We start from the raw sequence: 114,709 nt of genomic DNA, 5'->3' as shown, positions 1-114,709 counted from the left end.
CGTGGGGCTTCTTCTACGGCTGGGTCAACTTCGACGAAGTGCTCGGCACGCGCAATCACTACGGCAAGGTCGACATGTACGCCGGCACTTACAACGCGAGCTTCAAGGAAGCCGGCGCCGACTATACGCAGCAGTTCGACACGCCGCTCATCATGGCGACGTTCAAAGCCATCCTGAAGGACTGGGTCAACGAAGGCTTCGATCCGTTCGCGGCGCCCGAGGAAACCGGCTCGGCGTTCGGCGTGAAGCATGGCGATAACATCGCCGCGATCGAACGCACGCGGATCGCAACGAAGCGCATGCCGGGCCTCGAAGGCGATTCGCCGCTGCGCGACGATTTTCCCGTCAATCGCCAGTTTGCCGACGTCGCGCAGGACGAACCGGAGATCCACGCCGAACCCGGCTTCGAACAGGACCTGCATGCGTTCAGCCTCTTCAAGTACCTGTCGCGCTCGGACGTGACGTGGAATCCGTCGGTCACGTCGGTGTGCCAGCAGAGTCTCTTCTGCCCGACGACCGAGGAGTTCGTGCTGCCGATCTTCCACGGCAACGATCGCGTCGAGTGGTTCTTGCAGCTCTCCGACCAGATCGTCTGGGACGTTGCGGACAAGGACAGCGGCGAGCCGCGCGCGCGGATCACGATGAACGCGGGCGACATCGCCGCGATGCCGGCCGACATCCGTCACAAGGGCTATTCGCAGAAGCGTTCGATGCTGCTCGTCTGGGAGAACGCGACGCCCGATCTGCCGAAGCGCTACGAAAGCGGCGAGCTGCCGCCGTATCCGATCCAGATGTAACGCGCAGGCATCCCCCGTTTTCCAGAACCGGACGGCGCCGGATTGCCGGCGCCGCGGGGGATGTCACGTCCAGTTTTTTTCGACGCAGGACAGATATGCAAACGCAACTCTTCATCGGCGGCCAATTCGTGCCGGCCGCAAACGGCGAGACGCTCGCCTCGCTGAATCCGCACGACAACTCGGTGATTGCCGAGGTGGCGATGGCCGGGCCGGCCGATATCGATCGCGCGGTCGCCGCCGCGAAGGCCGCGTTTCCCAAGTGGAGCAAGCTCGCCGCGATGGAACGGGGGCGCTTGCTGCTCAAGCTCGCCGACGCGATCGAAGCGAACGCGGACCGGCTCGCGCGGCTCGAATCGATCGACACCGGCCACCCGATCCGCGACACGCGCAATCTCGACGTGCCGCGCACCGCCGCGACGTTCCGCTATTTCGGCGGCATGGCAGACAAGTTCGAAGGCTCGGTGATTCCGGTCGAAGCGGGCTTTCTGAACTATCTGACGCGCGAGCCCGTCGGCGTCGTCGGGCAGGTCGTGCCGTGGAATTTCCCGCTGATGTTCACGAGCTGGAAGATGGCGCCGGCGCTCGCGGCCGGCAACTGCGTGATCCTGAAGCCGGCCGAATTGACGCCGCTTTCGAGTCTCGCGATTGCCGAGCTGATGGCCGAAGTCGGTTTCCCGGCGGGCGTCGTCAACATCCTGCCCGGGCTCGGCAGCGTCGCGGGGCAGTCGATTGCCGAGCATCCGGAGATCGGCAAGGTGGCGTTCACCGGTTCGACGGCCGTCGGCCGCAGGATCGTGCAGGCGTCGAGCGGCAATCTGAAGAAGGTGCAGCTCGAACTCGGCGGCAAAGGGGCGAACCTCGTGTTCGGCGATGCGGATCTCGATGCGGTCGTCCAGGGCTCGGCGTTCGGCATCTTCCACAACCAGGGGCAGGCTTGCATCGCGGCCTCGCGGATGATCGTGCACGAAGCGGTCGCCGACGAGCTCCTGGAGAAATTCGTCGCGCTTGCACGCTCCATCAAGATCGGCGATCCGCTCGACCCGTCGACGGAAATGGGCCCGCTCACTTCGAGCCAGCATCGCGACCGCGTGCTGTCGTATGTCGACATCGCGAGGGAACAGGGCGGCCGCGTGCTGACGGGCGGCAAGACACCCGATGCCGCGGCGCTCGCGAGCGGCTGTTATGTCGAGCCGACGATCGTTGCGGCGAAGCCCGAAGACCGCGTCTCGCAGGAAGAAGTGTTCGGGCCGTTCATGACGGTCGCGACTTTTCGCACCGACGAGGAAGCGCTCGCGATCGCGAACGGCACCGAGTACGGTCTCGGCGCGGGGCTTTGGACGCGCGACCTGCAACGCGCCCACCTCGTCGCGCGCGAGCTTCACGCGGGCATGGTGTGGGTCAACTGCTACAAGCGCGTGAGCCCCGCCTCGCCGTTCGGGGGCGTCGGCGCGAGCGGCTACGGCCGGGAGATGGGTTTCGAGGCGATGCGCGAATACACGCAGCCGAAATCGGTCTGGGTCAACGTCGATGCGCAGATTCCCGCTTACTTTCCGCGTTGAGGCGTCGACAACGTATCGACACAGCAAGACATCCGGAGTGAGACAACCATGGACGGACATCCATTCGATGCCGGCCGCCGCCGCTTCGTCCGCGTCGCGGCGGGCGGCGCGCTCGCCGCGGCGGCACCCGCGCTGTCGACGTTCTCGCCGCTCGCGCTCGGGGGCGGCGTGCGAACCCTGAAGATCGGCTACGTGTCCCCGCAAACGGGTCCGCTCGCGCCGTTCGGCGAAGCCGACCGCTTCACGATCCGGCAGATGCAGACGAGGCTGAAAAGCGGCATCGCGATCCGCGGCAGGACCTATCCGGTATCGATCGCCGTCAAGGACAGCCAGTCGAACCCGAACCGCGCAGCCGAAGTGGCGAACGACCTGATCCTGCGCGACAAGGTCGACATCGTGCTCGTCTCCAGCACGCCCGAAACGGCGAACCCGGTCAGCGACATCTGCGAGCTGAACGAGACACCGTGCGTGTCGACCGTGGTGCCGTGGCAGCCGTGGTTCTTCGGCCGCAAGGGCGATCCGAAGCGAGGCTTTCGCTTCACGTATCACTTCTTCTGGGGCCTCGAAGACGTCATCGCCGTCTACACGGGCATGTGGCAGTCGGTGGCGACCAACCGCAGCGTCGGCGGCCTGTTCCCGAACGACGGCGACGGCAACGCATGGGGCGATACCCGGCTCGGATTTCCGCCCGTGCTTGCGAAAGAGGGCTTCAAGCTGCAAGACCCGGGCCGCTTTCAAAGCATGACGCAGGATTTCTCCGCGCAGATCTCCGCGTTCAAAGGCGCCGACGCGCAGATCATCACCGGTGTCGTGATTCCCCCGGACGCCAAGAACTTCCTCGTCCAGGCGCGCCAGCAGGGCCTGAAGCCGAAGGTGATTTCGATCGGCAAGGCGCTCTTGTTCCCGACCTCGATCGAAGCGCTCGGCGAGCTCGGCGACGGCCTCTCGACGGAAGTCTGGTGGTCGCCGTCGCATCCGTTCAGATCGTCGCTGACCGGGCAGAGCGCGGGCCAGGTCGCCGCCGACTACGAGCGCGTCACGGGCAAGCAATGGACCCAGCCGATCGGCTTCGCGCACGCGCTTTTCGAAGTCGCCGTCGACGCGTTCAAGCGCGCGCATGACGTCGACTCGAGCGAAGCGATTCGCGACGCGATCGCAGCGACGCAGCTCGACACGCTGGTGGGCCGTATCGCGTGGGGCAGCGGCCCGGTCAAGAACGTGGCGAAGACGCCGCTCGTCGGCGGACAGTGGGTGCGAGGCCGGCAGCATCCGTTCGATCTCGCGATCGTGAACCACCAGCTTGCGCCGATGGTGCCGCTTTCCGGCCCGCTCAAGCTGATCGGCTGATTGATCGGCTGATTGATCGGCCAAAGCGACATGCACGCACTCCGGAGAACTGCGATGAGCCCCGTTCTAAAACTGTCGGCCGTCTCGAAGCGCTATGGCGCATTGACCGTGACCGACGACATCAGCTTCGCAGTCGAGCGCGGCGAAACCTACGGCATCCTCGGCCCGAACGGCGCGGGCAAGACGACGCTCTTCAACCTGGTGAGCGGCGATGCGCGCCCCGATGCGGGCGCCGTCGAGTTCGACGGCCAGGACGTCGGCCACCTGCCGCCGCATCGCCGCTGCGCGGCGGGCATCGGACGCTCGTATCAAGTGCCGCGCCCGTTCGGCGGGATGACGGTGTTCGAGAACCTGCTCGTCGGCGCGACGTTCGGCGGCGAGCTAAGCGAGCGCGACGCCTATGACGTGTGCGTCGACGTGCTCGAACGCACGGGGCTCAAGGCTCGCGCGAACCAGCTTGCGGGCACGCTCGGGCTGCTCGACCGCAAGCGTCTCGAATTGGCGCGCGCGCTGGCGACGCGCCCGCAGCTCTTGCTTCTCGACGAGATCGCCGGCGGCCTGACCGAGCCGGAAACGCACGCGCTCGTCGACGAAATCAAGCGCGCCAAGGAGCGCGGCGTGACGATCGTCTGGATCGAGCACGTCGTTCATGCCTTGCTTGCGGTGGCCGATCGCCTGCTCGTCATCAACTTCGGCAAGAAGCTTGCCGAGGGGCTGCCGAACGCGGTGATGGACGACCCCGAAGTGAAGCGCGTCTATCTCGGACTGGAGGCCTGATATGTCAACACTGCTGGAAACGCGCGGCTTGACCGCGTTCTATGGCGATTTCCAGGCGCTTTTCGGCGTCGACGTGAAGGTAGGCGTCGGCGAGGTGATCGCGCTGATCGGCGCAAACGGCGCGGGCAAGTCGACGTTCCTGAAATCGATCGCCGGACTGCAGCGCACGCGCGCCGATCAGATCCTGTGGCGCGGCGAGCCGATCGGCGGGACGAGCGCCGCGAGCATCGTCGGCCGCGGCATCGCGCTGGTGCCCGAAGGCCGGCGGCTCTTCGCGAGCCTCACGGTCGAGGAGAACCTGCTGCTCGGCGCCTATAGCAAGCGGCGGGGGCGTTGGGACCTCGCCGCCGTCTATGCCCTCTTTCCGGCCTTGAAGGAGCGCCGTCATCACTTGGGCACCGCGCTCTCCGGCGGCCAGCAGCAGATGGTCGCGATCGGCCGCGCGCTGATGAGCAATCCGGATCTGTTGATGTGCGACGAACTCTCGCTCGGCCTTGCACCTGTGATCGTGCGCGAGATCTACGCGGCGCTGCCGTCGATCGTCTCGCAAGGCATGAGCGCGATCGTCGTCGAGCAGGACGTGCAGCTCGCGCGCCGCGTGTCGTCGCGCTTCTACTGCTTTCAGGAGGGGCGCGTGTCGCTCTCGGGCGTGTCGGCCGACGTCTCCGACGAGGCGATCACGCAAGCCTACTTTGGAGCCGTCGCATGAACACCGTGATCAACATCGTCGTGCAGGGCATCCTGCTCGGCGCGCTCTACGGCCTCTTCGCGATGGGGCAGTCGCTCGTGTTCGGCGTGATGCGGCTCACCAACATCGCGCACGGCGACTTCATCGTGCTGCTCGCGTTCGTGCTGCTCGCGCTGACGGGCGTGGCGCAGCTGCCGCTCGCGGTCTCGCTCGCGCTGTTGCCGGCGATCGCGTTCGGCGCCGGATATGCCCTCCAGTACGCGGTCTTGAACCGCGTCAGCAGCCGCGATCCGCTGCCTTCGCTGATCGTCACGTTCGGCCTCTCGATCGTGATCCAGAACGTGCTGCAGCAAGTGTTCTCCGCGGACCCGCGCGCGATCTCGACCGGCAGCTTCGAAGCGAAGAGCCTCGCGCTCGGCGGCGGGCTCTCGGTCGGCTGCCTGCCGCTCGTGACGCTCGCCGTGACGCTCGCGCTCGCTTTCGCAATGCAGTGGCTCTTCGGCCGCACGCCGCTTGGCCGCGCGTTTCGCGCGACCTCGGACGATCGCGAGATCGTGCAGCTGATGGGCGTCTCGTACCGCCGCACCTACGCGCTTGCGATGGGCATCGCCTTCGTGCTGATCGCGGCCGCCGCGGCGCTCTATGCGATGCGTACCGCGGTCTCGCCGACCGACGGCCCTGCGCTGCTGCTCTATGCGTTCGAGGCCGTGATCATCGGCGGCATGGGCTCGTTCTGGGGCACGGTCGCGGGCGGCATGGCGCTCGGCGTCGCGCAGCAGGCCGGCTTCTATTTCGATCCGGGCTGGGGCATCTGGCTCGGCCACGTGGTGTTTCTCTGCGTGCTGGTGGTCCGGCCGCAGGGGCTCGTTCCCAAGACCGCCAAGACTGCCTAAAGGTGCCGACATGACCACGCTTCTTCAGAGACCGGCAGCCGGCTTCGAAGTGCGGCGCGCGACACGCGCGAGCCGGGTTGCGATCCTCGCTTTGCTGATCGCCGCGCTGGCCGTGGCGGGCGGGCCGTGGTGGGCCGGGCGCGAAGCGATGCACGACTTCGTGCAGCTCGCGTCGTATCTCGTCTTCGCGATGATGTGGAACCTCCTGGCCGGTTACGGCGGGATGGTGTCGATCGGACAGCAGGCGTTTTTCGGCATCGGCGGGTACGGGATGCTGATCCTGTCCACCTATTGCGGCGTCTCGCCGTTTATCGCCGTCCCCGTCGCGGCCCTCGTCGCCGTCGTCGTGGCGCTGCCGGTCTCGCTCGTCGCGTTTCGTCTCGAGGGCGGGTACTTTGCGATCGGCACCTGGGTGATCGCCGAAGTTTTCCGTCTCGCGTTCGCGAACGTCTCGGCGCTGGGCGGCGGGTCGGGCACGAGCCTGATCGCGCTCGAGTCCTTCTCGCGCGCGACGCGCGAATCGCTCACGCTGTGGCTTGCGCTCGGAATCGTCGCGGCCGCGATCGGACTCTCGTATGCGTTCTTGCGCTCGAAGGCCGGCCTCGCGCTCACCGCGATGCGCGACAACCCGGTCGCGGCCGCGAGCCAGGGCGTCGACGTCGCGCGTTCGCGGCTCGTCGTCTACCTGGTGTCGGCATGCGGCGCGGCGCTCGCGGGCGGCCTCTATTTCATCGGCAATCTGCGCATCTCGCCCGACGCCGCCTTCTCGGTGAACTGGACTGCGTTCGGCATCTTCATCGTGCTGATCGGCGGCATCGGGACGCTCGAAGGGCCGCTCGTCGGCGCGCTCGTCTTCTTCGTGCTGAACAAGTTCTTGTCCGACTACGGCACCTGGTATCTGATCGGTCTCGGCCTGCTCGCGATCGCGGTCACGATCTGCTTTCCCAAAGGGTTGTGGGGCTTCGTGTCGCAGCGTTTCGGCCTGCAGCTGTTTCCGGTCGGCCGGCGCGTCGTGTTTCTCGAGAACGAGGCCGCGCCGCAAGCGTCGGCCAACGGCGTGGCGGGGGCGCTCGATGCGCCGTCAGCCGCGCATCGGCGTGCGTGACGGAGCACGGCGATGAACGCACCCAATCTCGATCCTGAAATCGGCGCGCTCTGCGCGCTCGACGACATTCCCGACGGCGGCGCGCTCGAAGTGCCGCCCGAGCGTCCCGGCCTGCCGCCTGTCGTCGTGCTGCGGCGCGGCGAGAACGCATGGGCGTACCGCAACGTGTGCCCGCATTTTTCGATTCCGCTGAACTACGAGCCGAACACGTTCTGGGCGTATGACGCCGAGTTGCTGATGTGCGCGCATCACAGCGCGATGTTCCGCTTCGAAGACGGCCTGTGCGTCGACGGTCCTTGCCGGGGCGCCGCGCTGACGGCCGTTGCGATTCGCGTCGACGGGCGCATGATTTTCAAAGAAACGTGAGGAGAGTCGACAGTCGAACGCCGAGGTCTGAGGTCGACATTCCGGCCTCAAACAGTCGAACGCCGAGGTCTGATCTCGGCCAACAACCGAGTCTCCCATCAATGTGATGACCGTATCACGCGCCAGCAGAGAATCGGGTGTCATGGATTTAGCAAGCCTCTATAGTTCCTTTCATGCAGGCCGCCGCGAAGGCCGCACAATCCGACGCAGCGTCAGGTGAATCCGCCGGCCTTTGCGGCGCGTATCTCCACGGTGGTCTGTGCCGGCGTCAATCGGGATCGATTGCCTGGCGCGGCCCTGTTGTGACTCTTTCCTCTTTGGCGGAGGCGAACATGAAACGATTGGCGGTGGTGCTGCGCGTTGCATTGTGCATGGCAGCGTGCGGAATCGCGGCTCACGGGTACGCGCAAGGGCTGAGCCCTCAAGACGACATCAACGCACCCGCGAACAGCACGCGCTTGATGCCGAATGCCGCGCTCGGCAGCGAGTATCCGACGCACGGCAACCAGCAGGCGGGCGAGCTGAACCTGAATCCGGCCGATCCGCGCGCCCAGCTCGTCAACGGCCTGCCGAACAACGCCGAATCCGGCCAGTACGGATCGCCGCTGGCCGGCGTTCGGACCTATGTGCGGACGCAGCAGCCAACGAACTGACAATCGATTTGAGCGCCAATCCGGCGCCGCTCGCTTATGCTATGCGTGCGATGCCTCGCACGCGGGTCCTTCTTGCGGCAAACCGCTTGTGCCCCCGGCGCGGGCCGTCCACACAACTTCGTTTCATCCCCGGAGGAGTTCATGAATCAGGACGCACCGAGCGGCCGCAACGGGCCGTCGCCGGAGCAACAGGGTGAGCCGGACCCGTCGGCGTGCGCCGACATGCCCGGACAGATCGTGTTCGTGCTGCAAGGCGGCGGGGCGCTCGGCGCGTATCAGGCGGGCGTCTACGAGGCGCTGCACGATGCGGGCATCGAGCCCGACTGGGTGATCGGCACGTCGATCGGCGCGATCAACGGCGCGATCATCGCCGGCAATCCGCGCGAGCGGCGGCTCGTGCGGCTCAAGGAGTTCTGGCGGCGCGTAGCGTATCCCGGCAGCGCGACGGGCGGCTGGTTTCCGCTCTGGGACGACTGGCTGCGCAACGTCGCGATCGTGACGCAGGGCATCGCGCCTTTCTTCGCGCCGCGTCCCGAGGCGTGGTTCGGCCTGCAGACGCCGGTCGGACTCGACAAGGCCGCGTTCTATTCGACCGAGCCGCTGCGCGAGACGCTGAGCGCGCTCGTCGACTTCGATTATCTGAACGCGAAAGAGAAGGCGATGCGCCTGACGGTCGGCACGGTGGGGGTCGCGAATGGACGGATGCGCTACTTCACGAATCGCGACGCCGCATTTTCCGTCGATCACGTGATGGCTTCGGCGGCGTTTCCGCCCGGGTTTCCGTCGGTGCGCGTGGACGGCGAAACGTACTGGGACGGCGGCATCTATTCGAATACGCCGCTCGAAGCGGTGCTCGACGATCATCCGCGCCGCAGCTCCGTGATCTTCGCGGTGCAACTGTGGCCCGCGCGCGGACCCGAGCCGGTGTCGATCTGGCAGGCGATGGGGCGGCAGCGCGACATCCAGTATTCGAGCCGCTCGGAAAGCCACCTCGAGCGGCAGCGGCAGATCCACCGGCTGCGCCACGTGATTCGCGAGCTGGGCAAGCACGTTCCCGACAGCGAGCGCGATTCGGCTGCGATTCAGGAGCTTCTCGCGTGGGGCTGCGGCACGACGATGCAGGTGATCGAACTCGACGCGCCCTGTTTCGGCGGCGACGAGCTGCACAAGGACATCGACTTCTCGTCGAGCGGCATCGAGCGCCGCTGGGCCGTCGGCTACGACGACACGCTGCGCATGCTGCAGCGCGCGCCGTGGCGGGAAGCACCCGATCCGATGGAGGGGATCGCGGTCCATCGGATGGAGCGTGGCGTCGAGTGTTGAATTCAGGCGGAGCATCATGTTGCGCATCGGAATCGTGCTGTACCCCGGCTTTCAGGTGATCAATCTCGCGGTGACGACGGTGCTGGAATTCGCCAACGCCACGGCCGGCGAGGACGTGTACGCGTTCTGCCTGCTGTCGGAGCACGGCGGACTCGTGCGCAGTTCGGCGGGCTTTGCGGTCGATACGATCTCGTTCGACGACAGCCGCTACGACACGATCCTCGTCGTCGGCGATAACGAAGCCTCGCTGCCCGCGCCTGCCCTCGTCGCGTTCCTGAAGGCGGCCGCGCCGGTTTCGCGGCGGATCGGCTCGACCTGCACGGGCGCCTTCAGCCTCGCCGAAGCGGGCCTGCTCGACGGCCGGCGCGCGACGACGCACTGGTACTTCGCCTCGGCCTTCCGGCGCGCGTATCCGAAGGTGCAGCTCGATGAGGACCGCATCTTCATCATCGACGGCCCGATCTGGACTTCTGCCGGCATGACGTCCTGCATCGATCTCGCGCTCGCGCTCATCGAGAAGGACATGGGCGCCGAGGTGGCGAGGACGGTGGCGAAGAAGCTGGTCGTCTATCACCGCCGAGCGGGCGGGCAATCGCAATTCTCCGCGCTGCTCGAACTGGAGCCGAAGTCCGACCGGATTCAGACCGCGCTCGTCTGGGCCAAGCAGAATCTGCATGCCGATTTGTCGGTCGAGCGGCTGGCGGACGTTGCGCACCTGAGTCCGCGTCAATTCAACCGCGTGTTCCGCGCGGAGACCGGGCAGACGCCCGCGAAGGCGATCGAGCATTTGCGCGTCGAGGCGGCGCGGCTGATGGTCGAGAGCGGGCGCCATCCGATCGACGTGATCGCGCGCGACACCGGTTTCGGCGACCCCGAGCGCATGCGCCGCTCGTTCCTGCGCGCGTTCGGCCAGCCCCCGCAGGTGATTCGCCGCGCGGCACGGGGCGCCGCCGAGCCGCTGCCGTCCTGACGCGCAAGGACGCGCACCATGCCGGACGACGATTTCTCACAGGGCACGGCGCAATCCGGCGCAACGGGTTCGAAAGCCGCCTCGCCGGGACCGGCCGCGCGCGCCGGTTCGAGCTACGCGTGGATTCTCGGCGCCGAGACGCCGAGCCGCCGGGACTTACTTGCGATCGAGCGAGTACTTGCCGGGGCCGGTCACGGTCAGCAACAACAGGCCGCCGATGATGCTCACGTTCTTGTAGAAGTGAATCATGTTGTCGTACGCGACCATGCCCGTCATGTTCCAGAAGTGGTGGCCGATGAACGCGGCGGCGAGCGTGTAGACCGCGAGCACGAGTGCAAGCGGACGGGCATAGAAGCCGATCGCGAGCGCAAGGCCGACGATCAACTCCATCACGACCGCGATGACCGCGGACAATTCCGGCGCGGGCGTCCCGGTCGTCGCCATATAGGCGACCGTGCCTGAAAAGCCGGTCAGCTTGTTCCAGCCGAACAGCACGAAGAGCACCATCAACAGCACGCGCGCAGCCAGCAGGATCGCGTCCTTGCGTTGTTCAAAGAGGGCGTATCTCATGTTCGTTCCTTAAGTATTCAGTGAAAGCCAGTTAGCGGGTTTCGATTCAAATGCAGAGTCGATACGTGTTCAGATCAGGCGTACATGTCCGAGCGTTCGTTGTTGCGCAGATCGAACGCGAGCACTTCGGCGTCGCGTCCTTCCGTGAAAGTCAGCGCGTCCTCGTTGCGTACGCGTGCACCGTCGCCTTCGTTCAGACGCACGCCGTTGAGCACGACGGAGCCGCGCGCCACATGCACATACGCGTAGCGGTCGGCTCGCAACTGCAGGCGCGCGCGCTCGTCGCCGTCGATGAGACCGGCGTAGACGCGTGCGTCCTGCCGCAACGCGAGCGAGTCGCCTTCGCCATCGGGCGAGAGCACGAGCCGCAGCGTGCCGCGCTTGTCCGCAGCAGAGAAGTTCTTTTGCTGGTAGCGCGGCGTTGCGCCTTTCTCCGACGGCACGATCCAGATCTGCAGGAAATGCACAGGGTCGCTTGCCGAAGGGTTGTATTCGCTGTGCGCGACACCGGTGCCCGCGCTCATCAATTGCACGTCGCCGGGCACGATGACCGAACCCGTGCCCATCGAATCCTTGTGCTCGAGCGCGCCTTCGAGCACATAGGAGAAGATCTCCATGTCCCGATGCGGATGCTTGCCGAAACCGCGGCCCGGCACGACGCGGTCGTCGTTGATGACGATCAGGTCGGAAAAGCCGAGTTGCTGCGGTTCGTAGTAGCTGGCGAACGAAAACGAGTGGCGCGAGCTGAGCCAGCCGTGCTCGGCACGGCCGCGTTGGCTGGCGTGGCGGACTTCGATCATCAAAACCTCCGTTGTTTCGTTGAGGGCATCGTTGAAACGCTGCCCTGATGCGTTGACGAAAGTTTAGGTCAATCAACGGGCATATAATCGCGTCGCTATGAGAATCAATGTCCCATTGAAGTTGACAATAAGCCGAGGCACGGGATGCAACTGGAAGACATGCGGATCTTCGTCGCGACGGTCGATGCGCGCAGCTTCACGGCGGCCGCGAACCGTCTGCAGCTATCGAAGCAGTTCGTGAGCCGCCGTGTCGCGGCGCTCGAAGAGAGCCTCGGCGCGCGGCTTCTCGTGCGCAACACGCGCAAGCTCGCCGTGACCGATCTCGGCTATGAGTTCTACGAGCGCGCGCGGCGCATCCTTGCGGAAGTGTCCGAGGCCGAGCAGGCGATGTCCGCGCAGCGCGCCGAGCCGCGCGGCTTGCTGCGCATCAGCGTGCCGATGTCGTTCGGCATGATTCACCTGTCGCCGCTCGTCGCCGAGTTTTTGCGCGCGCATCCGGATATGCGCTTCGACGTGCAATTGAGCGACCGCGTCGCCGACGTGATCGGCGAGGGTTTCGACATGGCCGTGCGGATCGGCACGCTCGCCGATTCGACGCTGGTTGCGCAAAAGCTCGCCGACGTGAGAATGGTCGCGTGCTGCAGTCCCGGCTATAAGCGCAGGCGCCGCGCGCCGGCTGCGCCCGCCGATCTGGAGCGCCATGCATGTCTCTTGTACGGGGAGGAAGGGCGGTCGGGGTGGGAGTTCGCCGTCGACGGCACGCGCCGCATGTTCGACGTGCGCGGCCCGCTGCGCGCGAACAACGGCGAGATGATCCGCGATGCGGCGATCGCAGGGCTCGGCATCGCACGGCTGCCGGAATTCATCGTCGCAGAGGCGCTGGCGAGCGGCAAGCTCGTCGAAGTGCTCGAGGACTTTTCGCTGTCGTCGTTTGCGGTCTATGCCGTGTATCCGCAGCATCGTCAAAGCTCGGTGACGATCCGCGCGTTGACGCAGTTCTTGCGCGAGCGTTTGGCGAAGCGATTGGGTGCTTGAGGGGTTAAGTATCGTCGGCTCGGGACTGCGCATCCGGCGACTTCGCCCCGCATGCGCGAATGATGAGCGCGACGACTTCTTCCGTCGCCGCATCGAACGCCCTCTTCGACAACGCGCGCTTGCCCGATAACGCCTGGATCTGCGCATCGAAATCGGCGTAGTGCTGCGTGACGGCCCAGATCATGTAGAGCAGCGCGCGCGCATCGATCGGCGCTAAAAGACCGCGAGCAACCCAATCGTTGACCACGACGACGCGCGATTCCGTCCACGGCTTGACGCGCTCGGACAGGATGTCCTGCATGTGCGTCGCGCCTTGAATGATTTCGCTCGCCCACACCTTCGATCCGAGCGGCCGCCGCCGCGACAGCGCCATCTTCGCGCGCACGTAGCCGCCGATCGCTTCCACCGGGTCGTCGCTGCACTCGAACGTATCGGCGGCGCGATGCCATTCCTCGAACACGTCGTCGAGCACGCGGCGATAGAGATCGAGCTTGGTCGGGAAGTAGTAGTGCAGGTTGGCCTTCGGCAGGCCGGCGCGTTCTGCGATCATCGCAGTGCTCGCGCCTTCGAGCCCGCGTTCGGCGAAGACCGCCTCCGCGCAGGCCAGCAAGTGCGCTTCATTCGTGTGACGGATGTGCGCCTTGCGGCGCCGCATCGGTTTCGTGGTCTCTTCGTGTTCGTGGTCGACTGCACGCGTTTCATCGCTCTTCATCATCGGCCTCGTTCGGCTTGCCTGCCGCGTCGCGCCTCATTGTAGTCGCAATCTCGCGAGCGGCGCGGGCCTGGCGCACTGGGCCCGCGACTTGGCGAGCACGCTTTGCTGCAGCGCAATGGCACGCTTTTCGCTGGGTTAGAACCCATTGAAATCTCGACATTAATGGTCTACAACCTGTCCAATCGGACAGGATTGGAGAGGCGGGGAATCCGTCGCTGGCCGCAGCGACGAAGCGATGCACCGGCGATGGGCAAGGCGCCCCAAAACGATGAGGAGAAGGTCAGATGAGCGCAGTAACGGAGCAAGGCGTGGACGCGTTGGTCAAGGTGAACGGCCAGCGCCTGTGGGACAGCCTGATGACGATGGCGAAGATCGGCGCGACGAAGAAAGGCGGCGTCTGCCGGCTTGCGCTGACCGATCTCGATCGCGAAGGGCGCGACCTGATCGCGAACTGGGCCAAGGAGGCCGGCTGCACGGTCACGGTCGATCAGATGGGCAACGTGTTCATGCGGCGTGCCGGCCGCAATGCCGCCGCGGCGCCGGTGATGACCGGCTCGCACGCCGATTCGCAGCCGACGGGCGGCCGTTTCGACGGCATCTACGGCGTGCTCGGCGGCCTCGAGGTGATCCGCAGCCTCAACGATCACGGCATCGAAACCGAGCACCCGGTCGAGGTCGTGATCTGGACCAATGAAGAGGGTTCGCGTTTTGCGCCGGCAATGGTGGCCTCGGGCGTGTTCGCAGGCGTCTTCACGCTCGAGTATGGGCTCTCGCGCAAGGACGTCGACGGCAAGACCATCGGCGAGGAACTGCAGCGCATCGGTTACGCGGGCGACGTGCCGTGCGGCGGCCGTCCGATTCACGCGGCGTTCGAGCTGCACATCGAGCAAGGCCCGATTCTCGAAGCCGAGCACAAGACGATCGGCGTGGTGACGGATGCGCAAGGCCAGCGCTGGTACGAAATCGTGCTGACGGGCCAAGAGGCGCATGCGGGCCCGACGCCGATGCCGCGCCGCCGCGACGCGCTCCTGGGTGCAGCGCGAGTCGTCGATCTCGTGAACCGCATCGGGCTCGATCACGCGCCGTTCGCGTGCGCGACGGTCGGCATGATGCAGGTGCATCCGAACTCGCGCAACGTGATTCCCGGGCGCGTGTTCTTCACGGTCGATTTCCGCCATCCCGACGATGCAGTGCTCGCGCAAATGGACGCCGAGTTGCGCAAGGGCGTCGCGCGCATCGCCGACACAATCGGCCTCGAAACCCAGCTCGATCAGATCTTCTATTACGCGCCGGTCGCGTTCGACCGGGCATGCGTGAGTTCGGTGCGCCGCGCCGCCGAGCGCTTCGGCTATCCGAACCGGGACATCGTCTCGGGCGCGGGACACGACGCCTGCTATCTGTCGCAGGTCGCGCCGACGTCGATGGTGTTCGTGCCGTGTGTCGACGGCATCAGCCACAACGAGATCGAGGACGCGACGCTCGAATGGATCGAGGCCGGCGCGAACGTGTTGCTGCACGCGATGCTCGAGCGTGCGAGCGAGCCGGTTTCATGACCACGCTGCCGTGTCGACGTGTCGACGTGTCGCCGTTTTGGCCGCCGGGGTTCGGCGGCCAACTGTGCATCGATCGAATTGGCCGCTAGCTTTGCATGGGACCGAAGCAGGCGCTGAAGCGCCGACTTCGGATCGACAGTTTCAGGCGTATTCAAAAAGTTGTGCCCGCCTTGGGTTCCGGCTTCGCGCGTGCGAAGCCGGCGGGCACCGTTCGTCCTCTTTCCTGTGTAGGAGCGCGCATGACCACGAAGGAAACCGGCGATATCGCCGCCGGCCGCCTCGACGCTGAACAACTGGCGTGCCAGTTTGCCGACATCGCGCCGCTGCTCGACGCGGGCGCCGCCGCCGTTGCCGCCAGCCGTTGCCACTACTGCTACGACGCGCCGTGCGTGAACGCCTGTCCGACGCAAATCGATATCCCGAGCTTCATTCGCAAGATCGGCCACGGCAACTTGAAGGGCGCCGCGCTCGACATCTTGTCGGCGAATCCGCTCGGCGGGATGTGCGCTCGCGTGTGCCCGACCGAGATCCTTTGCGAAGGGGCTTGTGTGCGCAACCATCAGGACGGCAAGCCGGTTGCGATCGGCGCGTTGCAGCGGCACGCGACCGACTGGGCGATGGCGCGCGGCGAGGCGCTGTTTTCGCGCGCGGCGGAGACCGGGCGCCGTGTCGCGGTGGTCGGGGCGGGGCCGGCGGGGCTCGCGTGCGCGCATCGTCTCGCCGTGGCGGGGCATCGCGTGACGCTCTTCGACGCGCGTGAAAAAGCCGGCGGCCTCAACGAGTACGGCATCGCGGCCTACAAGACCGTCGACGAATTCGCTCAGCGCGAGGTCGAGTGGCTCTTGTCGGTCGGCGGCATCGAGTTGCGCACGGGTGTTGCTCTGGGCCGCGATGTGAGCCTTGCCGAGTTGCGCCAGCAGCACGACGCGGTGTTTCTCGCGGTGGGGATGGCGGGCGTGAAAGCGCTCGGTGCCGAAGGCGAAGCGCTCGGCGGCGTGCTCGACGCGGTGGACTTCATCGCACGGCTGCGCCAGTCCGACGATCTCGCGACGTTGCCCGTCGGCCGGCGCGTGGTCGTAATCGGCGGCGGCAATACCGCGGTCGACGCCGCCGTGCAGAGCAAGAAGCTCGGCGCGCAGAGCGTGACGATGGCGTACCGGCGCGGCGTCGAGGCGATGAGCGCGACGTGGGCCGAGCGCGAATTCGCGCAGACGCAAGGCGTATCGCTCGTCCTCAATGCCCGTCCGGTGCGCGTGCTCGGCGACGGTCAAACCGTCACGGGCGTCGAATTCGAACGGACGAAGGAAGACTCGCAAGGCCGTCTGGCAGGCACGGGCGAACGCTTCACGGTGGAGGCCGACATGGTGCTCAAGGCGATCGGACAGACGCTCGTTGCGGGCGGCATCGAGCGCGAGATCCTGACGCTCGACGGCGCGCGCATCGCGGTCGACGACGAGTGCCGCACGTCGCTCGGCGACGTCTGGGCCGGCGGCGACTGCGCTGCGACGGGCCTCGACCTGACCGTGCAGGCGGTGCAGGACGGCAAGCTCGCCGCGGCGTCGATCGGCCGTGCGTTCGCGCGCACGGCGGCACGCGCGGCCTAGCGGCATCGAGCGGCAAATAGAGCGCTGCGCGCGCAGCGATAACGCCCGCGCGCCACGCAAACGACACAGACACTCCAGGGAGCCGAACATGGCCGATCTTCGCTGCACGATTGCCGGCATCACTTCGCCGAACCCCTTCTGGCTCGCTTCCGCGCCGCCCACCGACAAAGCCTATAACGTCAACCGCGCGTTCGAAGCGGGCTGGGGCGGCGTCGTGTGGAAGACGCTCGGGCTCGATCCGCACGTCGTCAACGTCAGCTCGCGCTACGGCGCGGTGCAATGGAACGGCCAGCGCATCGCAGGCTTGAACAACATCGAGCTGATCACCGACCGCCCGCTCGACGTGAACCTGCGCGAGATTGCGCAAGTGAAACGCGACTGGCCCGACCGTGCGTTGATCGTCTCGCTGATGGTGCCGTGCAACGAGCGCGACTGGAAATGGATTCTGCCGCTCGTCGAAGACACGGGCGCCGACGCAGTCGAGCTGAACTTCGGCTGCCCGCATGGCATGAGCGAGCGGGGCATGGGCTCGGCGGTGGGCCAGGTGCCCGAATACGTCGAGATGGTCACGCGCTGGGTGAAGGAGGGCACGCGCCTGCCGTGCCTCGTGAAGCTCACGCCGAACATCACCGACATCCGCCTCGGCGCGCGCGCCGCGTACAAAGGCGGCGCCGACGGCGTTTCGCTGATCAACACGATCAACTCGATCGTCGCGGTCGATCTCGACCAGATGGCGCCGATGCCGACCGTCGACGGCAAGGGCGCGCACGGCGGCTATTGCGGACCGGCCGTGAAGCCGATCGCGCTGCACATGGTCGCCGAGATCGCGCGCGACGCAGAAACGCCCGGTCTGCCGATCTCCGGCATCGGCGGCATCTCGACGTGGCGCGACGCCGCCGAATTCATCGTGCTCGGCGCCGGCAGCGTGCAGGTGTGCACGGCGGCGATGCATTACGGCTTTCGCATCGTGTCGGACCTCGCCGACGGCCTCTCGAACTGGATGGACGAAAAGGGCTACGCGACGCTCGACGACATCCGCGGCCGGGCCGTGCCGAACGTCACGGACTGGAAATACCTGAACATGCAATACGACATCAAGGCGCGCATCGACCAGGACCGCTGCATTCAATGCGGCCTGTGCCATATCGCGTGCGAGGACACGTCGCATCAGGCGATCACGCGCGAGAAGGACGGCGTGCGTCACTTCGAGGTGGTCGACGAGAACTGCGTCGGGTGCAATTTATGCATGCATGTGTGCCCGGTCGAGCAATGCATCACGATGGAGCGCGTCGACAGCGGTGCGTATTCGAACTGGACGACGCATCCGAACAACCCTTCACGCGTGACGCAGCAAGACGAGACCAACGTGCCCGCGAAAGCGGCTTGAACGAAGATTGCAACGATTGGAGAACTTTCAATGAACCAATCCGCAGGAACCAGCGAGACGCTGATGCAAGCAGGCGTATCGGAGAGCACGCTCTACAACGACGACCTCGCGCCGACCGGCCGCGCGCAGCGCACCTGGAAGTGGTATCACTTCGCCGCGCTGTGGGTCGGCATGGTGATGAACATCGCGTCGTACATGCTCGCGGCGGGTTTGACCGAGCAGGGCATGTCGCCGTGGCAGGCGGTGGCGACCGTGCTGCTCGGCAACATGATCGTGCTCGTGCCGATGCTCCTGATCGGCCATGCGGGTGCGAAGCACGGCATTCCGTACGCGGTGCTCGTGCGCTCGTCGTTCGGCACGCAAGGCGCGAAGCTGCCCGCGCTGTTGCGCGCGATCGTCGCGTGCGGCTGGTACGGCATTCAGACGTGGCTCGGCGGCAGCGCGATCTATACGCTCTTGAACATCCTCACCGGCAACGCTCTGCAAGGCGCCCCGCTCGCCGTGATCGGCATTTCGGCGGGACAGGCCGCGTGTTTCCTGTTCTTCTGGGGCATTCAGATCTACTTCATCGTCAACGGCACCGATTCGATCCGCTGGCTCGAAAGCTGGTCCGCGCCGATCAAGGTCGTGATGTGCATCGTGCTCGTCGGGTGGGCGACGTCGAAGGCGGGCGGCTTGGGCTCGATGCTGTCCACGCCTTCGCAGTTCGTCGCAGGCGGCAAGAAGGCGGGCCAGTTCTGGGCAACGTTCTGGCCGAGCCTCACGGCGATGGTCGGCTTCTGGGCGACGCTCGCGCTCAACATCCCCGACTTCACGCGCTTTGCGAAAACCCAGCGCGACCAGATGGTTGGGCAGGCCATTGGCTTGCCGCTGCCGATGGCCTTGCTGTCGGTGATTTCGGTCGTGGTGACGTCGGCGACCGTCGTGATCTACGGCAAGGCGATCTGGGACCCGATCGACCTGACGAGCCGCATGACGGGCATCGGTGTCGGCATCGCGCTCATCATCCTCACGCTCGACACGATGTGCTGCAACCTGGCGGCGAACCTCGTCGGCCCCGCGTACGACTTTTCGAGCCTGTGGCCGAAGGGCATCTCGTACAAGACGGGCGGCCTCATCACCGCGACGATCGCGATCGTGATGATGCCGTGGAAGATCCTCGCGACGACGCAGGGCTACATCTTCACGTGGCTCGTCGGCTACTCGGCGCTGCTCGGGCCGGTGGCCGGAATCATGATGGTCGACTACTTCCTCGTGCGCGGCACGAAGCTCGATCACGCGGAACTGTTCGACGAAAACGGCGAATACGCGTACACGGGCGGCTGGCATCTCGCGGCGGTCGTCGCGCTCGTGGTCGGCGTGCTGCCGAATCTGCCGGGCTTCCTGAACACGGCATTTCCCGCGGCGTTCCCGAACGTGCCCGATGCGTTCAAGAGTCTCTACACGTATGCGTGGTTCGTCGGCCTCGTGCTCGCGGCGCTCGTCTACGGCGTGTGGATGAAGCTCGGCAAGAGCGCGAGTCCGCGCGTGGCGAGCGCATAGCCGGCGACGGCATGGGCATGGCGCGCGCTGCGCGTGGAGGCACGGCGCAAGCGGCGCTGCGCACCGCGCGCATCGATTGAGAATTCAACGAAGGAGACAGCAGCATGGCAATCTTGATACGCGGCGGTACGGTGATCGACGCCAACGAAACCTATCGAGCCGACGTGCTGTGCAACGACAGCGCGTCGGGCGGCACCATCGCGCAGATCGGCGCGAATCTCGACGCGCCGGCGGGCGCGACCGTGATCGATGCGGGCGGCCAGTACGTGATGCCGGGCGGCATCGATCCGCATACGCACATGGAATTGCCCTTCATGGGCACGACCGCGAGCGACGACTTTTACACCGGCACCGCGGCGGGGCTTTCGGGCGGCACGACGAGCATCATCGACTTCGTGATCCCGAGTCCGAAGCAGCCGCTCATGAGTGCATTCGAAGCATGGCGCGGCTGGGCGGAAAAAGCGGCGGCGGACTACGGATTTCACGTCGCGGTCACGTGGTGGGACGAGTCGGTCCATCGCGACATGGGGACGCTCGTGCACGAGCATGGCGTGTCGAGCTTCAAGCATTTCATGGCCTACAAGAACGCGATCATGGCCGACGACGAAGTGCTCGTGAACAGCTTCATGCGCTCGCTCGAACTGGGCGCGCTGCCGACCGTGCACGCGGAAAACGGCGAGCTCGTGTTCCGTCTGCAGCGCGAACTGCTTGCGCGCGGCTTTACCGGCCCGGAAGCGCATCCGCTGTCGCGGCCGCCTGAAGTGGAGGGCGAGGCGGCCAATCGGGCAATCCGCATCGCGCAGGTGCTGGGCGTGCCGGTGTACATCGTGCACGTGTCGGCAAAAGACGCGCTCGACGCGATCATCCGTGCGCGCAGCGAAGGACAGCGTGTGTTCGGCGAAGTGCTGGCGGGCCATCTCGTGATCGACGAATCGGTGTATCGCGATACCGACTGGGGACGCGCGGCCGCTCACGTGATGAGCCCGCCGTTTCGCACGCAGCAGCATCGCGACGCGCTGTGGCACGGGCTGCAAGCGGGTCACTTGCATACGACGGCCACCGATCACTGCGTGTTCTGCGCCTCGCAGAAGGCGATGGGCCGCGAGGACTTCACGAAGATCCCGAACGGCTGCGGCGGTGTCGAAGACCGCATGTCGGTGCTCTGGCACAACGGCGTGAACACGGGGCGCCTGACGCCGAACGAGTTCGTGCGCGTCACGTCGACGAACGCTGCGCAGATCTTCAATCTGTATCCGAGGAAAGGCGCGGTCGCCGTGGGCGCCGACGCCGACCTGGTCGTCTGGGACCCCGAGGCGTCGAAGACGATCTCGGCCGCAACCCATCACCAGAATGTGGATTTCAACGTGTTCGAAGGGATGACGGTCAAGGGCGTCGCGACGCATACGATTACGCGCGGTCATCTGGCCTGGGCGAACGGCGATCTGCGTGCGCAGCGCGGGGCGGGGCGCTACTTGAAGCGGCCGCCGAACCCCGCCTACTTCGACGCGGTGCGTGTCGCCAACCGGCTCAAGGAGGTGGAACCCGTCGCGCGTTGAGATCGATTTCCGATGCGAAGGGCGGCCGTCGCTACGCTACAATGACCGCCGCCCTAAAACACGGAATATCAATGAAGACTCGGATTTCGCTGCTCGCGTGCCTGAGCGTCGCGCCCGTCGTGATCGCGGGCTGCGCGCTGTACACGAACCCCAGCGCCTGCGAACAGCAAATGCGCAGCATGGCCGCCGAGAAATTTCCGGACGGCAAGCTCTCCATCTCGCATGCGGGGGTGGCGATCAAGGGAGCACGTGTCGTCGTCGAGGGGACGATCGAGAGCACGCCTGCGGCCGCTTCGGCGGCGCTGGCGGCGTCGGCGCCTCTTGAGGCGCCGGCTGCGGCGGAGTCCGCTTCAAGCGCTGCGCCGGCGCCGGCAAGCGCATCCGCATCGGCCAAACCGAAGAAAGTCAAGACGCCGACGGCCGCCGAATGCCTCTTCAAGGGCGAAAAACTGGCGTCGTTCACCTGGCTCGCTCCGTCCGCTTGGGTCGCGCCGGACGATTCCGACAGCCAGTAAATCTGCCGTCGCGCTTGCCGTTGGCGGGTCCGTTGGTCCGAGAGGGGCCGGCCGGACCGGTCCAATACCGTCCTGCCGCCACAGTGCTACGATTTTCAATCAGCGACAGTGACCCACGGAGGCGGAGATGGACGGATTTGTGAGGCATCAAATCGAAGGCGCGTCCGTCGACATCGAGGTGATTCCCGCCGCGCCGCACGGATTTGCCGCCCGGTTCCGGATTTTCTGCGACGCCACCGACGAGCCCGGCTGGCACGCCGTCCACGTGACGAACGGCGTGTTCGACACGGCGCAGGAAGCGGAGGAGGCGGCCAAGTCGGTTGCGCTCGTGCGCATCCTGTCGCACGGCGAACGCGGACGCTGACTTGCCGCCGCGGCAAGCGCGCGGCGCGTACGTCGACGCGAAAGCGCGCGAACGGCGTGAACCCGCCGCCGAGTTCAAGATGGTCGTGAGCGCGTATTTGAGCGCGCGCCTCGACTGACGCTCGGGCGCGCACCCCCTTAGAGCGCGTAGAACGGGCCAAGCCCGGCGGGTGTCGGCTGCCCTTGGATCGCGGTGAAGATGCGCCGTCCATAGAAGAACGGCAGCCCCCAGTCGGCGACGTCCGCCGTCGGTCCGGCAAGGTTGTCGAACGCCGCGTTGCCGGTCGCGAACAGCGTGTTCGTGTTCGCGACGGAGAACTGGGCCGACGTCGTGCTGCCGCTCGTGCCGTGGAACGCGGCCGAGAAGGCCTGTTCGGTCGCGGGGCAATACCAGCCGCTGCACTGCGGGAGCGACGCGTTCGAAAAAAAGAGGCCGTTCGAGCCGGTGTCGAAAAAGCTCTGTGCGAAAGTCGTGCCGGCCACGACGCTCGTGACGTAGATCGAATCCGAGCTCGGCTGGAGCACCGTCGCAGTGCCGAGCGCGTTGTTGCCCTGGCTGCCGATGCCGAAAATCAGCGAGCCGCTGACCGACGCCGCGCCCAGGTCGGCGACGGCGGGCAGGTCGATGACGACGCCGTTGTTGTCCGCGGCGAATTGGCTGACCGGATTGACGACTTGCTGCGCGACCGGTTGCGCGCTCGCGACGCACGCGCCGTTCGCCGGACACGCGTAGTACCAGCGCGGCAGCGCCGAGCTCGCGCAGCCGTTGCCGCAATCCGCGCTGAAGAGGCCGATGCCCAGGATGCCGTTCGCGCGCAGGCTCGTGCTGTCCTGCATCGGTGCGCCGGTCTGCGCGCAATCGGCGGCGACGGCCGGCACGGTCGGGTCGGCGATCACCTGGATCGGAATCGCGGTGGCGAGCTCGCTCGCGAGCCGGACGTCGGCGCTGCGCACCGCGCCCCAGGTGAAGCCGCTGCCGAACACCGCGCATTCGGCTGCCGGGGCGCCGCTGCCGGACGGCACGGCGGGCAGGGCGAGGTTCGACGTCAGCGCGGACGCGAGAATCCGCAGGCCATACGAACCGGTATCGACCTGGATGTTGTCGATCGTCTGGCATTGCGACGTGTTCGGCACGCACACGGTCACGCTGGTCATCATCATGTTGGGCGTGCCGGTCGGCGTCGAGGCGACGGCGACCGGCTGAACGTTGGGCGTGGTCGACGGCGTGACCGTCGTGTCCGCCGGGTTGGGGGTGCTCGCGCCTCCCGTGTTCCGACTCGGTGACGAGGCGCCCCCCGCCGAGGCGGCACTCCCGCCGCCGCCGCCGCATCCCGCCAGCGCGCCGAAGACGAAAAGGCCGAGCGCGAGCCATCGTGTCGTTCTTGAACGCATCGCGCCTCTCCCTAACGCAGATCGTCGATCGAGACGCCGGCGGGCAATGCGCCGGGCAGCCACGCGCGGCCGATATAGCTGCGCATTGGCCCGCCGGACTCGACGACGAAGTCCCCTTGCACGACGCGCCCCGCGTGCCGGTTCGGCGAATTCGCGGCGCCGGATTGGAAGGATTCGAAGCGCGCGCCGAGCAGCTTGTGCAGGTCGGGCATCGTTGGCCCGTTCCACGTATAGGCGACGATCTGGCCATTAGCCGCGGCGTATTCACGGATCGTCGTGCCGCCGTCGTCGACGGTCGTCGCGACGCTCAAGGCGCGCTCGGCGCCGGCGGATTGCGCGAAAGCGCGGGGGGCGGAGATGCCGGCGGCGGAAGTGGCGGCGGGTGCCGCTCGCGCGCCGCCCAACTGAGCGTTTGCGCTGGCGCAAACCGTCAGGGACAAGGCAAGCGCGGCTCGCCAGGCGGGGCGAGCGGACGTGGCGCTCATCATGTGGCTGTCCCCCCCAATTCTCGATAAGTCTGATTGTTAAAGTTGCGTTTGGACGATAGCACCGGCAGAGTTTAGAAGGACCCCTAAGCCAGGAATGTGCGTGGAGCAATCTCAAAAAAATTGCTCGCGAATCGCTTCCATGCCTTACGCAGCAAGGCAGAGAAATGCCATTCGAACGTCCGGAGAGATCGTTAAAATGGTTGCGGAATGTTAAATATCGAGGGCAAGCAGCCGACTGCCCGGTACGCCCGGGTAAGCCGCTTTTTGCACAGGTCCGCCCGGGACCGGTAAAATGCGCGGTTGATCCACGGAAATATCGCCGTGGCGTTGCGGAAGGATTCCCAGAACATGACTGATCTTCGTTTTACCTCGCGGTTTGCAGCACTGCTGTTGGCCGGCGGCTTAGTCGCCTGCAGTTCGCCGTCGCCTACCAAGGTCGACTACAAGAGCGATTCGAAGTCGAAGCAAGTGTCGCTTGCGGTTCCGCCCAACATGCTTGAGGAAACGTCCGATCAGCGTTCGCTGCCCCCGCAGGGCGGCGCGACTTCGCTTTCCAGCCTCGAACAGACGCAGCAGGTCGCGCCGAAGGCGGACACCGTGATTCCGCCCGTCGCCGGCATGCACATCCAGCGCGACGGCACCGAGAGCTGGCTCGTGGTCGACAGCAAGTCGCCGGACGACGTCTGGCCGCAAGTGCGCCGCTTCTGGCAGGAGCAAGGCTTCCTGCTCGTCGTCGACCAGCGCGACAAGCACGTGATGGAAACCGACTGGAACGAAACGCGTCCGTCGATCAACGAAGGTCTGATCCGCAATACGCTGACGAAGGCAATGGGCAACTCGTATGTGGCGGCCGAGCGCAACAAGTACCGTACGCGCCTCGAGGCGGCGCCGGACGGCGGCACCTACGTGTTCATCAGCCAGAAGGGCTTGCGCGAGGCGCTTTCCGGCGTAAACAACGACCAGACCGAATGGCAAGCCAAGCCGAACGATCCGGCGCTCGAAACCGAATACCTGAAGCGGCTGATGGCTGCGCTCGCACGGGCGAATTCGCATGGTGACCTGACCGCCGCGGCAGCGGATCTGCCGGCGAGCGGCACGCAAACGGCGTCGATCGATGCAACGCCGCAAGTGGCTCCGAAGCCAGCCGCTGCAGGCGCGCAGACGGGCGTGGCGGCGATTGCCGCGCAAAACGTCGCGCTAGCGGCGAAGACTCCTGCGCCGGCAGACACGGCTGCGGCGAGCGGCCAATACACGTCGACGGAACTCACGCTCAGCGAGCCGTATGACCGCGCATGGCTGCGTGTCGGTCTCGCACTCGACCGCAGCAACTTCACCGTCGACGATCGCGATCGCACCCGTGGCCTGTACTTCATCCGCTACGTCGATCCGAAGGACAAGAGCTCGGACGAACAGGGCTTCTGGAACCAGGTCTTCCACGGCCGGAAGGAAAAGGAAGCGAAGCAGTATCTGCTCAACGTTCGTGCCGTGACGCCGAACCAGACGCGCGTGGCGGTCGTGGACGCCAAGGGCGAGATCGATTCGTCGAATCCGGCGAAGGAAATCATGGCGCTCGTGATCGACCAGTTGCGCTGATCGTGCTCTAGCACGCTGAATCCAGCGCTCGATGAAAGCCCGCCTCGGCAACGAGGCGGGTTTTTTATGATGTTACGCGCCGGGCCGCCCCAATCGCACTGACAGCCCCCTCGCGCCCCGAAATGGCTTTTCCGGACCCGATCGAAAAGGAAATCCATAAAAAATCAAGGGGATAGATGGGTGCGCTGGCTTGGCATGCAAGCTGCGCTATCTAAGCGGAAGGCAAAAGTTAATGCTTCAGCGGTTCGAGAGCGCCGCTTGCGTTCTAGCGTATCGCGGTGCTGCGGCCGGCGCTCAATGCGCGGCTTGCGGGACGTCGAGAATCAGGATGATGGTCCAGTCGGCATCGCCTTCATGGTGATACTGCCGCTCCGCGACGATGAACGGCTGCTGTTTGCCGGAAGGCCCGAGAAACAGCACATCGCCTTCCATCGGAAGGCATTCGACCGGCGGCAACGCGAGAAACGCTTCCTGCGAGCCGCGTGGCATCAGCTTTTCGATTTTCCGGGATGCGGCTTCGGTCCATTCGATGTCCAACTGGATGTTGCTCATTCTGTCCTCCACACCGGGGTGCGAACGCGTTGCGAAAGTTTGGTGCGCGACTGTAGCATACCGGCGCGCACCGGCCCGCAAACAAAGAAGCCGAAGCCGGCGTGACCGGCTTCGGCTTCTTTCCAGGGGCGCGAGATTATTAGCTGGACGCACCTTCCTTTTTCGCCATCGGCTTCTTGTGATGATGTTTCATCATCGGCTTTTGCTTCATCTCTTCGTGCGGCATCGCTTCCTGCTGCGACTGCAGGGCCTGGGCGCGCTGCTCGATGTCCGCAGCCTTTGCCGGGTCCGTGCTTTCCGTAACGCCATTGTCGGTTTGCGCGTACGCAGCGCCTGCCAACGCAGACAAAGAAACCAAGATAGCCAGGGATACTTTCTTCATGAATACCTCCGTGCAGGGTGGTTAGTTGGTAATGGACCCAAATGTACGGCCTGTCCGGCTGGACACTGCATTCTAGCGGCCTATCGGCACTTCAACAGATTGTGTATGAGAAAAGTGACGGATCGTTACATTTGGTTACAAGTGAGTCGAGGCTCGAAGATGCGTGCCTCGCGAGCAAGGTGAGCATGTTGCGGGCCTGACTGTTCTGTCGTTCGTGTACTTGAGACGTTGCGTCAAATAAAGTTGGACTCCGAATCAAATGCCGGTGCTGCATGTTTTTGTCGCAGTCGCCTGCGGCTGTTAGAACCATCCGATCGCGCAATAGACATGGAATTGTGCAATCCCGATCAATTCGTGCAGCGCGATTTCCGCATTGACCAAGTTGCTGTAGCGGGGGAGCACGCCAAGCCGGATATGCCGCGCGTTCGACACGACCGGTTGCGGCGCAAGCCCGAAGCGGGCGAAGTCGAGCAAGGCGCGGGGCATCTGATACGCCGATGTCACGAGCATCAACGAATCGTAACGTTCGCCGCGTAACATTCGAGCGACGTTGCGCGCGTTTTCGTAGGTATTGAGGCTGGTGTTTTCGAGCAACAAGTCAGCGCCCGAGACATGAAGACGCAACAAATAAGGCGCGTAATTATCCGCTTCGCTCGTCTCGTGCCGCTGCGGATTGCCGCCGCTTACGATGACTTTGCAAGTGGCCTCGTGGCGTTTGCATGAGGAATAGAGCTCCGCCGCCTTGGCGATGCGGAACATGGCGTCGTGCTTGGGAACGAGCTTGCCGTCGCCGTTGTGCTCGGTTCCATCGCCTAGCACGATGAGCGCGGTGCGCGGTCCGAAGTCCGGCTGGGGCGCGTGCGAGACGTCGCGTTGCGCCCAATCGAGCAGGGGGGCTGCGAGCCAGCCCGCCGCAAGTAGCCAGAACACCGCGATGCTCGCGATCGCCACGGCAAGCCGCGCGCGGCGCCATAGCAGAAAAACCGCGAAAAAAAACGCGAATAAAGTGAATAAGATCAATTGACTTGGGGTAACGTATCAGTTTCGAGACAATTTATGGAGCTGTCATCACGTCGATTTAAGACGTATCGCAGCGGCATGAAATGAGCGCTTCACGCGCGCTCGAACGGGGGCTCGAAATTATAGGTGGTACCTTGGAATGGCGGTCGCGCCGAACCTGCCGGGCTCACTATCCCCGGTTCGTCCGACGCAGCCGGGCATCATCGGCCGCGCGGCATTGCGCCGTGTGAAGCCGCGTCATGGCTGCACTTTAAGAAAGAATCGAGATGACCACGTATTCCAACGAAGCGGTACTCGAGGCGCTAAGGCGAGTGCAATATCGGCAGGTTCCATGGGCCAAGCGCCCAAGTGTCTTCGAATATCTACGCGGTCTCGGCTTGATGGATACCGTCCGTCAGCGCACGGTCGCCCCTGCACCCGGTTTCCATGCGCCGGTCGACATAGCCGTTCTGACCGACAAAGGCCGTGCCGAATTTGCGCGTCTCGCGCGCGACGAGCGAGCGCTAAGCTGGGAATCGCAGCGCACACAGGACTACGCGCTAGGCGAGGCTTACGTCGCGACCGCACTGGAAGCGCGCTCGTAGCGCAAGCTTGGCCTGCTCTTGAGCTCGTTGCGCGAGCAACTGTCTTTCTTGGTCCAGTGCGCTTAGACGTCAGTCAATGCGTCGTCCGAAAAAAAAGCCCGTATCGCGAGGATACGGGCTACCGGATATTTGCTGCTGCCACGCTGTGCTCATGGCAATTACTCGGACTTCGACTATGCCGGGTGGTTCCCGCTATTTTTGCAACGCGTCACGGTTGACGGCGGTTTTCGACTCGGGAGGGTTCGGCGCGCAAGCGGGCGTCCCTGGCAATGTCGCCGCGCAAATCGCCGCGCGGCACGGTCGGGGTGACTTGATGCCCGCGCGGATCGTCCTGCTGCGGCGACTGAATCGCCGCACCATTTGGCTGGCGGTTCCAGTCGCGGGAAGCGTGCTGCGCGTGTGCGGCAACAGTAGCCAGTGAAACCACAACACCGCACAGAAGCAGTGACATGGATTTCATGGGTGGCTCCTGTCAAACCGCGCGGCGCGGTTTGTTCGCATACTCCTAAAGTAAGCGGGCGTGCGAAAGCGTGTTGTAAATAATGGTAAATAGATGTTTCGCCATGCGCCGAATATTTGACGTGCCCTGCCTTCGCCGCATGACCGCGCGATGGCGGCACAGTGCTTGCGCGATAAGGGTATCGGGTGGGTTGCCGGCACGTCGCGGCGATCGCTGCGGCGTCTCTTCGCGGCGGTCGTCAGACGCGAACCGGGCGCCCGTGCGCGCCCGGCTGCAAATCGACTTAAGCCATCTTGACGGGCGCGCGCCAGGATTCCGGATTGGTCCAGAAGGCGCCGCGCAGGCGGTCGCGGCTCGGCGGCGCCGGTGTCTTCACGGCAGTCGCGCCGATGCGTCCGCGCAGCGAAATCTGGCGGCCGCTCGTGCTAAGACGCTTCACGATCTCCGCGAGCGTGCCGTCGGCTTGCCACTCGTCGAAGCGGCGCCGGCAGGTCGGCGGCGACGGATAGCGCCCCGGCAGCTTCGACCAGCCTTCACCCGTCGACAGCACCCAAAGCACCGCATTCACGACTGCCCGGGCTTCCACACGCGGGCGCCCACGCCGCTCGCTGCGTGCAGGCTCCGCGCAGAACAACGCCTCGACCAGCGCCCACTCGTTATCTCTCAAATCGTCGAACAGCATCATGTCCTCACCTCAGCGAAGCTAACTCCGGTGCGCTGCCCCGCGCCGCGCACTCTCGATGCACCCGTAACCGGGTGCCAGGGGCCGAGGCAGACCGCGGCGGTCGATCAGTCATCGAACCGCGGGCGGCGCCGGCCGGTGCGCCCATCAACGCACGAAGCGTGCCATCTGCTTTGCGACTGCCTCCAAGGCGCTTTGCAGAAGGCCACACGGAAGTCAGCTAGGGGCGTATAAGACGCCAAAATGACCATCGCGGAAATAAGGGCTATCACCAATCTTGTGCAGTCGGCCCGCCAGACGTGCGTCTGCGCCCGATTGTTGCGCCGCAAGAAACAACTGCTGACGTTCCAGTTCGACGGGTTGGCAATAGAATTGCATCGACGGCACACATTGATGAGGCGGGCAAATGAATGTCACCTTGCGGCAGTTGCGCGTGTTTATCGAGGTCGCGCGTCAGGAAAGCTTCAGCCGCGCGGGCGATGAGATCGGACTCACGCAGTCCGCCGTGAGCCGCTGCGTGCGGGAGCTGGAAAACGAGATCGGCCTTAAGCTGATTGACCGCACGACGCGCGAAGTGCAATTGACCGATGTCGGCACGAACCTGATTGCGAGCGTGTCGCGCCTGTTGAGTGAGCTCGACGAGGCGCTGCGCGAAATTCGCGAGATCGGCGAGCAGCGGCGGGGCAGGGTGGTGGTCGCGGCAAGTCCGACGGTCGCTTGCCGGGTGATGCCGCGAGTCATCGCGACGTGCGGCAAGCAGTTTCCGTACGTCACGCTCGGTCTGCGCGACGACGTGCAAAGCGACGTGGTGCGCAAGGTCAAATCGGGCGAGGTCGATTTTGGGGTCATCATTGGGCCGCATGGCGCGGAGGACCTGATCAGCGAAACGTTGATGACGGATTCGTTCTGCTTCGTCGCCCGGGCCGATCATCCGCTTTCCGCGCATGCCGACGTCTCCTGGAGCGCGCTCGAAGGGCTGCGGCTCGTGATGCTCGATCACGCGTCCGGCAGCCGGCCGCTGATCGACGCCGTGCTGGCCGAGCATCACGTGAGCGCAAATATCGTTCAGGAGCCCGGGCTCACGGCGACCGTGTTCGGGCTCGTCGAGGCGGGCGTCGGCGCGACCGTGCTGCCTTGGCTCGCGCTGCCGGTGCCCGCCGAGACGTCGCTCGTCGCGCGGCCGCTTTTGCCGCGCGCGGAGCGCACGGTCGAGCTCGTGCGGCGCCGGGATCGTTCGCTTTCGCCTGCGGCCGAGGCGGTGTGGGGCCTGATCCGGCAGCTCCCCGTGCGGGCGGAGGATCTTGGCTAGGCGGCCCGCCGGGCTAAGGCATGCGTTCGTCCGGCGCGCTACACTGCACACTTTCGTATCGATGTTCCCTGCAACAGGACGTCCCACGATGAGCGAGACAGATCAGATCCGCCACGGCGCGCCTAACGCGCGCGATGCCGTGCGGGCGCTGCGCCCCTCCCAGATCCGAGAGGTGGCGAACGCCGGTTTCGGCGTGGCCGACGTGCTGCCTTTCTGGTTCGGCGAATCGGACCGGGTGACGCCCAAGTTCATCCGCGACGCGGCGAGCGAGGCGCTCGCCGCCGGCGCCACGTTCTATACGCACAACCTCGGCATCGCGCCGCTGCGCGAGGCGCTTGCCGGGTACGTGAGTGCGCTGCATGGCCAGACGTCGCCGGAACAGGTCGCGGTTACGAGTGCCGGCGTCAATGCCTTGATGCTGGCGGCGCAGTTGGTCGTCGGCGCGGGCGACCGCGTGGTCGCCGTGACGCCGCTGTGGCCGAATCTCGTCGAGATTCCGAAGATCCTCGGCGCGGGCGTTCAAACCGTGTCGCTCGAGTATGGCCGGCAGGGCTGGACGCTCGACGTCGAACGCCTGCTTGCCGCCCTGACGCCCGATACGCGGCTCCTGATGCTGAACTCGCCGAACAACCCGACCGGCTGGGTGATGACGCGCGATGAACAGCGCGCCGTGCTCGAGCACTGTCGCCGCCATGGCATCTGGATCGTCGCGGACGAGGTCTACGAACGGCTTTACTACGGCGGTACGCATACCGATGGCGGCGGTACGCCGCGCAGCGCACCGTCGTTCCTCGATCTTGGCGGACGCGACGAACGTGTGATTTGCGTCAATTCATTTTCCAAGACCTGGCTGATGACCGGCTGGCGGCTCGGCTGGATCGTGGCGCCCAGCGTGCTCATGGACGATCTCTCCAAGCTCGTCGAATACAACACGTCATGCGCGCCGGCGTTCGTACAGCAGGCCGGCGTCGTGGCGGTGAAAGAGGGCGAGCGTTTCGCGGCGGAGCTCGCCGCGAGCCTGCGGGCGTCGCGCGACCATCTCGTGAGCGCGCTCGCGCAGATTCCGGGCATCGACGTAAAAGCGCCGCCTGGCGCGATGTACCTGTTCTTCTCGCTGCCTGGCGCCGAGCACAGTCTCGATCTTTGCAAGGCTCTCGTGCGCGAGGTCGGCCTGGGATTGGCGCCCGGCAGCGCGTTCGGCTCGGAAGGCGAGGGATTCGTGCGCTGGTGCTATGCGTGCGATCCGGCGCGTCTCGATCAAGGTGTCGAGCGATTACGCCGCTTCCTTGCAAGGAGATGAACCGCGGGCGCCGTTCTTTACGCACCGAATATTTTTGCGTAAGATTGCGTTCAGTCACGCGGTTCCTTCTCGGAATTTCGCTGCTCCGTCCGGCTGGGTTTGGCTTGATAGCGGTACGATTCGCCACCCCCCGGTCCGTGCTCCCATCAATATGACCGATCAAAATCGGGCGAGCGCGTCTTCAGTTCCATATCGTCTGTTTGATCCGGTCCAGTGACCACAGGGTCTGGCCTAGCTGCATGAATACCCAAGAGGCGAAGATCGTCCTCGAGACTGCTTTGATTTGCGCGCAGGAGCCGCTGAAAATCGGTGATATGCGCAAGCTCTTTGCCGACGGCGTGTCGGCAGATACCGTACGCACGTTGCTCGAAGACCTGCAGCTGGATTGGTCGGGGCGCGGCGTCGAGCTTGTCGGACTGGCGTCCGGCTGGCGCTTTCAAAGCAAGCCTGCGATGCGGTCCTATCTGGATCGCCTGCATCCCGAGAAGCCGCCGAAATATTCGCGCGCGGTGCTCGAGACGCTCGCGATCGTGGCATATCGGCAGCCGGTAACGCGCGGCGATATCGAAGAAATTCGCGGCGTCACGGTCAATACGCAGGTCGTGAAGCAGCTCGAGGACCGCAACTGGATCGAAGTGATCGGGCACCGCGACGTGCCCGGCCGTCCGGCGCTTTACGCGACGACCAAGCAGTTTCTCGACGATCTCGGCTTGAAGGCGCTCGATGAGTTGCCCGCGCTTGACGATCCGGCTGCCGGGATCGAAGAGAATCTGCTGGTGCAGCACGCGATCGAGTTTGCGGACGGCGAGGCAAGCGCGCCTGCCGTGGTCAACGGCGAAGCCGACGTGGCGGCCGCCGCTCATGGCGACGGCGAGCCGGCCGCTGAAGCCGGGCAAGGCCCGCACGACTTACCCGATGCACATTCGAACGCCGCCGCACCGGTCGAGCGTGACGAAATCACCGCCGAGCGCGAACCGCTCGACGCAGAAGCAAACGTTGAACTGCAAGCCGGGAGCGCCGCAGCGCGCACCGAGCTGCAGGCAGATGGCGCAAATCGAGCGACGGCCGATTTGGCAGGACCGACGCATGACTCGAGCTCGCTCCACGAAACAGAGCGGGCCTTCGAGCCGAACCCGACGCGTGTGACGCACGACGATCCCGAGGATCGGAGTGACGGCGCGCAGGACGCAAGCGTATTCACCGACGACGAAGCCGCGTCGCGCAGCGCTTGACGTGACCGAACACCAGCCGCGCCCGCAATGGGCGCGCGCGACCTGACACTTGAGGTTGTTTTGACTAATACCCACGACACCGATTTGCCTGAATCCGGGCACGCTGTTGAAGCTGCGCGCCGCGACGACGCCCAAGAGCACCAGGCGTCGTCCAGCGAAATCGAGCGCACTGCGCCTGGCGCGGAAGCCGGCGACGAAGATCGGCCGCGCCGCGGCCTGCGACGCGGTCCGCGCAGCCTGATCGCACGCCGCCGAGCGGCGGCGAAGACGAAGGGCGTGGAAAACGCGGCGGGTCAGCCTGCGGGCGCCGCTGCTGAAACGCCGCCGGACGGCGAGGTCGTCGCCCAGGTGCGCGCGCCGCGCAAGGAAGCCGGCGCAAAAGGCCCGCGCAAACAGGCCGGCGCCAAGCGCGAAGACGGCCGCCAGAACAAGCGTGCGAACGCCCCGGCCGACGCAGGCGCCGCCACCCAGGACGACCTGTTCTCCTACGTCACGTCGCCGGCTTTCGATGCCGACAACAGCAGCACGGGCGGCGTGCGCGCGCCGATGCTGCGCCGCGGCCGCCAGGCGGAGCAAAAGCGCATCCTGTCGCCGGACGACGACGCGCCGAAACTGCACAAGGTGCTCGCCGAAGCCGGCATGGGCTCGCGCCGCGAGATGGAAGAGCTGATCGTCGCCGGCCGCGTGTCGGTGAACGGCGAGCCGGCGCATATCGGCCAGCGCATCATGCCGACCGACCAGGTCCGCATCAATGGCAAGCCGGTCAAGCGCAAGCTGCAGACCAAGCCGCCTCGCGTCCTCCTGTATCACAAGCCGACGGGTGAGATCGTCAGCCACGCGGACCCGGAAGGGCGTCCGTCGGTGTTCGACAAGCTGCCGCCGATGAAGACCGCCAAGTGGCTCGCGGTCGGCCGCCTCGACTTCAACACCGAAGGTCTTTTGATGCTGACGACTTCGGGCGACCTCGCGAACCGCTTCATGCATCCGCGCTATAGCGTGGAGCGCGAATACGCGGTGCGCGTGGTCGGCGAGCTGACCGAAGGCTCGCGGCAGAAGCTTTTGCACGGCGTCGAGCTCGAAGACGGTCCGGCGAACTTCCTGCGCATCAGCGACGGCGGCGGCGAGGGCACGAACCACTGGTATCACGTGGCGCTCGCCGAAGGGCGTAATCGCGAAGTGCGGCGGATGTTCGAGGCGGTCGGGCTGATGGTGAGCCGCCTGATCCGCACGCGTCACGGCCCGATCCTGCTGCCGCGCGGCTTGAAGCGCGGCCGCTGGGAAGAACTCGAGGACAATCAGGTGCGCAGCCTGATGGCGTCGGTGGGGTTGAAGGCGCCGAGCGAAGAGAAGGGCGGCCGCAATCAGGCGTCCGAGCGCCGTCAGCCGGACCCGATGCAAACGTCGATGGGCTTCATCAACCGCGAGCCGGTGCTCACCGCTCATGGCCGCTTCGACCAGCCGCAGCGGGGCGGCGGCCGGCGCGGCGCGGCTCGCGGGTTCGGCGGCGGGTTCGGCGGCGGGGCGGGCGGCTTCGGCGGCGGCAGCGGCGGTTATGGCGATCGCAGCGGCAGCCGCGGTCCGAACTCGGGCGGCCGACGTGACGTCGATGGCAACCGTGCGCCGACGGGCGCAGGCAAGCGCGCGTCGGGCGGCAACGCCAGCGGCAATAGCGCGCCGGGCGGCAACCGCGGCCCGAATGCCAACCGGGCCGGCGGTGGCGCAAACACGGGCGGCACCGGCGGCAATCGCGGCGGTCAGCGTCCGATGTCGCGTAATCGTTCGCGCGGGCGGTAAGCGGCAAATTCGACGCGTGGCCGGGGCTGTCTCGGTCCGCGCGTTGCCAACGCAAAAGCGCGCTTATGGCTTGTTTGCCCAGCGAAACATGCTGCGAAATCAAGCCATAAGCGCGCTCGACGACGTCTAGCGGTTTGCGTTCGTACCGAAAAATGCTACAATCGCGGAGTCGCTGGGCGTGCGGCATTAGGCTTGGTCACTGCGGTTTGTCACTGACTTGGCAACAATAAGGTGGCATCAACGTGCGGCTCAGGTGCGACCACCGGTAAGAAAAAGATGGGCGTGAAGCCCATTTTTTTTTGCTGGTACGGTTCGGCACCTCGAGTCGCACACACCAATTCCGTGCGCCGGCTTGGCGCGCGGCCCGAAGGTGGAACGCAAACGGGCGAGGGCTGTGCGCGTACACCTTAGAGGGCACTGTGCAACTGACGGAACTGATAGAAACCACGGTCTCGGGCTTGGGCTACGAGCTGGTCGATCTCGAGCGCACCGGGCGCGGCATGCTCTGCGTCTATATTGACCAGCCGTCCGGCATCGCGATCGAAGACTGCGAAAAAGTCACGCGTCAGCTCCAGCACGTTCTGACCGTCGAAAACATCGATTACGAGCGGCTCGAAGTATCGTCGCCGGGGCTCGATCGTCCGCTCAAGAAACTGGCGGATTTCGAACGCTTCGCGGGCAGCGAGGCAGTCATTACATTGAAGAAGCCGTTGGACGGGCGCAAATCGTACCGGGGCATCCTGCATGCGCCGAACGGCGAAACGATCGGTTTGGAATTTGAAGGGAAGGAAGGCGGCGCAATGCTCGATTTCACGCTGGCGGATATCGATAAAGCGCGCCTCGTCCCGCACGTTGACTTTAGGAGCCGCAAACAATGAGTCGCGAAGTGTTGATGCTGGTGGATGCGCTGGCACGCGAAAAGAACGTCAATAAGGATGTGGTGTTCGCTGCGCTCGAAGCGGCTCTCGCCTCGGCCACCAAGAAGCTCTTCGAAGAAGACGTGGATATCCGCGTCCATATCGACCGTGAAAGCGGCGAGCACGAAACGTACCGCCGCTGGCGCGTCGTGCCGGACGAAGCAGGCCTGCAGGAGCCGGATCAGGAAATCCTGCTGTTCGAAGCGCGCGAGCAGCAGCCGGATGCGCAAGTCGACGACTACATCGAAGATCCGGTCCCGTCGATCGAATTCGGCCGCATCGGTGCGCAGGCCGCCAAGCAGGTGATCTTGCAGAAGGTGCGCGATGCCGAGCGCGAGCAGATCCTGAGCGACTTCCTCGAGCGCGGCGAAAAAATCATGACCGGCACGGTCAAGCGTCTCGACAAGGGCAATTTCGTCGTCGAGTCGGGCCGCGTCGAAGCGCTGCTGCGCCGCGACCAGTTGATTCCGAAGGAAAACCTGCGCGTGGGCGACCGCGTGCGCGCCTATATCGCGAAGGTCGATCGTACCGCGCGTGGTCCGCAGATCGAGCTGTCGCGCACGGCGCCCGAGTTCCTGATGAAGCTCTTCGAAATGGAAGTGCCGGAGATCGAGCAGGGCCTGCTCGAGATCAAGGCGGCGGCGCGCGACCCTGGCGTGCGCGCGAAGATCGGCGTGATCGCGTACGACAAGCGCATCGATCCGATCGGCACCTGCGTCGGCATCCGCGGCTCGCGCGTGCAGGCTGTGAGGAATGAGCTCGGTGGCGAAAACGTCGACATCGTGCTATGGTCGGAGGATCCCGCCCAGTTCGTCATCGGCGCGCTCGCGCCGGCAGCCGTCCAGTCGATCGTCGTCGATGAAGAGAAGCATTCGATGGACGTCGTCGTGGACGAAAACGAGCTGGCGGTCGCGATCGGCCGCAGCGGCCAGAACGTGCGTCTTGCCAGCGAACTCACCGGCTGGCAGATCAACATCATGACGCCGGACGAGTCCGCGCAGAAGCAGAACCAGGAGCGTGGCGAGCTGCGCGATCTGTTCATGGCGCGCCTCGACGTCGACGAAGAAGTCGCCGACATCCTGATCGACGAGGGCTTCACGAGTCTCGAAGAGATCGCCTACGTGCCGCTCAACGAGATGCTCGAAATCGAAGCGTTCGACGAAGACACCGTCCACGAACTGCGCAACCGCGCGCGCGATGCATTGCTGACGATGGCGATCGCGAACGAAGAAAGGGTCGAAAACGTCACGCTGGATCTGATGAGCCTGGACGGCGTGGATGCCGACCTGCTCGCCAAGCTGGCCGAGCACCGGATTCAGACGCGCGACGACCTCGCCGAGCTGGCGGTCGACGAGCTGGTCGAGATGACGGGAATGGATGAGGAAGTAGCGAAGACGCTGATCATGAAAGCACGCGAACACTGGTTCCAATGAAGATCTTGGAACAGCCCGGCCTTTTCTTGAGAGAAATGACCATGGCGCACTGATTTGATGGCGGCCCGCTGGCCGCATGACCCGATGCTAACCGCAAGGAATCGGTCCTTGCACTAAGAGGAATGAATGGCGAGTAACAACGTAGCCCAATTTGCCGCGGAACTCAAAATGCCTGCTGGCGTGCTGCTCGAGCAGCTCCAGGCGGCCGGCGTACAGAAAGCGAGCGAAGACGACGTCTTGTCCGAGACGGACAAGTCGCGTCTGCTCGACCATTTGCGCAAGTCACACGGCTCGACCGACGCGGACAAGCGCAAGATCACGCTGACCAAACGGCACACGTCGGAAATCAAGCAATCCGACGCGACGGGCAAGGCTCGCACCATTCAAGTCGAGGTGCGCAAGAAGCGCGTGTTCGTCAAGCGCGACGAGACCGCGGAACAAGGCGTGGAAGCATCGAATCATGCGACGGAGGCCGACGAGGCCGAACTGCAGCGTCGCGAGGAAGAAGCGCGCCGCGAGGCCGAGCTGCTCGAGATGCAGGCGCAGGAATTGAAGGAGCGCCAGGAGCGTCTCGCGCTCGAAGAAGCCGAACGTCAGGCCCGCGAAAGCGCGGCTGAAGCGGAGCGTCGCCGCCAGGAAGAAGAAGCCGCGAAGAAGCGCGCGGCAGCGGTCGCCGAAGCAGCGGCTCGCGAGCAGGCCGAGGCGGCCGAGCGTTCGTCTGTCGACGACGAAGAGCGCGCGGCAGCGGAGCGCGCGGCGCAGCGCGAAGCGGCTAAGAAGGCCGAGGATGCGGCGCGCGTCGCTGCCGAAAAGGCGCGTGCGGAGCAGGAAGAAATCAGCAAACGCCGTGCAGCGGCGGAAGCCGAAGCGCGCGCGATCCGCGAAATGATGAGCACGCCGCGCAAGGCGCAAGTGAAGGCGCCCGAGCCCGCACCTGCGGCGAAGCCGGCGGAAGCGGCGGCTGCGAAGACCGCCGAAGCCAAGGGCACGCTGCACAAGCCCGCGCGTCCGGCAGGCGAAGCTGCCTCGCGTCCGGCCAAGAAGCCCGCAGCGGCGGCGCCGGCGGCGGCGACGCCGTCGGCCCCGTCGGCCGGCGACAAGAAGAAACCGGGTGCAGGCAAGGGCGGCAACTGGCAGGACGACGCTGCGAAGCGCCGCGGCATCAAGACGCGCGGCGACACCAGCGGCGGCGTCGACCGCGGCTGGCGCGGCGGCCCGAAGGGCCGTGGCAAGCATCAGGAAGCGGCTACGTCATTCCAGGCGCCAACCGAGCCGATCATCCGCGAAGTGCACGTGCCGGAAACGGTCACGGTTGCCGATCTTGCGCACAAGATGTCGGTCAAGGCTTCGGAAGTCATCAAGGTGATGATGAAGCTCGGGCAGATGGTTACCATCAACCAGGTGCTCGACCAGGAAACGGCGATGATCGTCGTCGAAGAGCTCGGGCACCATGCGGTCGCGGCGAAGCTCGACGATCCGGAAGCGCTGCTCGTCGAAGGCGAAGCGACCGATGCGGAGCAGCTGCCGCGTCCGCCGGTCGTGACCGTGATGGGTCACGTCGACCACGGCAAGACCTCGTTGCTCGACTACATCCGCCGCGCGAAGGTTGCCGCGGGCGAAGCGGGCGGCATCACGCAGCACATCGGCGCGTATCACGTGGAAACGCCGCGCGGCGTCATCACGTTCCTCGATACGCCGGGTCACGAGGCGTTCACGGCAATGCGTGCGCGCGGTGCGAAGGCGACCGATATCGTGATTCTCGTGGTTGCGGCCGACGACGGCGTGATGCCGCAGACGAAGGAAGCGATCGCCCACGCGAAGGCGGGCGGCGTGCCGATCGTCGTCGCGATCAACAAGATCGACAAGCCGGAAGCGAACCCCGAGCGCGTGAAGCAGGAGCTCGTCGCCGAAGGCGTCGTGCCGGAAGAGTACGGCGGCGATTCGCCGTTCGTGCCGGTGTCGGCGAAGACGGGCGCGGGCATCGACGATCTGCTCGAAAACGTGCTGCTGCAAGCCGAAGTGCTGGAACTGACGGCACAGGTCGAAGCGCCGGCCAAGGGCATCGTGATCGAAGCGAAGCTCGACAAGGGCAAGGGTCCGGTCGCAACGATTCTCGTGCAGTCCGGCACGCTCTCGCGCGGCGACGTCGTGCTCGCGGGCAGCGCCTACGGCCGTGTCCGCGCGATGCTCGACGAAACCGGCAAGGCGACGAAGGCCGCAGGGCCGTCGATTCCGGTTGAAATTCAAGGTATGTCGGAAGTGCCGGCAGCGGGCGAAGAGGTCATCGTGTTGCCGGACGAGCGCAAAGCGCGCGAAATCGCGCTGTTCCGTCAAGGCAAGTTCCGCGACGTCAAGCTCGCGAAGCAGCAAGCCGCGAAGCTCGAAAGCATGCTCGAGCAGATGGGCGAAGGCGAAGTGCAGACCTTGCCGCTCATCGTCAAGGCCGACGTGCAGGGCTCGCAGGAAGCGCTGGTGCAGGCGCTCCTCAAGCTGTCGACGGACGAAGTGCGCGTGCAGGTCGTGCATGGCGCGGTCGGCGGCATCAGCGAAAACGACGTCAACCTCGCGACGGCTTCGAAGGCGGTCATCATCGGCTTCAATACGCGCGCCGATGCGCAGGCCCGCAAGCTCGCGGAATCGAACGGTGTCGACATCCGCTACTACAACATCATCTACGACGCCGTGGATGAGGTGAAGGCGGCGATGTCGGGCATGCTGGCGCCGGAGAAGCGCGAAGTCGTGACCGGCATGGTCGAGGTCCGCCAGGTCTTCAAGGTGCCGAAGGTCGGCACGGTGGCGGGCTGTATGGTGACGGACGGTGTCGTCAAGCGCTCGTCGTCGGTGCGCGTGCTGCGCAACAACGTCGTGATCCATACGGGCGAGCTCGATTCGCTCAAGCGCTTCAAGGACGACGTCAAGGAAGTGCGCCAAGGCTTCGAGTGCGGTATGTCGATCAAGAACTTCAACGATATCGTCGAAGGCGATCAGTTCGAGGTGTTCGAAGTCACGGAAGTCGCGCGTACGCTGTAACAACCGGCGCGAAGGCTCGAAGGGCGGAGCGGGCGCTGGCCCGTTCCGCCTTTTTTGTCGACCCGAGTTAGCGCTTCAGCTGTCGGCCGGAGTTAGTGCTTCAGCACTTACTCCCGCCCCATGCAGAGCAATTACTCGGGTCCCATGAAGAGCGATCGACCCGGTCGACCCGTACGCTGCCCGAAGGCGCCCGAACCGAATCACGGAATCACCATGCCTAAAAAACGCAGTACCCCGAACCGCAACGTACAGATCGCCGATCAGATTCAGCGCGATCTGTCCGAACTCATCATGCGCGAGGTCAAGGACCCGCGCATCGGTCTCGTCACGATCCAAAGCGTCGAGCTGACGCCCGATTACGCGCACGCGAAGGTGTATTTCACGACGCTGACCGGCGACGCGCAGGCCACGCAAGTCGCGCTCAACCATGCAGCCGGCCATTTGCACAATCTTCTGTTCAAGCGCCTGCACATCCATACTGTGCCGACGCTGCACTTCCATTACGACAAAACGATCGAGAAGGCTGTCGAGATGTCGCGCCTCATCGACGAAGCGAATGCGACGCGTGCGAAAGACGACTGACTTCGCGCGCCGCGCGTGATTTGACCTCGCTCTATCGTTTTGCCTCTCAGATGACTCAGCAAAAACCCCGCTTGCCGCGCCGCGCGCTCGACGGCGTATTGCTGCTCGACAAGCCGGTCGGCCTGTCGAGCAACGACGCGCTGATGCGCGCCAAGCGCCTCTATACAGCGAAGAAGGCCGGCCACACCGGCACGCTCGATCCGCTCGCATCCGGCCTGTTGCCGTTGTGCTTCGGCGAAGCGACCAAGTTTTCGCAAGATTTGCTCGACGCCGACAAGACCTATGAGGCGACGATGCGCCTCGGCATCCGCACGACGACGGGCGATGCGGAAGGGGAAGCGCTTCAAACGCGCGACGTGACTTGCGATCGCATCGCGGTCGAAGCTGCGCTGGCGAAGTTTCGCGGCGATATCGTCCAGGTGCCGCCGATGTACTCGGCGCTCAAGCGCGACGGCAAGCCGCTCTACGAATACGCACGCGCGGGGCAGACGCTCGAGCGGGAAGGGCGCAGCGTGACGATTCATGCGCTGGAATTGCTCGCGTGGGCACTACCCGATGTGACGTTTCGCGTGACGTGCAGCAAGGGCACTTACGTGCGTACGCTTGCGGAGGATATCGGCGAGGCGCTCGGCTGCGGTGCACATTTGGTTGCGCTGCGCCGTACGGGTGTCGGTTCGCTGACGCTCGAGCATGCCGTGACGCTCGACGCGCTTTCCGATGCCGAACAAGGCGAGCGCGATGCGTGGCTGCAACCGGTCGATGCGTTGCTGTCGACGTTTCCGTCAGTCCAGCTCGATGCCGAGGCGACGCGGCGTTTTCTGCATGGCCAGCGTTTGCGCCTGGCGGATTTGCCGGCGATCGACGCACGGCAGGGTTCGCGGGTGCGCGTCTATGGAGACGGCGGCCGCCGGCTGCTGGGTGTCGCGAAAGCGGCGGACGGCGTGCTGGCACCCGAGCGGCTCGTCGTGACCGCCGAGGTTTCTTAGCGCCGCTACCGCTTGTCTCACAGCAGCTTTTCTCCGAGGCACAGCGAAAAAAACGCCCGGCCAAAGCCGGGCGTTTTCACATACAAGGCAATCGATTCCGAAAGCGCAGTGTCAATGCGCCGCTGACGCCGCCGCTCCCGCATCCGCACCGCCCGCCCGCTCGGGCTTGGTGATCCAGATGAGCGCGATCAGCGCAATAAAGATCGTCGACGATAAATAGAACAAATCGTTCACTCCAAGCTGCGCAGCTTGCTGCGTCACCATGTTGTTGAAGAGCCCGTAGCTCTGCGCCTGATCGAGCCCAGCCCCACCCATGCCCGTCATCTGCTGCGAGAAGACAGGGTTGTATGCATTCGCCTGTTCGGTAAGCTGTGCGTGATGCAGGATCGTGCGATGGTCCCACGCGGTCTGGAAGATCGACGTGCCGATGCCGCCGCACATGATCCGCACGAAGTTCGACAAGCCCGACGCGGCCGGAATCCGGCTGCCGTGCAGGCCCGACAGCGTGATCGACACGAGCGGAATGAAGAAGCCCGCCATCGCGATGCCCTGGACCAGCGTGGGCAGCGTGAGCGCCCAGGTGTCGACGCCCGTCGTATAGCGAGAGCGCATCCAAAAGCACAGCGCGAACGTGCAGAACGCCGCGGTCGCGATGAAGCGCGGATCGGTGCGCGGCAGGAACTTGCCTGTCACCGGCGAGAGCAGGACCGCGAACAGGCCGACCGGCGCCATCACGAGGCCGGCATCGGTGGCCGTGTAGCCGATATCGGTTTGCAGCCACAGCGGCAGCAGCACGAGATTGCCGAAGTAGAGCCCGTACCCGATCGACAGCGCGATCGTTCCCCCCGTGAAGTTGCGCCGTGCGAAGAGCGACAAATCGACCACCGGGTGATCGGCCGTCAACTCCCAGACGACGAAGAACGCGAAGCCGATGATCGCCGTCAGCGCAAGCACGACGACCGTGGTCGACGAGAACCAGTCGAGATCCTTGCCCTTGTCGAGCATGATCTGCAGCGAGCCGACCCAGATGACGAGGAGCCCGAGGCCGACGCCATCGATCGGCGCCTTCTTCACGGCGGATTCGCGCTTGCGAAAGATCGCCCAGGTCGCCGCCGCCGCGACGATGCCGACCGGAATGTTGACGTAAAAGATCCACGGCCAGGCGATGTTGTCGGAGATCCAGCCGCCGAGAATCGGCCCGGCGACCGGCGCGATCAGCGTCGTCATCGACCACATCGACAGCGCGAGCGGCGCCTTCGCGCGCGGGTAGCTGCCGAGCAGGAGCGCTTGCGAGAGCGGAATCATCGGCCCGGCGACCGCGCCTTGAATCACGCGCGACAGCAGCAGGAGCGGCAGCGTCGGTGCGAGGCCGCACATCCACGACGACACCACGAACAGGATGATCGACGCGAGGAACAGGCGCACCTGGCCGATGCGGTCGGTGAGCCAACCGGTGAGCGGCACCGAGATCGCGTTGGCGACCGCGAACGACGTGATGACCCAGGTGCCCTGGTCGGACGAAACGCCGAGGTCGCCGGAAATCGTCGGAATCGCGACGTTCGCAATCGACGTGTCGAGCACGTTCATGAACACCGCAAGCGACACGGCAATGGTGCCGATCACCAGCTGCGCGCCTTGCAGCGGCGGGTGAGGGGCTTGAGCTTGAGCCATGTAGCGTGGACCTTGGTTCGGTGTGGCGCGATGGCCTGCTTAGCCGTGCGACGCGCTGTTCGCCGCGGATTTCTGTTGCTGCAAGCCTGCGCTCGAACCGGCGTTCTCGACAATGATGCGCGCGATTTCGGCATCGGCCTGGTCGCCGTACTTGTCGAACACGTTGGTCGAGTAGACCGTGTTCGGCGCTTCGCCGAGCTGGCCGCCGTCCTGCTTGATATTTACGTCGACTTGCATCGAGAGGCCGATGCGCAGCGGATGCTTCGCGAGCTCCTGCGGATCGAGCGAGATCCGCACCGGCAGACGCTGCACGACCTTGATCCAGTTACCGGTCGCATTCTGCGCCGGCAACAGCGAGAAGGCCGAGCCGGTGCCCGCCGAGAAGCCGACCACCTTGCCGTGGTACGTGACCGACGAGCCGTACACGTCAGCGGTCATTTCCACCGGCTGGCCGATACGCATGTGCTTCAACTGGACTTCCTTGAAGTTCGCGTCGACCCAGACGGCGTTCAGCGGCACGATCGCCATCAGCGGCGTGCCCGGCGACACGCGCTGGCCGACCTGCACCGAGCGCTTCGCCACATAGCCGGTGACCGGCGCCGGCAGCGTGTTGCGCGCGTAGGCGAGGTAGGCGTCGCGCACCTTCGCGGCGGCGGCCATCACGTTCGGGTGCGTGGCGATCGTCGTGTTGGCGGTCAGCGCGCGGTTCGAGGCGAGCTGCTGCTCGGCGGCGTCGAGCGATGCCTGCGCCGCGTTCACGGCATCGCGCGCGTGCGAGATTTCTTCTTGCGACACCGCGCCTGTCTGCGCGACTTGCATCCGGCGGCGCAGGTCGTCCTGCGCTTTGGAGAGGTCGGACTGGCGCAGCGCGACTTGCGCTTGATACTGGTTGTCGTCGACGAAGATGCCGCGCACCTGGCGCACCGTCTGGGCGAGCGTGGCTTCGGCCTGCTGCAGCGCGATGCGCGCATCGGCGCCGTCGAGCATGACGATCGGGTCGCCTTCCTTGACGGTCTGCGTATCGTCGGCGTTGACCGCGACGACGGTGCCCGTCACTTGCGGCGTGATCTGCACGACGTTGCCGTTCACGTAGGCGTCGTCGGTGTCCTCGTAGAAGCGCGCGTCGAGGAAGTAGTAGAGGCCGTAGGCGACCGCGGCAATCAGGATCACGATGACGAGCAGCGTCATCATCCGCTTGCGTTTGCCGTTCGATTTCGGCTGCACGCTGGTGGCGGCTTGTTGGGTTTCACTCATTGCAATGCTCCGTGTTCTCTCAGTCTTGGTCGTCTAGTTGTGTGTTGTCCGCCGGGTTCAGCCCGGTGCATGTGCGGCCGATGCTTCGGCGGGCACGGTCAGCCCAGCGGCGTTCGCGTCGAACCCGCCCCCGAGCGCCTTGATGAGCGCGAACTGCATGTCGCGCCGCTTCATCTTCAGGTTGGTCACGGTTTGCTCAGCGGATAGGCGCGTAATGTCGGCGTTCAGCACCTGCAACTGCGGCGAGAGCCCCGCCTTGTAGCGGATGACGGCCAATTGGTAGGCCTTGGTCGACGCATCGAGCGCGCGCTGCGCGTCGCCCATCTGCTGGTCGACCGAGCGGATCGACGCCACTTGCGTCGCGACGTCCGACAGCGCGTTGATGAGCGTCTCGTTGTAGTTGGCGACGTCGAGGTCGAAGTCGGCGTAGCGGCCCTTCAATTGCGAGCGCAGCGCGCCGGCGTCGAAGATCGGCAGATGGATCGCCGGGCCGAACTGGATCTGCCGGCTCGACGACGTCAGGAACCGGCCCCAGCCGAACGCATCGAAGCCGGCCGCGGCCGCGAGGTTCACATCGGGAAAGAATTCGGCTTTCGCTTCCTTCACGTCGTGCATGGCGGCTTCCACTTGCCAGCGCGCGGCGACGATATCGGGCCGGCGCGAGACGAGATCGGCGGGCAGGTTGTCGGGCAGGACGACCGCGCCGCCCGGCGCGAGCACGGGCTCCCCGATTTGCAGCCCGCGATCGGGGCCCTTGCCGAGCAGGGCGGCCAGTTGATAGCGCGTGATGGTGATCTGGCCGTCGTAATCCGACAGCGTCGTCTGGCTGCTCGCGATATTGCCGATGGCCGTCTGCTTCTCGACGTTGGTGTCGAGCCCGGCGGCGACGCGGCCGTTCGTGATGGTGCTGACGTCCTCGCGGTTCTGGATTTCGCGCTGGGCAATGTCGCGCAGCGCGTAAAGCTGAGCCAGTTGGTTATACGTCCGCGCCACCGACGACGCAAGCGTGATGCGCGCCTGCTGCATGTCGGCTTCGGCCGACTCGGCCTGCGAGACCGCCGAGCCGAGCTTCTCGCGGTTCTTGCCCCACAAATCCAGATCCCACGACGCGCTCGCGAGCACGTTGTTCTCGCTAAACCAGGTGCCGCCAAAGGGCGGAGGGTAAAGCGAGTTGGCCGAATAGAGTTCCCGAGTCCATGCATAGCTCCCGTCGACTTTCGGATACAGGTTCGAGCGCGAGCTTTCGATATAGGACTGCGCCTTCGCGATGCGCGCCTGCGCCTGGGCGATCGACGGGCTGCCTTCGAGCGCTTCGGCGATCAGCTTCGGCAGTTGCGGGTCGCCGAACTGATCGGCCCAGTCGAGCGACGGCCATTGCCCGCCCTGGCTGGGCAGGCTTTGCGCGGACTCGAACTGGCCCGCCGGTGCGATCTGCTTGTCGCTCTTGATGCCGAAGTAGTTCGCGCAGCCGGTGAGGGCGAGCGCCGCGGCCGCCGCGGCGACGGCCCCCCGGCAAGACAGCACGTAGGCCGACGGGGAAAGGGATTTCATCGCTCGACTCTCGGAATGGAGTGTGATCATGGACCCTGCAAGTATTTTTTTGTGTGTTCGGATGCGAATTTCCGTTACTGCTGCGTGCTGCCGCCGTGCGCTCAATTCGTTTGATCCCCGTTATTGACGAGAACGCGCCGCAGCATGCTTTTCAAGAAGCCGACTTCTTCGGGCGTGAAGCCCGCGAGCAGCTTGTCGAGCACGCTCGTGAAGATTTCCGGCATGCGGGCGGCGAGTTCGTAGCCTTCCGGCGTCAAGGCGAGCCGCACCACCCGGCGGTCCTCGCTGCTGCGTACGCGCGTGAGCAGGCCGCGCTTTTCCAGCCGGTCGATCAGGCGCGTGACGGCACTCGCGTCGATCCCGTAGTCGCGGGCGAGGTCCGCCGCGACGAGGCACCGGCCGCTTGCCACCATGAACAAAATGCTGGCCTGCGTGCTCGTGATGCCCAGTGCCGCCATCGTGCGCTGGGTGACCATGTTCGACATGACCGATTTCACGCGTGCAATCAGGTAGCCGACGCTCTCACCCATCTGATAGTTGCTCAGTTCCTTGGGCAGCGCGGGGGTGGGTTCGGTCATGATTCTCATGCGATTGCAATAATTGACTAGGCAGGAGTATAGGTGTGGTTAGTTGACGCGGCAAGCGTTATTACACCCCAGGAAACAGTCTTTTGTATTAAGCGCATACTGTCAATATAGAAAATACTCGGATGGGTCTGCGTTCCGGCACTTTTTAACTGCGTCGATTCGGCGCGACGCGGGAGAGGAAAGGTGTGCTAATTCGGCGTCATTCGCGCGTGCTATAATTTTTGGCTGTCCGAAAGTGCAATTAAAGCCGGTCTGCCGTGACGTCCAGCGGCTTTCGCGCACTCAACGTGTTTCTCATTTCGCGCAAATTCCTTGCGTTTCCAGGTTCCTATGACCCGCGCTCTTCGCAATATCGCCATCATTGCCCACGTCGACCACGGCAAGACCACGCTCGTCGACCAACTGCTTCGCCAGTCGGGCACGTTCCGAGAGAACCAGCAGATCGCCGAGCGCGTGATGGACTCGAACGACATCGAAAAAGAGCGCGGCATCACGATTCTCGCGAAGAACTGCGCGGTCGAATACGAAGGCACGCACATCAATATTGTCGACACCCCAGGGCACGCGGACTTCGGCGGCGAAGTGGAGCGCGTGCTGTCGATGGTCGACTCGGTACTCTTGCTCGTCGACGCCGTGGAAGGCCCGATGCCGCAAACGCGCTTCGTCACGAAGAAGGCGCTCGCGCTCGGCTTGAAGCCGATCGTCGTCGTCAACAAGATCGACCGCCCGGGCGCCCGGATCGACTGGGTCATCAATCAGACCTTCGACCTCTTCGACAAGCTCGGCGCGACTGAAGAGCAGCTCGACTTCCCGGTGGTGTACGCATCGGGCCTGAACGGCTATGCGTCGCTCGAGCCGAGCGCGCGCGAAGGCGATATGCGCCCGCTTTTCGAGGCGATCCTCGAGCACGTGCCGGTGCGCCCGTCCGATCCGGATGCGCCGCTGCAGTTGCAGATCACGTCGCTCGACTATTCGACTTACGTCGGCCGGATCGGCGTCGGCCGGATCGCGCGCGGGCGCATCAAGCCGGGTCAGCCAGTGGCGCTGCGCTTTGGCCCGGAGGGCGAAATCCTCAACCGCAAGATCAACCAGGTGCTGTCGTTCAAGGGCTTGGAGCGCGTACAGGTCGACGAGGCGCAAGCCGGCGACATCGTGCTCATCAACGGCATCGAGGAAATCGGCATTGGCGCGACGATCTGCGCGCCGGACACGCCCGAGGCTCTGCCGGTGATCACCGTCGACGAGCCGACGCTCACGATGAACTTCCTCGTCAACTCGTCGCCCCTCGCCGGCAAAGAGGGCAAGTTCGTCACGAGCCGCCAGATCCGCGACCGCTTGATGAAGGAGCTGAACCACAACGTCGCGCTGCGCGTGCGCGATACCGGCGACGAAACGGTGTTCGAAGTGTCGGGCCGCGGCGAGCTGCACCTGACGATCCTGGTCGAAAACATGCGCCGCGAGGGCTATGAGCTGGCGGTGTCACGTCCGCGCGTGGTGATGCACGAAGTCGACGGCGCGAAGCACGAGCCGTACGAACTGCTGACGGTGGACGTCGAAGACGGCCACCAGGGCGGCGTGATGGAAGAGCTGGGTCGCCGCAAGGGGGAAATGCTCGACATGGCGTCCGACGGCCGCGGCCGCACGCGCCTCGAATACCGCATCCCGGCGCGCGGGCTGATCGGCTTCCAGGGCGAGTTCATGACCCTCACGCGCGGCACGGGCCTCATGAGCCACGTGTTCGACGAGTACGCGCCGGTCAAGGAAGGCTCGCTCGGCGAGCGCCGCAACGGCGTGCTGATCTCGCAGGACGACGGCGCCGCCGTCGCCTACGCGCTGTGGAAGCTGCAGGACCGCGGCCGCATGTTCGTGAAGCCGGGCGACGCGCTCTATGAAGGGATGATCATCGGCATTCACAGCCGCGACAACGACCTCGTGGTGAACCCGATCAAGGGCAAGCAGCTGACCAACGTGCGCGCGTCGGGCACCGACGAAGCGGTGCGCCTCGTGACGCCGATCCAGATGTCGCTCGAATACGCCGTCGAATTCATCGACGACGACGAGCTCGTCGAAGTGACGCCGCAGTCGATTCGTCTGCGCAAGCGTCACCTGAAGGAGCACGAGCGCCGCCGCGCGAGCCGCGAAGCGGCAGTCGACTAAGCGCTTCACGAAGCGTCGCTCGAATCGAGCGCTCCTGGCATTAGCAAAAAGCCGCTGTCTAGCGGCTTTTTGCTTTTTCCATAGTGGTTGCGGAATCTCAAATATGCGTTCTGTGCTATGCTCGCCGTGCTAGTTTTAGGTCCTTCCAAGCAAGACTTGATTCGCGCAATCCGCTAAACGGTCAGGCCGTGTCGCGGAAGGTTGAGTAACCCGCTATTTCTCGAGAAACTCGAAGAAAGGTGAGCGTAAACATGATGAAGCAATTCCAGCTGAACTCGTATCTGTTCGGCGGCAATGCTCCGTACGTTGAAGAACTGTACGAGCAATATCTCGACAATCCGGCGTCAGTGCCCGAGAACTGGCGCGAATATTTCGACGCGTTGCAGAACGTTCCTGCATCGGATGGCACCGCTGCCAACGACGTGGCCCACGGCCCGATCGTCGAATCGTTTGCCCAACGCGCGAAGGCCAACGCGTTCATCCCGCGTGAAGCCGAAGGCGGCGAGAACCTCGCCACCGCCCGCAAGCAGGTCCACGTCCAGACCCTCATCAGCGCCTATCGCTTCCTCGGCTCGCAATGGGCCAATCTCGATCCCCTGAAGCGTCGCGAGCGTCCCGCCATCCCCGAGCTCGAACCTGCGTTCTACGACTTCACCGAAGCCGACATGGACCAGACGTTCAGCGCGAGCAACCTGTACTTCGGGTTCGAGCAGGCGTCGCTGCGCGATATCGTGAAGGCGCTGCGCGACACCTACTGCGGCACGATCGGCGCCGAATACATGTACCTCAGCGATCCGGAGCAGAAGCGCTGGTGGCAGGAGCAGCTCGAATCGATCCGCGCCACGCCGAACTTCTCGGCTGACAAGAAGAAGCACATCCTGAACCGTTTGACGGCTGCCGAAGGCCTCGAGCGCTATCTGCACACCAAGTACGTCGGCCAGAAGCGCTTCTCGCTCGAAGGCGGCGAGAGCTTCATCGCGTCGATGGACGAAGTCGTCCGCCACGCGGGCGCGAAGGGCGTGCAGGAGATCGTCATCGGCATGGCCCACCGCGGCCGCCTGAACGTTCTGGTCAACACGCTCGGCAAGATGCCGTCGGATCTATTCGCGGAATTCGAAGGCAAGCACGTCGACGACCTGCCGGCCGGCGACGTGAAGTACCACAAGGGCTTCTCGTCGGACGTTTCGACCGAAGGCGGCCCGGTGCACCTGTCGCTCGCGTTCAACCCGTCGCACCTCGAAATCGTCAATCCGGTGGTCGAAGGCTCGGCCAAGGCGCGCATGGACCGCCGCGGCGACGAAGACGGCCTGCAAGTGCTGCCGGTGCAGATCCACGGCGACGCGGCCTTCGCCGGTCAAGGCGTCGTGATGGAAACGCTGAACCTCGCGCAGACGCGCGGCTACGGCACGCACGGCACGCTGCACATCGTCATCAACAACCAGATCGGCTTCACGACGTCGGACCCGCGCGATTCGCGCTCGACGCTGTACTGCTCGGACGTCGTCAAGATGATCGAAGCGCCGGTGCTGCACGTGAACGGCGACGATCCGGAAGCCGTCGTGCTGGCTACGCAGCTCGCGATCGACTACCGGATGCAGTTCCACAAGGATGTCGTGATCGACGTCATCTGCTTCCGCAAGCTCGGCCACAACGAGCAGGACACGCCGGCGGTCACGCAGCCGCTGATGTACAAGACCATTGCGAAGCACCCGGGCACGCGCGCGCTGTACGCGGAAAAGCTCGTGCAGCAAGGCGTGATCGGCGCGGCTGATCCGGATAACTTCGTGAAGGCGTACCGTCAGGCGATGGACGAAGGCCATCATACGGCCGATCCGGTGCTCTCGAACTACAAGAGCAAGTACGCGGTCGACTGGGTGCCGTTCCTGAACCGCAAGTGGACCGACTCGGCCGACACGGCCGTGCCGCTCGCGGAACTGAAGCGCCTCGGCGAGCGCATCACGACGATCCCCGACAACTTCAAGGTGCACCCGCTCGTCGAGCGCGTGATCAACGACCGCCGCGCGATGGGGCGCGGTGACGCGCCGCTCGATTGGGGCATGGGCGAGCACCTCGCGTTCGCGTCGCTCGTCGCATCGGGCTATGCCGTGCGCCTGACCGGCCAGGATTCCGGCCGCGGCACGTTCACGCACCGTCACGCGGTGCTGCACGACCAGAATCGCGAGCGCTGGAACGACGGCACGTATATCCCGCTGCAGAACGTCGCGGAAGGCCAGGCGAAGTTCACGGTGATCGACTCGGTGCTGTCGGAAGAAGCGGTGCTTGGCTTCGAGTACGGCTACTCCACGGCTGAGCCGAACACGTTCGTCGCGTGGGAAGCGCAGTTCGGCGACTTCGTGAACGGCGCGCAGGTCGTGATCGACCAGTTCATCTCGTCGGGCGAAGTGAAGTGGGGCCGCCAGTCGGGTCTCACGATGCTGCTGCCGCACGGCTACGAAGGCCAGGGGCCGGAGCACTCGTCGACGCGTATCGAGCGCTTCCTGCAGCTGTGCGCTGACCACAACATGCAAGTCGTCCAGCCGACCACGCCCGCGCAGATCTTCCACCTGCTGCGCCGCCAGATGATTCGCCTGTTCCGCAAGCCGCTGATCGTCGCGACGCCGAAGTCGCTGTTGCGCCACAAGGAAGCAGTGTCGGATCTTGCGGAGCTCGCGAAGGGCTCGTTCCAGCCGGTGATCGGCGAAGTCGACTCGGCGATCGAGCCGAAGAAGGTCAAGCGCGTGCTCGCCTGTTCGGGCCGCGTGTACTACGACCTCGTCGCGCATCGCCGCGAATCGAAGTCGAACGACGTCGCGATCATCCGTATCGAGCAGTTGTACCCGTTCGCGCACAAGCAGTTCGAAGCGGAAGTGAAGAAGTACGAGAACGCGACCGAAGTGGTCTGGGTGCAGGACGAGCCGCAAAACCAAGGCCCGTGGTTCTACGTCGAACACCACCTGAGGGAAGGCATGAAGGAAGGACAGAAGCTCGCGTACAGCGGCCGTCCGGCTTCGGCTTCGCCGGCGGTCGGTTACTACGCGAAGCACTATGAGCAGCAGAAGGCGTTGGTCGAAGGCGCGTTCGGACGCTTGAAGAGCACATCGATCGCTAAATAAACAGATGCAGCGAACCGGGAAAGCGCGCGTGCGCTTTCCCGCTTAAGCGCGAGGTCGTTCCCGCCGTTATCGAGAATCGGCGCGCCGACGAACCCGGGCAAAGTTCGCGCTCACCCAGATACGAGTTCAGGAAAATCACATGGCTATCGTAGAAGTCAAGGTTCCCCAGCTGTCCGAGTCGGTCTCGGAAGCGACCATGCTCCAATGGAAGAAGCAGCCTGGCGAGGCTGTCGCGCAAGACGAAATCTTGATCGAGATCGAAACCGACAAGGTCGTGCTCGAAGTGCCGGCTCCGTCGGCAGGCGTGCTCGCGCAAGTCATCAAGCACGATGGCGATATCGTCGTCGCTGACGAAATCATCGCGAAGATCGACACCGAGGCGAAGGCCGGCGCCACCGCCGCTCCCGCGGCCGCCGCGGCAGCAGGCACGGCCGAAGTGCAGCCGGCGCCCGCCGCTGCACCGGCCGCCGCCGCTGCGACGGCTTCCGCCGGCACTGCCGCGTCGCCCGCCGCGAACAAGCTGATGGCCGAGAAGAACCTCTCCGCCGATCAACTGCAAGGCTCGGGCCGCGACGGCCGCGTCACGAAGGGCGACGTGCTCGCCGCCGGCGCTGCGGCTCCGGCACCGGCGCCTGCCGCGAAGGCTCCGGCTGCTGCGCCCGCGAAGGCTGCGCGTGCGTCGCTGCCGGACGTGAAGGCCCCGGCGTCGGCCGATGCCTGGCTCCAGAACCGTCCGGAACAGCGTGTGCCGATGTCGCGCCTGCGTGCGCGTATCGCAGAGCGTCTGCTCGAGTCGCAACAGACCAACGCCATCCTCACGACGTTCAACGAAGTGAACATGGCGCCGGTCATGGACCTGCGCAACAAGTACAAGGACAAGTTCGAGAAGGAACACGGCGTGAAGCTCGGCTTCATGTCGTTCTTCGTGAAAGCGGCTGTGCATGCGCTCAAGAAGTTCCCGCTCGTGAACGCGTCGATCGACGGCAACGACATCGTCTATCACGGCTACTTCGACATCGGTATCGCAGTCGGTTCGCCGCGCGGCCTCGTGGTGCCGATCCTGCGCAACGCGGACCAGATGAGCCTCGCCGACATCGAAAAGAAGATCGCCGAGTTCGGCCAGAAGGCGAAGGACGGCAAGCTGTCGATCGAAGAAATGACGGGCGGCACGTTCTCGATCTCGAACGGCGGCGTGTTCGGCTCGATGCTGTCGACGCCGATCATCAACCCGCCGCAATCGGCCATCCTCGGCGTGCACGCGACGAAGGAGCGTGCGGTTGTCGAGAACGGCCAGATCGTGATCCGTCCGATGAACTACCTCGCGCTGTCGTACGACCACCGCATCATCGACGGCCGCGAAGCCGTGCTGTCGCTCGTCGCGATGAAGGACGCGCTCGAAGATCCGGCCCGCCTGCTGCTGGATCTGTAATCCCCGCAGTTTCGCATCAGTCTTTCCGCATTGCGTTTGACTTGAATCGCAGCGCCGCGCGGCAGGGTAGGAAAACCCGCCGTGCGCCGTTGCGTCATCGAAAGGATTGTCATGTCCAAAGAATTTGACGTCGTCGTGATCGGCGCCGGCCCGGGCGGCTATGTCGCCGCGATCCGTGCCGCGCAGCTCGGCAAGACGGTCGCATGTATCGAAAAATGGAAGAACCCGGCCGGCACGCTCAAGCTAGGCGGCACGTGCCTGAACGTGGGCTGCATTCCGTCGAAGGCGCTGCTCGCGTCGTCGGAGGAGTTCGAGAACACGGCGCACCACCTCGCCGACCACGGCATCAACGTGTCGGACGTGAAGCTCGACATCGCGAAGATGATGGCCCGCAAGGACGGCATCGTCGAGAAGATGACGAAGGGCATCGAGTTCCTGTTCCGCAAAAACAAGATCACGTGGCTCAAGGGCCACGGCAGGTTCACCGGCAAGACCGACGCCGGCGTGTCGATCGAAGTGAGCGGCGAGGGCGAGACCGAAGTCGTCACGGCGAAGAACGTGATCATCGCGACGGGTTCGAAGGCGCGCCACCTGCCGAACGCACCGGTCGACAACAAGATCGTGTCGGACAACGAAGGCGCGCTTGCGTTCGACTCCGTGCCGCAGAGGCTCGCCGTGATCGGCGCGGGCGTGATCGGCCTGGAGCTGGGCTCGGTGTGGCGCCGCCTCGGCGCCGACGTGACCGTGCTCGAAGCGCTGCCGGCATTCCTCGGCACCTGTGACGAAGCGCTCGCGAAGGAAGCCGCGAAGCAGTTCAAGAAGCAGGGTCTCGACATTCACCTCGGCGTGCAGATCGGCGCAGTGAAGACGACCGCGAAGAACGTGACGATCGACTACACGGACAAGGACGGCAACGTGCAGTCGCTCGAAACCGACCGCCTGATCGTGTCGATCGGCCGCGTGCCGAACACCGACAACCTCGGGCTGGAGGCGATCGGCCTGAAGGCGAACGAGCGCGGCTTCATCGACGTCGACGACCACTGCCGCACGGCGGTGCCGAACGTCTACGCGATCGGCGACGTGGTGCGCGGCCCGATGCTCGCCCACAAGGCGGAAGACGAAGGCGTGCTGGTCGCCGAGATCATCGACGGCCAGAAGCCGCACATCGACTACAACTGCATTCCGTGGGTGATCTACACCGAGCCGGAAATCGCGTGGGTCGGCAAGACCGAGCAGCAGTTGAAGGCCGAAGGCCGCGAGATCAAGACGGGCCAGTTCCCGTTCATGGCGAACGGCCGCGCGCTCGGCATCGCGAAGTCGGACGGCTTCGTCAAGATGATCGCCGACGCCAAGACCGACGAGCTGCTCGGCGTGCATATCATCTCGGCGAACGCCTCGGACTTGATCGCCGAAGCCGTGGTGGCGATGGAGTTCAAAGCGGCGTCGGAAGACATCGGCCGCATCTGCCATCCGCACCCGTCGCTCTCCGAAGTGATGCGCGAAGCGGCGCTCGCCGTCGACAAACGCTCGCTCAATATGTAACCGGTAAAGAGGCCGCGCCGGCCGTCTCAGCGCTCGCCGGGCCGCCCCAAGCGCGCTCAGGCGCCCCCTCAGGGGGACGAAGTGAGCGTCGGGGTTGTGTCATTTCAGTCAGGCGCGGCTGCAGTACCACGAAGGCGGGCGGGGGGCTTCCCCCACCCGCCTTTTGTTTTTTTATCGTCAAGATGAACGTCACCGAATACTACGAAAAAGAACTGCAGACGCGGGGATATCAATCCGATGCGGCGCAGCGCGCGGCCGTCGACCGTCTGCAGCGGTGCTACGACGAGTGGGTCGCGTACAAGGCGCGCCGCCCGAACGCCTTAATGAAGCTGATCATGCATCCGGATCTGCCGCGCGGGATCTACATGTGGGGCGGCGTGGGGCGCGGCAAGAGCTTCCTGATGGACAGCTTCTATGCGGTCGTGCCGCTCACGCGCAAGACGCGCCTGCACTTTCACGAGTTCATGCGTGAAGTGCATCGCGAACTCGACGAGCTGAAAGGGCAGGCCGATCCGCTCGACGAACTCGCGCGGCGTGTCGCGAAGCGCTATCGCTTGATCTGCTTCGACGAATTTCACGTCTCCGATATCGCGGACGCGATGATCCTGTATCGCCTCCTCGACAAGCTGTTCGAGAACGGCGTGCAGTTCGTGATGACGTCCAACTACGATCCGGACACGCTCTACCCCGACGGCCTGCATCGCGACCGGGTGCTGCCGGCGATCGAGCTGATCAAGACGAAGCTCGACGTGATCAATGTCGACGCGGGCATCGACTACCGGCAGCGCACGCTCGCGCAGGTGTCGGTCTATCACACGCCAATGGGCGCCGCCGCCGACAAGGCGCTGCGCAGCGCGTTTGCGCAGCTCGCCGCGGTGCCCGACGAAAGCCCGATCCTGCACATCGAAAAGCGTGAGCTGAAGGCGTTGCGCAAGGCCGACGGCGTCGTCTGGTTCGACTTCGCGACGCTGTGCGGCGGCCCGCGTTCGCAAAACGATTATCTGGAGCTCGCGACTCGTTTTCATGCGGTAATTCTGTCGGATGTGCCGCAGATGTCGCCGCGGATGGCGTCCGAGGCGCGGCGCTTTACGTGGCTCGTCGATGTGTTCTACGACCACAAGATAAAGCTCTTGATGTCGGCCGCGGTGCCCGCCGAGGATTTGTATGTCGAAGGGCCGATGGCCAACGAATTCAGCCGGACGGTGTCGCGCCTCGTCGAGATGCAATCGAAGGAGTATTTGGAAGCGCCGCGGCGGATCGTCGATACGTCGTTGACCTAAGGGAAACGGCAGAGGAAGCGGTGTTGTCTGCTTCTGCGACGCCTTTGCGATTAGGCTATTTCAAAATTCGGATTCGTCCGATATTCGGTGCAGGGGTACCTCGATATTGTTTTGTCATGGATCTGAACAAGGAGAGGACCATGACACCCTATCGCGATATCACCGATGAAGAATGGCAACGCGTGGCACCGCTGTTGCCGGAACTGCGTCCGCGCGCCGAATTGCGCGGGCGTCCTCTCGCCAACACGCGGGCCGTTTTGAACGGCGTGCTGCGGGTGATGTACAGCGGCGCAACCTGGTCCACCATGCCGCGCCGCTACCCGTCGTACCAGACTTGCCATCGCCGCTTCAAAGCGTGGCACCAGTCCGGCACGTTGAAGGAAATGCTCCAGCAGTTGTACGGCGCAGCCAGTGAAGAGCTGTGCAGCTTCATGGAAACGCGCATGCGTTCGCATGCGAAGACGGTTGTAAGACCGGCGCCCGCAGTTTCGGCCGGCGTGCCTGCCATCCCGGTAGCGCCAGCGTCCGGAGCGGTCCCGGCACAAACGGTTTCGCTGCAGGAATTCGCCGTGTCGCTCAAGCACGCGGCGTAATGTATGGCTGAGTCCAGCCGTTTATCCGTGAAATAAAGCCGGCCAGACGATAGATAACGTCGGCCGGCTTTCTTCTATGTGCCCCAGCTTTCACGCGCCTGGTGGCTGCATAACGCGTCGCTTGCCATAAGCGTCCTCAGGCGCTCACTGCACGCGATTCCAAGTCTGCGAGCGGCCAAGCAGCGAAATCCCGATATATCCGCGCACGACGAGCTTCTGGCCGTTGTCTTCGACGTGCATCTTGCACTTGTACACCTTGCCGTTTTCCGGATCGAGGATGGTGCCGCCATCCCAGCCGTCGTCCGCTTTCTTCATCTCGTTGATGATCGTCATGCCGAGGATCAGTTGATCCTTGCGTGCGTCGGTGCACTCGGTGCAGCGGCGCTGCGGATTGTCGTTCGGGCTGAGACCTTTGATGACCTTGCCGCTCAGTTCGCCGTTGCTGTCCTCGGTGATCTGCACGAGCGCTTTCGGCTGGCCGGTGTGATCGTCGATCGTTTGCCAGGTGCCGACAGGCGTCTCGGTTCCCTGAGCCAGCGCGAGCCCGGCGCTTGCCAGCAGCACGCCGGCGAGCGTGGCCTGTTTGAGGGTTCTGAGCGCGAGCGCCTGGGCGCGTTGCGTGAAACGCCGCATTGTCTTCCTCCTTGGGTGAGTCGTCTTTCGATTGTTTTTGCGCCGAGTCGTCACGATACGGTGCGGACAGCGTCTTTCAAGAATGCAAGCAGAATACGCGCGAAGCCACGCGGTCTGCGTGCGAGAGGAACCTCTAATCAGGCCCGTCCAGCCCCTTCGCGAGCGCCGGGCACATTCGGTGTCAGTTCAGCTGGTGTTGTGGGAAAAAATGCGTAAGTACCAAATCTTCGACGAGAAACCCGAAGCGCGTGAAAGTGAGTAATAATGAGACGCTTGATTTGACAATTAGAACTATCTGCGCAGGAATCAAATTACATGATCCATATTTCGCACTTGCGGGGGACCGCGCTCGCCGCGCTGGTCATGATCGGGGGAATCCAGGGAGTTCACGCACAAACCAATTCGAACAGTAACTTACCGATGCCGCCCGCGTCGGGCAACGCCGCCGAAGCAGCGGTCGCGTCGCAGCCGGGCATTAACGATCCGCTGCCGTCGACGACACCCGTTGCCGCCGCCGCGCCGGCCTCGACGGCCCTGACCGCCGACGAAGCGAAGCAATCCGCCACGGGCAACGTTGCCGAACTGCAACAGATGATCCACGGCAACGAACTGGCCGAACTGCGCACGACCTACAACGGCAGCTACGGCGCGAGCCTCTTGTTCTACGGCAAGGAGACGACGTATTACGTCGCGCTGTTCCAGCAGAAAACCTTTTGGCGCGTGATCAAGACGCAAGACGAAGGGCGTGCCGAAGCGATCTACGGCGATTTCGCGCGGCGCAGCGTGCAGCTTTCGGATGTCGAAATCCGCCGCACCAAGCTCGAGGCACAAAAGGCATACACCGACCGCCTGATCGCGCTGTCGCAGGATCGCGCGAGCCGTCTGCAAGCCGACCTCAATATCGCGCGCGAGCAGCAGAAGCTGGTCGACGACCATCAGAAGGAAACGCGCGACGAAGCCGCCGTGCTGCAGGCGCAAAAGGCACAAGCGCAAGCGCAATTGCGCGAAGCCCAGCGCGCCGTGGCCGAGTTGCAACGCGAGAACGACGCCGGCTTGCCGCGCACCACGCGCTAAGCGTCGCGAACGCGGGCTGCGCCACCGGCGCCTGCCGGCTGTCCGCTGCCGGTTCGCGGGCCGCCGGTTCGCCGGCCGCCTGATCGTCACTCGACGCCACCCCGCCCGGCGCTTGCCGGGCGGGGTGGCGTCGTTTCATGTGGCGCTCACTCGGCGCGCAAACCGCCCGCGTGCCCTGCGTGCCGGCGCGACATGCTCTCCCAGGCGACGACGCTCATCACGAGCGTGGTCAGCGCGCCCGTCATCAGCCGCTCCGTACGGAACGCGACCGGGGCGATGAGCGCGCGGAGCCCGAGCCCGACCCAATGCGACAGCGGCAGCCAGCCGTGGATCGCGCGCTTGTACAACCCGCAGCCGACCACGTAGGGCGCCGGACCGCCGATCAGCAAGGGCGCCGTCTGCATGCCGACGACCACCACCGCAAACACCAGCAGGCTCAACTGCGCCCGCTCGGGATCGAACCCGTAAGCGGTCTTGGGTGTCACGCGCGGGAGGGCACCGGACGGCCGGGCGGGATCAGCGGCGTTTGGCTTTTTCTTCGGGCGGTTCGGCGGGATCGACGGCGATCGGATCGCTTGCCGGAAAGGTTTCGTCGAGCGCTTCGTCGAGACGCTCATCGGCGGATTCGGCGGGTTGCGGATCAGGCGGCTTCGGGGTGGGCTTGGCAGGGGACATGATGCGGCTCCAGCAGGACTGGCGAGCAACCAGCATAGCCCACAAAGGCCCCGCCGATTCGACGGATTGCGCGGCGATCGGCCGTTTAAGTCTGCACACAGGCGATGAAGAAAACGCGCGCGTGGCGACGCGGACTCGGGACAGAAGCGTAAGCGAAGGCCGTTCGTTCAAAACGTGCACGCCTTGCGCGTCTTGAGTGCGGGACCCGCGCGCGGCACCGATTTTGCTCAACTGACGCGTAGCGGGATAACCGCTCAACACGCGAACATGAGATGGGAAAGAAAGAAACGAACGCCGCCCGTAGAGTTCAAGCGCAGCACGTGGTGGAAGCCGAACTGAATCATCTGGATTGGGCGACGCGGCAGCCGACGAACCCCACGCTGAACGTCGATTATTGGCGCCGGCGGCTGCTCGAGGTCCAGCGCCAGTTCGAACTGACGCTCAAGCAAAGCGAGCGGGTCGAGGAGATCCTGCGGCGGCTCGACGTGCCCGGCGGCTGATCATCCGCCGGACTCGTTGCCACCCGGCGCGGCGCCGTACGGCCGGCGCCGGCGCGTGACGACGACCGGGCCGGACCCGGAAGCGGGCGCGTCCGGCGCGCGCTCCGCGGGCGCACTTGCCGCTGCGGGCGGCGTGCCTTGCATGTCGCGGGAATCGCGCGATTCCCGCGGCTCGCGCGGCTCGCGCGGACCGAAGCCGTCGCGCGAGGTATGGCGCTCGCCGTGGCCGCCGCCGGTGCGCGGGCCGCGCGGACCGGGCCGCGTGCCGGTATCGAGCTGGATCGTCGAAATGGCGCGCTTGTAGATGCCTTGCAGGCCGACCGGCGTGCGCAGCATCACCAGATACTGATCGAACGACTCGATGCATCCCGTGAGACGAATCCCGTTCACGAGATAGATTTCAACGCGCTTTCTTTCTTTGCGCGCGGCGTTCATGAAGTCGTTTTGCGGATGCGATTCTGCGGGATTGGGCATTGCGAAGGCGCAGGGGGGCTGCGAGAAAGTTAGTCGTGCGTGCGGGCGATGCACGCGCGTTCGCCGGAATTTTACCCCGGGTCGCGGCGCGCGTGTTTTGTCTGGCCGGCATTCACTATAACGCGCGCCAACCATGCGCGGAATCGGCGGCGGCGCCAAAGGCACAGCGCCGGCCGCGCGGCGGGGCGACACCGGCCCGATTCAGACCTAATCTTAGGTAAGAAAAAGCGCGCGCGTTCGCGGAATAAAGCGGCCTTGCGGCCCGTTAATTCGTCACATGGACGCCATTCGGGCGCCGATGGCCGCTAACTCCGGTCGACAGCGTTGCATGGGACCGGAGTAAGCGCTAAAGCGCTAACTCCGGTCGACCGCTTTGCATGGGACCGGAGTAAGCGCTAAAGCGCTAACTCCGGTCGACACAGGAGAGGTACATGAACTTGATCCAGAAGCTATCCGCCATTCTCGTGGTATTCGCGCTCGCGCTTGCTGCGGGCGGCTGCCAGACGCCGAACGGCGACTCGAATTCCGCCGGCGGCGCGAGCAGCAGCGGCAGCGGCGGCGGCTATTGACGGCGGCGCCCATCGCGCCGTCGCTGCGTGAGCTTTGAAGCGGACGTCATCGGGTGGCTCCCGCAGTTGCGCCGCTACGCGCGCGCACTGACGGGCGATCCTGCCTGGGCCGACGACTTGGTGCAGGACACGGCCGAGCGTGCGCTCGTCCGCGCGCACGCGTTTCGCCCCGACAGCAACCTGCGCGCCTGGCTGCTCACGATACTGCGGCACCTCTATATCGACCAGTTGCGCGGGCGGCGCGAAATCGCGGTCGACGATGAGCACGCGCCGTGGCGCACGCTCGAAGCGCCGCGCGGCGAAGTCGATGCGCTCGTGCTGCGCGACGTGCAGCGCGCGCTGTACCTGCTGCCCGTCGAGCAGCGCGAAGTGCTGTTGCTGGTGGGGGTCGAGGAGCTCAGCTATCAGGAGGCCTCGGCGGTGCTGAACGTGCCGATCGGCACGGTGATGTCGCGCCTGTCGCGCGCACGCGAGCACCTGCGCGTGCTGTTGACCGAGGGTCCGACGCATCACGCTGCGTCGTTAAAAGTAGTGAGAAACACGAGATGAGCGACGACTACGATCCTGCGGTAACTTCCGGCTTCACCGAAGCCGAGTTGCGCACGTTCTCGGCATTCGTCGACGGCGAGCTGGCCGAGCCCGAGCGGCTCGAAACGGTCGCACGGCTTGCCGCGGACGCGCGCGCCGCGAGCCTCGTTGCCGCTTATCGCGCGCAGCAGTCGGCGCTGCGCGCGCTGTGCGCGGCGCCGTCGGACGCGCATGGGGCCGGTGCGCCGTATCTCGTGCTGCGCGTGCGCAGGCCGTGGTGGCAGCGGGTTGGGATCGCGGCGTGCTGGGTGGCGGTCGGGGCGGGACTCGCGGTGCTGGCGGGTGCGCTGACGCAGCGGCTTGCGTGGCCGCAGCAGCAGATGGCGTTCGCCGAGCGTGCCGATATCGCCTACGCGGTCTATGCGCCGGAGAAGCGGCACCCGGTCGAAGTGGCCGCTGCCGAAGAGGAGCATTTGATCGCGTGGCTGTCTAAGCGATTGAACCGTCCGCTTTCGGTGCCGTCGCTGCAGGAATACGGCTACTCGCTCGTCGGCGGGCGGCTCTTGCCGGGCGACGCGGCCAGTCCGGCCGCGCAGTTCATGTATCAGAACAACGCGGGCGCGCGCCTGACGCTCTACGTCACCGCGATTCCGAACGACCAGACGGCGTTCAGGCTCTTTCGCGACGGCAACCGGCGCACGTTCTACTGGGTCAGCGACCACATGGGCTATGCGCTCTCCGGACAGTTGTCGGAAGAACAGCTGCGCGCGATTGCGATCGAGGTGTGCAGCGCGCTCGGCGGACGGCCCGACGTGTGGCAATGAACGAATGCGATGACGAGGCGCCGTTCACGCGACGGCGCCGCGCAGAAGCCAACGGCCGATCACCGCGCACAGGCCGAGAAGCAGCAAAGCGGGGACCAGCAAGCGGGGAACGAGCAGTGAGCAGCAGGTAAGGGATCGCCTCGCAGGCCGCCATCTTCGAGGCAGCGGCAGGCGCTCCAGGCAGGGTGACATCATGCGTAATACTTTTGGACTCGGAACAGCGCTCATCGCCGGCGCGTTGTGCGCCGTTCCCGCTGCGGCGCAGGACGCGGCAGACACTTCTTCGCCCCCCGTGGGCACATGCCGCCAAGTGACGGGACAAGCCGAAATCGACGGCACCATGCAGCAGATCTCCGGGCTCGCGTGCCTGCAACCGAACGGCACCTGGCAGATCGTGCAGAACCTCGACGGCAGCTGGGTCATACCGGAAAGCGACTATGCGTCCTACTACGGTCCGTCGTACTGGGGAGGCCCGTGGTATTGGGGACCGCCGGTCGTGTTCGGCGTCGGCGGGTCGTTCGTGTTCGTCGATCATTTCCACCATTTCCATCACTTCGATCGCGATCACATGCACGTCGCGTTTCACGGCAACCACATGGGAATGCGCGGCGGCTGGGGCGGCCCGCATGCGTGGGGCAGCCCGCACGGATGGGGCGGCATGGGCGGCGGCGGCGGATTCCATCGTCGTTGACGCGTGCCGCCGCTCGGTCGCGGCGGCTTCGCCGGCGGCGCGTGACGCGTTGCGGGGCAATTGACGGCCCGGGCCCTTGCGGTTCGGGGCGGCGGCGATCGATGATCGATAACAACAGGAAGGAAACGCGAATTGAAACGCACGCTGCCGCCCAACCTCTCCGAGGCCACGTTCGATAGAGCGCTCGCCGAGCTGGCGTCGGTCGTCAGCCGGCCGAATCTCATCGCCAGGAGCGACGATCTCGCGGCCTACGCCGATCCGTTCTTGCCGGGACCGGAAAACCCGCAGGCGTTCGTCGCCTCCGCGGCGGTGCTGCCTGCCTCCGTCGACGAGATCCGCGAGATCCTGCGCATCGCCAACGCGTACCGGCTGCCGCTGTGGACGGTCTCCACGGGCCGCAACTTCGCGTACGGCGGCGCCGCGCCGCGTCTGGCCGGTTCGGTCGTGCTCGACCTCAAGCGGATGAACCGCATTCTCGAAGTCGACGAGACGCTCGCGTATGCGCTCGTCGAACCCGGCGTCACCTATTTCGATCTCTACGCGTATCTGCGCGAGCACGGCTTGCGTCTGTGGGTCGATACGCCGGCGGCGGGCTGGGGGAGCATCGTCGGCAACACGCTCGAACGCGGGTTCGGCTATACGCCGTACGGCGATCACGCGGCGATGCAGTGCGGCATGGAGGTCGTGCTCGCGAACGGCGACGTGCTGCGCACGGGCATGGGGGGCATCGATCCGGGCACCTCGTGGCAGTTGTACCGCCCCGGCTTCGGGCCGTCCTATGACGCGATGTTCATGCAGTCGAACTTCGGCATCGTCACCAAGCTCGGCATCTGGCTCATGCCGCAGCCGAGCGCGTATCTGCTCGGCGAGATTCAGTGCCGCGACGAGGGTGATCTGGAAGCGATCGTCGAAACGCTGCGGCCGCTGCGGCTCGACGAGACGATCCGTCACCACGCGGTGATCGAAGGCGGGATTCGCCGCGCGGCCGGGGTGTCGTCGCGCGCGACATGGTACGACGGGCCGGGCGCAATGCCCGAAAGCGCGGTAGCCGCGATGCTCGACAAGCTCGGCGTCGGCCGCTGGAATCTGCATTTCGCGCTCTACGGTGCCCCGGAACTGCTCGACGTGCGCTACGCGATGGTCCAGCGCGCGTTTGCGCGGATTCGCGGCGCGCGGATCACGGCGGCGAAATATGCGGGCGACGCCGAGCCCGTGGGCGGCGCCGACCGCAACCTCGCAGGCATTCCGTCGATGAGCGCGTTCCGCATGCTCGACTGGCGCGGCGGGGCAGGCGCGCACGTCGACTTCTCGCCGATCTGTCCGTTCACGGGGCGCGACGCGATGCGCCAATACACGCTCGCGAAGACGCGGATGGCCGAGTACGGTTTCGACTATTACGGCGGTTTCACCGCGGGCGAGCGGCACCTGCATCAGATCGCCGCGGTGATCTTCGATCGTGACGACAAGAGCCAGACCGACGCTGCCGGCGACACACTGCGCTCGCTGATGAGCGACGCGCACGCGGCGGGCTATGGCGAATATCGCGCACACCTGGCGTATATGGATTTCGCGGCGGCGCAGTACAGCTTCAACAACGGCGCGCTGTTGCGCTTGTCGGAAACGATCAAGGATGCGCTCGATCCCGCGGGCATTTTGTCGCCGGGCAAGCAGGGGATCTGGCCGCGCGTCTGGCGCGGCAAGCGCGGCTATACGTGATGCGAGAGCGAGAGACGAGGGCGCGGAGATGGACCGGCGGACGTTCGTGAAGACGGGCGCGTGGCTGACGGTGGGGGGATGGCTGCCGCCGTGGCTCGCCGATGCGCTGAAGAAGCCCGGCGGGATGGCGATCTACGATGCGTCGCTCGCCGCCAGCCGCGCGTTTGCCGATTCGGCTGCGTGCGGCGGAACGCAGTTGTTCGCTATCGAAGGCGACGTCGGCGTGCTTTGGTATGCGAGGCTGGCGCCGTGCCTGGCGCGAACGAACGCGCCGTTGGCCGGCGTGATTCGCGCATCGGACTTTTTCGTGTTGAAGCACCTGGCGGTGGCCGCGAATCGCACCGTGCTGCAGGTTGAACGGCACGGGGCGGGTGGTGCGTGTGCGGTGGCGTTTCTGATAGGGAATGCGCGATTGCGTCAACGGCGCTCTGCTAAAACCGATAAGCCGGATTCTTCGGATCAAACGTCTCCTCAGGCAGCGTCTTGGGCGTGACGCTGTCGAACACAATGCGCTCGAAAATCCGCCCGTCGTTGTCGTAGGACTCAACCGTACGGAAGTACGGATGCCGCAAGTCGAGCCCGAGCGTTTCCTTCTTTGCGTAGAACTCGGGGCGGCCCGTCGGCGATTCGAACGTGAACGCGACGACGCGCACGCCCGCGATCGTCTTCACTTCGATCTTCTCCGACCGCTCGACGCCCGCCGCCTCGAACTTCTTGCTGTCGGCGACGAACTGCTGCGCGATGAATTCGGTGCCGAGCTCGCGCACGTTGTGATTCGACTGCGTTCGCGCGAGCACGCCGGAGAGCGACGTCCACAGCGGCATCACGCTCAGGATGCCGCCCAAGTGCCCGTACATTTCGTCGGAGCGCAGCGTCGAGTCGTAGATGAGCTCCTGTCCTGAGTGCGCGCCGTCCGGCAGCCACTTCGCGTAGATCCGCAACGGATCGCGCGTGAGACGCACGATCATGTGATCGGGCTTGTCGGGCCACACGCCGCGGATGCGCTCCTGGCGCAGCATCGTGAATTCGTACGACGGGTAGCCGTTCGGCCCCGCCGCGATGTAGCGCGACAGCGTGCGCGGATCGAGCGAGCTGAAGAGGGCGCCGAGCGCATCGTCGTCGAGCTTTTCGAGCATCCCGCTTTGCGCGGCGCGGCGCAGCCACTGCACTTGCGCATCGAGCGGCAGCGTGCCGGCTTGTGCGACAGGCACGGCGGGCGGCTTCACGGCCGCCTCGACGATGGCGGAAGCGTCCGCTTGCGCCGCTCTCGCGCCAGCCGTGTCGTTCTGCGCGTACGCAGCTTGCGAGCCGCAGAACAGCAGGGCGGCTGTCATGGCCGATGCGGCTGATGCAGCCGATGCGGCCAGCCCGCGCGGCGCGCCGGCTCTCGCCAGCCGTCGCGTGCGCGCCGCGTCCCGCAGGCGCCATAGAGGACCGGATCCGAAACGTTGCATGACGCTCTCCCTCTCCATCGGCGGGCGCGCTGCGCCGCCGTCATCGACCGTCAGCCGCCGCGCTCCTGGCCGCGCTTGGCGATCTCCTCGTCGCGCAGCGTGCGCCGCAAGATCTTGCCGACGTTGGTTTGCGGCAACGACTCGCGAAACTCGACGAGCTTCGGCACCTTGTAGCCCGTCAGATGCTTGCGGCAGTGCTGGATCACTTCGTCGGCCGTGATCGGGCTGCGCGCGACGATGAACACCTTGATGCGCTCGCCTTGCACGTCGTCGGGCACGCCGATCGCCGCCGCTTCGCGCACGGCCGGATGCATCGCGAGCACGTCCTCGATCTCGTTCGGATACACGTTGAAGCCCGACACGAGGATCATGTCCTTCTTGCGGTCGATCAGGCGCACGAAGCCGTGTTCGTCCATCACGCCGATGTCGCCGGTCGCGAGCCACCCGTCGGCGTCGAACGCCTTCGCGGTTTCGTCGGGCCGGTTCCAATAGCCCTTCATGACTTGCGGGCCCTTCACGCACAATTCGCCCGCCTCGCCGATGTTGGCCCAGCTGCCGTCTTCCTTCTTGAAGCGCACCTGCGTGGACGGCGCGGGCAGGCCGACCGAGCCGTCGTACTCGCGCTGCGCCTTCACGTTGATGGGCGTCATCGTGACGATCGGCGAGCATTCGGTGAGCCCGTAGCCTTCGACGATCGGCTTGCCCGTCACTGCCTTGAAGCGCTCGGCCACCGCGCGCTGCATCGCCATGCCGCCCGCCATCGCGAGCTTGAGCTTCGAGAAGTCGCGCTGGCGGAATGCCTCGTTTTCGAGGAACGCGTTGTAAAGCGTGTTGACCGCGGTGATGCCGGTGAACGTTTCGTGACGCAGGATCTTCATCACGCGAGCTGTGTCGCGCGGATTGGCGATGAGGATGTTGCGGCCGCCGAGGCCGAGAAAGACGAAACCGTTCACCGTCAGCGAATAGATGTGATAAAGCGGCAGCGGCGTGAGCACCGTTTCGATGTCGTCGCACAGCTCGCTTTCGGCCCACGCTTTCGCCTGCAGCAGGTTCGCGACGATGTTGCGATGCGTGAGCATCGCGCCTTTTGCGACGCCGGTCGTGCCGCCCGTGTATTGCAGGAACGCGAGGTCGGTGTGCGCGACGCGCACGGGCGCGAACGGGCGCGCGAAGCCAAGCGCGAGCGCCTGTTTCAGTCGCACCGCCTGCGGCAGGCCATAAGCGGGCACCTGCTTCTTCACATGCTTGAGCATGACATTCAGGAAGCGGCCTTTGAGGTTCAAGCCGTCGGCGAGCAGGTCGCCGAGCGCGGTGACGATCACGCGCTCGATCGCGGTGCCGGGCAGCGCGTCTTCGAGCGTCTTCGCGAAGTTCTCGAACACGACGATGGTCTGCGCGCCGCTGTCCTTCAACTGATGCGCGAGTTCGCGCACGGTGTAGAGCGGGTTCACGTTGACGACGACCGCGCCCGCCTTCAACGCGCCGAACAGCGTGACGGGGTACTGGAACGTGTTCGGCAGCATGATCGCGACGCGGTCGCCGGGCCTCACGCCCACGCTCTGCAGATACGCGGCGAACGCGGTGGCTTTGCGCGCAAGCTCGCCGTACGTGAGGCTTTCGCCGACGCTCACGAACGCGACGCGCTCGCGGTATTGGGCCGTGCATTCGTCGAAGAACTGCGCGACCGATGGATAGCGGTCAGCGTCGATTTCGTGCGGCACTGCGGGCGCGTACGAGGCGTACCAGATGCCGTCGGTGTTGGGCGCTGCGGCGGGCGAAGCAGCGTAGGGTTCGGTCATCGGCGATCTCTCGATGGGTTTCTCGTCGCGGGCACGGGCTGATTGGAAAGGCCGCGAGGCGGCTGGTGCAGGGGGTTCGGCATTGTGTACCGGGCGTGTGATTCGTTCAATTTTCGACGATGGCGACCACGCCCTGGCCGCTCGCCTCTACAAAACGATTCGCATCGGCCGATGATTCCATCGCGCATGCCGCAGCGAACGTATGTGAGCGCGGGGGTGGTTCATTCGATCAGTTCGCCCGATTTCGCGAGCGCGTCGTGACGCTTTTGCAGCGCGTCGAGGAGGTCGAATTCCGGACCGAAATCGTCGACCTTGACGACGAGCTCGCCGTAGCGCACGTAATCGTCGAGCGTCTGGCGCTCATGGGCGTCGATGAGTCCCTGGTCCTGCGCCGCATCGGCCCACGCGCGCAAGTGTGCGAGGCTCTGCGGCATCGGCGCGAGCTGGTTGCGCTTCACCGCGTCGCGCAACTTGTGCTCGATATCGGCCACGTGCGGCGTCAGATGGAACAACAGCTCGCCGTAGCCGAGCGGGTCGCGGCCGGCGTCGGGCACATACGAATCCGCGACCAGCCGCTCGCGCGCGTCGCACGGCGTCTGCACGAGTTCGGCGACTTGGCTCGCGAGCGTATCGGCGGGGGGCCGCGCCGGCATGCCGAGCGGAAACGCGCACGCGCGCAGCAGCATCGCGAGGCGCGGCTTCGGATAGTTGGCGAGGACGCCGTCGAGCGCTTGTTGCGCCGCATACAGCGCATCCTCGACGGCCCAGCGCACGAAGGGCAGGTCCGCTTCCTGGCGGCCTTCGTCCTCGAAGCGCTTGAGCGCCGCGGAGATCAGGAACAGGTGCGAAAGCGCGTCGCCGAGCCGCGCGGAGATCCGCTCGCGGCGCTTGAGGTCGGCGCCGAGCGCGAGCATCGAGACGTCGGCGACGAACGCGAACGCCGTGGAAAGCCGCGTCGCCGCGCGGTAATACGCGGCGAGCGGCGCGTAGGCCGAAGCCGGCGCGGGAATCGCCGCGCCCGCCGTGATGCCGTAGACGAAAGCGCGCACGGCGTTCGACGCGAGAAAAATCGCGTGTCCGAACCCTGCCTCGTCGAAATCGCGCAGCGCTTTCTTGCGATCGGGTTCGCGCGCCGCGGTCATTTCCTTGAGCACATACGGATGGCAGCGGATCGCGCCTTGCCCGAAGATGATGAGGCAGCGCGTGAGGATGTTCGCGCCTTCGACGGTGATCGAAATCGGCATCTGCTGATACGGCCGCGCCAGAAAATTCGACGGCCCCATGCAGATGCCCTTGCCGCCGATCACGTCCATGCCGTCGTTGATCACTTTGCGCGCGCGCTCGGTGATGTGGTACTTCGCGATCGCCGACAGCACCGACGGCTTTTCGCCGAGATCGACCGCCTGCGCGCAAAGGCGCCGTGCCGCGTCCATCAGATAGAGGTTGCCGCCCATGCGGCCGAGCGCTTCGTGAATGCCTTCGAACTTGCCGATCGGCGTGCGGAACTGGCGGCGAGCCGCGGCATACGCGCCGGTGCCGCGCACCGCGAGCTTCGCCATGCCGACGCTCGACGACGGCAGCGAGATCGCACGGCCCGCCGCAAGACACTCCATGAGCATGCGCCAGCCGTTGCCGACTTGTGCGCGTCCGCCGATCACCCAATCGATCGGGATGAAGACGTCCTTGCCGGAGTTCGGGCCGTTCTGAAACACCGCGTTGAGCGGCCAATGGCGCCGCCCGATCACGACGCCGGGATGCGTTGCCGGAATCAGCGCGCACGTGATGCCGGGTTCGTCGCCGGGGCCGAGCAGATGGTCGGGATCGAGCGCGCGGAACGCGAGCCCGAGCACGGTCGCGATCGGCCCGAGCGTGATGTAGCGCTTGTCCCACGTGACGCGAAAGCCGAGCGTTTCGCGGCCTTCGAACGTGCCGCGGCAGGCGACGCCGACATCGGGGATCGCGGCCGCGTCGGAGCCTGCGTAGGGGCTCGTCAGCGCAAAGCAGGGGATGTCGTCGCCGCGCGCGAGACGCGGCAGATAGTGGTTCTTCTGCTCCTCGGTGCCGTAGTGCATCAGCAGCTCGGCGGGACCGAGCGAGTTCGGCACCATCACCGAGACGGCCGCCGCCGACGAGCGCGACGCGAGCTTCATGACGACCTGCGAATGCGCGTACGCGGAGAATCCTTTGCCGCCATAGCGCTGCGGAATGATCATGCCGAGAAAGCCCTGCTCCTTGAGGTAGCGCCATGCGGCGGGCGGCAGGTCCTGCCAGATCGCGGTGCTGTCCCAGTCGTTCGCGAGATCGCACAGGCGCGTGCATTCGTTGTCGATGAAGGCTCGTTCTTCGGATGAGAGCGTCGCGGGCCCGTGCGCGAGCAGCGCATCCCAATGCGGCCGGCCGGAGAAGAGTTCGGCGTCCCACCAGACGGTGCCGGCTTCGATCGCATCGCGCTCGGTCGAGGACATTTCGGGCAGCATGCGGCGAAACGTTGCGAGGAGGCGCTCGGTCAGCCACGCGCGGCGCAGCGGCTTCATGGCGAGCACGAACGCGGGCAGCACGAAGATCACGGCGAGCAAGAGCGTGGCGCCACGGCTGGCCGCACCGCTCAGATAGGCGATGCCCGTCCACGCGGCCATCGTCGCCAGCCACCACGGCGCGCGGGCTCGAACGTAGACGAGTGCCGCACTCGCGACAGCAAGCGCCGCGAAGAGCCATGCCATGAACGTTTCTCCCTGCGAGGCCGTGGCGGGCGCAGCGGGCGCGGCGCTCGCCCCGGCGGCTCGATGCTTGGCGTTAAGCGGACTCAGGCAGCCGGACGCGGGGCGGGCATCGTCGACCCGGGCGGCGGCGCGAGGGCTTCGTCGCTGGAGGACATCGCGGGGGCTGCAGTCTGCTGCGAAGCATTTTGCGTTCCCGGTGCTGCCGGGCTTGGCGTTGCGGATTCGTCGCCGGCCGCGAGATCCCCCCCGTTGCCCGCATGACTCGCCGCGCAGTGATCGGCGTGATCGGCGTGATCGCCCGCGTCGCCGAGCACCGCAGCGAACGCGGCCAACTGCGCCGCGTCGGGCTGCGGCGCCTTGAGCGCCGCGACGATCAGCGAGGCGAGGCGCGCGATCAATTGCAAGTCGTTTATCGACTTGCCTTGTGAGAACTCGAAGATGAGGCCGGCACTATCGCCGCCCGCGAGCACGCCCGAAAGCGCGCCGATCGCAAAGTGCAGCCGCCAGCCGAGTTCCTCGCGCGGCAGATGCGGCAGCGCGCGCTGGAACGCATCGAAGAAGCGCTCCGCCACCGACGCGTAATGGCGGTCGAGAAAGTCGCGAATGAACGAGGACGGATCGGTGTACGCGCGCCCCAAGAGACGCAGGAACGCGCGGCCGCCCGTACGCGGTTCGCGCGAGAGGCGCAGCGCCGGAATGAACATTGCGCCGAGCACGTGCTCGCAGGTCAGGCTTGCGCCGAGCAAGGTGTCGAAGCGGTCGAGCAGCTTCAGGCGCTCTTCGTTCAGCTTGTCGAGCCGGCGCGCGAGCATCGCGTGGATCAGCGCTTCCTTGCTGCCGAAGTGATAGTTGACGGCGGCGAGATTGACTTCGGCGCGCGACGTGATGTGCCGCAGCGACATCGCCTCGTAGCCGCATTCGATGAAGAGATCTTCGGCGGCATCCAAGATGCGCGCCTTCGTGTCGCCGGCGAGCCGGCTCGGTGTGCGAACTGCCATGTGCGCCTCCCATGCCGGTGTCCCGGCCGCGTACAAGCGATTCAACTCTCGAATGTAAACCACTGTTTTTTATACGATACGGAACGACGCGTCATCACGGCAAGGCTTGTGTATCGACAGAGTCCTCTAGGCCGTTAAAGCAAAGAACAATTCAACCGCTTGCACGCCCACGCATGCATCGCTTCACGCTTGCAATGGCGAAAGGCGCTCTACTAAGCGCCTTTCGCTTTCAATCGGAACGTCAAGCCGTCGATGTGACGTGCTCGGCCGATTGCCGCATATCGATACCGCGCCGCTCACGGCTGAACAGGATCAGCACGGCAATGACGACCGCCACGATGCCGCAGACGAGCGCGAGCGCCATCGCATAGTTGTTGTCGTGGCTCTCGGCAAACGCGGACTGCATCGGCGCATTGCCGGACGCCAGCAGGTTGCCGAGCTGATACACAAAACCCGGGAACGTCGCGCGGATTTCATCCGGCGAGATCTCGTTCAAGTGGACCGGTATCACGCCCCATGCGCCTTGCACGGAGATCTGCATCAGGAACGCGCCGATCGCGAGCATGACAGCCGTCGTCGAAAAGGCCCAAAGCGGCAGCACCGGCAGCGCGATCAGCGCCGCAATGAAGATCGCGCGGCGCCGGCCGATCTTCTCGGAGAGCGAGCCGAAGAACAGGCCGCCGACGATCGCGCCGATATTCAGCGTGATCGCGATGAGCGACACCGTGTGCGGATCGAAATGATGCTGCTTTTGCAGGAAGGTCGGATACAGGTCCTGCGTGCCGTGCGAGAAGAAGTTGAAGCAGGTCATCAGCACGATCGCGTAGATGGACAGCTTCCAGTTTTGCTTGAGCGTATCGACAAGGCTCGGGCGCGGGCGCTTTTCCATCGTCTTCCAAACGGGCGATTCGGGCACGCTCGAGCGGATGTACATCACGAGCAGCGCCGGCGCGACGCCGACGAAGAACATGCCGCGCCAGCCGATGTATTGATAGAGGAGGCCGTACACGATCGAAGCGAGCAGATAACCGCTCGGGTAGCCCGCTTGCAGGAGACCGGAGACGATGCCGCGCGAATGCGTGGGCACGGTTTCCATCGTGAGCGCGGAGCCGACGCCCCATTCGCCGCCCATCGCGATGCCGAAGAGCGCGCGCAACACGAGCAGCGTGGTCAGGTTCGGCGAGAAGCCGGAGAGCAATTCGATCAGCGAATAGCACGCGATATTGAGCATCAGCGTCGGACGCCGCCCGAATTTATCGGCAAGCCGCCCGAATATCAGCGCGCCGATCGGGCGCATGGCGAGCGTCAGCGTAAGCGCAATCGTGACGTCGGTGATCTTGGTATTGAATTCGGCGGCGATGTCCTTGAATACGAACACCATGAGGAAGAAATCGAAGGCATCGAGTGTCCAGCCGAGGTAGGCTGCGATCGTTACGTTTCTCTGTTCGCGCGTCCAGCTCATGTCGTTGTTCTCCTGAGTCTCCGTGTGGCCCGGGCTGGGCGGGGCGGTGCCGAAGCCGGGCACGCCCCCGTGATTGGGCACGTGCGAGTGTACGCCGCCGCTTAAGCGGTTGCATGGTTCATAGGTGATTTCTTAGTAATAATCCCTAGCGTCGTTTCGAAACGTTAAAGAAAGCCGCTTGCGTTGTTGGCTAAACGTAATTTTCAAAGCCTTGCCAAGTGCGTAGGTTGTCAATGTCTGAAGCGCGGCATACTCCGGCATGTGCCAATTGCAATCGCGTGCCGTTAGCGGTATTCGACGGGCTGCTCATGCCCGCGCAGTCTTAGCCGTTCTCTTTGCCGATTTACGCCATGACATCGTTTTCGATAACGTCAGCCGCGCCCGCTGACGACCTTTTACCCGCGTTCGACACCGGCCGTCTGTTGCTGCGCCCACGCACGATGGCCGATCTCGAAGCGTGTCTCGCGATGGACCGCGATCCGCAAGTGACGCGCCACATCGCCGGCCCGTGGGACGACCCTGCCGCGCACCGGCAGTTCGTCGAATGCCGGATTACCCGCGCGTATCCACGCGGGCTCGGTTATTGGTCGATCTTCGAAGCGGCTGCGCCCGAGCGGTTCATCGGCTGGGTGCTGTTGATTCCCGATCACGGCGCGGGGCCGGAGGTCGAGATCGGCTGGCGGCTCGTGCGCGATGCGTGGGGCAGGGGGATGGCGAGCGAAGCGGCGCGCGCCATCGGGCGGCACGCGTTCGATACGGTGAGACTGCCGCGCCTCGTCGCCGATATCGCGGCGGAAAATGCCGCCTCGCGGCGCGTCGCCGAGAAGCTCGGCATGCGGCGCGTCGGGCAGGCGGATAGCGACGGCAAGCGTTACGTGCGCTATCGCATCGTGCGGGAGGATTTACGCGCAGGGGCAGGGTAATGTGCGTGTGGCTTGCCAATGCCGAAGAAGCCTCTAAGCGTATGAGCTTGAAAAGGTTCTAGCGGACCACGAGCGCAACGGTCGCGATGCCGAGCGTCGTCATGATGAGCGAACCGCTGACGTGGACCGCGATTTCCATCGCCGCCCAGCCGAGCCGCCCTTGCTGCAGTTGCGCGACGACTTCTGCCGAGAACGTCGAGAACGTGGAGAGCCCGCCCATGAGGCCCGTCACCACGAAGAGCCGCCATTCCGGGGGGACGTCCGGCAGCTTGGTGAAGAAGGCGACGGCGAGCCCGATCACGTAGCCGGCGATCAGGTTCGCGGCGAGCGTGCCCATCGGCAGCGCCGGGAAGAGGCTGTTGAGGCGGATGCCCAGCACCCAGCGGGCGAGCGAGCCGAGCGCGCCGCCAATGCCGACGGCGAGGATGGACCAATACATGTGACATTCCAGGCAAGGTTGGACAGCCGGAGGCCGGCGCGAGCGGAACGCAGGCCGCCGCGCGGTTCCCGATTGGCTAGGCCGGGAGTCTAGCATTTGCCGGATACGCGGATGGCGGCTGCCAGGCGCGGGTGCTACACTCGATTGACCCCCCCCACCCCGCGAGTTTGCCTGCCGGATCGCGCTTCGATGCGCCGACCGCGCGTTCATGCCGATCCATCGGAGTGTTCCATGAAAGGCAGCCAGTTGACGGTGTACGCGGCGAATCAGAGCCACCGCAAGAACCGCAAGACCGTGGTCGATTGGATTCTCGACGAAGCCACGAAGGCGGGCATTCAGGGCGCGACCGTCATCGAAGTGACCGAAGGATACGGCACGCACGGCAAATACCACGCAGCACGCTTTTTCGAATTGGCCGATCAACCGGTGGCGGTTACGGTCGCCGCCGAGGACGGCCGGATCGATGGACTACTCGACAGCTTGCGGCAAGGCGGAGTCCGCCTCTTCTATACGCGGTATCCGATCGAGTACGAGGTCATCGGGGCGGAGCGAACTTCGCGCGAAGGAGCGTGATTCGCAAAGCGCGTGCAGGCACTGCACGGGTCGACAAGGAGAAGAGCATGAACTCGACACCCAGGCTCTTGCATGACCGGTTTCTATTCGACGCGGCCTTCAATGAAGTCCGCGACATCGATGCGCCCGTGCACGAAGGGGCGATGTTCGGCTGTCCGGCGGCCTTTGTCGGGCGCCGCATTGCGTTCTGCGTGTACGGCAGCGGCCTCGGCATCAAGCTGCCCGCCGAGCGTGCGGCGGCGCTCGTGCAAAGCGGCCGCGCGTTCGCATTTCAGCCTTACGGCCGCTCGGCAATGAACGAGTGGGTCGAGTTGCGGATCGAGCGCGACCGCGTCGACGAGATCGCGCCGGTGCTGGCCGAAGCGATTCGCTTCGCGCAGCGCGAGCATGGCGCTGCATAGACGCCGACGCATGCGCGGCGGGCGGAGGGGATCGTGAACGGCTATCAACTGACGTTCTACACCGAGCAGAATCGCAAGCACGGTCATCAGACCGTCTGCGAATGGCTCCTGCACGAGGCGCGCCAGCTTGGTATTCACGGCGCGACGGTCATCAGCGCGGCCGAAGGCATCGGACACGCGGGCGCCCATCATGCGGCGCACGTGCTCAAGCTGGCCGACCAGCCGCTGCAGATCATTCTCGCGGTCACCGAAGACGAGGCCGAGCGCATGCTCGACGCGGTGCGCGCCGAGAACGTGCACGTTTTCTACACGCGCTTTCCGATCGAGTTCGGCGTGATCGGCGGTGACGACAGCGAGGACGCGAAGGCTCACAAAGCGCACAAGACCTTTTCGCTGATCGGGCGGTCGTAGGCGTTCAGTTGCACGTTCGGCGGCGTGCTGAGCCGTGTGCTCAATCGCGCAGATGCGCGCGAATGCGCTCGGCGAGCGCTTCCAATTCCGCCGCATCGGCGACCACGCGGGCGTGCATCCGCAGCGGCTGATCGGCCCAGCGCGGGATCACGTGGAAATGCACGTGTGCGACGGTCTGGCCCGCGGCGCGTCCGTTGAACTGCCCGACGAAGACGCCATCGGGCGAGAGCGCCGCGCGCACGGCAAGCGCGACGCGCCGTACCACGCGGATGCTCGCTTCGGCCGCGGCGTCGGACAAATCGAAGAGGGTGGCCGCGGGTTCCTTGGGCAACACCAGCACATGGCCATCGGATTGCGGCATCAAGTCCATGAAGGCCAGGACGTCGTCGGTCTCGCACACCTTGACGCAAGGGGCGTCGCCGCGAAGGATTTTTGCGAAGGGGTTGTTGCTGTCGTAGGTCATGGTGCTCCCGGGGCGCGTTGGACAGTATCGAACCGGGACATTACCTCATTTCATGTCGCGCGCCACGCGAAACCCGTTCTCCGAATCGCGCACGCTGCCGTCGTATTTGAAGCGCGTCGACGAGAGCATGTAGCTCGCGTCGTCCCTCCACGAGCCGCCGCGAATCACGCGCACTTCGCACATCGGTTCGTCCCATGAGCGGCCGTCGGCCGGCGCGTTTTTGTACGAGCTGTGCCAGCAATCGCTGACCCACTCCCACACGCCGCCGTTCATGTCGTAGAAGCCGTAGGGATTGGCGGCGAACGTGCCGACGTCGGCGGGCGCGTCGGGATGCCAAGGGTCGCCGCAGCCCTTGCAGTTCGCGTCGCCTTTCTTCATCGTGTCGCCCCACCAGTAGCGCGTCGAGGTGCCGCCGCGCGCCGCGTATTCCCATTCCGCCTCGGTCGGCAAGCGATAGGACTTGCCGCTGATTTTCGTCAGCCACTTCAGATATTGCTGCGCGTCGTCCCAGCTCACGTCGCGCACCGGCGTATTCGGGCCCGAGTTGTTTTCATTCGACAGTTGCGGACAGGCTCCCGCACTGACGCAGGCTTTCCATTGCGTGACCGTGACCGCGTATTTCGCGAGCGCGAACGGGTGGCCGATCGTGACGTGATGCGCGGGCTTCTCCGACGGATCATCCGTGTTGTTGCCCATCGTGAACGCGCCGGGATTGACCGCGATCAGCGCAGGGCAGGCGGGACAGTCCTTGATTTCTTGCGCGCCGGCTGTCGCGGGTGCGGCGGGTTTAGCGGGTGCGGGCGCGGGCGCCGCCGGCGCCGCGCCGTAGGGCGCTTGCGTATTCATTGATGGAGCAGGCGCGGGGGCAAGCGGCGCCGTGGGAGTCTGCGCTGCCGGCGGGTGTGCCGCCTGTCCTGCGGACGCGGCGGCGCGCAGCCGCTCGAGGCGCGCCTGCGCGAGCGGCACGAAGCGCCCGTTCGGATAAGCCTTCAGATACGCCTCGTAATCGCCCGGGTAAGTGCTGTTCTTGATCGAATCCCAGAAGGTGATTTCGTATTGTTCCGAGCTGTCTTTAGGCAGTACGCCCCCTTGCGACCATCCCGGCCACGCAGCGAGGAGCGACGCGAACAGGCATACGGGAAAGAGTCTTCGCCACATGTTCAGTCTCCTTGTATCCGGCATCGCGCATCCCCTTCAACAACGATAGCAGCAGATTTTGACTAAAGACGAACGAATAGTCTGCGCTTGAATACGCGTCATACGGATATGGGTATTAGCGAGAATAGGGTTCTTGCCGGCATCGCGAGGTAGGGTTCGCGCGCGTTACGTCCTAAGCTATAAATCGCGGCGCGGCCGCAACCGCGACGCGGCATGAAGGCTGTCAAGGACATCAAGGACATCAAGGACGTAAAGGACTTGAAGGGAGGCACGGTCATGCAAAGAAGAACCATGCTTGTCGCAATCGCCGCCACGCTTCCCTGGGCCACCGGCGTCATGCTGCCGTGCACGGCATTGGCCGGACCCACGCCGTCCCCGCCCGGCGCCGAGGTGTACATCATCTGGCCGTATGACGGCGCGGTGATTTCCGGCGGCAAGTTCTGGGTGCGCATGGGCCTGCGCAACATGAGCGTCTGTCCGAAGGGCGTCGACCGGCCCAACACGGGGCATCACCATCTGCTGATCGACACCGATCTGCCGCCGATGGACCAGCCGATTCCGTCCGACCGAAATCACCTGCATTTCGGTGCCGGCGAGACCGAAGCCCGCATCGAGCTGCCTCCCGGCAAGCACACGCTGCAGCTCCTGATGGGAGACTTCAACCACGTGCCGCACAACCCGCCGGTGTATTCGCAGAAGATCACGATCACCGTCAAATAGCGGGCGCCGCGCTTTGGCCCGACTCGGCCTCTACGAAGAACCGGGAGTCAACGCCATGAAAAAGGGATTTGCGTTAGCCGCCGCCTTGCTGATTTCGGCCAGCGTCGCCAATTTCGCGAACGTCGCGTTCGCCGGCCCCACGCCGGCCGATCCGCGCGCCGTCGTCTATATCGGCTGGCCCAACGATGGGCAGGTGCTGCCGGCCGGCAAGCCGTTTCGCGTCTGGTTCGGGCTGCGCTACATGGGGGTGGCGCCGGTGGGCGTCCAATTTCCGAACACGGGCCACCATCACCTGTTGATCGACACCGACCTGCCGCCGATGGATCAGCAGATACCGTCCGACAGAAATCATCTGCACTTCGGCGCAGGGCAGACCGAGACCACGCTCGAGCTGCCTCCCGGCAAGCACACACTGCAACTGCTGATGGGCGACTTCAATCACGTGCCGCACAATCCCCCGGTCTATTCGAAGAAGATCACGATCTACGTGAAGTGAGGTCAGCGGGTCTGCGCGGCAAGTGTTGCCGCGGCGGCAACACTTCACGCCCCGCTTGTTGGTCAAACCCCTTCACTCGTTGTCGTCGCGCCGCTGCGGCGCATTCCCCGAGTCGTTCTCCCTTTCCGCAAGGCCCAGCATTGACGGGCGTCTGCGCGATTCGCGCAAACGCGCCAGCTTGCTTGGCACACGCTATGCAGTATGAGGCTCGAGCCCGCAACACTTGCAGCTCAATCCACCGAAGCCTCTCTCTCACATTTGGAGAACTGTCATGAAGACCTTGATGATCGAAGACCTCGCCGTCGCCAAAGAACTCGACGGCCGTGAAATGTCCGCCGTGCGCGGCGGCTACCTGCCGGTCGTGTATCCGGTGTTTCCGTCGGTGCATGTCGATACGACGAACTTCAGCGCGACCCAGCTGATCGGCCAAAGCAACAGCATCGAGAACAACACCGGCAACGACGTCGCGTTCGCTTCGGGCATCCACTCGACGGTCAACCCGTCGCAGAACGCCCGCAACACGATCAATTTCTGATCGATGCAAAGCCGCGGAGGTTGCCGAGCAACCTCCACGGCACGCCAGGGGCCGACACACACACGCGCGCCCTCTGAGATCTTCAGCTTCCTTCCCGCGGCACCCACGTCCCACCTCTTCTGGAGCAGATCGTGAACACCCCGACCGGTTCGGCTCATGCACGGATTCGCAGCGGCCTCGTGCAGGCGTTCGTCAAGCACGCGATGGCGGCCGGCGTTTGCGCGACGGTGTTGTGCGGCTGCATGGACCTGAGCATTCCCGACTACAGGCGGCCTGACATGCCGGCGAAGGATACGTGGGCGCATACGCAGCGCCCGGTTTCGGCGGCGGATACGGTCAACCCCGATTGGTGGAAGGCATTCGACGATCCGTATCTCGACGCGCTGGTGAAAAAAGCGATCGACGGCAACGTCGACATCAAGATTCTTGCGGCCCGCATTCAGGTGGCGGGCGCGCAGATCGGCGAAGCGCGTGCGGGCGCATTGCCTTCCGCCGATCTCGGCGCGGGCGTCGACTTCGAAAAGACCACGGGCACGCCGCTCACGAAGACGTTCGACCTCGGCTCGCAGGTCAATTGGGATATCGACATCTGGGGCAAGGTCGAGAAGGGCGTGCAGGCGCAAAAGGCCGAATACCACGCATCCGAAGCCGACTGGCGCGCGGGTTATCTGACGCTGGTCGCGGACGTGTCGAGCACCTACTTCCAGATTCTCCAGTTCGACGACCAGATCGCGCAGGAGCAGAAGACGCTCGACAAGAACAAGCAGATCCTCGCGATCGATCAATCGATGTACGCGAACGGCGTCGTGCCGCAGACCGAAGTGCTGCGGCAGAAGGCCGAAGTCAACGGCATCGCTAACGAACTGATCGACCTGCACCGCTCGCGCGAGCTCGCCGAGAACGCGCTCGCGACGCTCGTCGGCGTGCCCGCCGGCGAATTCAAGATGCCCGCCGGCCACCTGCAGGATCGCGTCAAGGTGCCGGACGTGCCGATGGGCCTGCCCGCGCAATTGCTGTCGCGCCGGCCCGACGTCGTTGCGGCGCAGTACCGCATTCTCGAATCGTACGACCAGATCGGCGCCGCGAAGCTCGCGCAGTTGCCGAGCATCAGCCTGACGGGCCGCGGCGGTACCGCGGCGTTCAAGCTCTCCGATTTGTTCAAGACGTTCACGTTCAGCTTCCTGCCGAGCATCGATCTGCCCATGCTCGACCCGGACGTGAAGGCGCACATCAAGACGACCGAAGCACAAAGCCAGGTTGCCGAGCAGCAATACCGGCAGACGGTATTCGCCGCCTTCGAAGAAGTGGAGAACGCACTCGTGAATCTCGATGCGCACAAGAAGCAGCGCATCGAGCTGACGCAGCAGAACGAGCATCTGCGGGTCGTCGCGGCGCAGATCGAAGCGCAGTTGAAGGAGGGCGTCGTGTCCCAGCTCGAAGTGCTCGAATCGGAGCGCACGCTCGCATCGGCCGAACTCGAACTGCTGCAGAACCAGCAGCAGATCCTCACCGATACCGTCACGCTCTACAAGGCGATCGGCGGCGGCTGGCCGGACGTGGCCGTGCAGAACGCGAGCAACGACACCGCGGGCGAAGCGCTGAAATGAACATCGCCGGCGGCGCCGCAAGCGTGCTTGGCCACCGCCAATTGACTACCGTGACGCGTCGCCTACACTTTTCTAACACTCCCCGCGCTGCCGCTCCGGCATTGAGTCTCCACGTGGTTTATCGGTTGCTGCACCGCCCGTCCGATAGAGACGGCGGGATGGCGGATAAACGCTGATCGTTGTGTCGAACCATGGCTCCTGACGACGTTCCGATTGCCGAAATGCGAACGACACTCGAGAGGCGCTTCGATATCGTGCTCAAGCCCATATTGCATCCCGAGTTCAGCGACGCCTTCGGCGAAATCCGCATCGACAGCGATTTGTTCGCGGTGGGGCGCGCCGAAACGCCGTTTGCGTCGGCGCGCGCCGAGGTCGTCGCCGAGCTTTCGCGGCGGCATGCGCGCATTTTCTTCGAGCACGGCATCGCGTATATCGCGGATCTCGGCAGCAAGAACGGCACGACGGTGAACGGCGTCGAGGTCCGGCAAAAGCCGCATCCGCTGCATAACGGCGACGAGATCCGCTTTGCCGGCGTGCTTGCCTATCGCGTCGAATTGCTGCCGCGCGCCGCGCGGCCGTTGCCGCAATCGGTCGTCGTCACGTTGACGCCCGAGCGCGACGACCTGGGCCTGCAGCCCATCGTCATCAGCGGCTTCCCGTTCCTGATCAGCAAGGCCGACGACACGTTCGCGCGCTACAAGGACGCGTACCCGCATCAAGTGAACTACGTATCGCGGCGCCACGCGCACCTCTTCCTGCGCGACGGCGATGTGTTCGTCGAGGATCTCGGCAGCACCAACGGCACGTTCGTCGGCGGGAAGCGGCTGGCGGAAAGCGCGCTCGCGCTTCACGACGGCGAAACGCTTGCATTTGGCGGCAACCATTTCGTCTATCGTGCAGGGGTCCATCGCGGACCGGTTGCCGATCCGACCGTGACGAAGCTGAAGGCCGGCGGCGAGGGCACCGAACGCACCGAACGCTCGACCGAGGTGAAGGCCGAAGCCCCGGCCGCGCCCGTCATCGATCCGGAGCGCACGACGTTTGTCGGGACCGCGCACTCGTTTCTCGACATCTTCTGCGTCGACCCGGCTTTGAAGCAGGAAGACGAGGTGAACCCGGACGCATCGCACGCACAGGAACTGAAGCACGAAGCGAAGAAGCGCCGCGCGGGCAATCGCTTCGCGGTGTTCGTCGCCGAGTTGAGCGCGGCGTTGGGCGGCAGCGGCGAGCCCGATTTGCGGCGTTTGGCGAAATGGGGCGGCGCCGGGCTCGGCGGGCTTTGCGTGCTGGTCATGGCGCTGTACGTGCGCGGCGCCCCGCAGCGCGACATCAAGGCGCTGCTGGACGCCGGGCGCTATGCGACGGCCGTGCAGATGGCCGATCAGTATCTCGCGGGGCATCCGGGAGATACGGCATTCGAGGCGGCAGGCGGGGAGGCGCTGATGAAATCGAAGGTGCCCGACTGGCTTGCGTCGCTAAAGGCGCACGAGTTCGACCGCGCGCGTTCGATCGTCGCCGAGATGCAGGCGCTCGCGCGGCACAACGGCGATGCGCAGCCGCTCGTCGCCGAGCTCGGCTGGATGGGCGACCTGGAAGCGTACTGGGCGGGGCGCGGCGGCGCCGAAGCGCCGATTCGCATCTTCAAGGACGAACCGGTGATCAGTTCGCTCGTCGACCGCTGGAACGACGACCCCGATCCCCACCAGCATGCGCTCGATCGGATCGCTTCCTACGTGCCCGATTTCGCGGCGCCGTATGCCGACGCGTTGAGCCATCTGCGCAAGCTCGAAAGCGACGACTCGGTCTACGTAGCGGCGGCCGAGCGCTTGAAGAGCGCCATCGATACGGCACTCGACGACGATCGTCTCGATCCGTTGCCGGCGATGCTCGACGACTACAGCGAACGCTATCCGCGGCTCGCGGGGCTCGATAGCGTGCGCAGCGACCTGCATCAGTACCAGCAGATCGAAAGCGACGCGCGGGCAGGAAATACGCAGGCCGTGGCCGACGCCTTGAAGCAGCTCCGCTTCGCGACGCCGCCGTTCCAGGCGCGCCTGCCCAAGCTCGAAAAGCTAGCGACGACCTCCACTGGAGACGGCCGTGACGCCCGACCGTCCCCCTGAGCGCCTCAACCTCAAGATGCTCAAGCGGCTGAAGCGGCTGAAGCCGCTCAAGCCGTTGAAGTCGCTGAAGTCGCTGAAGTCGCTGAAGCCGCTCAAGCCGCTCAAGCCGCTAAGCGAAGCGCTCGAAGACCACAGCGCCGAAGGCATCGCGATCCTGACCGCGCAGCCGTTGCGCCTCATCGAGGCGGCCGTGATCGTGATGGTCGCGCTGGTCTTCTCGGCGCTCGTCTGGTCGTGCATCGGTCGCGCCGACGTGATCGTCTCGGCGCCGGGCGCGCTCGCACCCGAATCGGAGGTGCGCCGCATCTATGCCCCCGTCGACGGCGAACTCGCGGACATCTATATCGCCGAAGGGCAGCCTGTGAAGAAGGACGACGTGATCGGCCGCATCAACGCGCGCGGCGCGATCGAGGCGGCGACCAATGCGCTCGACGCGCGGCTCAAGCTCGACGATGCCGAGCGCGAATGGCAGCAGTTTCCGGAGAAGAAGCAACTGATGGAGCGCAAGGCCGATGCGCTGAAACAGCAGATCGACGTGGAAGAACATCTGCACGAAAACCGCATCGCGGAGGGCACGAGCAAGCTCGCGCAATCGCAGAAGGCGCAGCTCGACGAGGCGCGCAGCAACATCGACAACGCGCAGCACGCGCGCGATCTCGCGAAAGAGGAGCAGGACAAGTTCCAGCGCCTGTTCGCGTCGCCGGGCGGCGGAGGCGTGTCGCAAACGCAGGTCCAAGAGAAGAAGAGCGCGTTTCTCGAAGCCGAAAACAACCTGCGGATTGCGCAGGCGCGGCTCGCCCAGCTCGAGGCGCAACAAAGCCACGATTTCGCGCAGGCGAAGGCCCAGCTCGAAGGCAGCAGCGAGACGCTCACGAACCTGCGCATCGAGTACGACGCGACCGTGCGCGAGATCGCGAACACCGAGGACAAGCTGCGCCTGCAGGTGCAGACCGCGCGTCTTGCCGCCGACGCGGCCGCGCGCATCCGCTTCGAAAACATCGACAAGGACAACTTCCTGCTCGTGCTGGCCCCCGTCTCGGGCGTGATCACCGACGTCACGACGACGCAGCCCGGCGACAAGATCCAGGCGAACACGCCGCTAGGCGGCATTGCGCCGGCGAACGCGCGGCCGGTCGTCAAGGTGGAAATCGCCGAGCAGGATCGCGCGTTTCTTCACGAGGGGCTGCCCGTCAAGCTGAAGTTCAACGCGTTTCCGTATCAGCGCTATGGCGTCGTCAGCGGCACGCTCGAATACATTTCGCCCGCGACGAAGCCATCCGTTGCGGCGAAGCAGCCGGTTTACGAGGGCCGTGTCACGCTCGATCGCGATTACTACTCGGTCGCCGGGACGAAATACCCGTTGCGCTACGGAATGACGGCCACCGCCGAGATCGTGGTTCGTGAACGCCGCCTGATCGATTTCGCGCTGGACCCGTTCCGGCAGATAGCAGGATAAGAAGGGAGCAAGACATGACGTCAATAGTTCGCATCGACGACGAGGTGATCGGCACGGACGATTTCATTCGCCTGCTGAAACTCACGGGGCAATTCGAGGGCCTCGTCGAACAGCAGGTCCGCGACCGGCTCACGGTCATTGCGGCCAAGAAGCTCGGCATTCGCGTGACGGCCGAAGAGATACAGGCACGCGCCGACCAGTTCCGCCGCGTGCGCAACCTGCATCGCGCGGCCGACATGAACCGCTATCTCGACGTGTTCGGCGTCAGCCTGGACGAGTTCGAGGCCTTCATCACCGATGCCTTGTATCAGGAAAAGATGCTCGACCAGGTGTGCAACGACGCGGCGGTGGAAGCGTACTTCAAGCTCAATTCGCCTAAGTTCGACGCGATCGAAGTGAGCCACATCGTGCTGGAATCGGAGGGACAGGCCAAGGAGATGATGTCGATCCTCGCCGACGATCCGGACAGCTTCGAGGAGATGGCGCGCGAGCATTCGATCGCCGATACGCGCGAGCGCGGCGGTTTGATCGGCAAGGTCTTGCGCGGGTCGCTCAAGACCGGCATCGAAGCCAAAGTGTTCAACGCGCAAGTCGGCGACCTGCTCGGGCCGTTCGAGGCGCCGGACGGCGCGTTCTTCGAGATCTTCTCGGTGAGGGCCAAGTATCCGGCCACGCTCGATCAGGACGTCGAGTCCGAGGTGCGGCGCCTGTTGCGCGAGGACTGGCTCGCCGCGCGGGCGCAGGAACACATCATCGAAGCGCGTTGACGGCGAGGGTTGGGATCCATGGACACACAAGCACCGGTTCCTGCCAATACGGCCCCGGGCGCCGCCGCTCAATCGCTGGCGGATTTCCTCTCGTCGGTGGAACTGTTGTCGCCGTTTTCGCGCGAAGAGCTCGAACGTCTCGCGAGCGAGGCGCGCACGCGCACGTTTGCGTTTGGCGAGACGATCTGCAATCGCGGCGAGAGCGCGGAGGGACTGTTCGTCGTCCGCACGGGCTCGGTGCGCCTCTTTACGGAGGAGCACGGCAAGGAAACCAGCCTCGGCGTGCGCAAGACGGGCGAGGTGCTGGCCGAGATCGCGGTGCTGCGCGAGTACTGGCACGAGGCGTCGGTGCGGGCGTCGTCGAAAGTCGAGCTGCTGTTCATCGCGCGCAGCGCGTTCGCGCCCATGATCGCCGCCAACCCGGCCGCGCAGTCGTTCGTGACGAGCTATGTGGCGATCAGCTCGGCGGGGGGCTTCGTCGCGCGGCTCTTCGATCTGCGCGGCAAGCTCGACAAGAGCGAACTCGAAGAATATGTGTCGAGCGTCGGCGTGAAGCGCGTCGCCGCCGGCAAGGAAATCATCAAGCAGGGCTCGCGGGAAGACCTGCGCCTTTACGTCGTGCGCCAAGGCGAAGTGCGCCTCGTGCGCAGCGAGGACGGCGTCGACTATCCGCTCGCGACGCTCGGCGCCGGTGAGATTTTCGGCGAGCGGGCGTGCGTGTTGCGCCAGGAGCAGCAGGCGACGGTGACGGCCAGCGCGGATACGCGCTTGCTGGTCATTCCGGAGAAGACCGTTCACTTCATTCTCGAGCGCAATCCGAAGCTGCGGGAAGTGCTCGAGGAGCGCATTCGTTTCGTGGACCGCGAACTGCAGCGTCAAAAGAAGCTCGCGGCACACCGCAAGCGCCCGGAGATTCTCGATCTCGCGACGGAGCCCGAATTCGGCGAGAAAGTCATCAAGCGGTTCGCGCTCGTCGAGCAGGCCGAGGAGATGGATTGCGGCGCGGCGTGCCTCGCCATGATCTGCCGGCACTACGGCATTCCGATGACGCTCGGCAAGCTGCGCGAGCTCGCGAACGTGACGACGCAAGGCGCGACGCTCGAGAGCCTCGCGCGCACGGGCGAATCGCTCGGCTTCACGACGCGCGGCGTCCAATGCACGTTCGAAGCGATGCTCGGCTTCGAGCTGCCGTTCATCGCGCACTGGGAGGGGTACCACTACATCATCGTGTACGGGATGGGCAAGCGCTGGGTGCGCGTGGCGGACCCGGCGTTCGGCTTCCGGAAGCTCTCCGTGGAAGAATTCGAGCGCGGCTGGGGCGGCACGTGCCTGCTCTTCACCGCAGGCGAAACGGCGACCCAGCAGGCCGCGTCGCGCTCGCCGTGGGTGCGCTTCATCGGCTACCTCGCGCCTTATAAGAAGATCCTCGCGCACCTGTTCCTTGCGACATTCGTGATCCAGATGCTCGGCGTGGTGCCGCCGCTCATCATCCAGAACATACTCGACGGCGTGGTCGTCCACCAGAACGTGAGCCTCCTGAATCTGCTCATCATCGGCCTCGTGATTTCGAATCTGTTCACGCAGCTCATGATCACGATCCGCGCGCATCTGTCGAATTTCATGGTGCGCAATCTCGACTTCTCGATGATGTCGCAGTTCTTCAAGCACACGATGTCGCTGCCGTTCTCGTTCTTCGCGAAGCGCAAGACCGGCGACGTGTTCGCGCGCTTCCAGGAGAACCAGACGATCCGCGCGTTCCTGACGGAGTCGACCGTCACCACGGCGCTCAATCTGCTGATGATCTTCATCTACTTCACGATCATGTTTCTGTACAACGTGAAGATGACGTTGCTGCTGATCGCGTTCGTCATTCCGATCATGGCGCTCACGGCGCTCGCGACGCCGCGCATCAAGCGCTATGCGCGCGACGTGTTCACGGCGTCGACCGAGGCGAAGTCGCTGCTGATGGAAACGCTCGGCGGCATCGAGACCGTGAAGGGCATGGGCATCGAGCGGCCGGTCCGGCTCAAGTGGGAACGCAAGTACGCGAAGGCCCTGGAAGTCCAGTACCGCGCGCAGGCGTTCAATATCCTCGTCGGCCTCGGCAGTCAGTTGCTCAATGCGGCGACGACGATCGTGATCTTGTGGGTCGGTGCGAGCCTCGTGCTCGCGCAGGAACTCTCCATCGGCCAGTTGATCGCGTTCAACGCGTTCATGGGCAGCGTGCTTGCGCCGTTGATGGGGCTCGTCGGACTCTGGAGCCTGATGAACGACGCGGCGGTGGCGATGGAACGGCTCGGCGACGTGCTCGATATCGAGCCCGAGCAGAAACCGTCCGATTTCGCTTCGCGCGTGCTCCTGCCGGATCTGCAAGGCGACATCAGCCTCGACGGCGTCTATTTCCGCTACGGCGGCAACGAAACGCCGTACGTGCTCGAGAACGTCAGCTTCGATATCAAGCAGGGCGAGATGATCGCGATCGTCGGCCGCAGCGGTTCCGGCAAGACGACGCTCGCCAAACTGCTGGTCGGCTTCTATACGCCGACTGAAGGCAAGATCGTCGTCGACGGCTACGACATGAACGTGATCGATCAGGCGTTCTACCGCGCGCAAATCGGCTACGTGATGCAGACGAACCTCGTGTTCTCGGGAACGATTGCCGAAAACATCGCGTGCGGCGACGCGAGTCCGGACCGCCGGCGCATCGAGGAAGTCGCGAAGATGGCCGACGCCCACCCGTTCATCGCGAAGATGCCGCTCGGCTACGAGCAAGTCGTCGGCGAGCGCGGCATGGGGCTCTCGGGCGGGCAGATCCAGCGGCTGTGCATTGCGCGCGCGCTGTATCACGATCCGCGGCTGCTCGTGTTCGACGAGGCGACCTCGTCGCTCGATACGCAATCGGAGAGCAACATCCTCGCGAACATGCAGGACATTCTGAAAGGGCGCACGGCGGTCATCATCGCGCACCGGCTGAGCACGATCATGCGCGCGGACAAGATCCTCGTGCTTTACGAGGGCGCGATCGTCGAAGCGGGGCGGCACGACGAACTCGTCGCGCGCCAGGGCATGTATTACCAATTGGTCCAGAAGCAATTGAGCACCACATGAAACTCTTCGACCCACATGGCTTGGGCAGCTCGGCGGTGTCGTACGCGGGCCTGCTCGAAAAGATCGAGATCTTGCGCTCGACGCTGCGCTGGGCGCCGAGGCTCGAACGCGCCGACATCGAAAAGCTCCTGAACCAGTCGAACACGCTGCGCGACGAGGTGCTGCAACTGTCGCGCAAGGAGCGCTTCGTCGAGGCGGCCGAGCGCGAGCCCGAAGCGCTGCGCGCGGCGGACTTGAGTGCGCGCGAGCGCCGGCAGGCGCTGCTCGATCGCAGCTTCATTTTCGAAGGCACGTTCGGCGACAACCCGAAGCTGCTCGCCGCGCTGGAGATCGCCGAAAAGGCGGCACCGACCGATTTGCCGGTGCTGATCGACGGCGAGAGCGGCACGGGCAAGGAACTGATGGCGAAGGTCATTCACGCGAACGGCTCGCGCGCGGACCGGCCGTATATCTCGGTCAACTGCGGCGCGATTCCCGATAACCTGCTCGAATCCGAGTTGTTCGGACACAAGAAGGGCGCGTTCACGGGCGCGTCGAGCGACCGCAAAGGCAAGTTCGAAAGCGCGCACACGGGCACGATCTTTCTCGACGAGATCGGCGAGCTGCCGCTCTCCGGGCAAGTGAAGCTGCTGCGCGTGCTCGAAGCGCACGAGATTCAGCGCGTCGGTTCCGATCAGGCGATTTCCGTCGATACGCGGATCGTCGCCGCGACCAACCGGAACCTGCGGCAGATGAGCGAGCAGGGGCTCTTTCGCGAGGACCTGTTCTATCGCTTGAGCGTGATTCATTTGACGCTGCCCGCGCTGCGCGAGCGGCGCGACGAAATTCCGCTGCTGTTCGCGTACTTCGGCGACGAGGCCGCCGAAGCGCTCAAGCGCCGGCCCATCAAGATGACGCCGAAGCTGCGCGATTTCCTGCTCAATTACGCGTATCCCGGCAATATCCGCGAGCTGCGCAATCTGATCTATCGCTTGTCGTGCCTCGCGGGCGACATGGCGGATCTCGATCATCTTCCCGAAGACATCCGGCCGAAGCCCGCCGCGGCGGCAGCGATGCGCGCAGAGGCGGCCGGTGTCGACGGCGCTGTCGTGCCTGTTGTGGCGCCCGCATCGCTGGCCGAAGCGAAGCGCGCAGCGAGCGACGAAGCCGAGCGAGCGTTTCTCGAACGCGGGCTGCAGGAAACGGGCGGCACGGTGGCGGAACTCGCGCGGCGTTGCGAGATGAACCGCTCGCATCTGCAGATGCTGCTGAAAAAGCACGGCATCCGCTCGAAGGATTTCCGGCATCAGAACGGGGCGGGCCACGAGCGGCCCGGTCACGAGCGAGCGGCGCACGACGACGCGGCAAGCGCGAAGGAAGCGTAGCCGGCGCGTCGCGAGAAGAGGCGGGTGACATTTCAGACGGAGAGGGCACGAGCAGCGAACCCCGCCTCGACAGCTCAGCTGCGGCAAGTTGCGGGTCCCGCGCCGGGGTCCGAGGCTGGAAAACGAACCGCAAACCGTCGAACTCGAACGCCGAAGACGGAAACGTGAGCCCTCGACCGTGGAGTTCGAATGTTCGAAGGCGGAACGCGAGCCCAAAACCGGCGCACTCGACTGTCGGAGGGCCGAAGTCCGAGCCTCAGATCGACGACTTCGACTCTTTGAGGGTGGAACGTCAGCCTCGGACCTCCGAGTTCGACTCTTTGAGGGCGGAACACAGGCCTCAGATCGTGGAGTTGTCCACGCTTTGAGCGTGGAATGCGAGGCTCAGAGCTCGGAGTTCGACTGTTTAAGGCTGGAGCGCGACCCTCACACCTTGGAATTCGAATGTTTGAGCGTGGAGCTCGCGCCTCACACCGCGGAATTCCTCTGTCTAGGGAAGGAACACGAGGGGCAAGCTGACGAATTTGTGGGTTTGAGGCTCGAACGTCAGGCTCGGTGAATAGAGGTCGAAGCTCGGCACGCGGATTGTGGCCATAACGCTCGGCCCGCAAAGCCGGTTTGCACCGTAACCCATTTCAATAGCCAGCTAAGGCAACGCCGGATTCACGAGCGTCTTGTCCGCCGCGTACGGATCGTCGGCGCGGATCACGATCGCGGTGATGTTGTCGCGTCCGCCTTCGCGCAGCGCCATTTCGACGAGCGCTTCCGTCGCTTCCTGGCAATCGCCGCCAGCCAGCGCGCTCGCGATGCCGGGCTCGTCGACCTCGTTCGAAAGACCGTCGCTGCATAGCAGGAACATGTCGCCGTCGTAGATTTCGACGCGGTGCTCGTCAAGCTCGAGCCAATCCGCCGCGCCGACGGCGCGCGTGATCAAGTGGTGCGCCGGATGATCGACGGCTTCTTCGGCCGTCAGATAGCCCTGCGTCTTCAATTCCTCCACCTGGCTGTGATCGCGCGTGAGCTGCAGCAACTGTGCGCGCCGGTACAGATAGACGCGGCTGTCGCCGGCCCAGAGCAACCCGCACTGGCTGCCGCTCGCGAAGAGCGCGGCGACCGTGCTGCCGATCGTCCGCACGCGCCGCGCGGCGGCTTCGTCGCGCAGCTTGCGGTTCACGGTCTGCAACTCGGCGCGCGCCGCGGCGACGAAGTCCGCGAGGCGCTTCGGAACGACGATGGCCGCGAGCGCATCGACGATCATCCGGCTCGCGACGTCGCCCGCCGCATGGCCGCCCATGCCGTCGGCGACGGCCCAGATGCCGCGCGCGGGCAGATCGAGGCAGGCGTCCTCGTTGATCTCGCGCACGAGACCCACATCGGTGCGCGAGGCCGACGTCCAATTGAACTGAGTCAACATGGCTCCTGCCTCGATCTTTGGCGATAGTTCACACGACGAGTCCGTTGTTCTTCCCGTTCTCGCCGGCACTCACCACGAGGTTCGAATTGGGCGCCGCGTTGTTGACATTGACCACTTCGACCTGATTGACGAGCTGGTTCGCGAAGATGGTGTTGTTGGTCTGAAAGAAGTTGACCACCGGGCCGACGCTGGGCACCGGCGGCGCAAACGGCTGAATCCAGCCGAAGACCCACGGCGCGCCCGCGCCGCGTATCAGCGACATGGCCTTGCGGTCCAAGTCGCGTTTCGTGTGAAGGTCGGTGATGGTGATGGCGGCCATGATGGGTCTCCGAAAGTGCAGTTTGCGATCGAGATGCGGCCAGGCCGCGTGCCCGCCTTACGTTGCAAGTGCCGTACCATGCGGCGCGCCGGTCTTCGCGCTCGAGCGCCGCCGCTTAGCCGTTCGCTGCGAGCCGTGCCATAGAAGGCGCAGCGGCGCGCCGCGCGGTGGCTCGCAGGTTGTCGGCCGCTCGCCATGCCGCGTGACGGTTGTTGCGGCGCCAACACTCGAGCGATTCACAGTGCGTGGCAATCCAACAGCGTGCCTCATGCAGTGTGCTTCCTCGAAGCGACTCGCCACGCGCGCCAAATGACGCGTGCCGCCCAACAGAGCGCGCTGATAATCGTTGGGCCGGCCACAACAGAAAGCGGCGTCCGATTCGGCCATCGCCTGGCAAACCCTTGTCGCACCAAGGCCGAAGCTATTTGGCATGCCTGATGCAGAGTAGTTGGCAACCAGCAAACCCACGTGCAGCACGGGTTGCCAATCGAAACGCAGACGGACACAGCCATGAGCCTCGAACTTCAACTCGCCGATGCCGAAACCGCCCAAGCGGTTCGCGACGCCGCGCAGGCTGAATTCGCTCTCGGCGCCCATCTCGTCACGCAGCGCGCCGGCTACAGCCATCACGGCATCTATGTCGGCAACGGCAAAGTCATTCACTACTCGGGTCTTTGCACGTCTTTGCATCGCGGTCCGGTCGAGGAAGTCACCTTCGAACGTTTCGCGGCAGGACATCTTGTCTTCATCGCTCAAGATCAGCAAGCGCGTTACGCCGGCATCGAAGCCGTAGAACGCGCGCGCTCCCGTCTCGGTGAAAACGACTACCGGCTGCTGACGAACAACTGCGAACACTTCTGCACGTGGTGTGTGTGCGGCAAGGGCCGCAGCGAACAAGTCCGCGCTTGCGTCACGCACCCGGCTGTTGCAGCCCGCGCCGTGATGGGGATGTGCCGCGCGCTGATCGCCGCACGCCGCGCCGCGCGCCGCCAATACGCCCAATGTGCCGCTTGCGCGCTGCAAGCCGCTTAATCGCTTTCCAACCGAGCATGTGCCGATCGATCACGATGCATAGGACCAGAGTAAGCGCTAAAGCGCTAACTCTGGTCGACACGGGAGACGCAAATGGACACCCTAGTCAAACCCACCTTACGCAAGCTGGTCGACAAGTGGCTCGCGCCCACGCCGGCCGCGCCTGCACGCGTGATCCGCTTCAGCCGCCTGCCGTTGCACCGGCGCCGCTACGTTTGCGTCGAGACGGCGCATCCGGCCGGCACGCTCTCGATCTTCTTCTTCCGTCACGACGACGGCTCGTGGTGCGTGTTTCCGCCTGCGGCCGAACGGCCGGCGATGCTGCGGCTCGCTTCGTGAGCGCCTCGTTCAAGCGAGCGAAGGACGCGCTTGCGCGGCCTTTGCCGTTATCGCAGCAGCGTGGTGCGCGTGCGTTGCGCGACCGCTTCCGCAATCGGCGAGCGGGCGACAGGGGTACCCACGCCGACGCCCCCGCGAACGATACGCAGCCCGGTAAACATCTGCGGCGCGAGCATCGTCTGATGCGCCTGCACCATCGAGCCGCCGGTAACGGCGGCCATCGCTTGCCTGTCCAAGTCGACGCTTTCGGGTAGATCGTTGATCACAAGCGTGCCCATGTTGCCTCCCGAACAGAATAGGAATAGCGAAACGGCATTGCGTTCGAGCACGCCGTCATTCGCTTGAAGATTTGCAGGGGCTTCGATTCAGTATAGGCGCCCGCCATGCGGGGCAACGACAAGCCATCGCGTGCGAAACGCGCTAAGCACACATCATTGGACGAGAGCGCCGGCCGGAAACGCAAAAACAGGCGACTGAGGCCGCGAGGCCCCAATCGCCTGAGTTCGAACGGTCCTCAGAAGCCGAAGCCGGTGTTCGCCGACTGCGACGGACTGACGTTGAGCCTGAGCGGACCGAGATCGGCGCCGAGCACGCCGATGTTGTTGAGCGCGTCGACCTGGACGTTCTGAAATTGATTGATTTTCTGCGATACGTTGACGTCGACGTTGACATTGGGGCTGCCCAGGCCGCCGCCGAGCAGGCTGCCTGTGCCGCCGCGAATCGAGGCCATGGCCTTGCGGTCAAGCTCCGAGCCGGGCGCGAGTTCGTGAATCACGAGGGTTGACATGGCGTTTCTCCGAATGGGTCGAATGGGTTGCGGGAGGGCGTGGCGCACCTTGAACGCCTCGCGGCTTTCAAGGTGCACGAGCACGCGTGCTTAGAAGTTGATCGTGTTGTGGGCGTTCTGCGACGGGTTGACCGTCGAGTGGATGTTCGACACGAAAGCCGCGTCGTTGCCGGTGTTGTTGAGGATGGTGTTGCTTTGACCGATCGCTTGCGACGCGCTGAAGTTCGTCGTGTCGACATGCACCGACGGAAACAGCGGATACACGACCGGCAGGTAGCCGCCGCGCACGGCGGACATCGCACGGCCGTCGAGTTCTTTAGCGACGCTGAGGTCTTCGATCATCAAGGTCTTCATGGCAGTTCTCCAAAGGCAGTCAGTAGGGCTTCAGGTGATTGAGCTGCAAGTATTGCGGGCTCGGCTCCTATAGCGCATAGGGTGTGCCAGTCGCGCGCACAACGCGTGAGAAATGCTGCGGGGCCTTGAAATACGGGGGTTTTCGCATTTTCAAGCGGAGCGCGGCGCGCACGCCGAGCGGCTTTCGGTCACGCAGATGACGGCCGCGATCCAACACAATCGAAGCGGCGTGTCGGGCGTTTCGAGACAGTCGCGGTTGCCGCCGCGTCGTCCGTCGCGCAGCGGCTCGGGTAGTTCGGGCACTGATTGCACAAGGCGTCAGCGCAGACTAGTATCGATCGGAAAGCAGACCAATCCTTAAAGAAACGCCGCCGGATTCGTCTAAGAGAGTGTCGCCACTTTCGTCCTGAACCGCGTTTCCAGGTGCGTCACGCATCGGCGTGCCTGAAGCTGAGTGGAAGGCGTACGAATGACAAGCCTTGCGCAGCTAATTCAAACCTTCCAGAGCGGGGCTCTGTCGCACGACGCGTTCTTCGACGAAATCGACCGCGCACTCGCGGCCGACCACGCGAACGGTGTGCGGCTGCGCGACGTGCTCGACGAAACGCAGACGAAAAAGCCGCTGCCCGGCGAGGTCTACGCGGAAGTCGTGCGCCATATCGAGCGGTTCTCCGCAGGAAGCGACGCGGCGCTCGCCGATCGGGCAAGCGACGAGACCCGTGTCGTCGCGCCCGCGCCGCCGAATCCGCGCCCCGGCGCGCCGGCGTTTCCGAACAGCCAGTCCAATCGCGATGCCGACTACGTGAAGGGTATCGGCGACACGTTGAACGGGCGCTTCGTGCTCGAAGAATGCCTGGGCGTGGGCGGCATGGGCACGGTCTACAAGGCGCTCGATCTGCGCAAGCTCGAAGCGTCGGACCGCATGCCCTATATCGCGATCAAGGTGCTGAACGTGCAGTTCCGCGGCCAGCCGACCTCGCTGATCGCGCTGCAGCGCGAAGCGCGCAAGGCGCAGACGCTCGCGCATCGCAACATCGTCACCGTGTACGACTTCGACCGCGACGGGCCGATGGTCTATCTGACGATGGAGTACCTGTCCGGCAAGCCGCTGTCGAAGACGCTGCGCGCGCCCGATTTCGCCGGCATGCCCTACGAGAAGGCGCTGCCGATCATCAACGGCATGGGCCGCGCGCTCGCCTACGCGCACGAGCGCGGCTTCGTGCATTGCGACTTCAAGCCGGCGAACGTGTTCATCACGGATGGCGGCGAGGTGAAGGTGATCGACTTCGGCATCGCGCGCGTATTCCAGCGGCCTGACGAAGACACCGACGTCACCATTTTCGATCCCGCGAGCCTCGGCGGCATCACGCCCGCTTACGCAAGCCCGGAGATGTTCGAGCACCGCGAGCCCGATCCGCGCGACGACGTCTATGCGCTCGCCTGCGTGACGTATGAATTGCTGACGGGGCATCACCCGTTCAATCGCTTGTCGGCGACGCAGGCGAAGAGCGAGAAGAGGCAGCCCGAGCGTCCGAAGCATCTCGAGCGGCGGCAGTGGAAGACGCTTGGCGAGGCGCTGTCGTTCGATCGCGCGTCGCGCACGCCGAGCGTCGCGCGCTTTCTCGAAGGGATGGGGACGGAGAAGCGTGCGGCGTTGCCCTCGATATCTTCGGCGCCGCTGCGGATTCCGCGCAAGGGACTCGCGATCGGCGGCGGGGCGGTGGCCGTGCTGGCGGCGCTTTGGTTCGGGTATCGCCAACTGTCCGCCCCAGGCGGCGGGGGGGCGCAACAGTCGGGCACGGTCGCGCCGACGCCCCGCAACGCCGAGCCTCAGGCGCTTTCCCTGGCCGCTGTGACCCCCGTGCTGGACGGTCTGCCGTGTTCGGCGCTGAGCGCATCGGTCGAGGGCCATACGCTGAAGGTGCGCGGCTTCGTCGAGGCGCGCGTCGGGCGCGCGCAGGTGCGAGATGCGCTGAACGGCGTGCCGGGACTCGCCGCGCTGAACCTCGACGTGCAGCCGGTCGGTGCGCACAACTGCGACATCGTCAAGGCGTTCGCGCCTTATTGGAGCGCCGATCATCCGGCGGCGGACGCCGCGCCCGCCAATGCGGCGACGATCCACACGCGCGCGCCGAACGGGCAATTGAACGAAGGCGACCCGCTCGTCGTCGATATCACGACGCCGGGCTTCGATTCCTATGTCTACGTCGACTACTACGTGCTCGACGGCAGCGTGGCGCATCTCGTGCCGAGCCGCCGCGAGAAGGACAATCAGGCGCCGCCGAACTATTCGGCGACGATCGGCAGCGCCGGCGATTGGGTCATCGCCAAGCCGTTCGGCACGGAGATGATCGTCCTGCTCATCACGCCCGCGCCGCTCTTTGACGCGCTGCGCCCCGATGCCGAACCGCGCGCCGATTATCTGTCGGCGGTCGATCAGCGCTTGAAGCAGCTCGCCGCGAAATACGGCGCGGCGCGCGTCGCGGTCGATTTCATTCAGATCACCACGCACGCCGGCAAGCACTGACCGTCGCGTTTCCGCCATACGATCACGTGCATCAATCCGACAGCGAGCGGCGCGCCCACGCGCTCGCCGAGCAACGCTGACGAGAGGACGACGGCCGCGGACCGGCGCCTGCGAGCTTAAGCTTTTCTTCAGCGTTGCGGCGTAGACTCGCCTCGACGATCGGGTCGGGCAGGCATCGCCCGATCGTCTCCCCGATGCGGGCCGCCGCGCGGCTGCCGCATGGCATCGCCACGCAATGCCCGTCCGGCGAGGTCCCTATGGATCAGAAGACGTCTCGACTGTCTCGCGGACTCAAGCGGTGCGGCGCCGCGATCGCTGTAGCGTCGTGCGTTTCAGTCGCGCATGCGGGCGGCGGTCCGTTCGGCATCGACCACGAGATCGGCAAGGACGAGAGCGGCATCTGGAACCGCAACGTCCAGCTCGCGCTGGAGTACAGCGTGGTGGCGACGGCGTTGGGCGGCGCGCTTTGGCTCGGCAACGATAACGAACTCGGTCACACCTTCTGGCAAACGCTCGACTCGTCGGCAATCTCGGCAGTCGCTGCAGAGGGGTTGAAGTACGCTTTTGGCCGTGCACGGCCGAGCAGCGGGAAAGGGCCGAACCAATGGTTCAGCGGCGGCGACAGCTTCCCGAGCGGCGAAGTCACCCTGCAGGCGAGCTTCGTCACACCGTTCATCGTCAACTACGCGGGGCGCGACCCCTGGATCTGGGCGCTCGAACTGCTGCCCGCCTACGATTCGGTCGCGCGCATGAAAAGCCAGGCGCACTGGCAGACCGACGTGCTCGGCGGCTGGGCATTGGGCACGGCGGTCGGGTATGTCAGCACCCGCTGGCAGACGCCGCTCTTCGTGCAAATCCTGCCGCATGGATTCACGGTGGGCATATCGAAGCGTTTTTAGAGCGGAACGACCGGCCGCGCCGGCGTCAGCGCTTGCCGGGCTTGCGGCTGCGCGGCGAACTCGCGGGTCAATTGCGGGCGCCGAAGCCAAAATCGACGTTCAATAAAATTTCCGCCGATCCCTTGCGAAATTGAAGGAAATCCTTACTCGGTGAGTCGGGAGGCGAAGTGCCTTGAGGAATTGTTCATGAGGATAACGATATGTCGGAGCGCGTGATCGTTCTGACGATCGACAAGCGGTGCAAGGCGGGTGTTGAAAACGCGAGGAGGAGCGGGCCTGAAATGGAAAAAGGCCAGCTACGCTGTCATGCCGTTCGGTTAGGAGCTGAACGGCTTTTTTGTTTTTGGGGCTGAAGAGGTTGTAAGCGAGACGCCGAGGCGTTAGCTATTTCCCGCGTGTCGTGCCCAACGTTTTATGGCGCAAAGTGAAACAAAAAGTTCTGTTTCCGTACCAAGTTTGCCGATCCTAGCGTGAAGCTCTTGAAAATGGAACGTCGACACAATAAATTGCCACGGCACGTACCGGCTTTTGTCGTCCGCACCGAGCCGGTCAGAGATAGAAGAAGCAGGAGACAATCGCCATGCCACGCAGTTTCGACTATGTCGTCGTCGGCGCCGGATCGGCCGGCTGCGTCCTTGCCGACCGCCTTTCGGCCGGCGGCCGCTACTCGGTTTGCCTGCTCGAAGCGGGGCCGGCCGACCGCTATGTCTGGATTCACATTCCGATCGGCTACGGCAAGACGATGTTCCATCCGGTCTACAACTGGGGTTTCTATACGGACCCCGATCCGAACATGCACAACCGCCAGCTCTACTGGCCGCGCGGCCGCACGCTCGGCGGATGCAGTTCGATCAATGGGCTGATTTACGTACGCGGCCAGAAGGACGACTACGACCATTGGGCCGCACTCGGCAATCGCGGCTGGAGCTGGGACGAGTGCCTGCCGTATTTCAGGCGGCTCGAGCACAACGAACTCGGCGAGGGGCCGACGCGCGGCGTCGACGGGCCGCTGTGGGCCTCGACCATCAAGCAGCGTCATGAGCTCGTCGATGCGTTCATCGCGGCATCGAATCGACTCGGCGTGAAATCGGTCGACGATTTCAACACGGGCGACCAAGAGGGCGTCGGCTACTACCAGTTGACCACCCGGCGCGGCTGGCGCTGCTCGACCGCCGTCGCTTATCTGAAGCCCACTAGGCACCGCGAGAATCTGTGCGTGGAGACCGATGCGCTGGCATCGAAGATTCTCTTTGAAGGCAACCGAGCAACCGGCGTCCGGTATCTGCAGGGTGGCGAGATTCGCGAGGTGCGCGCCCATCGCGAGGTCATCCTGACCGCCGGTGCGCTGCAATCGCCGCAATTGCTCCAGTTGTCCGGCGTGGGGCCCGCGGCGCTGCTGCGCGAGTTCGGCACTCCCGTCGTGGCGGACCGTGCTGGCGTGGGTGCGAACCTGCAGGATCATCTGCAGGTCCGCTTGATCTATGAGGTGACGAAGCCGATCACCACCAACGATCAACTGCATTCGTGGACCGGTCGCGCAAAGATGGGGCTGCAGTGGGCGCTGTTTCGCGGTGGTCCGCTCGCCGTCGGCATCAATCAGGGCGGCATGTTCTGCCGCGCGCTGCCTGAAGAATCGGAAACGCCTGACATTCAGTTTCATTTCTCCACCCTTTCCGCCGATTCGGCCGGAGGCGCAGTGCATGCGTTCCCTGGGTGCACCTATTCGATCTGCCAATTGCGGCCTGAATCGCGCGGCGTGGTGCGTATCCGGTCAACCGAGATACGGGAGGCGCCGTCGATTCAGCCGAACTATCTGGCCACCGATCTCGACCGGCGCACGACGGTGGCCGGCGTGCGCTTTGCGCGGCGCGTCGCCGCGACGCAGCCGATGGCCGCGCTGATGAAGCGCGAGGTGCGCCCGGGCGCGGACGCGCAGACAGACGATGAACTGTTGGAGTTCTGCCGCGAGTATGGGCAGACGATTTTCCATCCGTCGGGTACCGTGAAGATGGGGCCGGCAGTCGATCCGCTGGCCGTCGTCGACGAACGGCTGCGGGTGTACGGCACACGCGGACTGCGGGTGGTCGATTGCTCGATCATGCCGACGCTGGTGTCGGGCAATACCAATGTTCCAATCGTGATGGTGGCGGAAAAGGCGTCCGACATGATCCTGGACGACGCGCGTAGCGCCGATCGTCACGAAAGCGTGAGCGCCACGGCGATAGCGGCTGCCTGATCTCGAAGAAAGGTCGGCCGTCCGCGGAAAAACCCAGGGGCACCGAAGCAGTATCCAGTAGTGCTAATCACGGCAAACCAGCGCTGAAGCGCGACTGATCAGCGATAAGCAGCAGCTAAGCAGTACCGCGCCGGCGCGCGACGTTGCACGCAGTCAGCCGGCCGCGAGGAACTAACGTACCGCCCCAGGAGGAGACAGCCGGGGCCTTGCTAACGCCGCCGTGCACGGATGCCGCGCGGCCGGTCTTTGGAGGAGCAGCTATGGCAATTGATCAACGCCTCGTTCGCCGTGTCGCGCTCGCTAGCGTGATTGGCGCGACGGTCGAGTGGTATGACTTCTTTCTGTACGGCGTCGTCGCCGGCATCATCTTCAACAAGCTTTACTTTCCCGCAAACGACCCGCTCGTATCGACGATGCTCGCCTACACGACGTTTGCCGTCGGCTTCGTGACGCGGCCGGTCGGCGGCGTGCTGTTCGGTCATTTCGGCGACAAAGTCGGGCGCAAGTCCGCGTTGATTCTCACCTTGGTGATCATGGGCGTCTCGACAGCCGGCGTCGCGTTCGTGCCGACCTATGCGCAGATCGGCATCTGGGCGCCGATCCTCTTGTTGTCATTGCGTGTGCTGCAAGGCATCGGCCTCGGCGGCGAGTGGGGCGGTGCCGTGCTGATGGCCTACGAATATGCACCGCCGAATCGGCGCGGGCTTTATGCGAGCCTGCCGCAGATCGGCTTGTCGATCGGGCTGTGCCTCGCCTCGGGGATGGTGGCGGGCATCTCGCACCTGCTGCCGGAGGCGTCGTTTTTCGCGTGGGGCTGGCGCATCGCGTTCGCTGCGTCGCTCTTTCTCGTGCTGATCGGCCTGTATATTCGCTTGAAGGTGATGGAAACGCCCGAGTTTCTTGCCATCAAGCGCAACCGCGCCGAAGCGAAGATCCCGTTCGTCGACATGATGAGCCGCTATCGCGGCACCGTCCTCCTCGGCATGGGGGCGCGCTATATCGACGGCGTCTTCTTCAACGTCTTCGCCGTGTTCTCGATCGGCTATCTGACTCAGCACATTTCGATGAGCCGCACCGATGCGCTTCTCGGGGTGATGATCGCCGCGATTGTCATGTGCTTTTTCATTCCGTTCTTCGGCAGGCTTTCCGATCAGCTGGGACGTGCACGTGTGTACCGCTGGGGCTCGCTGATCTGCGGCCTGTCGGTGTTTCCCGCGTTCTGGCTGATCGAGAACCTGCCGTCGAACACGCCGGTGATCTGGCTTGCGATCGTGATTCCGTTCGGCATCTTCTACGCAATGGTGTACGGCCCGGAAGCGGCGCTCTTCGCCGAGCTCTTCGATGCGAAGGTGCGCTATACCGGCATCTCGTTCGTTTATCAGTTCTCCGGCATTTTCGCGAGCGGGTTGACGCCGATCATCGCCACGGTGCTCGTGCGCGTCAACGAAGGCAAGCCGTGGATGGTCTGCGCTTACGTCATGCTCTCCGCGCTCGTGTCCGCGGTATCCGCACGTGCGATCGAACGGCGGGCGATGGGGTTCGAGGCGGTGGCAATAAACTGCGCCGATAGTTGACGTTGGTGCGCCTGTGGCCGCCGGAAACGCCGGACCTCGTTCGACAGGAGAGGTCCATGACAGGCGCGGTTTCGCAGGACGCGGTGCAAGACTTGCCCGCGGCGCAAACGAGCGCCTCACCTTCCCCGCGGCCGCTGCGCGGCCCGGCTTCGCGGTGGGTGCGGGCTCCGAGCCCGGCACGGATTGTCGTTGCGCAGGTTCTCTCCGTCGAGCACAATCCCGAGGAATGTTAGCCATTCGTCGCGCCAGCCCTTTGCAGGATCGACGTCCGCGTCAATATGTGGCGGCAGGGGCAATGAGTTTAGAAGTCGCATTACCGTCGTCTTGTCGAGGCCCACGAGTTCGGCAATGGCCGAATAATGTGCGCAAGTGTAGAGGGGCTCCGTGAATGAGAAGCAAATTTGCTTTCATGGGCACTCGGCTATACACAGTCCGGGCTCGGGTAACACCCGTATGAATACCAAGGTAGCAACCGTCTATGACATCAAGGGACAGGAGCGCCCACCGTTGTTATTCCGGGAGTCCGTAGCATATCCCGGCGTGAAGCCGTTTTCGAACGTTAGCAGGGCAAACAAACACATGGGAACAGGATCGCGCCGCGCCTTCACCTGCGAGAGACAGGGGCCGGTCCTCCTCCATTTCATGACATATCAGGGGACAACATGTCGAACTTCAGCATTTCGATCAAAGCGCGTATCGGTCTTACCATGGCTTTTCTTGCCGCGTTGCTCGTTGCCACAGGCATATTCGGCCTGATCGGCATGGCACGCTCGAACGACGCCTATCGCGACACCGCCACCAACCAGATGCCGAGCGCGGCCTACATCGGCAATGCCGAGATCTATGCCGCGCGAGCCCGCCTTGCGCTGGACCGCGCCGCTTTCATGATCGGGACTCCCGATGCAGGCAAGACGCTCGACCGGGCGAAGATGCTGTACGACAGGTCGGAAACCTGGTGGGGCAAATACCTCGCGCTGACGCGCAAGCCTGACGAGGAGCGTCTCGCGCAGGACGTCAAAAGCAAGCGCGATGCATACCGAGCCGCGCTGGACGAATTCGCGAAGACGATCAGCGCCGGCGACCAAGCCAACGTCCCGGACCGAGCGAACCATCTTCAAGTCGCTTACTCCGCGCTGTCCGCCGCGGACGACGCCCTGAGCAAATACCAGTTCGACGTGACCAGGCAAGGTTTCGACGAGGCACAGTCGACGTTCGGCATGTTCCGCATCGTGACGATCGTCGCCCTCTGCGCGGGGCTCGTCGCGGCATTCGTTTCGTATCTGACGCTGCGCCTGGCAATCGGCCGACCGCTTGCGGCGGCGCTCGACCATTTCATCGCAATTGCGAGCGGGGACCTGCGTCGCCGGATCGAGTCTGCGTCGCGCGACGAGATGGGCCAGTTGCTCGAAGGCGTGGCAAAAATGCAGAAAAGCTTGATCGAGACGATACGCACGGTTCGGAGCGGCTCGGAATCGATCACCACGGCCACCCGAGAAATCGCCGCAGGCAACCTGGACTTGTCGTCCCGCACCGAAGAGCAAGCCTCTGCGTTGCAGGAAACGGCAACGAGCATGGATCAGCTCACGAGCACCGTCAAGCAGAACGCCGACAACGCTCGGCAGGCCAGCACGCTCGCCGTCAACGCCTCGGAGATCGCCAACAAGGGCAACGCCGTCGTGAACCGGGTCGTCGGCACGATGGGAGAGATCAACGACAGCTCGGGCAAAATCGCCGACATCATCTCGATCATCGAAGGCATCGCCTTTCAAACCAACATCCTCGCGCTCAATGCAGCCGTGGAGGCCGCGCGTGCGGGCGAGGACGGGCGCGGCTTCGCGGTGGTCGCGGGCGAAGTGCGCAGCCTGGCGCAGCGCTCGTCGGCAGCCGCCAAGGAAATCAAGGAATTGATCGATCGCTCCGTCGAACGCGTGCAATCCGGCACCGCCCTCGTCGACGAGGCGGGCCGGACGATGAGCGAAATCATCGGCGCCGTGCGGCGCGTCACCGACATCATGGGCGAGATCGCAGCCGCGTCGGAGGAACAGAGTCGCGGAATCACGCAAGTAGCGCGCGCAGTCGCGCAGATGGACGAAGTGACGCAGCAAAACGCGGCGCTCGTCGAACAGGCTGCCGCTGCCGCGCAATCGCTCGAAGACCAGGCAAGCCGGCTCAATCAGGCGGTGAGCCTCTTCTCGATCGAAGCCGCTGCGGCGTATTGATCCGCGCGAAGCGCGACACAACGCCTTTGGACCGCGCACGATGACCGGTCACAGGCAGGAGGCGTGCGCGCTAGAACGTTTTTGCCAGCTCCCGCGCGGCTTCCTGCAGACGCGGCACGAATTCGAGCGCACGCGACAACGGCGCCCGCGAGATCGGCGCATGCACGGCGATCGCTGCGATGCACGTGTTATTCGCATCCATCACCGGCGCTGCCACACACACGATGCCGGCAAGGAACTCTTCGTTGTCGATCGCAATCTGCTTGTGTGCCGTGCGGTCGAGTTCGGCTTCGAGCAGTTCGGGATCGGCGATCGTATTCGGCGTGAAGCGTTCGAGCTTCAAGGCACGCACAATAGCGCTGCGCTCCTCGCGCGGCAGCATCGAGAGCAGCAGTTTGCCGCTCGCGCTGCAATAGGCAGGCACCCGCGAGCCGGGCTTGAGATCGAGCCGCAACGGCCAGGGCGCTTCCATCCGGTCCAAATAGAGCACCTCCGTTTCGTGCAGCATCGTGAGGTTGCAGGTCTCGCCGAGGTCCGCGACGAGGCTTGCGAGGATCGCATGCCGCAGGCGGCGCGCGCCGGAATGCATCACGACGCCAAGACCGAGTTGCGCGAGGCGCGGCCCGATCACATAGGCGTTCTTCTGGCCCGGTTCGCGGATCACCAGACCGCCGGCTTCCAGCGAAGCCAGCATGCGGTGCAGCGAAGCCTTGGGCAGCGCGACGTCCTGCGCGATATCGGCGAGCGACACCGGGCCTTCGGCGTTGACCAGGTGTTCGAGCAGCGCGAAAGCGCGCAGCGTTGGAGTATCCGCTTTAGTCATGTCTGCCGTTCCGGAAAATGGATCGGGGTCATTGTACCCAAATCCCTTGCGGCGGCCCGGTCCGGCGCCTCCATGAGCCCCTCGATCGGTGCTCTTCAGAGGTGTGTCATTCCGGCTTTCGGAACGCCGCGAATCGGCGCCGGAGCGTTCCTCGGTCCGGGCAGTCTGCGGATACGTCGTGGTCGACGGGATGGATTCGCGGTTCATGAGCGGATGCGTTTTTCGGAAGCGAACTGCCGTCAGTGAGGTGGCGGGGGCTGGCCGCCTCCTCACCCCCGGCAGCCGCCGGGGCGCGGCACCGCTCAGACGTAGTCCTTGTACTTGTCGAGCAGGCGCTCGGGTTTGGCGAGCGCGTCGCGGCGGAACGGATCGCCCAGTTCGCGGGTGCACATGATCTCGACGATGGTGGTTTTGCCGTGGTTCATCTGCGCATCGATGGCGCGGGTGAGGGCGGGACCGACGTCCTCGAGACGGTCGACGACGATGCCCTCGGCGCCCATCGCGCGGGCAATCGCCGCGAAGCTGGGGTTGTCGAGCTCGCCGGCGACAAAGCGGCGGTTGTAGAAGTCGACCTGGTTCTTCTTCTCGGCGCCCCACTGGCGGTTATGGAACACCACGGCCGTCACCGGGATGTTGTGGCGCACGCAGGTGAGGGTTTCCATCATGCTCATGCCCCAGGCGCCGTCGCCGGCGTAGGAGACGGCCGGGCGGTCGGGGGCGGCGACCTTGGCGCCGACGATGGTGGGGAACGCGTAGCCGCAGTTGCCCCAGCTCATCGCTGCAAAGAAGCTGCGCGGCTGGTTAAACCGCAGGTAGCTGTTGGCCACGGAGTTGATATTGCCGATGTCGGTGGAGACCATGACGTTCTCGGGCATGGCTTTCTCGAGCTCGCGCAGCACTTGGCGGGGATGCAGATATTGGCCGCCGTTCGGAGTGCGCTCGTGCTTCTGCTCCTCGATCATGTCGAGGCTGTAGGGGTCGCGCTCGTGGGTCCACTCGTCGAGTTCCTTCTCCCAGGCGGCCTTCTCGGCGGCGATCCGGGTGGCGCGTTCCTCGCGCGCGGCGTCGCAGGCGAGGCTGCGCCCGTCGAGGCGCTGCAGCAGGGCGGCGGCGGTGGCGCGGGCGTCGCCGCAGATGCCCACGGAGATCTTTTTGACGAGACCGAGCATCTTGTGATCGGCATCGATCTGGATGATCTTCGCGTCCTTCGGCCAGTAGTCCATGCCGTGCTGCGGCAGCGTGCCGAACGGTCCCAGCCGGGAGCCGAGGGCGACCACGACGTCGGCCTGGGCGAGCAGCTTCATCGCGGCCTTGGAGCCCTGGTAGCCGAGCGGGCCGCACCACAGCGGGTGGCGCGCGGGGAACGAATCGTTGTGCAGGTAGCTGTTGACGACCGGGGCGCCGAGGCGCTCGGCGAGCGCCTGGCATTCGGCAATGCCATCGGCCATGACCACGCCGCCGCCGGAGATGATGACCGGAAAGCGCGCCTCGGCAAGCAGTTCGGCGGCTTCGTTCAGGCTCTGTTCGCCGCCCGCGCCGCGATCGAGGCGCTGAGGCTTCGGAATCTCGGCCTTGATCTGGCCGTAGAAGTAGTCGCGCGGGATGTTCAGCTGGGTGGGGCCCATCTCGGCCATGGCGCGGTCGAAGCAGCGGCCCGTGAACTCGGCCATGCGGGCCGGGTGGGTGACGTGTCCCTGGTACTTGGTGAACTCCTGGAACATCGGCAACTGCTTCGCTTCCTGGAAGCCGCCGAGGCCAATGCCCATGGTGCCGGCCTCCGGGGTGACGATGACCACGGGACTGTGGGCCCAGTAGGCCGCGGCGATAGCGGTGACGCAGTTGCTGATGCCCGGGCCGTTCTGGCCGATGACCACGCCATGACGCCCGGAGACACGGGCATAGCCGTCGGCCATGTGGCCGGCGCCCTGTTCGTGAACGACGGGGATGAGGCGGATGCCGGCGGGGGCGAAGATGTCCATGGCGTCCATGAAGGCCGAGCCCATGATGCCGAACATGTCGGTGACGCCGTTGGCCGCGAGCGTTTCGACGAAGGCTTCGGACGGGGTCATGGCCTGCGGGCCGGCGGGCGTGGTGCGGGCGGTGTCAGGGGCGCGGTCGCTCATGGGGATGTCTCCGTTGACTAATAAAATGGAACAAAAAGTTCCGAAAAGTTAGTGTTGAATGAAATGTAGGTCAAAAGACATCCGAGGTCAATCTGAATTTTCAATAAACGGGATGATTTGTATCTAAAACGGAAACTGGCTATGATGAGCCAACCGTGGCCGGCGATCGGCCGCATTCACGTGCATGCGCGTGCCGCTGCCATAGCGAGGCGAGAGAGGAGAACGAAGTGACTGATGTGGCGACTGGCAAACCGGACCGGATGGTTTCGGTACGTACCCTGTTTGGGATCGATTCCGGCCTGATGGTGCCCGCGTTCAGCGAGGCTGACGATCACGTCCCGGAAATCGACGACGCGTACCGCTTCAATCCGGAGGTGACGCTGGCGATCCTCGCCGGCTTTACCCGTGATCGCCGGGTCATGGTGCAAGGCCTGCACGGCACCGGCAAGTCGACCCATATCGAACAGGTTGCGGCGAGGCTCAACTGGCCATGCGTGCGCGTGAACCTCGACGGCCATATCAGCCGGCTCGATCTGGTCGGCAAGGATGCGATTGTGGTGCGCGACGGCCGGCAGGTGACCGAATTCCAGGAAGGCATCGTGCCGTGGGCGCTGCAACGCCCGGTCGCACTGATCTTCGATGAATACGACGCGGGCCGCCCGGACGTGATGTTCGTGATCCAGCGCATTCTGGAGCGCGACGGCAAGTTCACGTTGCTCGATCAGAATCGAGTGATTCACCCGCATCCCTATTTCCGCATGTTCGCCACCACCAACACGGTAGGGCTCGGCAACCTGAACGGCCTGTATCACGGCACTCAGGTGCTGAACCATGCGCAGATGGACCGCTGGAACGTGGTGGCCGCACTGAACTATCTGCCCCGCGCGGAGGAGGCGGGCATCGTGCTCGCGCGCGTGCCCGAGCTCGCCGACCAAGCCGGCCGTGCACTCATCGAGTCGATGGTGAGCGTCGCCGAACTCACGCGCAAGGGTTTCGCCGCCGGCGACCTGTCGACCTTGATGTCGCCGCGCACGGTCATCAACTGGGCGGAGAACTGCCAGATCTTCCGCGATCCCGCGCTGGCGTTCCGCCTGACTTTCGTCAACAAGTGCGACGAGGCCGAGCGGCCGCTCGTCGCCGAGTATTTCCAGCGCTGTTTCGGCAGCGAACTGGACGGCGCGGCGCATGGCGATGGCCCCGCCTCAGGGGCGCACTGATGGCTTCGGACCGGCAGGCCGCGCGGCGCGCGGAGCGGCGCGAAGCGCTGTGCGCGGCCGCGGTGCGCGCCCTCACGGGCGACACCGCACTGCATTACCGTGACGGCCGTTTGTGCCGCGAGCTGCGGCCGTTGCCGTTGCATGCGCCGCACCTGCGCACCGATCCGCTGAGCGACGACTTTGCTTCTTTGCGCGGCGCTGCCGACGGCGCGGCCCTGCGCCTTACGCACTCCGACCTGGACCTGCACCGTCAATTGTGTCCGGACGAGCGCATCGAACGGCTGGTGTTCGAACTGCTCGAGCAATTGCGCTGCGAAACCCTTGCGCCGCCCGGCATGCCGGGTGTCGTGCAGAACCTGCGCCACCGCTTCGAAGCGTGGTCACGCAGCTTTCACCGCTCCGGGATGACTGGCAGCCATCTGGGCATCCTGCTCTACACGGTGGCGCAGATCGCGTGGTCGCGCCTGTCTGGCTGGCCGGCGCTGGAGGAGACCGAGGACCTGATCGAGGCCACCCGCGCCGCGCTCGCACCGGCGCTCGGCGTGCCGTTGGCGGCCCTGCGGCGGCGTCGCACGGAGCAGCGTGCGTTTGCCGTCCCTGCGCTCGAGATCGCGTGGATGGTGGCCGAGATGATTCGGGCCGTCCGCGCGGAGCAGGTGCCGGACGATGCGAACGAGGCTGACGAGGAAGAAGCCGCGTACCAGGCGTTCGCGTTGTGGCTCGACTTCGCGGACGACGAACTGGAGGCCATGGCCGTCGCGGACACGGGCAATAGCCGGATGCTGGAAGCGTCGGACGAGGGTTATCGCGTCTATACGAAACGCTACGACCGCGAGATCCATCCGGGCTCGCTCGTACGCAAGGAGCAGTTGGGCGAGTATCGCGAGCGTCTCGACGAATTGATCGCCGCGCAGGGCATCAATGTGGCCCGGTTGGCCCATGCGCTGAAGGCGGCGCTGGCCGTGGCGCAGCGCGACGGCTGGGCCTTCGGCGAAGAGCATGGGCGCATCGACGGGCGCCGCCTTGCGCAGTTGGTCAGTTCTCCTGCTGAACGGCGCCTGTTCCGGCTCGAGCAGCACAAGCCGCTGGCCGACTGCGTGGTGGGCGTACTGATCGATTGCTCCGGCTCGATGAGGGCGCATATCGAGCCAGTGGCGATGATGGTGGACATCCTCGCGCGGGCGCTCGATCAGGCGGGGGTGGCCACCGAGGTGCTGGGTTTCACGACCGCCGCGTGGAACGGCGGGCGCGCCCGGCTCGACTGGCTGGCACGCGGCCGGCCGCGCCATCCGGGCCGGCTCAACGAAACGGCTCACTATGTGTTCAAGGACGCGGCGCTCAGCTGGCGGCGCGCACGCGCTGACATTGCCGCGCTCTTCAAAGCCGACCTGTTCCGCGAAGGCGTGGACGGTGAGGCGCTCGACTGGGCCTGTGCGCGTCTCGCCGCTCGCGGCGAGGCAAGGCGGATCCTGATCGTGGTCTCCGACGGCAGTCCCATGGACAGTGCGACCGCCCACGCCAACGACGCCTACTATCTCGACCATCATCTGAAGGAAGTGGTCGCGCGTCACGAAGCGGCGCGGGATGTGGAAGTGCTGGGTCTTGGCGTCGGACTCGATCTCAGCCCGTATTACCGCCATTGTCTCGCGGTGGATCTGTCGGTGCCGCCCACCATGCCGCTGCTTGCCGAGGTCGCAAGCTGGCTTGGCAGGCGCCGCTAGGCGGTGGCCAAGCCTTTTTCATGCTTGCTTGCGACTGGTATCACGGCACACGGACAGGCGCCTGCGCCCCCGCCGGCTCCTGCACGGCGGCCAGCGCCTGGACTGCCGTTACGGCGATCACGTAGAAGATGTCGTCTGCGCTGCATCCCCGTGAGAGATCGTTGGCCGGTTTCCGCAGACCTTGCAGTAAAGGCCCGATTGCTTTTGCGCCGCCGACGCGCTCGGCCAGCTTGTAGCCGATATTGCCGGCCTCGAGACTCGGAAATATCAGTACATTGGCCCGTCCCTTGACTTCCGAGTGTTCGATCTTGCGCATCGCGATCTCGGCGACGATCGCCGCATCGAGTTGCACGTCGCCGTCGATCGCCAGATGGGGGCGGGCGGCCTTCACCCGGTGAGTCGCCTCGACCACCTTGTCGACGGCCGCGTGCCGGGCGCTGCCGCTCGTCGAAAACGACAGCATCGCCACACGCGGGTCCTCCATCAGCAGGCTTTGTGCGCTGTCGGCCGCGGCCATCGCGATTTCGGCCAGCTCGCCGGCGCCGGGATCGACCACCAGGCCGCAATCGGAAAAGATCAGGCCGCCTTTGAGCGTATGGAAGGGCTCGCACAGCATCATCAGGAAGAAACTCGACACCAGCTTGAACGAGGGCTGGATGCCGATGATCTGGATCGCGGTACGAACCACGTCGGCGGTGGTGTGGACGGCGCCCGACACCGAGCCGTCGGCATGGCCGAGGCGCGTCATGAGGTTGGCGAAGCACAGCGGCTCGAGCACCTCCTGTTGAGCGGCGTCGAGCGTCATGCCTTTCTTGCTACGCAATGCGAACAGTTCTTCGGCAAAGGCGGGCGTGAGCGGCGAGCTGGCGGGGTCCACCAGTTCCATGCCGGCCAGCTCGATGTGCTCGGCGGCGGCCGCCTGCCGGATACGCTCAGCGTCGCCGACCAGTACGATGCGGGCAATGCCTTCGCTCGTTGCCCGCTGTGCGGCCTGCAGGATGCGTGGATCCTCGGCTTCGCTGAGCACGATGCGCCGCGGCGAAGTGCGGGCGCGTTCGATGATGCGGTTGATCGCTTTCATGGGGTTTGACCGGTCGCGGTTGCGCCGCGGGAACGGGGGCGGCGATCGGAGAGGCAGCAGGTGCTCGTCCATCCATGCCTTCCGGGCGTTACAAAAGCGGAACGTTACATTCCGAAATTATTTTCAGGCATGATGATCGAAAAAAGCGACCTCGTCAACAAGTTCATCAATAAACGGTACGAATTGTTTCTAAAATTGATCTACCTGATGGTGACGGTCGCTCGTGGCGCGGTCCGCCGACGAGGCGGGACACCGCGCGCGCCTCACGCTATTCCGCCCCCGGATTTCACCGTCTGCAGCAAAGGTGCCATTCTCACCGCCATCGCCTTGAGGGTCGGCACCACCTCCAGCAGATCGTTGAGATTCGCCCGCGCCGTCGGGGCATGCGTGGCCAGACACGCGAGCACGTGCCGATCGTCGGGATCGCGCACCGGCACGGCGACAGCGACCATCCCACGCACGAACTCCTCGTTGTCCACGCCGATCCCGCGCACGGCGAGCCGGTCGAGTTCCGCCTCGAGCAGGCTGAGTTCGGTCAGCGTGCGATTCGTCATCCGCTTCAGTGGCAGCCGCGCGAGCACGAGGCGGCGCTCGGCGGCGGGCATTTGCGCCAGAAAGAGCTTGCCGCTCGCCGTGCAATGCAACGGCACGCGCGTGCCGGGCTGCATCTGCAGTCGCAGCGGCTCGCTGGTTTCCACGCGCTCGACATAGAGCACCGTATCGCCGTCGAGCGCTGTGAGGTTGCAGGTCTCACCCAGCGTATCGACAAGCGAACGCAGCAGCGACCGGCAAGCCCGCGTGAAGGTGTTGTTGGCGAGCGTCGCCAGAGCGAGCTGCGCGGCTCGCGGACCAAGCGCAATGCCCCGGTCCGTGCCGCGTGAATCCGGCATGTGCATGACGTAGCCGTACGCCTCGAGGGATTCGATGAGCCGCATCAGCGTTGCCTTGGGAATATGCAACCGCGCCGACAGTTGCGACAGCGAGAACGGTTGCCCCGCTGCCGCGAGCTGTTCGAGCACGGAAAGGGCGCGCAAAACCCGCGTGTCGTCATGCGGCGGCTCGTTGCGTGACGGCGGTGTGGACTCTGCCATTGGCTTCCTTGATCCAGATGACGGTTGCGCCGGTGAACCGCGCGCGTGCGGGCGGCTCACGGAATTTGATAATGAAACAAAAAATTCCGTTTTCGTCTCGGTTCCACCGATCCTAGCGCGAAGTGCTTGAATTTGGAATTCAAGATCAATAAATTTCGACAAAACATACCAGTTTTTGAGAATGAAAAACAGGAGACATCTACCATGACACGCAGTTTCGACTATGTCGTCGTTGGATACGGTCAGACGATTTTCCATCCATCGGGCACGGCGAAGATGGGCATAGCGGGCGGTCGTCGATGAGCACTCGCGGGTGTACGGCACACCCGGACTGCGGGTGGTCGATTGCTCGATCATGCCGACGCTGATGTCGGGCAATACCAATGTTCCCCCTGCCGCGTTTCACGCGACGCGGCGAGGCCACTCAATGGAGAATTGAAATGAACGCGTCCCACCCGTGAATGTGAGGGCCGATTCGGAATGCCTCAGAATCCCACCCTCGTGAATTCGAGCGATCACCGCCGAGGCTTGTGTCCCATTCGTCCATTGGCGAATGCAGAAAAGTGAAGATTGCCAATGGCACTCGCCCACGCATTTACCCAGCGAGTAGCGATAGCCTTCTCAACGTCCGAATCCGCGCGCATGAGACGGTCGGTCGCGAGACGCAGGCGCCCCAACGCGTATTGCTTGCGCGTGCCTTCCCGACACTGACACGAGGCGCTTTTGTGCATCGCTGACGAGTGAATGAGGTGGAAAGTAGCGAGGTACAGCCGACTACCACCTCATAGTACCCCGATGAAATGGCGTCTAGCGCAGCGAGGATAGGCTTGGCCCAGATGTGAATTAGTCACGAGCTGGGTCGGAGGCGAGTCAGTTGGGCGCGACGCAGGCAACTGATTTTTTGTCACCAAGTAAAAAGGAAAGTAGGTCGAATCGGAATACAGTCGCACGAAGTGCGGCGTAAGCAACGGCGCAGCAGAGTTCTCTTTTGGATGCGGCGTTTGTGAAGGCCGGTGACGGTCTGACTCCGGTCGTTCGGCGGATCACATCGAAGCGCGACACAGCGTCCGGGGCTCGTCCGCGTGTCACCGGATTGCTTGTGTGGCGTCCGCATCATCGAGCCGGACCTCGCGACTTTCCCTCAGTGCGTATCTTGTTGCCATCGCAGTAAATTGTCCCTTACACGACGGGCCACCAGGACCGACAGGTAGTCCATGATTCGTGCGCCTTCGCTGTACTCAGCCCACGTCTCCTCGTACATCCTCGAGACCGTTTCCACCGGGGTATTGGTGTCGGTGGCGATCACCTTGACAATATCATTGTCAACATTGGGCGTGGCCATACGAACTCCCGACTAAAGTAAATGAGCCGTGCGGGGAAAGACAATTAGACAGGTTACCCGACATGCGAGGCAATTGAATCTCTCTATCGCAGGAAACGAGTCGGTCGAACACCTATTGTCTGTGCACATGCCAACATTTCTCTTTCGGCCTTGCGCGGTGCCGTGTCGCGCATTCTTCTTCGCGGTGCAAAGTCCGCCGATGATGAAACCGCACAAGATCTGGAAATTGAGCTGACGGCGTGCGTCGGCACGGTTCAGTCAGCACGGAAAGTATCGCGTGATGAGCGGCAGTGTGATTGTCCAATACCAGAACGAGATTAAGTCCGCCAAACCTGACATCACTGCTGCTGGGCTCATTGCGAAGTGGCTGCTTGCCGACCTTGTGCGTTGGGCGGGGGCCAAGCGTAGTCTGTCAGAGGCCATAACGCGATTTCATGTAGGCGCGCATATCGGAAGCGCGCCTACGCCTCAGGTGTTTATTCGGCGAGCGGTTTCCCCGACGCGTCCTTGATCTTCGCCTTCCATTGCGAGCGGATTTCCGTCACGACCGAATCCGGCAGCGAGATGTAGTCGAGATTGTCCGCGGCTTGCGTGCCGTTCTTGAACGCCCAGTCGAAGAACTTCAGCGTTTCCGTGCCTTGGGCCGGCTTATCCTGCGTCGTGTGCAGCAGCACGAACGTCGCGCCGACGACCGGCCATGCGTCCTTGCCCGGCTCGTTCGTCAGGATCTGGTAGAACGACCTCTTCCAATCCGCGCCAGCAGCGGCGGCCTTGAAGGATTCCGTCTTCGGCTCGACCACCGCGCCCGACGAGTTCTTCAGGTCGGTGTAGACCATGTGGTTCTGCTTCGCGTACGCCCACTCGACGTAGCCGATCGCGCCCGGCAGACGCTGCACGAAGGCCGCCACGCCGTCGTTGCCCTTGCCGCCGGTGCCCGTCGGCCAACTGACGGTCGTGCCTTCGCCGACCTTGCTCTTCCACTCGGGGTTCACCTTCGACAGGTAGTTCGTCCAGATGAACGTCGTGCCCGAACCGTCGGCGCGGCGGACCACGGCGATGTCGGTGTCAGGCAGCTTGACTTTCGGGTTCAGCGCGACGATGGCCGGATTGTTCCACTTCTTGATCTTGCCGAGGTAGATGTCGCCGAGCACTTCGCCCGAGAGGACAAGTTCGCCGGCCTTCACGCCCGGAACGTTGATCGCCGGCACCACGCCGCCGACCACCGTCGGGAACTGGAACAGGCCATCCTTCGCCAGTTCGTCGTCCTTCAGCGGTGCGTCCGAGCCTGCGAAGTCAACGGTCTTCGCGTTGATTTGCTTGATGCCGCCCGACGAACCGATGCCTTGGTAGTTGACCTTGCCGCCACCGGACTTCTGGTAGGCGTCGGCCCACTTCGTGTAGATCGGTGCTGCAAAGGTGCTGCCCGCGCCGGTGATATCCGCCGCATGCGCTACGGCTGTGCCGAGTGCGAAAATGACGCTCGCAAGTAGTCTTGGCCTCATCTGAGACTCCTCAAAATTGCTCCTAACGCGCCGCACCATACGTTCCGGATATGACGATTACGTGACGGTGTTCGTGAGGGCCGGCCTTGATTGCATTCGCTCCAAGGAACATGAGAGCGCAAGCAAACGCTAAGAATGGCACTGCCGCCGAACGCCCCCCGAATCCGATCGACGGTAACCTTAGCCGCCAAGTGGAGAGGGGACGGGGGAGAGGTGCGGGCGTTTCAGTCAGATAGAAATCGTGCCCCGATTGCGCTGCGCGATGACGGGACGCTCACAAACGGCTCAGCAGCTCCGCCTTCTTGGCGGCGAATTCCTCATCGCTGAGAATTCCCTTCGCGTGCAGTTGGGCGAGCTTCTCTATGGTGGCGAACACGTCTGCCTCGCGGGCAACCGACTGAGTGCTGACGAGTTCCT

At 64.7% G+C, this 114,709-nt stretch carries 105 protein-coding genes and 1 pseudogene (2 of these 106 only partly in view); 68 read left to right on the top strand and 38 right to left on the bottom strand.

The window, feature by feature from the left end; all coding sequences use genetic code 11:
- The 11 genes from J3489_RS13725 to J3489_RS13675 all read left to right on the top strand — a co-directional run.
- Window positions 1-797: the 3' portion of a hydroxyquinol 1,2-dioxygenase gene (locus tag J3489_RS13725; protein WP_206998861.1), read on the top strand. It extends 199 nt beyond the left edge of the window; the window shows 797 of its 996 coding nt (coding positions 200-996); the start codon falls outside the window, past its left edge; the stop codon is at window positions 795-797.
- A gap of 95 nt (window positions 798-892) precedes the next feature.
- Window positions 893-2,356: an aldehyde dehydrogenase family protein gene (locus J3489_RS13720; protein WP_206998857.1), complete on the top strand. Its 1,464-nt coding sequence runs from the start codon at window positions 893-895 to the stop codon at window positions 2,354-2,356.
- Window positions 2,357-2,404: 48 nt separating this feature from the next.
- Window positions 2,405-3,703 (top strand): ABC transporter substrate-binding protein, encoded by a 1,299-nt coding sequence (locus J3489_RS13715; protein ID WP_206998855.1) that lies wholly within the window; start codon window positions 2,405-2,407, stop codon window positions 3,701-3,703.
- A 54-nt stretch (window positions 3,704-3,757) separates the two neighbouring features.
- Window positions 3,758-4,480 carry an ABC transporter ATP-binding protein gene (locus J3489_RS13710; RefSeq protein ID WP_206998853.1) on the top strand — a complete coding sequence of 241 codons (723 nt, stop codon included), beginning with the start codon at window positions 3,758-3,760 and terminating at the stop codon, window positions 4,478-4,480.
- A gap of 1 nt (window position 4,481) precedes the next feature.
- Window positions 4,482-5,189: an ABC transporter ATP-binding protein gene (locus J3489_RS13705; protein ID WP_206998852.1), complete on the top strand. Its 708-nt coding sequence runs from the start codon at window positions 4,482-4,484 to the stop codon at window positions 5,187-5,189.
- Window positions 5,186-6,061: a branched-chain amino acid ABC transporter permease gene (locus J3489_RS13700; RefSeq protein ID WP_242540004.1), complete on the top strand. Its 876-nt coding sequence runs from the start codon at window positions 5,186-5,188 to the stop codon at window positions 6,059-6,061. Before J3489_RS13705 ends, J3489_RS13700 begins: the two co-directional genes overlap by 4 nt.
- A gap of 10 nt (window positions 6,062-6,071) precedes the next feature.
- The gene (locus tag J3489_RS13695) at window positions 6,072-7,166 is read left to right on the top strand and encodes a branched-chain amino acid ABC transporter permease (protein ID WP_206998851.1); all 1,095 of its coding nucleotides are present in this window, start codon (window positions 6,072-6,074) and stop codon (window positions 7,164-7,166) included.
- 12 nt (window positions 7,167-7,178) lie between these two features.
- The gene (locus J3489_RS13690) at window positions 7,179-7,532 is read left to right on the top strand and encodes a Rieske (2Fe-2S) protein (protein ID WP_206998850.1); all 354 of its coding nucleotides are present in this window, start codon (window positions 7,179-7,181) and stop codon (window positions 7,530-7,532) included.
- A gap of 332 nt (window positions 7,533-7,864) precedes the next feature.
- On the top strand, window positions 7,865-8,185 hold the full coding sequence (locus J3489_RS13685) for a hypothetical protein (protein ID WP_206998849.1): 321 nt from the start codon (window positions 7,865-7,867) through the stop codon (window positions 8,183-8,185).
- A 222-nt stretch (window positions 8,186-8,407) separates the two neighbouring features.
- Window positions 8,408-9,508: a patatin-like phospholipase family protein gene (locus tag J3489_RS13680; RefSeq protein WP_242540018.1), complete on the top strand. Its 1,101-nt coding sequence runs from the start codon at window positions 8,408-8,410 to the stop codon at window positions 9,506-9,508.
- Window positions 9,509-9,524: 16 nt separating this feature from the next.
- Window positions 9,525-10,478: a GlxA family transcriptional regulator gene (locus J3489_RS13675; protein WP_206998847.1), complete on the top strand. Its 954-nt coding sequence runs from the start codon at window positions 9,525-9,527 to the stop codon at window positions 10,476-10,478.
- Between the two features lie 156 nt (window positions 10,479-10,634).
- Here J3489_RS13675 and J3489_RS13670 read toward each other — a convergent pair whose 3' ends face one another.
- Window positions 10,635-11,048, bottom strand: coding sequence for a DoxX family protein (locus J3489_RS13670; RefSeq protein ID WP_206998846.1), 414 nt, complete (start codon window positions 11,046-11,048; stop codon window positions 10,635-10,637).
- 74 nt (window positions 11,049-11,122) lie between these two features.
- A complete protein-coding gene (locus J3489_RS13665; RefSeq protein WP_206998845.1) occupies window positions 11,123-11,848 on the bottom strand; it encodes a pirin family protein in 726 nt (241 codons plus the stop codon).
- A gap of 144 nt (window positions 11,849-11,992) precedes the next feature.
- Here J3489_RS13665 and J3489_RS13660 point away from each other — a divergent pair, with 144 nt between their 5' ends.
- Window positions 11,993-12,883: a LysR family transcriptional regulator gene (locus J3489_RS13660; protein ID WP_206998843.1), complete on the top strand. Its 891-nt coding sequence runs from the start codon at window positions 11,993-11,995 to the stop codon at window positions 12,881-12,883.
- A gap of 4 nt (window positions 12,884-12,887) precedes the next feature.
- Here the strand turns inward: J3489_RS13660 and J3489_RS13655 are convergent, their stop codons facing one another.
- The gene (locus J3489_RS13655; protein ID WP_206999031.1) at window positions 12,888-13,595 is read right to left on the bottom strand and encodes a TetR/AcrR family transcriptional regulator; all 708 of its coding nucleotides are present in this window, start codon (window positions 13,593-13,595) and stop codon (window positions 12,888-12,890) included.
- 287 nt (window positions 13,596-13,882) lie between these two features.
- Between J3489_RS13655 and J3489_RS13650 the strand changes: the two genes are divergently transcribed.
- The 7 genes from J3489_RS13650 (at window position 13,883) to J3489_RS13620 (ending at window position 22,119) form a co-directional block, all read left to right on the top strand.
- Window positions 13,883-15,151 carry a Zn-dependent hydrolase gene (locus tag J3489_RS13650; protein WP_206998842.1) on the top strand — a complete coding sequence of 423 codons (1,269 nt, stop codon included), beginning with the start codon at window positions 13,883-13,885 and terminating at the stop codon, window positions 15,149-15,151.
- Window positions 15,152-15,390: 239 nt separating this feature from the next.
- On the top strand, window positions 15,391-16,755 hold the full coding sequence (locus J3489_RS38485) for an NAD(P)-dependent oxidoreductase (RefSeq protein ID WP_206998841.1): 1,365 nt from the start codon (window positions 15,391-15,393) through the stop codon (window positions 16,753-16,755).
- Between the two features lie 88 nt (window positions 16,756-16,843).
- A complete protein-coding gene (gene preA, locus J3489_RS13640; RefSeq protein ID WP_206998840.1) occupies window positions 16,844-18,142 on the top strand; it encodes an NAD-dependent dihydropyrimidine dehydrogenase subunit PreA in 1,299 nt (432 codons plus the stop codon).
- Window positions 18,143-18,172: 30 nt separating this feature from the next.
- On the top strand, window positions 18,173-19,684 hold the full coding sequence (locus tag J3489_RS13635; protein WP_206998839.1) for an NCS1 family nucleobase:cation symporter-1: 1,512 nt from the start codon (window positions 18,173-18,175) through the stop codon (window positions 19,682-19,684).
- Between the two features lie 104 nt (window positions 19,685-19,788).
- Window positions 19,789-21,240, top strand: coding sequence for a dihydropyrimidinase (gene hydA / locus J3489_RS13630; protein WP_206998838.1), 1,452 nt, complete (start codon window positions 19,789-19,791; stop codon window positions 21,238-21,240).
- Between the two features lie 71 nt (window positions 21,241-21,311).
- Window positions 21,312-21,755 carry a hypothetical protein gene (locus J3489_RS13625; protein ID WP_206998837.1) on the top strand — a complete coding sequence of 148 codons (444 nt, stop codon included), beginning with the start codon at window positions 21,312-21,314 and terminating at the stop codon, window positions 21,753-21,755.
- A gap of 127 nt (window positions 21,756-21,882) precedes the next feature.
- Window positions 21,883-22,119: a hypothetical protein gene (locus tag J3489_RS13620; RefSeq protein ID WP_206998835.1), complete on the top strand. Its 237-nt coding sequence runs from the start codon at window positions 21,883-21,885 to the stop codon at window positions 22,117-22,119.
- 137 nt (window positions 22,120-22,256) lie between these two features.
- Here J3489_RS13620 and J3489_RS13615 read toward each other — a convergent pair whose 3' ends face one another.
- On the bottom strand, window positions 22,257-23,510 hold the full coding sequence (locus J3489_RS13615) for a DUF3443 domain-containing protein (protein ID WP_206998833.1): 1,254 nt from the start codon (window positions 23,508-23,510) through the stop codon (window positions 22,257-22,259).
- Between the two features lie 11 nt (window positions 23,511-23,521).
- The gene (locus J3489_RS13610) at window positions 23,522-23,995 is read right to left on the bottom strand and encodes a DUF2844 domain-containing protein (protein ID WP_206999030.1); all 474 of its coding nucleotides are present in this window, start codon (window positions 23,993-23,995) and stop codon (window positions 23,522-23,524) included.
- 351 nt (window positions 23,996-24,346) lie between these two features.
- Between J3489_RS13610 and bamC the strand changes: the two genes are divergently transcribed.
- Window positions 24,347-25,591: an NlpB/DapX family lipoprotein gene (gene bamC / locus J3489_RS13605; protein WP_206998831.1), complete on the top strand. Its 1,245-nt coding sequence runs from the start codon at window positions 24,347-24,349 to the stop codon at window positions 25,589-25,591.
- Between the two features lie 294 nt (window positions 25,592-25,885).
- Here bamC and J3489_RS13600 read toward each other — a convergent pair whose 3' ends face one another.
- From J3489_RS13600 to J3489_RS13590, 3 genes are all read right to left on the bottom strand, one after another.
- On the bottom strand, window positions 25,886-26,143 hold the full coding sequence (locus J3489_RS13600) for a DNA-binding protein (RefSeq protein ID WP_206998829.1): 258 nt from the start codon (window positions 26,141-26,143) through the stop codon (window positions 25,886-25,888).
- Between the two features lie 139 nt (window positions 26,144-26,282).
- The gene (locus J3489_RS13595; protein ID WP_206998826.1) at window positions 26,283-26,525 is read right to left on the bottom strand and encodes a hypothetical protein; all 243 of its coding nucleotides are present in this window, start codon (window positions 26,523-26,525) and stop codon (window positions 26,283-26,285) included.
- Window positions 26,526-26,825: 300 nt separating this feature from the next.
- Window positions 26,826-27,503, bottom strand: a complete 678-nt coding sequence (locus tag J3489_RS13590) for a YdcF family protein (protein ID WP_242540016.1) — start codon at window positions 27,501-27,503, stop codon at window positions 26,826-26,828.
- Window positions 27,504-27,811: 308 nt separating this feature from the next.
- On the opposite strand from J3489_RS13590, the gene J3489_RS13585 reads away from it, so the two are divergent.
- The gene (locus J3489_RS13585; protein ID WP_206998819.1) at window positions 27,812-28,129 is read left to right on the top strand and encodes a hypothetical protein; all 318 of its coding nucleotides are present in this window, start codon (window positions 27,812-27,814) and stop codon (window positions 28,127-28,129) included.
- Between the two features lie 208 nt (window positions 28,130-28,337).
- On the opposite strand, the gene J3489_RS13580 is transcribed toward J3489_RS13585, so the two are convergent.
- Window positions 28,338-28,589: a hypothetical protein gene (locus J3489_RS13580; RefSeq protein ID WP_206998816.1), complete on the bottom strand. Its 252-nt coding sequence runs from the start codon at window positions 28,587-28,589 to the stop codon at window positions 28,338-28,340.
- A 283-nt stretch (window positions 28,590-28,872) separates the two neighbouring features.
- A complete protein-coding gene (locus J3489_RS13575) occupies window positions 28,873-29,274 on the bottom strand; it encodes a transposase (protein ID WP_136898231.1) in 402 nt (133 codons plus the stop codon).
- A 403-nt stretch (window positions 29,275-29,677) separates the two neighbouring features.
- Between J3489_RS13575 and J3489_RS13570 the strand changes: the two genes are divergently transcribed.
- From J3489_RS13570 to truB, 9 genes are all read left to right on the top strand, one after another.
- Window positions 29,678-30,580 carry a LysR family transcriptional regulator gene (locus J3489_RS13570; RefSeq protein ID WP_206998813.1) on the top strand — a complete coding sequence of 301 codons (903 nt, stop codon included), beginning with the start codon at window positions 29,678-29,680 and terminating at the stop codon, window positions 30,578-30,580.
- 88 nt (window positions 30,581-30,668) lie between these two features.
- Window positions 30,669-31,880, top strand: a complete 1,212-nt coding sequence (locus tag J3489_RS13565; RefSeq protein WP_206998810.1) for a pyridoxal phosphate-dependent aminotransferase — start codon at window positions 30,669-30,671, stop codon at window positions 31,878-31,880.
- A gap of 239 nt (window positions 31,881-32,119) precedes the next feature.
- Window positions 32,120-33,112, top strand: coding sequence for an SMC-Scp complex subunit ScpB (gene scpB / locus J3489_RS13560; protein ID WP_206998807.1), 993 nt, complete (start codon window positions 32,120-32,122; stop codon window positions 33,110-33,112).
- A 60-nt stretch (window positions 33,113-33,172) separates the two neighbouring features.
- Window positions 33,173-34,906 (top strand): 23S rRNA pseudouridine(2605) synthase RluB, encoded by a 1,734-nt coding sequence (gene rluB, locus J3489_RS13555; RefSeq protein WP_206998804.1) that lies wholly within the window; start codon window positions 33,173-33,175, stop codon window positions 34,904-34,906.
- A gap of 419 nt (window positions 34,907-35,325) precedes the next feature.
- Window positions 35,326-35,784, top strand: a complete 459-nt coding sequence (gene rimP / locus J3489_RS13550) for a ribosome maturation factor RimP (protein WP_206998802.1) — start codon at window positions 35,326-35,328, stop codon at window positions 35,782-35,784.
- The gene (nusA, locus tag J3489_RS13545; protein WP_206998799.1) at window positions 35,781-37,256 is read left to right on the top strand and encodes a transcription termination factor NusA; all 1,476 of its coding nucleotides are present in this window, start codon (window positions 35,781-35,783) and stop codon (window positions 37,254-37,256) included. Before rimP ends, nusA begins: the two co-directional genes overlap by 4 nt.
- 126 nt (window positions 37,257-37,382) lie before the next feature.
- The gene (gene infB / locus J3489_RS13540; protein WP_206998796.1) at window positions 37,383-40,286 is read left to right on the top strand and encodes a translation initiation factor IF-2; all 2,904 of its coding nucleotides are present in this window, start codon (window positions 37,383-37,385) and stop codon (window positions 40,284-40,286) included.
- 213 nt (window positions 40,287-40,499) lie between these two features.
- A complete protein-coding gene (rbfA, locus tag J3489_RS13535) occupies window positions 40,500-40,868 on the top strand; it encodes a 30S ribosome-binding factor RbfA (RefSeq protein ID WP_206998793.1) in 369 nt (122 codons plus the stop codon).
- A 50-nt stretch (window positions 40,869-40,918) separates the two neighbouring features.
- Window positions 40,919-41,854 carry a tRNA pseudouridine(55) synthase TruB gene (gene truB, locus J3489_RS13530; protein WP_206998790.1) on the top strand — a complete coding sequence of 312 codons (936 nt, stop codon included), beginning with the start codon at window positions 40,919-40,921 and terminating at the stop codon, window positions 41,852-41,854.
- A gap of 111 nt (window positions 41,855-41,965) precedes the next feature.
- Here truB and J3489_RS13525 read toward each other — a convergent pair whose 3' ends face one another.
- From J3489_RS13525 to J3489_RS13510, 4 genes are all read right to left on the bottom strand, one after another.
- Entirely contained in the window at window positions 41,966-43,525 is a 1,560-nt protein-coding gene (locus J3489_RS13525; protein WP_206998787.1) for a DHA2 family efflux MFS transporter permease subunit, read from the bottom strand.
- Between the two features lie 39 nt (window positions 43,526-43,564).
- A complete protein-coding gene (locus tag J3489_RS13520) occupies window positions 43,565-44,779 on the bottom strand; it encodes an EmrA/EmrK family multidrug efflux transporter periplasmic adaptor subunit (protein ID WP_206998784.1) in 1,215 nt (404 codons plus the stop codon).
- 57 nt (window positions 44,780-44,836) lie between these two features.
- Window positions 44,837-46,330, bottom strand: a complete 1,494-nt coding sequence (locus J3489_RS13515; protein WP_206998781.1) for an efflux transporter outer membrane subunit — start codon at window positions 46,328-46,330, stop codon at window positions 44,837-44,839.
- 101 nt (window positions 46,331-46,431) lie between these two features.
- Window positions 46,432-46,908, bottom strand: coding sequence for a MarR family winged helix-turn-helix transcriptional regulator (locus J3489_RS13510; protein ID WP_206998777.1), 477 nt, complete (start codon window positions 46,906-46,908; stop codon window positions 46,432-46,434).
- Window positions 46,909-47,247: 339 nt separating this feature from the next.
- Between J3489_RS13510 and typA the strand changes: the two genes are divergently transcribed.
- The 6 genes from typA (at window position 47,248) to J3489_RS13480 (ending at window position 57,031) form a co-directional block, all read left to right on the top strand.
- Window positions 47,248-49,074: a translational GTPase TypA gene (typA, locus tag J3489_RS13505; protein WP_206998773.1), complete on the top strand. Its 1,827-nt coding sequence runs from the start codon at window positions 47,248-47,250 to the stop codon at window positions 49,072-49,074.
- Window positions 49,075-49,325: 251 nt separating this feature from the next.
- Entirely contained in the window at window positions 49,326-52,187 is a 2,862-nt protein-coding gene (locus J3489_RS13500) for a 2-oxoglutarate dehydrogenase E1 component (protein WP_206998771.1), read from the top strand.
- 139 nt (window positions 52,188-52,326) lie between these two features.
- Complete coding sequence (gene odhB, locus J3489_RS13495; protein WP_206998768.1) at window positions 52,327-53,616, top strand: 2-oxoglutarate dehydrogenase complex dihydrolipoyllysine-residue succinyltransferase; 1,290 nt, start codon at window positions 52,327-52,329, stop codon at window positions 53,614-53,616.
- A 111-nt stretch (window positions 53,617-53,727) separates the two neighbouring features.
- The gene (lpdA, locus tag J3489_RS13490) at window positions 53,728-55,158 is read left to right on the top strand and encodes a dihydrolipoyl dehydrogenase (protein WP_206998765.1); all 1,431 of its coding nucleotides are present in this window, start codon (window positions 53,728-53,730) and stop codon (window positions 55,156-55,158) included.
- A gap of 182 nt (window positions 55,159-55,340) precedes the next feature.
- Window positions 55,341-56,438, top strand: coding sequence for a cell division protein ZapE (gene zapE / locus J3489_RS13485; protein WP_206998762.1), 1,098 nt, complete (start codon window positions 55,341-55,343; stop codon window positions 56,436-56,438).
- Between the two features lie 140 nt (window positions 56,439-56,578).
- The gene (locus tag J3489_RS13480) at window positions 56,579-57,031 is read left to right on the top strand and encodes a transposase (RefSeq protein WP_206998758.1); all 453 of its coding nucleotides are present in this window, start codon (window positions 56,579-56,581) and stop codon (window positions 57,029-57,031) included.
- A 144-nt stretch (window positions 57,032-57,175) separates the two neighbouring features.
- On the opposite strand, the gene J3489_RS13475 is transcribed toward J3489_RS13480, so the two are convergent.
- A complete protein-coding gene (locus J3489_RS13475) occupies window positions 57,176-57,664 on the bottom strand; it encodes a DUF2147 domain-containing protein (protein ID WP_206998755.1) in 489 nt (162 codons plus the stop codon).
- A gap of 193 nt (window positions 57,665-57,857) precedes the next feature.
- Here J3489_RS13475 and J3489_RS38820 point away from each other — a divergent pair.
- Both J3489_RS38820 and J3489_RS13470 read left to right on the top strand, forming a co-directional pair.
- A pseudogene (locus J3489_RS38820) lies at window positions 57,858-57,926 on the top strand (helix-turn-helix domain-containing protein); the annotation flags it as partial.
- Window positions 57,927-57,979: 53 nt separating this feature from the next.
- On the top strand, window positions 57,980-58,738 hold the full coding sequence (locus J3489_RS13470) for a DUF2968 domain-containing protein (protein ID WP_206998752.1): 759 nt from the start codon (window positions 57,980-57,982) through the stop codon (window positions 58,736-58,738).
- Window positions 58,739-58,884: 146 nt separating this feature from the next.
- Here the strand turns inward: J3489_RS13470 and J3489_RS13465 are convergent, their stop codons facing one another.
- Window positions 58,885-59,223: a hypothetical protein gene (locus tag J3489_RS13465; RefSeq protein ID WP_206998749.1), complete on the bottom strand. Its 339-nt coding sequence runs from the start codon at window positions 59,221-59,223 to the stop codon at window positions 58,885-58,887.
- Window positions 59,224-59,254: 31 nt separating this feature from the next.
- Window positions 59,255-59,413, bottom strand: coding sequence for a hypothetical protein (locus J3489_RS13460; protein WP_206998746.1), 159 nt, complete (start codon window positions 59,411-59,413; stop codon window positions 59,255-59,257).
- A gap of 272 nt (window positions 59,414-59,685) precedes the next feature.
- Between J3489_RS13460 and J3489_RS13455 the strand changes: the two genes are divergently transcribed.
- Entirely contained in the window at window positions 59,686-59,913 is a 228-nt protein-coding gene (locus J3489_RS13455) for a hypothetical protein (RefSeq protein WP_206998744.1), read from the top strand.
- Here J3489_RS13455 and hfq read toward each other — a convergent pair whose 3' ends face one another.
- Window positions 59,914-60,387, bottom strand: coding sequence for an RNA chaperone Hfq (gene hfq, locus J3489_RS13450; protein WP_206998741.1), 474 nt, complete (start codon window positions 60,385-60,387; stop codon window positions 59,914-59,916).
- A 431-nt stretch (window positions 60,388-60,818) separates the two neighbouring features.
- Between hfq and J3489_RS13445 the strand changes: the two genes are divergently transcribed.
- The 6 genes from J3489_RS13445 to J3489_RS13420 all read left to right on the top strand — a co-directional run bounded on the left by J3489_RS13445 (window position 60,819) and on the right by J3489_RS13420 (window position 65,208).
- The gene (locus J3489_RS13445; RefSeq protein ID WP_206998739.1) at window positions 60,819-60,956 is read left to right on the top strand and encodes a hypothetical protein; all 138 of its coding nucleotides are present in this window, start codon (window positions 60,819-60,821) and stop codon (window positions 60,954-60,956) included.
- Between the two features lie 27 nt (window positions 60,957-60,983).
- Window positions 60,984-61,505, top strand: a complete 522-nt coding sequence (locus J3489_RS13440) for a sigma-70 family RNA polymerase sigma factor (RefSeq protein WP_206998737.1) — start codon at window positions 60,984-60,986, stop codon at window positions 61,503-61,505.
- The gene (locus J3489_RS13435) at window positions 61,502-62,308 is read left to right on the top strand and encodes an anti-sigma factor family protein (protein ID WP_206998735.1); all 807 of its coding nucleotides are present in this window, start codon (window positions 61,502-61,504) and stop codon (window positions 62,306-62,308) included. Before J3489_RS13440 ends, J3489_RS13435 begins: the two co-directional genes overlap by 4 nt.
- Window positions 62,309-62,501: 193 nt before the next feature.
- Window positions 62,502-62,999, top strand: a complete 498-nt coding sequence (locus J3489_RS13430; RefSeq protein ID WP_206998733.1) for a hypothetical protein — start codon at window positions 62,502-62,504, stop codon at window positions 62,997-62,999.
- 132 nt (window positions 63,000-63,131) lie between these two features.
- On the top strand, window positions 63,132-64,715 hold the full coding sequence (locus J3489_RS13425; protein ID WP_206998731.1) for an FAD-binding oxidoreductase: 1,584 nt from the start codon (window positions 63,132-63,134) through the stop codon (window positions 64,713-64,715).
- A gap of 28 nt (window positions 64,716-64,743) precedes the next feature.
- Window positions 64,744-65,208 (top strand): hypothetical protein, encoded by a 465-nt coding sequence (locus tag J3489_RS13420; RefSeq protein ID WP_206998728.1) that lies wholly within the window; start codon window positions 64,744-64,746, stop codon window positions 65,206-65,208.
- Here the strand turns inward: J3489_RS13420 and J3489_RS13415 are convergent.
- The 5 genes from J3489_RS13415 to J3489_RS13395 all read right to left on the bottom strand — a co-directional run bounded on the left by J3489_RS13415 (window position 65,147) and on the right by J3489_RS13395 (window position 73,148).
- Window positions 65,147-66,169, bottom strand: coding sequence for a DUF1571 domain-containing protein (locus tag J3489_RS13415; RefSeq protein WP_242540002.1), 1,023 nt, complete (start codon window positions 66,167-66,169; stop codon window positions 65,147-65,149). The genes J3489_RS13420 and J3489_RS13415 overlap by 62 nt on opposite strands.
- Before the next feature lie 50 nt (window positions 66,170-66,219).
- Window positions 66,220-67,968, bottom strand: coding sequence for an AMP-binding protein (locus tag J3489_RS13410; protein ID WP_206998723.1), 1,749 nt, complete (start codon window positions 67,966-67,968; stop codon window positions 66,220-66,222).
- Window positions 67,969-68,189: 221 nt separating this feature from the next.
- Window positions 68,190-70,688 carry an acyl-CoA dehydrogenase gene (locus tag J3489_RS13405; protein ID WP_206998720.1) on the bottom strand — a complete coding sequence of 833 codons (2,499 nt, stop codon included), beginning with the start codon at window positions 70,686-70,688 and terminating at the stop codon, window positions 68,190-68,192.
- Window positions 70,689-70,771: 83 nt separating this feature from the next.
- Complete coding sequence (locus J3489_RS13400; protein WP_206998718.1) at window positions 70,772-71,686, bottom strand: TetR/AcrR family transcriptional regulator; 915 nt, start codon at window positions 71,684-71,686, stop codon at window positions 70,772-70,774.
- 241 nt (window positions 71,687-71,927) lie between these two features.
- On the bottom strand, window positions 71,928-73,148 hold the full coding sequence (locus J3489_RS13395; RefSeq protein ID WP_206998716.1) for an MFS transporter: 1,221 nt from the start codon (window positions 73,146-73,148) through the stop codon (window positions 71,928-71,930).
- A 350-nt stretch (window positions 73,149-73,498) separates the two neighbouring features.
- Between J3489_RS13395 and J3489_RS13390 the strand changes: the two genes are divergently transcribed.
- Window positions 73,499-74,071, top strand: coding sequence for a GNAT family N-acetyltransferase (locus tag J3489_RS13390; protein WP_206998713.1), 573 nt, complete (start codon window positions 73,499-73,501; stop codon window positions 74,069-74,071).
- A gap of 58 nt (window positions 74,072-74,129) precedes the next feature.
- Here J3489_RS13390 and crcB read toward each other — a convergent pair whose 3' ends face one another.
- Complete coding sequence (crcB, locus tag J3489_RS13385; protein ID WP_206998711.1) at window positions 74,130-74,510, bottom strand: fluoride efflux transporter CrcB; 381 nt, start codon at window positions 74,508-74,510, stop codon at window positions 74,130-74,132.
- 231 nt (window positions 74,511-74,741) lie between these two features.
- On the opposite strand from crcB, the gene J3489_RS13380 reads away from it, so the two are divergent.
- The 3 genes from J3489_RS13380 to J3489_RS13370 are packed head-to-tail and all read left to right on the top strand — an operon-like array spanning window position 74,742 to window position 75,895.
- Window positions 74,742-75,083: a DUF190 domain-containing protein gene (locus J3489_RS13380; protein WP_206998708.1), complete on the top strand. Its 342-nt coding sequence runs from the start codon at window positions 74,742-74,744 to the stop codon at window positions 75,081-75,083.
- Window positions 75,084-75,130: 47 nt separating this feature from the next.
- Entirely contained in the window at window positions 75,131-75,484 is a 354-nt protein-coding gene (locus J3489_RS13375; RefSeq protein WP_206998707.1) for a hypothetical protein, read from the top strand.
- Window positions 75,485-75,517: 33 nt separating this feature from the next.
- Window positions 75,518-75,895 (top strand): DUF190 domain-containing protein, encoded by a 378-nt coding sequence (locus J3489_RS13370; protein ID WP_206998704.1) that lies wholly within the window; start codon window positions 75,518-75,520, stop codon window positions 75,893-75,895.
- A gap of 40 nt (window positions 75,896-75,935) precedes the next feature.
- Here J3489_RS13370 and J3489_RS13365 read toward each other — a convergent pair whose 3' ends face one another.
- Together J3489_RS13365 and J3489_RS13360 are read right to left on the bottom strand one after the other, a co-directional pair.
- On the bottom strand, window positions 75,936-76,358 hold the full coding sequence (locus tag J3489_RS13365; RefSeq protein WP_206998701.1) for an HIT family protein: 423 nt from the start codon (window positions 76,356-76,358) through the stop codon (window positions 75,936-75,938).
- Window positions 76,359-76,403: 45 nt separating this feature from the next.
- Complete coding sequence (locus J3489_RS13360) at window positions 76,404-77,516, bottom strand: formylglycine-generating enzyme family protein (RefSeq protein ID WP_206998699.1); 1,113 nt, start codon at window positions 77,514-77,516, stop codon at window positions 76,404-76,406.
- A gap of 276 nt (window positions 77,517-77,792) precedes the next feature.
- On the opposite strand from J3489_RS13360, the gene J3489_RS13355 reads away from it, so the two are divergent.
- From J3489_RS13355 to J3489_RS13315, 9 genes are all read left to right on the top strand, one after another.
- Window positions 77,793-78,236: a DUF4399 domain-containing protein gene (locus J3489_RS13355; RefSeq protein WP_206999027.1), complete on the top strand. Its 444-nt coding sequence runs from the start codon at window positions 77,793-77,795 to the stop codon at window positions 78,234-78,236.
- A 55-nt stretch (window positions 78,237-78,291) separates the two neighbouring features.
- Window positions 78,292-78,732: a DUF4399 domain-containing protein gene (locus J3489_RS13350; protein ID WP_206998696.1), complete on the top strand. Its 441-nt coding sequence runs from the start codon at window positions 78,292-78,294 to the stop codon at window positions 78,730-78,732.
- 271 nt (window positions 78,733-79,003) lie between these two features.
- Window positions 79,004-79,267 carry a hypothetical protein gene (locus J3489_RS13345; protein ID WP_206998693.1) on the top strand — a complete coding sequence of 88 codons (264 nt, stop codon included), beginning with the start codon at window positions 79,004-79,006 and terminating at the stop codon, window positions 79,265-79,267.
- Window positions 79,268-79,470: 203 nt separating this feature from the next.
- Entirely contained in the window at window positions 79,471-80,874 is a 1,404-nt protein-coding gene (locus J3489_RS13340) for an efflux transporter outer membrane subunit (protein WP_206999024.1), read from the top strand.
- A gap of 221 nt (window positions 80,875-81,095) precedes the next feature.
- A complete protein-coding gene (locus J3489_RS13335; protein ID WP_242540001.1) occupies window positions 81,096-82,997 on the top strand; it encodes an FHA domain-containing protein in 1,902 nt (633 codons plus the stop codon).
- The gene (locus J3489_RS13330) at window positions 82,975-84,453 is read left to right on the top strand and encodes a beta-barrel domain-containing protein (protein ID WP_309491370.1); all 1,479 of its coding nucleotides are present in this window, start codon (window positions 82,975-82,977) and stop codon (window positions 84,451-84,453) included. Before J3489_RS13335 ends, J3489_RS13330 begins: the two co-directional genes overlap by 23 nt.
- A 14-nt stretch (window positions 84,454-84,467) precedes the next feature.
- On the top strand, window positions 84,468-85,220 hold the full coding sequence (locus J3489_RS13325) for a peptidylprolyl isomerase (RefSeq protein ID WP_206998687.1): 753 nt from the start codon (window positions 84,468-84,470) through the stop codon (window positions 85,218-85,220).
- Between the two features lie 18 nt (window positions 85,221-85,238).
- Window positions 85,239-88,328, top strand: coding sequence for a peptidase domain-containing ABC transporter (locus J3489_RS13320; protein WP_206998684.1), 3,090 nt, complete (start codon window positions 85,239-85,241; stop codon window positions 88,326-88,328).
- A complete protein-coding gene (locus tag J3489_RS13315; RefSeq protein ID WP_206998681.1) occupies window positions 88,325-89,692 on the top strand; it encodes a sigma-54 interaction domain-containing protein in 1,368 nt (455 codons plus the stop codon). Before J3489_RS13320 ends, J3489_RS13315 begins: the two co-directional genes overlap by 4 nt.
- A 646-nt stretch (window positions 89,693-90,338) precedes the next feature.
- Here J3489_RS13315 and J3489_RS13310 read toward each other — a convergent pair.
- Window positions 90,339-91,106 carry a PP2C family protein-serine/threonine phosphatase gene (locus tag J3489_RS13310; protein ID WP_206998679.1) on the bottom strand — a complete coding sequence of 256 codons (768 nt, stop codon included), beginning with the start codon at window positions 91,104-91,106 and terminating at the stop codon, window positions 90,339-90,341.
- 28 nt (window positions 91,107-91,134) lie between these two features.
- A complete protein-coding gene (locus J3489_RS13305) occupies window positions 91,135-91,425 on the bottom strand; it encodes a hypothetical protein (protein ID WP_206998677.1) in 291 nt (96 codons plus the stop codon).
- 510 nt (window positions 91,426-91,935) lie between these two features.
- Between J3489_RS13305 and J3489_RS13300 the strand changes: the two genes are divergently transcribed.
- A complete protein-coding gene (locus J3489_RS13300; protein ID WP_206998676.1) occupies window positions 91,936-92,457 on the top strand; it encodes a lecithin retinol acyltransferase family protein in 522 nt (173 codons plus the stop codon).
- Between the two features lie 93 nt (window positions 92,458-92,550).
- On the top strand, window positions 92,551-92,796 hold the full coding sequence (locus tag J3489_RS13295) for a hypothetical protein (protein WP_206998671.1): 246 nt from the start codon (window positions 92,551-92,553) through the stop codon (window positions 92,794-92,796).
- A 47-nt stretch (window positions 92,797-92,843) separates the two neighbouring features.
- Here the strand turns inward: J3489_RS13295 and J3489_RS13290 are convergent, their stop codons facing one another.
- From J3489_RS13290 to J3489_RS13280, 3 genes are all read right to left on the bottom strand, one after another.
- Window positions 92,844-93,074, bottom strand: coding sequence for a hypothetical protein (locus tag J3489_RS13290; RefSeq protein ID WP_206998670.1), 231 nt, complete (start codon window positions 93,072-93,074; stop codon window positions 92,844-92,846).
- Between the two features lie 236 nt (window positions 93,075-93,310).
- Window positions 93,311-93,583, bottom strand: a complete 273-nt coding sequence (locus tag J3489_RS13285) for a hypothetical protein (protein ID WP_206998667.1) — start codon at window positions 93,581-93,583, stop codon at window positions 93,311-93,313.
- Between the two features lie 90 nt (window positions 93,584-93,673).
- Complete coding sequence (locus tag J3489_RS13280) at window positions 93,674-93,937, bottom strand: hypothetical protein (RefSeq protein ID WP_242540000.1); 264 nt, start codon at window positions 93,935-93,937, stop codon at window positions 93,674-93,676.
- A 469-nt stretch (window positions 93,938-94,406) separates the two neighbouring features.
- Here J3489_RS13280 and J3489_RS13275 point away from each other — a divergent pair, with 469 nt between their 5' ends.
- The 5 genes from J3489_RS13275 to J3489_RS13255 all read left to right on the top strand — a co-directional run bounded on the left by J3489_RS13275 (window position 94,407) and on the right by J3489_RS13255 (window position 103,392).
- Complete coding sequence (locus J3489_RS13275) at window positions 94,407-96,464, top strand: serine/threonine-protein kinase (protein WP_206998665.1); 2,058 nt, start codon at window positions 94,407-94,409, stop codon at window positions 96,462-96,464.
- A gap of 257 nt (window positions 96,465-96,721) precedes the next feature.
- Window positions 96,722-97,363 carry a phosphatase PAP2 family protein gene (locus J3489_RS13270; protein WP_206998662.1) on the top strand — a complete coding sequence of 214 codons (642 nt, stop codon included), beginning with the start codon at window positions 96,722-96,724 and terminating at the stop codon, window positions 97,361-97,363.
- Between the two features lie 580 nt (window positions 97,364-97,943).
- Window positions 97,944-99,599: a GMC family oxidoreductase gene (locus tag J3489_RS13265; RefSeq protein ID WP_206998660.1), complete on the top strand. Its 1,656-nt coding sequence runs from the start codon at window positions 97,944-97,946 to the stop codon at window positions 99,597-99,599.
- Window positions 99,600-99,859: 260 nt separating this feature from the next.
- On the top strand, window positions 99,860-101,173 hold the full coding sequence (locus tag J3489_RS13260) for an MFS transporter (RefSeq protein WP_206998657.1): 1,314 nt from the start codon (window positions 99,860-99,862) through the stop codon (window positions 101,171-101,173).
- Between the two features lie 662 nt (window positions 101,174-101,835).
- A complete protein-coding gene (locus tag J3489_RS13255) occupies window positions 101,836-103,392 on the top strand; it encodes a methyl-accepting chemotaxis protein (protein ID WP_206998654.1) in 1,557 nt (518 codons plus the stop codon).
- Between the two features lie 70 nt (window positions 103,393-103,462).
- Here the strand turns inward: J3489_RS13255 and J3489_RS13250 are convergent, their stop codons facing one another.
- Complete coding sequence (locus tag J3489_RS13250) at window positions 103,463-104,215, bottom strand: IclR family transcriptional regulator (protein ID WP_206998652.1); 753 nt, start codon at window positions 104,213-104,215, stop codon at window positions 103,463-103,465.
- A 302-nt stretch (window positions 104,216-104,517) separates the two neighbouring features.
- Window positions 104,518-106,338: a sulfoacetaldehyde acetyltransferase gene (xsc, locus tag J3489_RS13245; RefSeq protein WP_206998649.1), complete on the bottom strand. Its 1,821-nt coding sequence runs from the start codon at window positions 106,336-106,338 to the stop codon at window positions 104,518-104,520.
- A gap of 227 nt (window positions 106,339-106,565) precedes the next feature.
- Here xsc and J3489_RS13240 point away from each other — a divergent pair, with 227 nt between their 5' ends.
- On the top strand, window positions 106,566-107,555 hold the full coding sequence (locus J3489_RS13240; RefSeq protein WP_206998645.1) for an AAA family ATPase: 990 nt from the start codon (window positions 106,566-106,568) through the stop codon (window positions 107,553-107,555).
- Complete coding sequence (locus J3489_RS13235) at window positions 107,555-109,276, top strand: cobaltochelatase CobT-related protein (RefSeq protein ID WP_206998642.1); 1,722 nt, start codon at window positions 107,555-107,557, stop codon at window positions 109,274-109,276. The genes J3489_RS13240 and J3489_RS13235 overlap by 1 nt, the downstream gene beginning before the upstream one ends.
- A 40-nt stretch (window positions 109,277-109,316) precedes the next feature.
- Here the strand turns inward: J3489_RS13235 and pta are convergent, their stop codons facing one another.
- Window positions 109,317-110,357 (bottom strand): phosphate acetyltransferase, encoded by a 1,041-nt coding sequence (gene pta, locus J3489_RS13230; protein ID WP_206999020.1) that lies wholly within the window; start codon window positions 110,355-110,357, stop codon window positions 109,317-109,319.
- Window positions 110,358-110,620: 263 nt separating this feature from the next.
- Window positions 110,621-111,826, bottom strand: a complete 1,206-nt coding sequence (locus J3489_RS13225; RefSeq protein WP_508617096.1) for an IclR family transcriptional regulator — start codon at window positions 111,824-111,826, stop codon at window positions 110,621-110,623.
- Here J3489_RS13225 and J3489_RS39115 point away from each other — a divergent pair.
- Complete coding sequence (locus J3489_RS39115; RefSeq protein WP_508617095.1) at window positions 111,786-111,887, top strand: hypothetical protein; 102 nt, start codon at window positions 111,786-111,788, stop codon at window positions 111,885-111,887. The genes J3489_RS13225 and J3489_RS39115 overlap by 41 nt on opposite strands.
- Before the next feature lie 702 nt (window positions 111,888-112,589).
- Here the strand turns inward: J3489_RS39115 and J3489_RS13215 are convergent.
- The 3 genes from J3489_RS13215 to J3489_RS13205 all read right to left on the bottom strand — a co-directional run.
- Window positions 112,590-112,790, bottom strand: coding sequence for a DUF3562 domain-containing protein (locus J3489_RS13215; RefSeq protein WP_206998637.1), 201 nt, complete (start codon window positions 112,788-112,790; stop codon window positions 112,590-112,592).
- A gap of 476 nt (window positions 112,791-113,266) precedes the next feature.
- A complete protein-coding gene (gene pstS / locus J3489_RS13210; RefSeq protein ID WP_206998634.1) occupies window positions 113,267-114,292 on the bottom strand; it encodes a phosphate ABC transporter substrate-binding protein PstS in 1,026 nt (341 codons plus the stop codon).
- A gap of 274 nt (window positions 114,293-114,566) precedes the next feature.
- Window positions 114,567-114,709 carry the final stretch of an SHOCT domain-containing protein gene (locus J3489_RS13205; protein WP_206998631.1) on the bottom strand. 730 nt of this gene lie beyond the right edge of the window, so 143 of the gene's 873 nt are visible here — the last part of the coding sequence; the start codon falls outside the window, past its right edge — the gene reads right to left on this strand; the stop codon is at window positions 114,567-114,569.

The sequence above is a fragment of the Trinickia mobilis genome (assembly GCF_017315705.1).
In the GTDB taxonomy this organism is placed as follows: domain Bacteria; phylum Pseudomonadota; class Gammaproteobacteria; order Burkholderiales; family Burkholderiaceae; genus Trinickia_A; species Trinickia_A mobilis.
This window is presented reverse-complemented; position numbering and strand designations above follow the sequence as displayed.

Coding starts and splice junctions, on each gene's coding strand:
- J3489_RS13720 (WP_206998857.1), top strand. CDS start 893: ATGCAAACGCAACTCTTCATCGGCGGCCAATTCGTGCCGGCCGCAAAC.
- J3489_RS13715 (WP_206998855.1), top strand. CDS start 2,405: ATGGACGGACATCCATTCGATGCCGGCCGCCGCCGCTTCGTCCGCGTC.
- J3489_RS13710 (WP_206998853.1), top strand. CDS start 3,758: ATGAGCCCCGTTCTAAAACTGTCGGCCGTCTCGAAGCGCTATGGCGCA.
- J3489_RS13705 (WP_206998852.1), top strand. CDS start 4,482: ATGTCAACACTGCTGGAAACGCGCGGCTTGACCGCGTTCTATGGCGAT.
- J3489_RS13700 (WP_242540004.1), top strand. CDS start 5,186: ATGAACACCGTGATCAACATCGTCGTGCAGGGCATCCTGCTCGGCGCG.
- J3489_RS13695 (WP_206998851.1), top strand. CDS start 6,072: ATGACCACGCTTCTTCAGAGACCGGCAGCCGGCTTCGAAGTGCGGCGC.
- J3489_RS13690 (WP_206998850.1), top strand. CDS start 7,179: ATGAACGCACCCAATCTCGATCCTGAAATCGGCGCGCTCTGCGCGCTC.
- J3489_RS13685 (WP_206998849.1), top strand. CDS start 7,865: ATGAAACGATTGGCGGTGGTGCTGCGCGTTGCATTGTGCATGGCAGCG.
- J3489_RS13680 (WP_242540018.1), top strand. CDS start 8,408: ATGCCCGGACAGATCGTGTTCGTGCTGCAAGGCGGCGGGGCGCTCGGC.
- J3489_RS13675 (WP_206998847.1), top strand. CDS start 9,525: ATGTTGCGCATCGGAATCGTGCTGTACCCCGGCTTTCAGGTGATCAAT.
- J3489_RS13670 (WP_206998846.1), bottom strand. CDS start 11,048: ATGAGATACGCCCTCTTTGAACAACGCAAGGACGCGATCCTGCTGGCT.
- J3489_RS13665 (WP_206998845.1), bottom strand. CDS start 11,848: ATGATCGAAGTCCGCCACGCCAGCCAACGCGGCCGTGCCGAGCACGGC.
- J3489_RS13660 (WP_206998843.1), top strand. CDS start 11,993: ATGCAACTGGAAGACATGCGGATCTTCGTCGCGACGGTCGATGCGCGC.
- J3489_RS13655 (WP_206999031.1), bottom strand. CDS start 13,595: ATGAAGAGCGATGAAACGCGTGCAGTCGACCACGAACACGAAGAGACC.
- J3489_RS13650 (WP_206998842.1), top strand. CDS start 13,883: ATGAGCGCAGTAACGGAGCAAGGCGTGGACGCGTTGGTCAAGGTGAAC.
- J3489_RS38485 (WP_206998841.1), top strand. CDS start 15,391: ATGACCACGAAGGAAACCGGCGATATCGCCGCCGGCCGCCTCGACGCT.
- preA (WP_206998840.1), top strand. CDS start 16,844: ATGGCCGATCTTCGCTGCACGATTGCCGGCATCACTTCGCCGAACCCC.
- J3489_RS13635 (WP_206998839.1), top strand. CDS start 18,173: ATGAACCAATCCGCAGGAACCAGCGAGACGCTGATGCAAGCAGGCGTA.
- hydA (WP_206998838.1), top strand. CDS start 19,789: ATGGCAATCTTGATACGCGGCGGTACGGTGATCGACGCCAACGAAACC.
- J3489_RS13625 (WP_206998837.1), top strand. CDS start 21,312: ATGAAGACTCGGATTTCGCTGCTCGCGTGCCTGAGCGTCGCGCCCGTC.
- J3489_RS13620 (WP_206998835.1), top strand. CDS start 21,883: ATGGACGGATTTGTGAGGCATCAAATCGAAGGCGCGTCCGTCGACATC.
- J3489_RS13615 (WP_206998833.1), bottom strand. CDS start 23,510: ATGCGTTCAAGAACGACACGATGGCTCGCGCTCGGCCTTTTCGTCTTC.
- J3489_RS13610 (WP_206999030.1), bottom strand. CDS start 23,995: ATGAGCGCCACGTCCGCTCGCCCCGCCTGGCGAGCCGCGCTTGCCTTG.
- bamC (WP_206998831.1), top strand. CDS start 24,347: ATGACTGATCTTCGTTTTACCTCGCGGTTTGCAGCACTGCTGTTGGCC.
- J3489_RS13600 (WP_206998829.1), bottom strand. CDS start 26,143: ATGAGCAACATCCAGTTGGACATCGAATGGACCGAAGCCGCATCCCGG.
- J3489_RS13595 (WP_206998826.1), bottom strand. CDS start 26,525: ATGAAGAAAGTATCCCTGGCTATCTTGGTTTCTTTGTCTGCGTTGGCA.
- J3489_RS13585 (WP_206998819.1), top strand. CDS start 27,812: ATGACCACGTATTCCAACGAAGCGGTACTCGAGGCGCTAAGGCGAGTG.
- J3489_RS13580 (WP_206998816.1), bottom strand. CDS start 28,589: ATGAAATCCATGTCACTGCTTCTGTGCGGTGTTGTGGTTTCACTGGCT.
- J3489_RS13575 (WP_136898231.1), bottom strand. CDS start 29,274: ATGATGCTGTTCGACGATTTGAGAGATAACGAGTGGGCGCTGGTCGAG.
- J3489_RS13570 (WP_206998813.1), top strand. CDS start 29,678: ATGAATGTCACCTTGCGGCAGTTGCGCGTGTTTATCGAGGTCGCGCGT.
- J3489_RS13565 (WP_206998810.1), top strand. CDS start 30,669: ATGAGCGAGACAGATCAGATCCGCCACGGCGCGCCTAACGCGCGCGAT.
- scpB (WP_206998807.1), top strand. CDS start 32,120: ATGAATACCCAAGAGGCGAAGATCGTCCTCGAGACTGCTTTGATTTGC.
- nusA (WP_206998799.1), top strand. CDS start 35,781: ATGAGTCGCGAAGTGTTGATGCTGGTGGATGCGCTGGCACGCGAAAAG.
- infB (WP_206998796.1), top strand. CDS start 37,383: ATGGCGAGTAACAACGTAGCCCAATTTGCCGCGGAACTCAAAATGCCT.
- rbfA (WP_206998793.1), top strand. CDS start 40,500: ATGCCTAAAAAACGCAGTACCCCGAACCGCAACGTACAGATCGCCGAT.
- truB (WP_206998790.1), top strand. CDS start 40,919: ATGACTCAGCAAAAACCCCGCTTGCCGCGCCGCGCGCTCGACGGCGTA.
- J3489_RS13525 (WP_206998787.1), bottom strand. CDS start 43,525: ATGGCTCAAGCTCAAGCCCCTCACCCGCCGCTGCAAGGCGCGCAGCTG.
- J3489_RS13520 (WP_206998784.1), bottom strand. CDS start 44,779: ATGAGTGAAACCCAACAAGCCGCCACCAGCGTGCAGCCGAAATCGAAC.
- J3489_RS13515 (WP_206998781.1), bottom strand. CDS start 46,330: ATGAAATCCCTTTCCCCGTCGGCCTACGTGCTGTCTTGCCGGGGGGCC.
- J3489_RS13510 (WP_206998777.1), bottom strand. CDS start 46,908: ATGACCGAACCCACCCCCGCGCTGCCCAAGGAACTGAGCAACTATCAG.
- typA (WP_206998773.1), top strand. CDS start 47,248: ATGACCCGCGCTCTTCGCAATATCGCCATCATTGCCCACGTCGACCAC.
- J3489_RS13500 (WP_206998771.1), top strand. CDS start 49,326: ATGATGAAGCAATTCCAGCTGAACTCGTATCTGTTCGGCGGCAATGCT.
- odhB (WP_206998768.1), top strand. CDS start 52,327: ATGGCTATCGTAGAAGTCAAGGTTCCCCAGCTGTCCGAGTCGGTCTCG.
- lpdA (WP_206998765.1), top strand. CDS start 53,728: ATGTCCAAAGAATTTGACGTCGTCGTGATCGGCGCCGGCCCGGGCGGC.
- zapE (WP_206998762.1), top strand. CDS start 55,341: ATGAACGTCACCGAATACTACGAAAAAGAACTGCAGACGCGGGGATAT.
- J3489_RS13480 (WP_206998758.1), top strand. CDS start 56,579: ATGACACCCTATCGCGATATCACCGATGAAGAATGGCAACGCGTGGCA.
- J3489_RS13475 (WP_206998755.1), bottom strand. CDS start 57,664: ATGCGGCGTTTCACGCAACGCGCCCAGGCGCTCGCGCTCAGAACCCTC.
- J3489_RS13470 (WP_206998752.1), top strand. CDS start 57,980: ATGATCCATATTTCGCACTTGCGGGGGACCGCGCTCGCCGCGCTGGTC.
- J3489_RS13460 (WP_206998746.1), bottom strand. CDS start 59,413: ATGTCCCCTGCCAAGCCCACCCCGAAGCCGCCTGATCCGCAACCCGCC.
- J3489_RS13455 (WP_206998744.1), top strand. CDS start 59,686: ATGGGAAAGAAAGAAACGAACGCCGCCCGTAGAGTTCAAGCGCAGCAC.
- hfq (WP_206998741.1), bottom strand. CDS start 60,387: ATGCCCAATCCCGCAGAATCGCATCCGCAAAACGACTTCATGAACGCC.
- J3489_RS13445 (WP_206998739.1), top strand. CDS start 60,819: ATGAACTTGATCCAGAAGCTATCCGCCATTCTCGTGGTATTCGCGCTC.
- J3489_RS13435 (WP_206998735.1), top strand. CDS start 61,502: ATGAGCGACGACTACGATCCTGCGGTAACTTCCGGCTTCACCGAAGCC.
- J3489_RS13430 (WP_206998733.1), top strand. CDS start 62,502: ATGCGTAATACTTTTGGACTCGGAACAGCGCTCATCGCCGGCGCGTTG.
- J3489_RS13420 (WP_206998728.1), top strand. CDS start 64,744: ATGGACCGGCGGACGTTCGTGAAGACGGGCGCGTGGCTGACGGTGGGG.
- J3489_RS13415 (WP_242540002.1), bottom strand. CDS start 66,169: ATGCAACGTTTCGGATCCGGTCCTCTATGGCGCCTGCGGGACGCGGCG.
- J3489_RS13410 (WP_206998723.1), bottom strand. CDS start 67,968: ATGACCGAACCCTACGCTGCTTCGCCCGCCGCAGCGCCCAACACCGAC.
- J3489_RS13405 (WP_206998720.1), bottom strand. CDS start 70,688: ATGGCATGGCTCTTCGCGGCGCTTGCTGTCGCGAGTGCGGCACTCGTC.
- J3489_RS13400 (WP_206998718.1), bottom strand. CDS start 71,686: ATGGCAGTTCGCACACCGAGCCGGCTCGCCGGCGACACGAAGGCGCGC.
- J3489_RS13395 (WP_206998716.1), bottom strand. CDS start 73,148: ATGAGCTGGACGCGCGAACAGAGAAACGTAACGATCGCAGCCTACCTC.
- J3489_RS13390 (WP_206998713.1), top strand. CDS start 73,499: ATGACATCGTTTTCGATAACGTCAGCCGCGCCCGCTGACGACCTTTTA.
- crcB (WP_206998711.1), bottom strand. CDS start 74,510: ATGTATTGGTCCATCCTCGCCGTCGGCATTGGCGGCGCGCTCGGCTCG.
- J3489_RS13380 (WP_206998708.1), top strand. CDS start 74,742: ATGAAAGGCAGCCAGTTGACGGTGTACGCGGCGAATCAGAGCCACCGC.
- J3489_RS13375 (WP_206998707.1), top strand. CDS start 75,131: ATGAACTCGACACCCAGGCTCTTGCATGACCGGTTTCTATTCGACGCG.
- J3489_RS13365 (WP_206998701.1), bottom strand. CDS start 76,358: ATGACCTACGACAGCAACAACCCCTTCGCAAAAATCCTTCGCGGCGAC.
- J3489_RS13360 (WP_206998699.1), bottom strand. CDS start 77,516: ATGTGGCGAAGACTCTTTCCCGTATGCCTGTTCGCGTCGCTCCTCGCT.
- J3489_RS13355 (WP_206999027.1), top strand. CDS start 77,793: ATGCAAAGAAGAACCATGCTTGTCGCAATCGCCGCCACGCTTCCCTGG.
- J3489_RS13350 (WP_206998696.1), top strand. CDS start 78,292: ATGAAAAAGGGATTTGCGTTAGCCGCCGCCTTGCTGATTTCGGCCAGC.
- J3489_RS13345 (WP_206998693.1), top strand. CDS start 79,004: ATGAAGACCTTGATGATCGAAGACCTCGCCGTCGCCAAAGAACTCGAC.
- J3489_RS13340 (WP_206999024.1), top strand. CDS start 79,471: ATGGCGGCCGGCGTTTGCGCGACGGTGTTGTGCGGCTGCATGGACCTG.
- J3489_RS13335 (WP_242540001.1), top strand. CDS start 81,096: ATGCGAACGACACTCGAGAGGCGCTTCGATATCGTGCTCAAGCCCATA.
- J3489_RS13325 (WP_206998687.1), top strand. CDS start 84,468: ATGACGTCAATAGTTCGCATCGACGACGAGGTGATCGGCACGGACGAT.
- J3489_RS13320 (WP_206998684.1), top strand. CDS start 85,239: ATGGACACACAAGCACCGGTTCCTGCCAATACGGCCCCGGGCGCCGCC.
- J3489_RS13315 (WP_206998681.1), top strand. CDS start 88,325: ATGAAACTCTTCGACCCACATGGCTTGGGCAGCTCGGCGGTGTCGTAC.
- J3489_RS13310 (WP_206998679.1), bottom strand. CDS start 91,106: ATGTTGACTCAGTTCAATTGGACGTCGGCCTCGCGCACCGATGTGGGT.
- J3489_RS13305 (WP_206998677.1), bottom strand. CDS start 91,425: ATGGCCGCCATCACCATCACCGACCTTCACACGAAACGCGACTTGGAC.
- J3489_RS13300 (WP_206998676.1), top strand. CDS start 91,936: ATGAGCCTCGAACTTCAACTCGCCGATGCCGAAACCGCCCAAGCGGTT.
- J3489_RS13295 (WP_206998671.1), top strand. CDS start 92,551: ATGGACACCCTAGTCAAACCCACCTTACGCAAGCTGGTCGACAAGTGG.
- J3489_RS13290 (WP_206998670.1), bottom strand. CDS start 93,074: ATGGGCACGCTTGTGATCAACGATCTACCCGAAAGCGTCGACTTGGAC.
- J3489_RS13285 (WP_206998667.1), bottom strand. CDS start 93,583: ATGTCAACCCTCGTGATTCACGAACTCGCGCCCGGCTCGGAGCTTGAC.
- J3489_RS13280 (WP_242540000.1), bottom strand. CDS start 93,937: ATGAAGACCTTGATGATCGAAGACCTCAGCGTCGCTAAAGAACTCGAC.
- J3489_RS13275 (WP_206998665.1), top strand. CDS start 94,407: ATGACAAGCCTTGCGCAGCTAATTCAAACCTTCCAGAGCGGGGCTCTG.
- J3489_RS13270 (WP_206998662.1), top strand. CDS start 96,722: ATGGATCAGAAGACGTCTCGACTGTCTCGCGGACTCAAGCGGTGCGGC.
- J3489_RS13265 (WP_206998660.1), top strand. CDS start 97,944: ATGCCACGCAGTTTCGACTATGTCGTCGTCGGCGCCGGATCGGCCGGC.
- J3489_RS13260 (WP_206998657.1), top strand. CDS start 99,860: ATGGCAATTGATCAACGCCTCGTTCGCCGTGTCGCGCTCGCTAGCGTG.
- J3489_RS13255 (WP_206998654.1), top strand. CDS start 101,836: ATGTCGAACTTCAGCATTTCGATCAAAGCGCGTATCGGTCTTACCATG.
- J3489_RS13250 (WP_206998652.1), bottom strand. CDS start 104,215: ATGACTAAAGCGGATACTCCAACGCTGCGCGCTTTCGCGCTGCTCGAA.
- xsc (WP_206998649.1), bottom strand. CDS start 106,338: ATGAGCGACCGCGCCCCTGACACCGCCCGCACCACGCCCGCCGGCCCG.
- J3489_RS13235 (WP_206998642.1), top strand. CDS start 107,555: ATGGCTTCGGACCGGCAGGCCGCGCGGCGCGCGGAGCGGCGCGAAGCG.
- pta (WP_206999020.1), bottom strand. CDS start 110,357: ATGAAAGCGATCAACCGCATCATCGAACGCGCCCGCACTTCGCCGCGG.
- J3489_RS13215 (WP_206998637.1), bottom strand. CDS start 112,790: ATGGCCACGCCCAATGTTGACAATGATATTGTCAAGGTGATCGCCACC.
- pstS (WP_206998634.1), bottom strand. CDS start 114,292: ATGAGGCCAAGACTACTTGCGAGCGTCATTTTCGCACTCGGCACAGCC.